General features: G+C 41.3%; 104 protein-coding genes and 7 pseudogenes. 53 read left to right on the top strand and 58 right to left on the bottom strand.

Translation table 11 applies throughout. From position 1 onward, the window contains the following. Nucleotides 1–246 precede the first annotated feature (246 nt). The 4 genes from CDG76_RS07070 to CDG76_RS07060 all read left to right on the top strand — a co-directional run bounded on the left by CDG76_RS07070 (nt 247) and on the right by CDG76_RS07060 (nt 3,280). On the top strand, nt 247–2,277 hold the full coding sequence (locus CDG76_RS07070) for an FAD-dependent oxidoreductase (RefSeq protein ID WP_094348338.1): 2,031 nt from the start codon (nt 247–249) through the stop codon (nt 2,275–2,277). Nucleotides 2,278–2,331: 54 nt separating this feature from the next. Beyond that, nucleotides 2,332–2,556, top strand: coding sequence for a hypothetical protein (locus CDG76_RS35910; protein WP_143854038.1), 225 nt, complete (start codon nt 2,332–2,334; stop codon nt 2,554–2,556). A 62-nt stretch (nt 2,557–2,618) separates the two neighbouring features. After that, the gene (gene clpS / locus CDG76_RS07065) at nt 2,619–2,945 is read left to right on the top strand and encodes an ATP-dependent Clp protease adapter ClpS (RefSeq protein WP_094348337.1); all 327 of its coding nucleotides are present in this window, start codon (nt 2,619–2,621) and stop codon (nt 2,943–2,945) included. 11 nt (nt 2,946–2,956) lie between these two features. Then, nucleotides 2,957–3,280, top strand: a complete 324-nt coding sequence (locus tag CDG76_RS07060) for a DUF2103 domain-containing protein (protein ID WP_094348336.1) — start codon at nt 2,957–2,959, stop codon at nt 3,278–3,280. 74 nt (nt 3,281–3,354) lie between these two features. Here CDG76_RS07060 and CDG76_RS07055 read toward each other — a convergent pair whose 3' ends face one another. From CDG76_RS07055 to CDG76_RS39000, 4 genes are all read right to left on the bottom strand, one after another. Next, a complete protein-coding gene (locus CDG76_RS07055; protein ID WP_094348335.1) occupies nt 3,355–3,675 on the bottom strand; it encodes a hypothetical protein in 321 nt (106 codons plus the stop codon). Nucleotides 3,676–4,426: 751 nt separating this feature from the next. Further along, nucleotides 4,427–4,855, bottom strand: a complete 429-nt coding sequence (locus tag CDG76_RS07045; protein WP_094348333.1) for a hypothetical protein — start codon at nt 4,853–4,855, stop codon at nt 4,427–4,429. After that, nucleotides 4,852–5,706 (bottom strand): FAD-binding domain-containing protein, encoded by an 855-nt coding sequence (locus CDG76_RS07040; RefSeq protein ID WP_094348332.1) that lies wholly within the window; start codon nt 5,704–5,706, stop codon nt 4,852–4,854. The genes CDG76_RS07045 and CDG76_RS07040 overlap by 4 nt, the downstream gene beginning before the upstream one ends. A 91-nt stretch (nt 5,707–5,797) precedes the next feature. Continuing rightward, a complete protein-coding gene (locus CDG76_RS39000) occupies nt 5,798–5,932 on the bottom strand; it encodes a hypothetical protein (RefSeq protein WP_262984311.1) in 135 nt (44 codons plus the stop codon). On the opposite strand from CDG76_RS39000, the gene CDG76_RS07035 reads away from it, so the two are divergent. The 5 genes from CDG76_RS07035 to CDG76_RS07015 all read left to right on the top strand — a co-directional run bounded on the left by CDG76_RS07035 (nt 5,931) and on the right by CDG76_RS07015 (nt 11,125). Beyond that, entirely contained in the window at nt 5,931–7,769 is a 1,839-nt protein-coding gene (locus tag CDG76_RS07035) for a serine/threonine-protein kinase (protein WP_094348331.1), read from the top strand. The two genes, CDG76_RS39000 and CDG76_RS07035, sit on opposite strands and share 2 nt — an antisense overlap. Before the next feature lie 133 nt (nt 7,770–7,902). Further along, nucleotides 7,903–8,382 (top strand): thioredoxin-dependent thiol peroxidase, encoded by a 480-nt coding sequence (gene bcp, locus CDG76_RS07030; protein ID WP_094348330.1) that lies wholly within the window; start codon nt 7,903–7,905, stop codon nt 8,380–8,382. 398 nt (nt 8,383–8,780) lie between these two features. Beyond that, nucleotides 8,781–9,146, top strand: coding sequence for a type I restriction endonuclease (locus CDG76_RS39505; RefSeq protein ID WP_333783389.1), 366 nt, complete (start codon nt 8,781–8,783; stop codon nt 9,144–9,146). A 189-nt stretch (nt 9,147–9,335) separates the two neighbouring features. Further along, the gene (locus CDG76_RS07020; RefSeq protein WP_094348329.1) at nt 9,336–9,962 is read left to right on the top strand and encodes a restriction endonuclease subunit R; all 627 of its coding nucleotides are present in this window, start codon (nt 9,336–9,338) and stop codon (nt 9,960–9,962) included. A gap of 5 nt (nt 9,963–9,967) precedes the next feature. Then, the gene (locus CDG76_RS07015; RefSeq protein ID WP_094348328.1) at nt 9,968–11,125 is read left to right on the top strand and encodes an IscS subfamily cysteine desulfurase; all 1,158 of its coding nucleotides are present in this window, start codon (nt 9,968–9,970) and stop codon (nt 11,123–11,125) included. A 795-nt stretch (nt 11,126–11,920) separates the two neighbouring features. On the opposite strand, the pseudogene CDG76_RS07010 reads toward CDG76_RS07015, so the two are convergent. Further along, nucleotides 11,921–13,435, bottom strand: a pseudogene (locus CDG76_RS07010) (pentapeptide repeat-containing protein); the annotation flags it as partial. Nucleotides 13,436–13,506: 71 nt separating this feature from the next. Between CDG76_RS07010 and CDG76_RS07005 the strand changes: the two are divergent. Beyond that, nucleotides 13,507–14,613: pseudogene (locus CDG76_RS07005) on the top strand (IS630 family transposase). 5 nt (nt 14,614–14,618) lie between these two features. On the opposite strand, the gene CDG76_RS07000 reads toward CDG76_RS07005, so the two are convergent. Further along, nucleotides 14,619–15,755, bottom strand: coding sequence for a hypothetical protein (locus CDG76_RS07000; protein ID WP_094348326.1), 1,137 nt, complete (start codon nt 15,753–15,755; stop codon nt 14,619–14,621). Nucleotides 15,756–15,953: 198 nt separating this feature from the next. After that, nucleotides 15,954–16,886: a 1-aminocyclopropane-1-carboxylate deaminase/D-cysteine desulfhydrase gene (locus tag CDG76_RS06995; RefSeq protein WP_094348325.1), complete on the bottom strand. Its 933-nt coding sequence runs from the start codon at nt 16,884–16,886 to the stop codon at nt 15,954–15,956. A gap of 219 nt (nt 16,887–17,105) precedes the next feature. Between CDG76_RS06995 and CDG76_RS06990 the strand changes: the two genes are divergently transcribed. The 3 genes from CDG76_RS06990 to CDG76_RS06980 all read left to right on the top strand — a co-directional run bounded on the left by CDG76_RS06990 (nt 17,106) and on the right by CDG76_RS06980 (nt 21,362). Beyond that, nucleotides 17,106–18,836, top strand: a complete 1,731-nt coding sequence (locus CDG76_RS06990) for a diflavin flavoprotein (protein WP_094348324.1) — start codon at nt 17,106–17,108, stop codon at nt 18,834–18,836. 102 nt (nt 18,837–18,938) lie between these two features. Beyond that, complete coding sequence (locus CDG76_RS06985; RefSeq protein ID WP_094348323.1) at nt 18,939–19,460, top strand: phosphate-starvation-inducible PsiE family protein; 522 nt, start codon at nt 18,939–18,941, stop codon at nt 19,458–19,460. Between the two features lie 165 nt (nt 19,461–19,625). After that, nucleotides 19,626–21,362 (top strand): diflavin flavoprotein, encoded by a 1,737-nt coding sequence (locus tag CDG76_RS06980; protein ID WP_094348322.1) that lies wholly within the window; start codon nt 19,626–19,628, stop codon nt 21,360–21,362. Between the two features lie 452 nt (nt 21,363–21,814). Here CDG76_RS06980 and CDG76_RS06975 read toward each other — a convergent pair whose 3' ends face one another. The 3 genes from CDG76_RS06975 to rplU all read right to left on the bottom strand — a co-directional run bounded on the left by CDG76_RS06975 (nt 21,815) and on the right by rplU (nt 23,238). After that, nucleotides 21,815–22,234 (bottom strand): hypothetical protein, encoded by a 420-nt coding sequence (locus CDG76_RS06975; RefSeq protein WP_094348321.1) that lies wholly within the window; start codon nt 22,232–22,234, stop codon nt 21,815–21,817. Nucleotides 22,235–22,519: 285 nt separating this feature from the next. Next, a complete protein-coding gene (gene rpmA, locus CDG76_RS06970) occupies nt 22,520–22,801 on the bottom strand; it encodes a 50S ribosomal protein L27 (RefSeq protein WP_094348320.1) in 282 nt (93 codons plus the stop codon). A gap of 29 nt (nt 22,802–22,830) precedes the next feature. Continuing rightward, nucleotides 22,831–23,238 (bottom strand): 50S ribosomal protein L21, encoded by a 408-nt coding sequence (rplU, locus tag CDG76_RS06965; RefSeq protein WP_094348319.1) that lies wholly within the window; start codon nt 23,236–23,238, stop codon nt 22,831–22,833. Nucleotides 23,239–23,898: 660 nt separating this feature from the next. On the opposite strand from rplU, the gene CDG76_RS06960 reads away from it, so the two are divergent. Together CDG76_RS06960 and CDG76_RS06955 are read left to right on the top strand one after the other, a co-directional pair. Next, nucleotides 23,899–24,132 carry a Nif11-like leader peptide family natural product precursor gene (locus CDG76_RS06960; RefSeq protein ID WP_094348318.1) on the top strand — a complete coding sequence of 78 codons (234 nt, stop codon included), beginning with the start codon at nt 23,899–23,901 and terminating at the stop codon, nt 24,130–24,132. Nucleotides 24,133–24,450: 318 nt separating this feature from the next. Then, nucleotides 24,451–25,545: a nucleotidyltransferase domain-containing protein gene (locus tag CDG76_RS06955; protein WP_094348317.1), complete on the top strand. Its 1,095-nt coding sequence runs from the start codon at nt 24,451–24,453 to the stop codon at nt 25,543–25,545. 175 nt (nt 25,546–25,720) lie between these two features. On the opposite strand, the gene CDG76_RS06950 is transcribed toward CDG76_RS06955, so the two are convergent. Then, nucleotides 25,721–26,017 carry a hypothetical protein gene (locus tag CDG76_RS06950; RefSeq protein WP_094348316.1) on the bottom strand — a complete coding sequence of 99 codons (297 nt, stop codon included), beginning with the start codon at nt 26,015–26,017 and terminating at the stop codon, nt 25,721–25,723. Nucleotides 26,018–26,187: 170 nt separating this feature from the next. Beyond that, nucleotides 26,188–27,312: a magnesium chelatase ATPase subunit I gene (bchI, locus tag CDG76_RS06945; protein ID WP_094348315.1), complete on the bottom strand. Its 1,125-nt coding sequence runs from the start codon at nt 27,310–27,312 to the stop codon at nt 26,188–26,190. Between the two features lie 374 nt (nt 27,313–27,686). On the opposite strand from bchI, the gene CDG76_RS06940 reads away from it, so the two are divergent. Further along, nucleotides 27,687–28,910, top strand: a complete 1,224-nt coding sequence (locus CDG76_RS06940) for a glycoside hydrolase family 10 protein (RefSeq protein WP_094348314.1) — start codon at nt 27,687–27,689, stop codon at nt 28,908–28,910. A 107-nt stretch (nt 28,911–29,017) separates the two neighbouring features. Here CDG76_RS06940 and CDG76_RS06935 read toward each other — a convergent pair whose 3' ends face one another. After that, nucleotides 29,018–29,701 carry an ATP-dependent Zn protease gene (locus CDG76_RS06935; RefSeq protein WP_094348313.1) on the bottom strand — a complete coding sequence of 228 codons (684 nt, stop codon included), beginning with the start codon at nt 29,699–29,701 and terminating at the stop codon, nt 29,018–29,020. 223 nt (nt 29,702–29,924) lie between these two features. Here CDG76_RS06935 and CDG76_RS06930 point away from each other — a divergent pair, with 223 nt between their 5' ends. After that, nucleotides 29,925–30,140, top strand: coding sequence for a DUF2945 domain-containing protein (locus tag CDG76_RS06930; protein ID WP_094348753.1), 216 nt, complete (start codon nt 29,925–29,927; stop codon nt 30,138–30,140). Between the two features lie 70 nt (nt 30,141–30,210). On the opposite strand, the gene CDG76_RS06925 is transcribed toward CDG76_RS06930, so the two are convergent. Further along, nucleotides 30,211–32,781, bottom strand: a complete 2,571-nt coding sequence (locus tag CDG76_RS06925) for a dynamin family protein (RefSeq protein WP_094348312.1) — start codon at nt 32,779–32,781, stop codon at nt 30,211–30,213. A gap of 141 nt (nt 32,782–32,922) precedes the next feature. On the opposite strand from CDG76_RS06925, the gene CDG76_RS06920 reads away from it, so the two are divergent. The 3 genes from CDG76_RS06920 to vapC all read left to right on the top strand — a co-directional run bounded on the left by CDG76_RS06920 (nt 32,923) and on the right by vapC (nt 35,152). Then, entirely contained in the window at nt 32,923–34,206 is a 1,284-nt protein-coding gene (locus CDG76_RS06920; RefSeq protein ID WP_094348311.1) for a hypothetical protein, read from the top strand. A 197-nt stretch (nt 34,207–34,403) separates the two neighbouring features. Then, entirely contained in the window at nt 34,404–34,748 is a 345-nt protein-coding gene (locus tag CDG76_RS38190; RefSeq protein WP_223265167.1) for a hypothetical protein, read from the top strand. Further along, on the top strand, nt 34,745–35,152 hold the full coding sequence (vapC, locus tag CDG76_RS06910) for a type II toxin-antitoxin system tRNA(fMet)-specific endonuclease VapC (protein ID WP_094348310.1): 408 nt from the start codon (nt 34,745–34,747) through the stop codon (nt 35,150–35,152). Before CDG76_RS38190 ends, vapC begins: the two co-directional genes overlap by 4 nt. 93 nt (nt 35,153–35,245) lie before the next feature. Here the strand turns inward: vapC and purU are convergent, their stop codons facing one another. The 3 genes from purU to CDG76_RS06895 form a co-directional block, all read right to left on the bottom strand. Then, nucleotides 35,246–36,100 (bottom strand): formyltetrahydrofolate deformylase, encoded by an 855-nt coding sequence (gene purU / locus CDG76_RS06905; protein ID WP_094348309.1) that lies wholly within the window; start codon nt 36,098–36,100, stop codon nt 35,246–35,248. A 96-nt stretch (nt 36,101–36,196) separates the two neighbouring features. Next, nucleotides 36,197–36,823, bottom strand: coding sequence for a DUF4340 domain-containing protein (locus CDG76_RS06900; RefSeq protein ID WP_094348308.1), 627 nt, complete (start codon nt 36,821–36,823; stop codon nt 36,197–36,199). Nucleotides 36,824–36,902: 79 nt separating this feature from the next. Continuing rightward, a complete protein-coding gene (locus CDG76_RS06895) occupies nt 36,903–38,654 on the bottom strand; it encodes a GldG family protein (protein WP_094348307.1) in 1,752 nt (583 codons plus the stop codon). Nucleotides 38,655–38,808: 154 nt separating this feature from the next. On the opposite strand from CDG76_RS06895, the gene CDG76_RS06890 reads away from it, so the two are divergent. Beyond that, the gene (locus CDG76_RS06890; RefSeq protein ID WP_094348306.1) at nt 38,809–39,204 is read left to right on the top strand and encodes a four helix bundle protein; all 396 of its coding nucleotides are present in this window, start codon (nt 38,809–38,811) and stop codon (nt 39,202–39,204) included. Here the strand turns inward: CDG76_RS06890 and CDG76_RS06885 are convergent, their stop codons facing one another. After that, on the bottom strand, nt 39,205–40,017 hold the full coding sequence (locus CDG76_RS06885; RefSeq protein WP_094348305.1) for an ABC transporter permease: 813 nt from the start codon (nt 40,015–40,017) through the stop codon (nt 39,205–39,207). Continuing rightward, entirely contained in the window at nt 40,018–41,025 is a 1,008-nt protein-coding gene (locus tag CDG76_RS06880; RefSeq protein ID WP_094348304.1) for an ABC transporter ATP-binding protein, read from the bottom strand. It abuts the gene before it with no gap. 159 nt (nt 41,026–41,184) lie between these two features. Between CDG76_RS06880 and CDG76_RS06875 the strand changes: the two genes are divergently transcribed. The 3 genes from CDG76_RS06875 (at nt 41,185) to CDG76_RS06865 (ending at nt 47,135) form a co-directional block, all read left to right on the top strand. Then, entirely contained in the window at nt 41,185–41,388 is a 204-nt protein-coding gene (locus CDG76_RS06875; protein WP_143854037.1) for a diguanylate cyclase domain-containing protein, read from the top strand. A gap of 424 nt (nt 41,389–41,812) precedes the next feature. Beyond that, the gene (locus CDG76_RS06870) at nt 41,813–46,051 is read left to right on the top strand and encodes a PAS domain S-box protein (RefSeq protein WP_094348303.1); all 4,239 of its coding nucleotides are present in this window, start codon (nt 41,813–41,815) and stop codon (nt 46,049–46,051) included. A gap of 601 nt (nt 46,052–46,652) precedes the next feature. Beyond that, nucleotides 46,653–47,135, top strand: coding sequence for a cupin domain-containing protein (locus CDG76_RS06865; protein ID WP_094348302.1), 483 nt, complete (start codon nt 46,653–46,655; stop codon nt 47,133–47,135). An 18-nt stretch (nt 47,136–47,153) separates the two neighbouring features. Here CDG76_RS06865 and CDG76_RS39575 read toward each other — a convergent pair. From CDG76_RS39575 to CDG76_RS06845, 4 genes and pseudogenes are all read right to left on the bottom strand, one after another. Continuing rightward, nucleotides 47,154–47,303 (bottom strand): annotated as a pseudogene (locus tag CDG76_RS39575) (GNAT family N-acetyltransferase); the annotation flags it as partial. Nucleotides 47,304–47,458: 155 nt separating this feature from the next. After that, entirely contained in the window at nt 47,459–47,704 is a 246-nt protein-coding gene (locus CDG76_RS06855; RefSeq protein WP_094348301.1) for a ChaB family protein, read from the bottom strand. 114 nt (nt 47,705–47,818) lie between these two features. Continuing rightward, complete coding sequence (locus CDG76_RS06850) at nt 47,819–48,487, bottom strand: DUF1345 domain-containing protein (protein WP_094348300.1); 669 nt, start codon at nt 48,485–48,487, stop codon at nt 47,819–47,821. Between the two features lie 267 nt (nt 48,488–48,754). Continuing rightward, complete coding sequence (locus CDG76_RS06845; protein ID WP_094348299.1) at nt 48,755–49,144, bottom strand: DUF1499 domain-containing protein; 390 nt, start codon at nt 49,142–49,144, stop codon at nt 48,755–48,757. A 655-nt stretch (nt 49,145–49,799) separates the two neighbouring features. Here CDG76_RS06845 and CDG76_RS06840 point away from each other — a divergent pair. Further along, the gene (locus tag CDG76_RS06840; RefSeq protein ID WP_094348298.1) at nt 49,800–50,948 is read left to right on the top strand and encodes an alanine--glyoxylate aminotransferase family protein; all 1,149 of its coding nucleotides are present in this window, start codon (nt 49,800–49,802) and stop codon (nt 50,946–50,948) included. A gap of 429 nt (nt 50,949–51,377) precedes the next feature. Here the strand turns inward: CDG76_RS06840 and CDG76_RS06835 are convergent, their stop codons facing one another. From CDG76_RS06835 to CDG76_RS06820, 4 genes are all read right to left on the bottom strand, one after another. Next, nucleotides 51,378–52,805, bottom strand: coding sequence for a hypothetical protein (locus CDG76_RS06835; protein ID WP_094348297.1), 1,428 nt, complete (start codon nt 52,803–52,805; stop codon nt 51,378–51,380). Between the two features lie 84 nt (nt 52,806–52,889). Next, a complete protein-coding gene (locus CDG76_RS06830) occupies nt 52,890–53,297 on the bottom strand; it encodes a hypothetical protein (protein WP_190240783.1) in 408 nt (135 codons plus the stop codon). Between the two features lie 527 nt (nt 53,298–53,824). Next, a complete protein-coding gene (locus CDG76_RS06825; protein ID WP_223265166.1) occupies nt 53,825–54,544 on the bottom strand; it encodes a hypothetical protein in 720 nt (239 codons plus the stop codon). 119 nt (nt 54,545–54,663) lie between these two features. Next, nucleotides 54,664–58,218 (bottom strand): NACHT and WD40 repeat domain-containing protein, encoded by a 3,555-nt coding sequence (locus tag CDG76_RS06820; protein WP_094348295.1) that lies wholly within the window; start codon nt 58,216–58,218, stop codon nt 54,664–54,666. Between the two features lie 409 nt (nt 58,219–58,627). Here CDG76_RS06820 and CDG76_RS06815 point away from each other — a divergent pair, with 409 nt between their 5' ends. The 3 genes from CDG76_RS06815 (at nt 58,628) to CDG76_RS06805 (ending at nt 59,975) form a co-directional block, all read left to right on the top strand. Then, on the top strand, nt 58,628–59,008 hold the full coding sequence (locus tag CDG76_RS06815; protein WP_094348294.1) for a hypothetical protein: 381 nt from the start codon (nt 58,628–58,630) through the stop codon (nt 59,006–59,008). Between the two features lie 224 nt (nt 59,009–59,232). Beyond that, nucleotides 59,233–59,463: a hypothetical protein gene (locus CDG76_RS06810; protein WP_094348293.1), complete on the top strand. Its 231-nt coding sequence runs from the start codon at nt 59,233–59,235 to the stop codon at nt 59,461–59,463. 245 nt (nt 59,464–59,708) lie between these two features. Continuing rightward, nucleotides 59,709–59,975, top strand: a complete 267-nt coding sequence (locus CDG76_RS06805; RefSeq protein ID WP_094348752.1) for a hypothetical protein — start codon at nt 59,709–59,711, stop codon at nt 59,973–59,975. 369 nt (nt 59,976–60,344) lie between these two features. Here CDG76_RS06805 and CDG76_RS06800 read toward each other — a convergent pair whose 3' ends face one another. Then, nucleotides 60,345–60,641, bottom strand: a complete 297-nt coding sequence (locus tag CDG76_RS06800) for a hypothetical protein (RefSeq protein WP_223265165.1) — start codon at nt 60,639–60,641, stop codon at nt 60,345–60,347. Between the two features lie 567 nt (nt 60,642–61,208). Here CDG76_RS06800 and CDG76_RS06795 point away from each other — a divergent pair. After that, nucleotides 61,209–61,982, top strand: a complete 774-nt coding sequence (locus tag CDG76_RS06795) for an MlaE family lipid ABC transporter permease subunit (RefSeq protein WP_094348292.1) — start codon at nt 61,209–61,211, stop codon at nt 61,980–61,982. 145 nt (nt 61,983–62,127) lie between these two features. On the opposite strand, the gene CDG76_RS38185 is transcribed toward CDG76_RS06795, so the two are convergent. Next, a complete protein-coding gene (locus CDG76_RS38185) occupies nt 62,128–62,574 on the bottom strand; it encodes a hypothetical protein (protein ID WP_094348291.1) in 447 nt (148 codons plus the stop codon). 384 nt (nt 62,575–62,958) lie between these two features. Here CDG76_RS38185 and cruF point away from each other — a divergent pair, with 384 nt between their 5' ends. Further along, nucleotides 62,959–63,867, top strand: a complete 909-nt coding sequence (cruF, locus tag CDG76_RS06785; RefSeq protein ID WP_094348290.1) for a gamma-carotene 1'-hydroxylase CruF — start codon at nt 62,959–62,961, stop codon at nt 63,865–63,867. A gap of 125 nt (nt 63,868–63,992) precedes the next feature. After that, nucleotides 63,993–65,216 carry a 2'-O-glycosyltransferase CruG gene (gene cruG, locus CDG76_RS06780; RefSeq protein WP_094348289.1) on the top strand — a complete coding sequence of 408 codons (1,224 nt, stop codon included), beginning with the start codon at nt 63,993–63,995 and terminating at the stop codon, nt 65,214–65,216. An 89-nt stretch (nt 65,217–65,305) separates the two neighbouring features. Here the strand turns inward: cruG and rnhA are convergent, their stop codons facing one another. From rnhA to CDG76_RS06745, 6 genes are all read right to left on the bottom strand, one after another. Then, entirely contained in the window at nt 65,306–66,214 is a 909-nt protein-coding gene (rnhA, locus tag CDG76_RS06775; RefSeq protein ID WP_094348288.1) for a ribonuclease HI, read from the bottom strand. 134 nt (nt 66,215–66,348) lie between these two features. Continuing rightward, nucleotides 66,349–67,092 carry a M50 family metallopeptidase gene (locus tag CDG76_RS06770; RefSeq protein WP_094348287.1) on the bottom strand — a complete coding sequence of 248 codons (744 nt, stop codon included), beginning with the start codon at nt 67,090–67,092 and terminating at the stop codon, nt 66,349–66,351. A 296-nt stretch (nt 67,093–67,388) separates the two neighbouring features. Continuing rightward, nucleotides 67,389–68,267 (bottom strand): FHA domain-containing protein, encoded by an 879-nt coding sequence (locus CDG76_RS06765; protein ID WP_094348286.1) that lies wholly within the window; start codon nt 68,265–68,267, stop codon nt 67,389–67,391. 240 nt (nt 68,268–68,507) lie between these two features. Then, entirely contained in the window at nt 68,508–69,230 is a 723-nt protein-coding gene (gene pgl, locus CDG76_RS06760; protein WP_094348285.1) for a 6-phosphogluconolactonase, read from the bottom strand. 265 nt (nt 69,231–69,495) lie between these two features. After that, on the bottom strand, nt 69,496–70,239 hold the full coding sequence (rph, locus tag CDG76_RS06750; RefSeq protein ID WP_094348283.1) for a ribonuclease PH: 744 nt from the start codon (nt 70,237–70,239) through the stop codon (nt 69,496–69,498). A gap of 167 nt (nt 70,240–70,406) precedes the next feature. Continuing rightward, entirely contained in the window at nt 70,407–71,030 is a 624-nt protein-coding gene (locus tag CDG76_RS06745) for an adenylate kinase family protein (RefSeq protein WP_094348282.1), read from the bottom strand. A 346-nt stretch (nt 71,031–71,376) separates the two neighbouring features. Here CDG76_RS06745 and CDG76_RS06740 point away from each other — a divergent pair, with 346 nt between their 5' ends. Next, nucleotides 71,377–71,913: a P-loop NTPase family protein gene (locus CDG76_RS06740; RefSeq protein ID WP_094348281.1), complete on the top strand. Its 537-nt coding sequence runs from the start codon at nt 71,377–71,379 to the stop codon at nt 71,911–71,913. Nucleotides 71,914–72,002: 89 nt separating this feature from the next. Here the strand turns inward: CDG76_RS06740 and CDG76_RS06735 are convergent, their stop codons facing one another. The 9 genes and pseudogenes from CDG76_RS06735 to thyX all read right to left on the bottom strand — a co-directional run bounded on the left by CDG76_RS06735 (nt 72,003) and on the right by thyX (nt 78,278). Continuing rightward, a complete protein-coding gene (locus CDG76_RS06735; RefSeq protein ID WP_094348280.1) occupies nt 72,003–72,449 on the bottom strand; it encodes an XRE family transcriptional regulator in 447 nt (148 codons plus the stop codon). A 45-nt stretch (nt 72,450–72,494) separates the two neighbouring features. Next, nucleotides 72,495–72,626, bottom strand: a complete 132-nt coding sequence (locus CDG76_RS38995) for a hypothetical protein (RefSeq protein ID WP_262984310.1) — start codon at nt 72,624–72,626, stop codon at nt 72,495–72,497. A gap of 232 nt (nt 72,627–72,858) precedes the next feature. Then, complete coding sequence (locus CDG76_RS06730; RefSeq protein WP_094348279.1) at nt 72,859–73,548, bottom strand: dCTP deaminase; 690 nt, start codon at nt 73,546–73,548, stop codon at nt 72,859–72,861. A gap of 36 nt (nt 73,549–73,584) precedes the next feature. Next, nucleotides 73,585–74,127, bottom strand: coding sequence for a deoxycytidylate deaminase (locus CDG76_RS06725; protein WP_094348278.1), 543 nt, complete (start codon nt 74,125–74,127; stop codon nt 73,585–73,587). Then, nucleotides 74,127–75,623: a thymidylate synthase gene (locus tag CDG76_RS06720; RefSeq protein WP_094348277.1), complete on the bottom strand. Its 1,497-nt coding sequence runs from the start codon at nt 75,621–75,623 to the stop codon at nt 74,127–74,129. Before CDG76_RS06720 ends, CDG76_RS06725 begins: the two co-directional genes overlap by 1 nt. Before the next feature lie 97 nt (nt 75,624–75,720). Further along, entirely contained in the window at nt 75,721–76,056 is a 336-nt protein-coding gene (locus tag CDG76_RS06715; protein ID WP_094348276.1) for a XisI protein, read from the bottom strand. Beyond that, nucleotides 76,044–76,460, bottom strand: a complete 417-nt coding sequence (locus CDG76_RS06710) for a XisH family protein (protein ID WP_094348275.1) — start codon at nt 76,458–76,460, stop codon at nt 76,044–76,046. Before CDG76_RS06710 ends, CDG76_RS06715 begins: the two co-directional genes overlap by 13 nt. Before the next feature lie 97 nt (nt 76,461–76,557). Beyond that, nucleotides 76,558–77,451 (bottom strand): transposase, encoded by an 894-nt coding sequence (locus tag CDG76_RS06705; protein ID WP_094348274.1) that lies wholly within the window; start codon nt 77,449–77,451, stop codon nt 76,558–76,560. A 101-nt stretch (nt 77,452–77,552) separates the two neighbouring features. Continuing rightward, a pseudogene (gene thyX, locus CDG76_RS06700) lies at nt 77,553–78,278 on the bottom strand (FAD-dependent thymidylate synthase). Nucleotides 78,279–78,573: 295 nt separating this feature from the next. Between thyX and CDG76_RS06695 the strand changes: the two are divergent. Together CDG76_RS06695 and CDG76_RS06690 are read left to right on the top strand one after the other, a co-directional pair. Then, complete coding sequence (locus tag CDG76_RS06695) at nt 78,574–78,789, top strand: chlorophyll a/b-binding protein (RefSeq protein WP_094348273.1); 216 nt, start codon at nt 78,574–78,576, stop codon at nt 78,787–78,789. A 145-nt stretch (nt 78,790–78,934) separates the two neighbouring features. Next, nucleotides 78,935–79,516, top strand: coding sequence for a thioredoxin family protein (locus tag CDG76_RS06690; RefSeq protein ID WP_094348272.1), 582 nt, complete (start codon nt 78,935–78,937; stop codon nt 79,514–79,516). A gap of 101 nt (nt 79,517–79,617) precedes the next feature. Here the strand turns inward: CDG76_RS06690 and CDG76_RS06685 are convergent, their stop codons facing one another. After that, on the bottom strand, nt 79,618–80,130 hold the full coding sequence (locus CDG76_RS06685; protein ID WP_094348271.1) for a hypothetical protein: 513 nt from the start codon (nt 80,128–80,130) through the stop codon (nt 79,618–79,620). Between the two features lie 896 nt (nt 80,131–81,026). On the opposite strand from CDG76_RS06685, the gene CDG76_RS06680 reads away from it, so the two are divergent. After that, nucleotides 81,027–82,241 carry a type I restriction endonuclease gene (locus CDG76_RS06680; protein ID WP_094348750.1) on the top strand — a complete coding sequence of 405 codons (1,215 nt, stop codon included), beginning with the start codon at nt 81,027–81,029 and terminating at the stop codon, nt 82,239–82,241. A gap of 185 nt (nt 82,242–82,426) precedes the next feature. Here the strand turns inward: CDG76_RS06680 and acsF are convergent, their stop codons facing one another. After that, nucleotides 82,427–83,503 (bottom strand): magnesium-protoporphyrin IX monomethyl ester (oxidative) cyclase, encoded by a 1,077-nt coding sequence (gene acsF, locus CDG76_RS06675; protein WP_094348270.1) that lies wholly within the window; start codon nt 83,501–83,503, stop codon nt 82,427–82,429. Nucleotides 83,504–83,549: 46 nt separating this feature from the next. Between acsF and CDG76_RS38180 the strand changes: the two genes are divergently transcribed. Together CDG76_RS38180 and CDG76_RS06670 are read left to right on the top strand one after the other, a co-directional pair. Then, entirely contained in the window at nt 83,550–83,702 is a 153-nt protein-coding gene (locus CDG76_RS38180; RefSeq protein ID WP_223265163.1) for a hypothetical protein, read from the top strand. Nucleotides 83,703–84,202: 500 nt separating this feature from the next. After that, nucleotides 84,203–84,700: a TM2 domain-containing protein gene (locus tag CDG76_RS06670; RefSeq protein WP_094348269.1), complete on the top strand. Its 498-nt coding sequence runs from the start codon at nt 84,203–84,205 to the stop codon at nt 84,698–84,700. Between the two features lie 163 nt (nt 84,701–84,863). Here the strand turns inward: CDG76_RS06670 and CDG76_RS06665 are convergent, their stop codons facing one another. After that, on the bottom strand, nt 84,864–85,559 hold the full coding sequence (locus CDG76_RS06665; protein WP_094348268.1) for a DUF2996 domain-containing protein: 696 nt from the start codon (nt 85,557–85,559) through the stop codon (nt 84,864–84,866). 95 nt (nt 85,560–85,654) lie between these two features. On the opposite strand from CDG76_RS06665, the gene CDG76_RS37135 reads away from it, so the two are divergent. Then, on the top strand, nt 85,655–85,792 hold the full coding sequence (locus CDG76_RS37135) for a hypothetical protein (protein ID WP_190240782.1): 138 nt from the start codon (nt 85,655–85,657) through the stop codon (nt 85,790–85,792). Here the strand turns inward: CDG76_RS37135 and CDG76_RS06660 are convergent. Further along, complete coding sequence (locus CDG76_RS06660) at nt 85,779–86,843, bottom strand: DMT family transporter (protein WP_094348267.1); 1,065 nt, start codon at nt 86,841–86,843, stop codon at nt 85,779–85,781. The two genes, CDG76_RS37135 and CDG76_RS06660, sit on opposite strands and share 14 nt — an antisense overlap. Nucleotides 86,844–87,099: 256 nt before the next feature. Between CDG76_RS06660 and CDG76_RS06655 the strand changes: the two genes are divergently transcribed. Continuing rightward, nucleotides 87,100–87,462: a hypothetical protein gene (locus tag CDG76_RS06655; RefSeq protein ID WP_094348266.1), complete on the top strand. Its 363-nt coding sequence runs from the start codon at nt 87,100–87,102 to the stop codon at nt 87,460–87,462. Nucleotides 87,463–88,440: 978 nt separating this feature from the next. After that, the gene (locus CDG76_RS06650) at nt 88,441–89,403 is read left to right on the top strand and encodes a water stress protein WSP1 (RefSeq protein WP_094348265.1); all 963 of its coding nucleotides are present in this window, start codon (nt 88,441–88,443) and stop codon (nt 89,401–89,403) included. Between the two features lie 208 nt (nt 89,404–89,611). Here CDG76_RS06650 and CDG76_RS06645 read toward each other — a convergent pair whose 3' ends face one another. Continuing rightward, on the bottom strand, nt 89,612–90,481 hold the full coding sequence (locus tag CDG76_RS06645; protein WP_094348264.1) for a D-alanyl-D-alanine carboxypeptidase family protein: 870 nt from the start codon (nt 90,479–90,481) through the stop codon (nt 89,612–89,614). 383 nt (nt 90,482–90,864) lie between these two features. Here CDG76_RS06645 and mnmG point away from each other — a divergent pair, with 383 nt between their 5' ends. The 5 genes from mnmG (at nt 90,865) to CDG76_RS06625 (ending at nt 96,754) form a co-directional block, all read left to right on the top strand. Next, the gene (gene mnmG, locus CDG76_RS06640; protein WP_094348749.1) at nt 90,865–92,787 is read left to right on the top strand and encodes a tRNA uridine-5-carboxymethylaminomethyl(34) synthesis enzyme MnmG; all 1,923 of its coding nucleotides are present in this window, start codon (nt 90,865–90,867) and stop codon (nt 92,785–92,787) included. A gap of 47 nt (nt 92,788–92,834) precedes the next feature. Next, the gene (locus CDG76_RS37130) at nt 92,835–93,002 is read left to right on the top strand and encodes a hypothetical protein (protein WP_190240781.1); all 168 of its coding nucleotides are present in this window, start codon (nt 92,835–92,837) and stop codon (nt 93,000–93,002) included. Between the two features lie 247 nt (nt 93,003–93,249). Beyond that, the gene (locus tag CDG76_RS06635) at nt 93,250–94,611 is read left to right on the top strand and encodes a hypothetical protein (RefSeq protein WP_094348263.1); all 1,362 of its coding nucleotides are present in this window, start codon (nt 93,250–93,252) and stop codon (nt 94,609–94,611) included. A gap of 945 nt (nt 94,612–95,556) precedes the next feature. After that, nucleotides 95,557–96,534 carry a bestrophin family protein gene (locus tag CDG76_RS06630; RefSeq protein WP_094348262.1) on the top strand — a complete coding sequence of 326 codons (978 nt, stop codon included), beginning with the start codon at nt 95,557–95,559 and terminating at the stop codon, nt 96,532–96,534. Continuing rightward, nucleotides 96,518–96,754, top strand: coding sequence for a hypothetical protein (locus CDG76_RS06625; protein ID WP_094348261.1), 237 nt, complete (start codon nt 96,518–96,520; stop codon nt 96,752–96,754). The genes CDG76_RS06630 and CDG76_RS06625 overlap by 17 nt, the downstream gene beginning before the upstream one ends. Here CDG76_RS06625 and CDG76_RS06620 read toward each other — a convergent pair. From CDG76_RS06620 to CDG76_RS06595, 6 genes are all read right to left on the bottom strand, one after another. Beyond that, nucleotides 96,751–97,371: a hypothetical protein gene (locus CDG76_RS06620; protein WP_223265162.1), complete on the bottom strand. Its 621-nt coding sequence runs from the start codon at nt 97,369–97,371 to the stop codon at nt 96,751–96,753. The two genes, CDG76_RS06625 and CDG76_RS06620, sit on opposite strands and share 4 nt — an antisense overlap. A 29-nt stretch (nt 97,372–97,400) precedes the next feature. Further along, on the bottom strand, nt 97,401–98,765 hold the full coding sequence (gene miaB, locus CDG76_RS06615) for a tRNA (N6-isopentenyl adenosine(37)-C2)-methylthiotransferase MiaB (protein WP_094348260.1): 1,365 nt from the start codon (nt 98,763–98,765) through the stop codon (nt 97,401–97,403). Nucleotides 98,766–98,908: 143 nt separating this feature from the next. Beyond that, nucleotides 98,909–99,472 carry a retropepsin-like aspartic protease family protein gene (locus CDG76_RS06610; RefSeq protein WP_094348259.1) on the bottom strand — a complete coding sequence of 188 codons (564 nt, stop codon included), beginning with the start codon at nt 99,470–99,472 and terminating at the stop codon, nt 98,909–98,911. A gap of 428 nt (nt 99,473–99,900) precedes the next feature. Further along, nucleotides 99,901–100,674 (bottom strand): nucleoside phosphorylase, encoded by a 774-nt coding sequence (locus tag CDG76_RS06605; RefSeq protein WP_094348258.1) that lies wholly within the window; start codon nt 100,672–100,674, stop codon nt 99,901–99,903. A gap of 126 nt (nt 100,675–100,800) precedes the next feature. Continuing rightward, nucleotides 100,801–101,928 carry an SAM-dependent methyltransferase gene (locus tag CDG76_RS06600; protein ID WP_094348257.1) on the bottom strand — a complete coding sequence of 376 codons (1,128 nt, stop codon included), beginning with the start codon at nt 101,926–101,928 and terminating at the stop codon, nt 100,801–100,803. Nucleotides 101,929–102,288: 360 nt separating this feature from the next. Further along, nucleotides 102,289–102,888 carry a macro domain-containing protein gene (locus tag CDG76_RS06595; protein ID WP_094348256.1) on the bottom strand — a complete coding sequence of 200 codons (600 nt, stop codon included), beginning with the start codon at nt 102,886–102,888 and terminating at the stop codon, nt 102,289–102,291. A 166-nt stretch (nt 102,889–103,054) separates the two neighbouring features. Between CDG76_RS06595 and fusA the strand changes: the two genes are divergently transcribed. The 3 genes from fusA (at nt 103,055) to CDG76_RS06580 (ending at nt 106,420) form a co-directional block, all read left to right on the top strand. Then, nucleotides 103,055–105,121 carry an elongation factor G gene (fusA, locus tag CDG76_RS06590; protein ID WP_094348255.1) on the top strand — a complete coding sequence of 689 codons (2,067 nt, stop codon included), beginning with the start codon at nt 103,055–103,057 and terminating at the stop codon, nt 105,119–105,121. A gap of 172 nt (nt 105,122–105,293) precedes the next feature. Then, nucleotides 105,294–106,175, top strand: coding sequence for a GNAT family N-acetyltransferase (locus CDG76_RS06585; protein ID WP_094348254.1), 882 nt, complete (start codon nt 105,294–105,296; stop codon nt 106,173–106,175). Between the two features lie 59 nt (nt 106,176–106,234). After that, a complete protein-coding gene (locus tag CDG76_RS06580) occupies nt 106,235–106,420 on the top strand; it encodes a hypothetical protein (RefSeq protein WP_143854036.1) in 186 nt (61 codons plus the stop codon). 84 nt (nt 106,421–106,504) lie between these two features. Here the strand turns inward: CDG76_RS06580 and CDG76_RS06575 are convergent, their stop codons facing one another. After that, nucleotides 106,505–107,221 (bottom strand): molybdopterin-dependent oxidoreductase, encoded by a 717-nt coding sequence (locus tag CDG76_RS06575; protein ID WP_094348253.1) that lies wholly within the window; start codon nt 107,219–107,221, stop codon nt 106,505–106,507. A 525-nt stretch (nt 107,222–107,746) separates the two neighbouring features. On the opposite strand from CDG76_RS06575, the pseudogene CDG76_RS06565 reads away from it, so the two are divergent. The 3 genes and pseudogenes from CDG76_RS06565 to CDG76_RS06555 form a co-directional block, all read left to right on the top strand. After that, nucleotides 107,747–108,388, top strand: a pseudogene (locus CDG76_RS06565) (sensor histidine kinase); the annotation flags it as partial. Beyond that, on the top strand, nt 108,385–108,864 hold the full coding sequence (locus tag CDG76_RS06560) for a response regulator (protein ID WP_094348251.1): 480 nt from the start codon (nt 108,385–108,387) through the stop codon (nt 108,862–108,864). The pseudogene CDG76_RS06565 and the gene CDG76_RS06560, both read left to right, overlap by 4 nt. A 108-nt stretch (nt 108,865–108,972) precedes the next feature. Continuing rightward, a complete protein-coding gene (locus CDG76_RS06555; RefSeq protein ID WP_094348250.1) occupies nt 108,973–113,097 on the top strand; it encodes a PAS domain-containing protein in 4,125 nt (1,374 codons plus the stop codon). A 15-nt stretch (nt 113,098–113,112) separates the two neighbouring features. Here CDG76_RS06555 and CDG76_RS38175 read toward each other — a convergent pair. After that, nucleotides 113,113–113,229: pseudogene (locus CDG76_RS38175) on the bottom strand (Uma2 family endonuclease); the annotation flags it as partial. Between the two features lie 199 nt (nt 113,230–113,428). Here CDG76_RS38175 and CDG76_RS06550 point away from each other — a divergent pair. Continuing rightward, nucleotides 113,429–114,187: a sucrose-phosphate phosphatase gene (locus tag CDG76_RS06550; protein ID WP_094348249.1), complete on the top strand. Its 759-nt coding sequence runs from the start codon at nt 113,429–113,431 to the stop codon at nt 114,185–114,187. Continuing rightward, nucleotides 114,187–114,870, top strand: coding sequence for a Holliday junction branch migration protein RuvA (ruvA, locus tag CDG76_RS06545; protein WP_223265161.1), 684 nt, complete (start codon nt 114,187–114,189; stop codon nt 114,868–114,870). Before CDG76_RS06550 ends, ruvA begins: the two co-directional genes overlap by 1 nt. On the opposite strand, the pseudogene CDG76_RS06540 reads toward ruvA, so the two are convergent. Further along, a pseudogene (locus tag CDG76_RS06540) lies at nt 114,786–115,343 on the bottom strand (aminotransferase class I/II-fold pyridoxal phosphate-dependent enzyme); the annotation flags it as partial. The gene ruvA and the pseudogene CDG76_RS06540 overlap by 85 nt on opposite strands.

Here is a 115,343-nt window from a genome sequence, read left to right as displayed (position 1 = left end):
CATTAAGGTTTTTTGATGAAAATTATAGATCGCAAAAATGTGAGAAATCATCACAAAGACACGATTCATCGCGTATTGTAGAGACGGCGATTCATCGCGTCTGTATTGTATTGTAGAGACGGCGATTCATCGCGTCTGTATTGTATTGTAAAGACGGCGATTCATCGCGTCTCTTGCTTGAGTTAGACATTTCCTAAATGCTAACGTCTACAAGGTGACACAGGATTTGGAACGGTTTTTTTAACTATGAAGCATAGACACAAAGTAGCTTTTAGCTTAACATCGCTGATCGGTCTTAATTTAATCTCTAGTTTAGTCGCATTTGATCGGGCGAACGCCACACCACCGAGAACCCCAGACAAAAGTGTAAATTGCGAAATTTTAGTTGTGGGTGGTGGACTTTCTGGTGTAGCCACAGCTTATGAAGGCTTGCTAGCAGGGCGAACAGTTTGTCTCACAGAAATTACTGACTGGCTGGGAGGACAAATTTCTGCTCAAGGGACATCTGCGTTAGATGAACGCCCAACTCAACGAGCTTTGAAATTCTATTCTCGCGGCTACCTAGAATTGCGAAACCGCATTGGGCGTAAATACGGTAAGCTTAACCCAGGTGAATGCTGGGTAAGTGAATCGTGTTTTCTTCCCCACGATGCTCACACAATTTTGACCCAGATGCTTAAAGATGCCGAAAAGCAGGGCAAAGGGAAGTTGCAATGGTTTCCCAACACAGTAATTAAGGATTTGGAAATCGCTGCTGATGGCAAAATAATTAATAGTGCGATCGCAATTCAATCTCAACCACCAAAAGGCGCACCACCTCTCAATACTTTTACGTTATCTCAAAGTATTGAAGATGCCTATCGCTACGAAAACTCATCTCGATTTACCAAAACTATTGTCCGTTTCATCCCCAAGGTAGCGAAAGAGGATGCTCCTAAATGGTATGTCGTAGACGCTAGCGAAACTGGAGAAATTATCGCCCTTGCTGATGTCCCTTACCGATTAGGCATTGATGCCCGTTCTTACCTAGAACCTTCTGCTTCCAGTGCCAATAATGACCCCTATTGCCCCCAAGGCTTTACCTACACCTTTGCAATGGAGGCCACTAAGGAACCGCAACCGCAGACAATGCCTGCATTTTATCCACAATATGCACCATATTTCAGCTATGAATTAACGCGACTAGCTAACTTTGATTTAGTTTTTAGCTATCGTCGCATTTGGAGTCCAAACAAAGGAAAACCAGCAAAATTTGGCGGTGTAAGTTTTACTGCGGCTGCACCAGGGGATATCTCCATGCAAAACTGGACTTGGGGTAACGACTACCGCCCCGGAACAGCCCAAGATAACCTAATTTACACTCGTCAACAGTTACAAGGTACTGGACAGCTAGAACCAGGGGGTTGGATGGGAGGACTGCGGACAGAAGCCCTCCGCAGCGCTGAGGAAAATGCCTTATCTTTCTATTACTGGTTGGTAGCTGGGACTACGGATTCTCAACTAGGGGATGGTGTCAAGAAGCCGCAAACTAATAACCGCTTTGTTTCCGGTTTAAATTCACCAATGGGGACAGCGCATGGTTTATCAAAATATCCCTATATGCGAGAAGGAAGGCGGATTATTGGCCGCCCCAGTTGGGGACAAACCGGAGGTTTTGGTATCTGGGAAATTGATATTTCCCGCCGAGATTATAATGACGAGTATTACTCCAAGACTCTGCCAGCAGATATGTATCGTCGTCTACGAGCAGCAGTTGCAGGTTTAGAAGCAATATCAGTAATTGACGGTAAAGTTCCACCAGACAAAGCAATGCGACGGACTCGTTCTACCGTTTTCCCCGATGCCGTGGGTATTGGTCACTACGCCATAGATTTCCATCCTTGCATGGTGAATAGTCCCCCGTCAGCCCCTGGTAACACAGAACGTCCAGGCGAAAGACGCGGTGCGGGTCAAGCTTATCCCTTCCAAATTGCTTTGAGAGCAATGATTCCCCAGAAAATTGATAATTTGCTGGTAGGTGGCAAAAGTATTGCGACTAGTCATATTGCCGCTGCTGCCTATCGGGTACACTCCTTTGAATGGTCGGCTGGCGCAGCTGCGGGCACTGTTGCTAATTTTGCACTCAAAAATGCGATCGCACCTTACCAACTAGTTGATGATTTACCTAAACAAGAGCCACAACTAGAAGCACTCAAACGGCTTTTGCAACAAAATGGCAACCCTACTGCCTTCCCAGATACATCTATTTTTAACGAAAACTGGGATAATTGGAAATAGATTGTCATTTGTCATTTGTCATTTGTCATTTGTCATTTGTACTGAGCGTAGCCGTTGGCGTGGTCACTGAGCGTAGTCGAAGTGCAGCCTCTCGTAGAGAAGTATTGGTCATATCAAGTCCGGTTAATCACTTCTGATTACCGAATCTGTGCAAAAATCCCAAAAGCCTCTTCCCCAAGCAAGAACTGCGGTCTAAATGATAAGTCTTTAACCGGACACGATATCATTGGTCATTGGTTAGGGACAAATGACAACGGACAAATGACAACAGACAACTAAACAATGAACTAAACTAATTACTTGTAGTGTAGTTTTGTAAAATTATCTTGACCAATTGTTTTATGGTTATGACACTTTCAGCAGATGTTTACGGGATGTCCACGGCACCAACTATAGCTCCTGAACGGTCTAATCAAGTTATCCGTAAGACTTATCCGAATTACAAAGTGATTGTATTAAACGATGATTTTAATACATTCCAACACGTGTCTGAATGTTTGATGAAATATATTCCGGGAATGAGTGGCGATCGCGCGTGGGATTTGACTAATCAGGTACACTATGAAGGTCAAGCGATCGTCTGGGTCGGGCCCCAAGAACCTGCGGAACTCTATCACCAGCAGCTGCGCCGAGCAGGTTTGACAATGGCACCTCTAGAAGCAGCTTAACCTTAATTATTATGGGCAAACCCTCCGTAGATCCTCTCCGCACGGCTTCACAAAAAGCTGCCAGACTGGTTTGGAATCACTCAACACACCTTTCTGGTCTTATCCCCATTTTAGAACGTCTTTGTCAGCAAGATGGCATCCAAACTGTGACGCCGGGAGTGATTGGGCGATCGAAGGGTCATTGTCCAAAAATGCAACTACGCGTCTCAGTACCCATTCGGGGCGGCTATAAAGTCATTGCACGGCAGGGGAAAACGGTACAAGAGGTCTTTATTTTAACGACTTTACCCCAAGATCAACTAGAAGCTGCATTAGCGATCGCCATGAGATGTTAATCGCATACTCCATGCCCACTTGCCCTGAGCGTTCGCGTAGCGTCTCGCAGAGAAGCCGAAGGGATGCCCAATTACTATTCCTCAACCCGATGTACTGCAAATTTGTGTAGCGGCAGACTAACAATGCAAGAAAAAGTTAAGAAATATGACAGAGCCGTAGTTATTTTCAAAGTCATGACTACAGATTCCCAGCCAGGTAAAACTATTTTTTCGATGCCAAAAGCTACACAGTAAACTAGCCAGTAACTAAAGCTCATTCTAAACAGAATTCGCTCTGTTTCTTCCATCTCATTTGTTTGCTGCTTACTATTCCACAGTAACAACAGTCCAATAATGCAAGCGACAAAGGAAACAGCAACTACAGATTCGTGACAAAATATATTTAACGAATGCATTTGTGTTTATTCCCACATTTTTTCAGTTGAAACTCAGTCTAAAGGAATATTCCTTGCAGAGATACAAATTATTTACAAACCTCAATAGATTTAAGATTGCTGAGTGAAAAATCTCACTTGCAACTCAGCACTCATAACTTCATTAACCTGCAAGACTAGTTGCCAAAATTGAAGCGTTTGCAACAATTGCTTCTCCATGTATAAGAAAGGTTTAAGTATTTCCAAGAAATCTATAAGCAAGTGCTGCAAAGACTTAATACTTTGCAACAATTGCTTCTCCATGTATAAGAAACGTTTAAGTATTTCCAAGAAATCTATAAGCAAGTGCTGGAAAGACTTAATACTTTGCAACAATTACTCCTCCATCTATAAGAAACGTTTAAATGATTGCAACATTTGTTGTAATTCACTTATGAGTTAATCTTACTTAAAAAATCAATCAAAATCTTTTAAGTAAAATTAACCGCCCTCATCCCGCAACCCTTCGCCCAAATCGGGAGAAGGGGAGCCAATTTCAAAGTCCCTCTTCCAAATTGGGCTACGGTATACACACAAGTCCCTTCTAACTCCTCCTTGCCAAGCTACGGTGTACACACAAGTCTGAAATAGCTGATTAACCAGGGTTTTACCCCACCCTAACCTCCCCGTATGTATTGGGGAGGGAACTGGATTTCTTGTTTCCCCCCTTTCTAAGGGGGGATTAAGGGGGGTAATTTGACTTGTGTACACACGCCCAATTTATAAGAGGAATTTAGGGTGAAGGCTTTTGATAAACATAATTTTGAGCCACTTTCCAATAACGCGAGAACCGTTTCAAGTCAACATAGCCGTCATAGTCAAAAAATGCTTCTACCTCTAACACTTCCACTGCTATAGAACGCTCCATTTGATTACAGATATCATCAAATCGGGGACTGGGACTATTGGCTGTGACAACTAAATTGGCATCATGTTCTTGAGCAAAAGCTAAAATTTCTTGTGCTACATTGCCACGGCGAATAACAACAGGTAACTCTAGCAAACATTCGTAGATAAAAGTCAGACGTTTAAGACTCAATTGCCATTCCTCTATCAAAGCCTCATCCCAAACCCAGATAGCTGGAGCATCAGGGTATTTTTGCAATGTGGGATTATGTGGACTGAGACAATCTCCATGTACCCAAACAATTGGTTTATTCATTTTTTACCTTTCTTTCCACGCTGCCAACTTTGGCTATTGGCTTGTTTGCTAAATTCGCCTTTGGGAAAAAGTCGCTGTTCTAATTCTTCATAACTGCCTTCAAAATCACAATGACCGTAAAGGGGACATTTCTGACAATAAATGCCTTTGGTGTAGCGTTCTAAGTTCTCACGGTTGAAAAAATACGGTTTATGACTAAAAGTGCTAGCAACCCACTGCCATGACATATTATTACTAGCAGGATCTCCATCTAAAAGATGCTCAAGAAACCACTTGGCTCCAGCTTGCCAACGAATACGCCGCCAATGGACAACATAAGCCGCTAACCACATTCGTGCGTGGTTATGTAGATAACCAGTTTCTCTCAAATCACAACTGAAACTGTCAATGCAAACTCTGCCTGTAGTTCCTTCTCTAATATCTTGCGGCAATTCGGGTGCATATTCGCCCACAGTATAACCAGTTTTGTACTCTTCCTGGTCTTTCCAGATTTCATCCCCCAACTTCATATACAACCGTTGCCAATAGTCGCGCCAGCCTAACTCGTTAATTAGTTTTGTAGCATCTTCTTGGTGTTGTACCCGTTCAAGGACATAATCTCGAATTTCTCGCAAACTCAAAACGCCATAGCGAATGTAAGGCGAAAGTCGCGTGACTGCACCTGTGAAGAAATTACGTGTTTGGGCGTAGCGAACTGGGTCGATTTTTTGCAGCGCTGTTTGTGCCGCTTTGCGTCCCCCCAGAGTTTCGCTGATGTGGTTATCGCGTTCTGCTGCACCTGGGAATTGTTCGCGCAGGTAGGCTACCAACTCATCGCGGTTGGTAAATTCGCGTTGCATATCTTTAGGCATGTGAACTTTGAAGAGTAAGAATAGATAAACAAAAATACCTGTAGGTTAAGTCATTATTATGGCGAATAAATATAAGCGATCGCTCTCAACCTTATGAGAGAACTTTTTTCATGGTAAGCAAAGATGAATCAGTGCGTAGGCATAGCCCACCGCAGGCATCGCAGTGATGCAGATTTTCAGTAAGTAAAGCTAAGATATCAGATAAATCTGTCACTGTTCGAGACATGAGCTTGTGCATCAATCCTAACTGCCAAAATACTGACAACCCTGATAATCTACTGCGCTGCCAAAGCTGTGGCTCTGAATTGCTACTAGAAGGGTGTTATCGAGTAACACGAGCTATAAGCCAAGGTGGCTTTGCTAAAACATTTGAGGTGAGTGACAGAGGAAAGCTAAAAATTTTGAAGGTTCTTACACTCAATCAAACTAAAGCAGTTTCACTTTTTCAGCAAGAAGCTGAAGTTTTGAAGCGACTAAATCATCCAGGGATTCCTAATGCTGAGGAATATTTCAAGTTTTTTCCTCAAAATAGCCAAGAGCCAGTTCACTGTTTGGTAATGGATAAAATTGAGGGAGAAAATTTACACGAATGGTTAGAAAAACGTGGTAATCGTCCCATCAGTGAAAAGCAAGCAGTCCTTTGGTTAACTCAGTTGGCTAATATTTTGCACGAAGTACATCAGCAGCAGTTTTTCCATCGGGATATTAAGCCTTCAAACATTATGCTAACTGTCGAGGGAGAATTGGTATTAATAGATTTTGGCATCGCGCGGGAAATTACTGGAACCTACGAGAAAAAACAAGCAGCAGGCCAAATCACAAAATTTGTTTCTGATGGCTATGCTCCTTTAGAGCAAATAAATGGTCATGCCGTTCCGCAATCCGATTTCTTTGCCTTGGGTCGTACTTTTGTACATTTGCTGACAGGAAAGTATCCTCTTGAACTAATGGATGACCCCTATGGAGATCCATATACTGCTGGTCTAAACTGGCGTGTTGAGACTAATCATATCTCTCCTTTGTTAGCAGATTTTATTGATCATCTGATGATGCGACCAGTAAAGGATCGCCCAGCCAATACCCAGGTAATTTTAGAAAGATTGTTAGAAATTAATGAGACTTTATATCCCGTGAAATTAACGAAATCAAAATTGCCTAAACCACTATATACAGTCAAAGCACAAATAATTTCTCTAGAATGCACTCTTGGTAGTTGGAACTATGGACACTCTGAAGCTGTCTTGACTTTAGCCATCAGTCCAGATGGGCAATTTCTGGTTAGTGGCAGCAATGATAATACAATCAAAGTATGGAATTTGAAGAGCGGTAAGGAAATTTTTACGCTTTCTGGACATTCAGGACAAGTAAATTCTGTAGCAGTTAGTCTTGATAGTCAAACTTTAGTTAGTTGTAGTTATGACAAGACAATTAAGATTTGGAATTTGAAAACTGGTGAGGAGATTAGCACCATAAAAGCGAGTTCAGGATATGTCTTGTCTGTAGCAATTTGCCCAGATAAGCAAACGCTAATCAGTGGTGGTTCTGACAAAAGAGTAAGGCAATGGAATATGAATACAGGAGAGTATATTAGAACTTTAGCCACCCATATAAACACAGTTACTTCAGTAGCAATTAGCTTAGATGGATCTACAATAGCTAGTGGTAGTTGGGATAGCACAATCAAGGTTTGGCCAAAATCAACTTTTACTGGACATTCGTCTGCTATTTACAGTGTTGCCATTAGTTTGAATAATCAAGTTTTAGTAAGTGCTAGTGCAGACAAAACAATTATTGTATGGAATCTGAATACTGGAGAACAAATTTATACTCTTAGTGGACATTTAGATGCTGTTAATTCTGTCGCAATTAGTCCAGATAGTCAGACAGTAGTAAGTGGCAGTGATGACGAAAAAATTAAAGTTTGGAATTTAAGCAATGGGCAGGAAGTTAACACTGTCAATGGCCATTTAGATGGTGTGAATGCACTTGTATTTAGCCCAGATGGTGAGATTTTAGTTAGTGGAGGTCTGGATAGTACGATTAAGATTTGGCGAATGCATTAGCCTAGAAGCAAGAAAACAGTCTGGTGTTTAAGTAAATCAGGATTATGTTGATAAATTTGTGACACTTCTGAATGAGAATGATCGCCTAAGCTATGTACAATTCTAAAACGATCGCAATCTCTCACGCATCATCATGAGCAACATTCCCCAAGCTGGACAACCAGCACCAGATTTCTCCACACCTGACCAAAATGGTAATGCAGTCACTCTCGACGACTTCAGCAGTCAGTGGGTTGTCCTCTACTTCTACCCCAAAGATGATACACCGGGCTGTACCACCGAAGCGAAAGATTTCAGCGAGTTGTATCAAGACTTCAGCGCACTGGGAGCAAAAATCTTAGGCGTAAGTCCAGATTTGGGTAAGTCCCATTGTAAATTTATCAGCAAACATAACTTGTCAATCACCCTTTTAAGTGACCCAGAACATATTTTGACAGAAGTCTACGGTGCTTGGCGCTTAAAAAAATTTATGGGCAAAGAATATATGGGTGTTGTTCGCTCAACCTTTCTAATTTCACCTGATAAAATTATTGTCTATACTTGGCCTAATGTGAAAACCAAAGGTCACGCTCAAGCAGTTTTAACTAAATTACGAGAATTAGCAGCCACCTAACGCAACTGAATGCAGGTATAGTTACAGCAATGCTACGTAATATTGCTCTAGAAACTGCCAGCGTGATGATTAAAGTAAATAATTAGACTTTTTGCAATTTGAAATAAACATGGTTCAAGTCATCCAAGCCCAAAATTTCACTCTTGCGTACTTAAAAAAAATTTGCTCTATACAAATCTGAAGATGAGCAATTTTTTACAGAGTGGTTTGACTACATCCCTGAAATTTCCGAATTAGAAAAGCAATATTTAGACAGAGTTAAAAATAACTATCTTAACGTCCTTGAAAATGCTCCTCTTTTATAAGAAGCAGTAAAATTGGTAGTATTATCTCCGTTGCTAGATTTAGCTGGTTTTTATCGTCCTCCTTTTTATATTGCGACGGAAGAAAGTGTATAAATTAGCGAACAAGCTATTATTGATAATGAATCAAACACCGAAGAGACTAAAGAAGTTATTAAAGGTAAAATTGATGTCTTAGTTCTCCAAGATCAGCTATGGTTACTGATAATTGAATCTAAAAGGTATAGTTTTTCCTTGGCAAAGGCGATTCCTCAAGCACTAACTTATATGCTGGCAAATCCTCAGCCTGAGCATCCTGCATATTCCTTGGTAATGAATGGAGAAGATTTCCAATTTATTAAGTTGATAAAACAAGATAAACTAATGTATGCTTTGTTTGATAGATTCACTTTATATAGACATGAGAATGAATTATATAAAGTTTTAAATATATTAAAAAAAATAGGTCAAGTTTTAAATTAATTATCTTTGCTATTTATATCTACTCGTATGTCAAATTTAAATTGATAGGTAAGCAAGTTTTTAGTAAAAACTAAAGTCGTTATTTCTAAGCACTAAAGTGCTTACTACAAACTCTCAAAACTATCTTTAAGCATTAGGTTAATACTGTAATAGTGTCATAATAGTTATATTGCATCTTTGAAATGAATTATGGTTCAATTTATCCAAGCACAAAATGTCGGGCTTGCCTATTTGGAAGAAAGATTTAGCCTACAGCTAGCCGAAGATGAGGTATTCTTCACAGAATGGTTTGAAAATTTACCGGAAATTACAGATTTAGAAAAGCCAGATTTAGATAGAATAAAATTTCATTTTCTCCGTTTAGTCAAGCGTCCTCCTTTGTCAGAAGAAACGGTTAAATTAGTAGTTTTATCTCCTTTACTCAATTTAGCTGGATTTTATGATGAGCCTTTTTATATGAGAGGCGAGGAATCAATAGAAATTTCTGCGGAAGATGAAGGAGAAATCATTAGAGGTAGAATTGATATTTTAGTTATTCAAGAACAATTCTGGTTGTTAGTAATTGAATCTAAAAGGTCTAGCTTTTCTCTTTTAGAAGCCGTACCTCAAGCACTTGTTTATATGCTTGCTAATCCTAGTCAAGACAAACCTATTTTTGGATTAGTAACAAATGGTAGTGATTTTATTTTCCTGAAACTTACCAAAGAGAATCACCCAAGGTATGCTATATCTGACCAATTTACACTTTTGAAACGAAAAAGTGAACTGTATCAAGTTCTAAGCGTATTAAAAAATTTGAGTCAAAGTTTGAGTTAATAATTATGTCGATTTGTCCTATATACCTTGATTGCCACGCTACTACACCCGTAGATGAACGGGTACTGGCAGCAATGATCCCCTACTTCACAGAAAAATTTGGCAACCCAGCAAGTATTAGTCATGTTTATGGTTGGGAAGCAGAAGCCGCTATTAAGCAAACGCGAGAAATTTTAGCCACAGCAATCAACGCCACACCAGAAGAAATTGTGTTTACGAGTGGTGCAACAGAAGCAAATAATTTAGCTATTAAAGGTGTTGCCGAAGCTTATTTTAAAAAAGGTCAGCATATTATTACTGTTGCCACTGAACATAATGCAGTGATTGATCCTTGTAATTATTTAAAAAGCCTCGGTTTTGAAATTACTATTCTCCCTGTCCAAAAAGATGGATTGATTGATTTAACTGAGTTAAAAAAAGCTTTCCGTCCTGAGACAATCTTAGTATCGGTGATGGCTGCAAATAACGAAATTGGCGTGTTACAGCCTTTGGCAGAAATTGGAGAAATGTGCCATGAACACCAAATCATTTTCCATACAGATGCCGCCCAAGCTATTGGTAAAATTCCTTTAGATGTGCAAGCGATGAAAATTGACTTGATGTCGCTAACAGCACATAAGGTATATGGGCCCAAAGGCATTGGAGCGCTATACGTCCGCAGACGCGATCCTAGAGTGCAACTGGCTCCCCAGCAGCACGGCGGCGGACATGAGCGGGGAATGCGTTCTGGTACATTGTATACACCGCAAATTGTCGGCTTTGGGAAAGCTGTAGAAATCGCTTTGGCTGAACAAGCAACAGAAACCCAACGCCTCACCCAATTAAGACAAAGATTATGGGAACAGCTATTGCAAGTTGAAGGAATTCATCTCAACGGACATCCTCAACAGCGATTGGCGGGAAACTTGAGTATTAGTGTTGAGGGAGTGGATGGAGCCGCACTTTTGCTAGGATTGCAGCCAGTAATGGCAGTTTCTTCTGGTTCTGCTTGCTCGTCGGCACATACTGCACCTTCCTATGTTCTCACAGCATTGGGACACCCCCAACAGCTGGCTTATGCCTCAATCAGGTTTGGCATTGGCAGGTTTAATACAGAAGAGGAGATTGATATTGTGGCAAAACACGCGATCGCTACCATTCAAAGTTTACAAAATAAACGGTAAGCACCCTGAAATCTTTTTGGATTAGCTAACTGATATTTAGTTCAGTAGCAATCAGCTCAAAAATTAGGAAGTGGATGAGCGTAGCAACAAAGTGAAAGAACCTTTTTTGCTAGTATAAAAAGATGGCGTTACTGAATTTGAATAAGAAATTAATATGTAAGTCTGTACAGGCGGACTTCATTTGTATAAAGCAGACTTTTAAACTCACAACAATTCATCAAAGTCGTATTCACCCTTATTGTGTCTTAAGCCGAAGTTTAGCTTACTATCATTGCGGGGATTGTAAGAAGTATTAGGTAGACTAATAGCGCCTAATATTTTTAATATGTAAATTTCACGTTCACCAAGCCCTATCACTCCTGTAAAATCTGCACAACGCCAAGACCTTAAAAAGCTTGTAGCTTCATCAACAGGTAAATTTAGACCAGTTTTTAGTTCAAGATAAACATCTTCACCTTCAACAGTAAGAATTTTAAGAACTTCTTGATGAACTTCCTCATTTAAAATGTACACTGATTTAATTCTATAGTTCCATTTTAATAATCTATTTTCTCCATAAGCAACAACTATTTCATTCTGTTTAACTTTAAAAGGTAAATTTGGTCTATCTGAATGATTAACCCCATGAGGGTAATAAAAAAAGATAGCTGGTGTATCAGGATTCCGAGTAGTTAATAATGAGGGTGTTTTATTTAAAGGTATTTTTGAAATCCAACCGATTAAAAGGTCTCCTAGTCTCAAATTGTTTAAGTTACTATTTCGTAGGGTAGCGTCTAACATTATAGATTGACTATCAAATCTAGCATTACTTAAATCAGTATTATCTAAATTGCATTCTGTGAGATCAGCTTCAGAAAAGTTTGCATACCTTAAATTCGCACCAGCTAGATTTTTTCCTCTCAGACTAATAGGATCATATTGCACTAAAAGGCTGGCAACATTACCACCAACTATACCTACTTCTTGTGAAGTTTTACCACAGGTTTCTGTAATTATAGTCAATAATCTAGCCTTGACCTTTTCGTTGTCTGAAGAAATCATATTTCCTATCAATTCAAAGATAGCATTATTCCGTCTTATATTTACTAGCTTGTCGTGATTATTACTAAAAAAGTCTGTATTTAGTGTTTCTTTACCCACAGTTTCTGCTAGCAATTCTATTTCTTCAGGAATAAACTCTTGCAGACATAAAATAGGTTTAATATTGCCATTTTCATCACATTCCCGATTAAAATAAGATGACCAAGTATAGTCAGATGAAACACTCTCATTTAAGTGAGATTGTGCTTTAGCTAAGTCGGCAAAGTCAGGAGCTATAACTCCTAATTCAGCAGCAAATTTGTAGGCGACAAAAAACTCTAACAGGGAGCGATGCGCTGGTGAATAGTCACCATCTGCATTACGGATGAGCATAGTCTGACCCATCATGTCAAAATGCCAGTGGTCTAGATATTTTTCCTCCTGCACGGCATGGCCAAAAAGACGGCGTATCCGATCAGGGAAAAGTCGGTAGTTAAGACTCATCTGATCAGTTGACAGCATCTCCCACGACAACTCACATAGAAAATAGAGTTTATCAGCTAATGAGGTAAAAGTACGCTCTGCCTTTATATCTCGCTCCATCTTGTTGCGTACAGCATAGAGATAAATACGTGACATATCTACTGGATTTCCTGCTTCAATATCAGGTAGAGCTTCCAGAATTAGTTCAGTCATCACTGGGCGACGGGCTAAGTCTAAAAGTTGGGGGTTTTCCATTATCTGTTCAACAGTGGAAACTCCCGCTCGAAATGATAGCACCTGACGAATTTGGTCATCGTTGAATTTCTCTAGTTCTAGCACCTCAAATTGTGGAGGTTCACCAGTGAGAGCAGAAGTAGAAGCTTCTAATTCTGCATTTAATAAAGCTCGACCATCTTTAGCTTCTGGAAAGTGTTCTGTTCGGCAGGTAAGAATTGCTTTAGAACCAGGTACAACAACCCTAGCTAACTCCCAGAAGTTATTAATCATCTTTTGGTTATCTACCCGATCTGCCATCTCATCAAATCCATCAAATATGAGTAGTAATTTCCCCATCCGGTTGAGTTGCTCAAATACAGAGTAACCAAGAATAGGAATTTCATACTTGCGAAAAAAGAACTCTGAAAACAAAGACTCAACACTGACTGCTTTAGCATAGTCGCGTAAAGGAATAACCAATGGAATCCGAGGTCGTTCACTTTTGCGTTCTTTGGCATCACGATAGCGTTGTAGAGCAGTCCAAGCATAGTGCAAAGTCAGCCAAGTTTTACCAGTGCCAAACTCACCTATAGGAATCCTATTTGATTTTTGAAAAAGACTACGAGATAATACGGATGAGTTGACAAGTGTAAGAGCAGACAATGATAAACCAGCATCTACAATCGGCAATACTACCTGGAGGAGTGGCAACTGCGATGCCTGCGGCGGGCGTAGCCATCGCTGAGTTACAAGATTTCATAGCAGCTTGTCGTGATGCCCGTGAAGCAAGAAAAGCTTTGGCAGTTAAATTGATTTACCAAGATTACTTGTACGAAGAAATCCAAGCTATTCTAGATGTGTCTTTAGGCTCGATAACAGGCTGGAAACAAGCCTATGAGCAGGATGGAATTAATGGACTGTGCTTGAACTACACTCGTGAGAAAAAGCTACCTGAGTGCTGAACAGCGAGAAGAAGTGTTGAGTTGGCTGCAAACCAAGAACTGCTGGGAACTGGGTGAACTGGAGTACAAATTAGCTTTTGAGTACGACGTAGTTTATGATTCAAAACAAAGTTACTACGACTTATTTGATGCCGCTGACATCAGTTGGAAGAAAACCACAAAGCTGAATCCCAAAGCCGACGAGAATGCTGTTGCAGCAAAAAAAAAGAGATTGAGACATTGCTGGCACATCACAAGCGTGGAAATCGAAACAGGAAAGTTGAGAGTACTGCTAATTGATGAATGCCATTTAATGTGGGGAGAAATAAGATGGTTACGTATGGGGAAAAAGTGACCAAGAAATATCAGTCCCAGTTGTTAATGAACGAGATAAGCAGACATACTATGGGGCAATTGACTATCTGCAAGGAAAATTAGTTCTCAAAGCTTATGATGCGGGAAATTCAAAAAATACTATTGATTACCTACAATATCTGCTAGCTGACTCTCCCGATCAGCAATTACTAATTTTTTGGGATGGCGCTAGTTACCACCGTTCTAAAGAAGTTCGAGGTTTTTTGGACGAGGTAAATCTTGGGTTGTCATCTGAACAATGGAAAATACATTGCGAACGCTAAAGCTCCCAATTGCCCAGTACAAAATCCTATTGAGGATATTTGGTTGCAGGCTAAAACATGGGTTCGACGTTTTTGTGCTTTGGTTCCTTCATTCTCTCATTTAAAGTGGATGTTTGAGTGGTTTATCCGACACACTACCTTTGATTTCGCTACTCTCCAGATGTACGGAGTTTTTTCAAAAATCAAATAGGAGTCCTATAGTATTGAGATATGCTCTTTAGCCCGATCATTTAGCCAATGATCAATGTAGCCTTCAATCCAACCATCATCTACGTTGTATCGACTAACCCCTAGTTTTTCTTGAGTAACAGGATCATATTCTTCTTTAATACAAGCAAGAGGAACATACATTCTGTCAATCCCCTTACGCTTAACCTCAGCTTCTAGCCAGTCTAGGTATTTGCTAAAGTCAGCCTGTTCATCTAGTAGTTCGTCAAAGGTATAGCAGAAGATATCTTGATTTTCTTCCTTTTTCACTTCATTGCGAGCTGCTGGACTAATCTTCCGAGCAGAGACAAGCCAAGCTTCTTTCGTCTTATGCTCATCTACAGCTTTTCGTAAAGATTGAACATCACTTAGTCCTCCTTCACGCTCAACACCACGTACAAAGATGCGGTCATATCCTCGCCGTGCTGGAATATTAATGATCCACTCAAAAAATTTCTCTTCTTCTACTTTATAGCTATCAAACTTGTATCCTATAGTTTCAAACCACCCCCTCATTTGCTCTGCTAATATAAATATCCCAATTTTTTCATTCTTTGACTCATCTGCGGGCTGAAGTTTTTGATAAGTTTGTGACTGTATAGCTAACTCAAGTAGAATTTCCTTTGGTTCTTTTAGCTTAGATAACTGCTCTTGAAGAACTGATAAATTTTGATTTATAGCGTCAAGCTTTCGATCTCTTAAAACTTCTGATGGTTTGCGTGTGCTGTTGGCAACCTCAATAAAAGCCATAGCAAAAGCAGCATATTCTGGAAACGGGTCAATACCAAGTTTTTTGATTTCATCACCCAAGGCATACCCATCTATAAAATCTTGACCTTTTTTGATGAATATTAAAGGGTCATTCTGTTCAAATGCTTCACGGAAAGCTTGCTTAATTTCTTCTTGCCGAAATAATTCTAGAATTTCATGTGGTTTTCCAACCCCGTACTGTACAAGAGTATAGACATATACACCAGAGAAATCAGCAGGTGGATACTCATACTTAAGGTTCAGTTTCTTTAATAATTTAATTACAGCCTCTTTACGCTCGAACTTGTTTTTTATAGGAGTAGCCGCCATACTAGCAATTGCTGTGATTGCTTTCGATAATAGGTCTACAGTCATAAATCTTATCTAGATACAGATGATTAAGGTGAACCAATATTGGTAGCTAATATGCTACAGAATTATAGACTTTCAGGGTCTTTCCGATATAGGAATTGGACAATATATAGAAGCTATATTGCAGTAAAAATATATACTAACAAAGTGTTGTGAACTTTGTTCATAGGTTTGAGTAGGCTAATCGCCTGACTTTTTGCTCTACAATCTCTGCAACCTTTCCTCCATCCCGGCGTTGCCCTGTAAGCCGCCTGTGTGTACTAGCAACAAGCGATCGCCTTTACAAAAAAATCCCTGCTGTAGTAAATCCATCACTCCGTAAAACATTTTGGCGGTATATACGTAATCGAGGGGTACGCCATGTTCCTGTGTGAACTGCTGACTGAACAGTAGTAACTCATCGTTCACCTTTGCATAGCCGCCGAAGTGGTAATCACATACCAATTCCCAAGAAGCCGGAGAACTATATAATGTGGGTAAACCAGAGGCGAGGTAATTTGTCAACAAACTTTCGATTTCTTGTGCGAGGAATGCGCCATTTTTCAATACGGGAAAAGCGATCGCTCTTTGTCCTTTATGCAATGAAAGCGCAATACCTGCTAGTGTGGTAGCTGTACCGCAGGCTACGCAGATATGATCGAATGCGATCATTGCATCACTAACTATTTCTATACAGCCGCGCACACCATTTAAATTACTCCCACCTTCGGGAATGATAAACACCTCGCCAAAACGTTGTCGCAGATATTCCTCTAACGCTGGTGTGTTGCGCTGTCGATACATTTCACGGTTCAGATACACAAGCTGCATACCCCGTTGTACAGCAAAACTTAGTGTCGGGTTTAATGGTAGCCTCTCCTCTCCACGAATTACGCCGATGGTGCGAAAACCAAAAAGATTACCAGCCGCCGCAGTTGCATAGATGTGATTGGAATAAGCACCGCCAAAGGTTAGCAGCGTTGTGAAATTTTTCTCCTTGGCCTCCAAAAGATTGTATTTCAGCTTAAACCACTTATTGCCGTTAACCCACGGGTGCATGAGATCCAGGCGCAGGACATATAGTTCAACACCAGCGTGACGGGCGATTTCGCTGTTGATTTGTTGTACAGGAGGAGTAATAAAGGTTAACGACATCTGTCAAGATTCTAACTTAGAATTTGCATTTTCTCACGTTCATTATCGAATATAAAAGTAATGATAAACATTGAGTAATTCAATGGTAAGTCAATCAAGATGATGAATAAATCTTTCTAATGATTAGCTTTAGAAATTGACATTTTACTAATTGAGAATTTCAGGTAAATATAAGAGACATAACACTCGCTCCAGATAATATTCTTTTGGAGAAAAGAAATGGTTGCACTCACACAGCTTACTCAAGTTATTTCCAATCCTGGACGTTTGACGATTGAAACTGTTGAAATTGCTCATCAAACGACTGCTATACGTTGTCTCGATTGGGATAGAGAACGTTTTGATATCGAGTTTGGTTTACGGAATGGTACAACCTATAATTCTTTTTTAATTCAAGGAGAAAAAATTGCCTTAGTTGACACATCTCACCGCAAGTTTGAGCAATTATATCTTGAGGTAGTGACGGGATTAATCGATCCAACCAAGATAGATTACTTGATTATTAGCCATACAGAACCTGACCACAGTGGCTTAGTGAAAGATATTTTGCAATTAGCTCCTTCCATTACTGTTGTTGGTGCAAAGGTAGCTATTCAATTTTTAGAAAATATGGTTCACCAGCCTTTTAAATCAATGCAGGTGAAAAGTGGAGAGCGATTAGATTTAGGCAACGGACACGAATTAGAATTTATCTCTGCACCTAACTTACACTGGCCTGACACAATCTTGACCTATGACCATAAAACTTCCACTCTCTACACTTGCGATGTGTTTGGGATGCACTACTGTGATGACCACACTTATGATGAAAATATCACCTTACTTGAGGAGGATTTTAAATATTACTATGATTGTCTCATGGGGCCTAATGCCCGGTCTGTCTTAGCGGCTTTAAAGCGGATTGAAAAGTTAGAAATAGCAACTGTTGCTACAGGACATGGCCCTTTATTACAAAACTATATTTCCGAATGGCTGGGACGGTATCAAAACTGGAGTTTAGAACAAGCAAAAACAGAGACTTTAGTGGCTCTATTTTATGTTGAAGATTATGGACATAGCGAACATTTAGTCCGTAACATTGCACATGGATGCGCAAAAACAGGCGTGGCAATAGAATTAGTAGACTTCAATAGTACCGAGCCTCAAGAAGTTCGAGAATTAGTTGCACAAGCCTCTGGTTTAGTAATTGCCATGCCAGCGCAATCTTCGGTAATGGCTCAAGCGGCTTTAAGCACTATTTTAGCTGCTGTTCATAAGAAACAAGCAATTGGTTTATTAGAGTCGGGAGGGGGAGAAGATGAACCAATTTACCCGTTACGCAATAAGTTTCAAGAACTGGGATTAACTGAAGCTTTTCCACCTATTTTAGTTAAGGAAATTCCTACCCAAGCAACGGAACAACTTTGTGATGAAGCGGGGACAGATATGGGTCAATGGTTAACGCGCGATCGCACTATAAAACAAATCAAATCTATCAATACCGAGCTAGAAAAAGCTTTGGGGCGGATTACCACAGGATTGTACATCATCACCGCCAAAAAAGGAGAAATTCAGAGCGCAATGCTGGCTTCGTGGGTGACACAAGCGAGTCTTGAGCCTTTGGGAGTTGCGATCGCAGTATCCAAAGATCGGGCAATTGAATCGTTGATGCACGTTGGCGATCGCTTTGTTTTAAATGTTCTAGAAGAAGGCAAATATCAAGGATTAATGAAACATTTTCTCAAGCGTTTTCCTCCTGGTGCAGATAGATTTGCGGGAGTGAAAACATATCCAGCTAAAAATGAATCGCCCGTTTTAGCTGACGCTCTAGCTTACATGGAATGTGAAATTACTAGCCGCATGGATTGTGGAGATCATTGGGTAATTTATAGTACAGTCCAAACTGGAAGAGTCGCTAAACTAAATGCACTTACTGCCGCCCATCACCGCAAAATTGGCAATCATTATTAAATTGTCATTTGTCATTTGTCATTGGTCATTTGTTATTTCTCGTTAGGCTCCTCTGCTCTCCACAGACGCGATGAATCGCGTCTCTACAACTTCTAAAAAACTATGTATAAATCTGTTGAAAATACCCCGATTACCATGTACGAAATCAATCGTGGGCGCGTTGTCAGAAGCTTGGAATTTATCCAAGATGTAATTGTAATTTCTTTGTGTATCGGTTTATTTAGCTTCATGGTGCTTCAGGTGAGAGATATGTTTCTCTCCTTACTTCCACCTCTAGATTTTCATGCTGTTACTGCCGATATTCTCTTTTTACTTATCTTAGTTGAGTTATTTCGACTACTGATTATTTACCTACAGGAACATCGAGTATCTATTGGGGTAGCTGTTGAAGTTTCTATCGTTTCCGCATTGCGAGAAGTCATTGTTAAAGGTGTTCTAGAAACAAGTTGGAGTCAAGTTTTAGCAACTTGTGCTTTTTTATTAGTCCTGGGAGTACTACTGTTTCTCCGAGTTTGGCTACCTCCTACCTTTGAAGGTATCGATCCCGAACAAGAAGTATCTAAACGCTATAGAAGCAAAGCCAAGTCTGAATTAATACAAAACAATGGTCAACATAATTCGTAATTTATAATGACGCTCGATGACTCGCTAACGTAATTCGTAATTGAAGAATACAAACCCACAATATTCCTCAATGAAGACATAAAAGGGCGTAGCATTATTATTTCAAATTACGAATTACGAATTACGAATTATTTAGTCAATGTCCTATCCTTAAGAGAGGTTATTATGTCTGCCGCCACATTAACGCCCAACCATAGCAGAGATGTACAAGTTGCTGAAATTGGTAAAAATACTCTGATTTTGCGATCGCGGACTTGGGACAGATTAAAATTTGAGGTGGAATATTCCCGCCAACGGGGAACTACAGCGAATTCTTTTCTGATTCAAGCTGATAAAAAGGCTTTAATTGACCCTCCCGGCGAATCTTTTACCGAAATTTACCTTGAGCAACTTGCACAACATCTAGATTTCATCTCCCTCGATTACATTGTTCTCAGTCATGTCAATCCCAACCGCAGAGCAACCTTGCGAGTATTACTCTCTCTGGTTCCTCAAGCCACTCTCATTTGTTCTCGCCCTGCCGCCAATGCTCTCAAAACCGCTTTTCCCGAATTTGAATCACCTATTCAAGCGATGCGATCGCAGGATACTCTAAATTTAGGACAAGGACATCTTCTATCATTTATCTCTGTACCGACTCCTCGGTGGGCGGATGGACTTTGTACCTACGATGCCGCTACAAAAATACTCTACACAGACAAACTTTTTGGCGCTCATATTTGCGAAGATATTTTGTTTGATGAAGATTGGAAGGGTTTAGATGCGGAACGTCGTTACTATTTTGAATGTCTCCATGCGCCCCAAGCCAAACAAGTCGAAGTAGCCTTAGATAAAATATCGCTTTTGGGAGCCAGATGTTATGCCCCAGCACACGGGCCAGTTGTTCGTTACAGCCTGAGTCGTTTTACTTATGATTACCGTCAATGGTGTCAAGGGCAAAAATCTCAAGAGTTGAGTGTCGCTTTGCTTTATGCTTCTGCTTATGGAAATACAGCAATTCTAGCGAATGCGATCGCTCAAGGTTTGATCCAAACTGGAGTTAATGTAGAATCAATCAACTGTGAACTAGCCGATTCTGCGGAGATTAACCGCATTGTAGAATCCTGCGATGGCTTGATTATCGGCTCACCCACTTTAGGCGGCCATGCACCGACTCAAATTCAAACTGCTTTAGGAATCGTCCTCTCGGTGGCGGCTAAAACTAAGTTAGCAGGGGTGTTTGGTTCTTATGGCTGGAGTGGCGAGGCGATAGATTTAATCGAAAGCAAGCTCAAAGATGCTAATTATCAACTAGGGTTTGAAACAATTCGGGTGCGTTTCAGTCCGACTCCTGAGATTCTCCAGCAGTGTCAAGAAGCTGGTGCTTTTTTTGCTCAAAACTTGAAGAAAACCAAAAAACTGCGGACTTCCCGCCACATTGTCACAGAAACCCATGTAGATCGTACCGAACAAGCGGTGGGGCGGATTGTTGGTTCTCTTTGTGTTGTGACAACTCGTGATGAAGAAACTCACAAAGGGGTTTTAACTTCTTGGGTATCGCAGGCAACTTTTAACCCGCCAGGAATTATGATTGCGATCGCTAACGAGCAAAATGCAGATTTAATGCATCATCCTGGGGATAAATTTGTGCTGAATATCCTTAAAGAAGGAAGAAATGTCCGCCGCTATTTTTCTCGTCACAGCACTTTAGGAGATAATCCCTTTGCAAATCTTGCCACAAAAACTGCTCTGAATGGTTGTTTAATTCTGAATGAGGCATTAGCCTATTTAGAATGTACAGTGCAAAATCAGCTGGAATGTGGCGATCGATGGTTAATTTATGCCGTCATCGATCGCGGTGAAGTGTTGGAAAATGATGGTGTCACGGCTTTGGAGTATCGTAAATCTGGCAGCTATTATTAATCTGACTGTTCACTAGACTTCTTGCAGAAGTGGGGAAAAGGGGAAGGGTTAAAGGGTAAAGGTATGGAATTTTCCCAAATCCAGTAACCTTTAACATGCACCCCAACATCTTGGCATTTGTTATTTATCAACGTTTGTTTTATAACTATCGGGTAAGGTGGGGAAAGGTAGTACATAAGAACTAGCAAAGTGATGTGGAGCGATCGCTCTGGTAGGGGTCAGCAATCGGACATTAATGGTAAAGTCATTGTAAAAGGAGAATCAAGCCAAAAAAAGCGTGAAGCTAAAGACTAAAATCACCATTGCTACTTTCACTCATAAGTTGGCATTTACAGCGCTAAATTCTAATGTCTTCGTAGTCCTCGAAGTACCTCGGCTTGGGTTATATCGCAAAGGACTATGGTATGGCTGCCTAACGAACCGACGTTCAGCGGCCGGTTAGCCGCAGCAAGTCACGCCACCCGATAGAACTCCTGCGCCTGTCGGAGGGTGCGCTCGACCGAGAAGTCGGCGAAGTCGCAGTCACATCGAGCGATGTACTCCAAGGCATCCTGTGCCGGGTCACTGCCGTGGGCGCGGAGGAACTCCTTGGTCTGCTTCAAACCCGCTCCACATAGGAACTGGACATCAATCCCGCAGTGTGTATCGAAGTTGCACGACTTCGCCTTCCAAACTAACAGGCAGTCTTCGACCACACCCAGCGAGAAAAGCTGGGCGCACAGGAGGCGCATCAGGAACTGGTCGCCGACCTCATTGGCTTCAAGTCGGATCTGCTCACGCAGTGCGGCGACAATCGCCGGGCGGTCGGCGTGCTTCGCCGGTAGCCCAAAGCGCCTCAGCGCCTCGTCGACACCTTCCCAACCGTCATCCATCACGCTGCCTAACTATTACTATTTATTATGCGGAAACTGTCTATATAACATTCATATTCGGGTATTATAGGGAATTTTTCCGTATAACTAGCTTAAGAGGGTGTTTGAAAAATTATGTAGGGTGTAAAAAAGCTCTCTAGGTATAAGCTGTGAATGGATAATAATTGTTCGATGAGCTTGGTTAAAGCCGTCCGTCAACGTCACCGACGAACGGCTGCTCGTTCTCTTGACATCTGGGCTGATGCCTTAACTTAGACACCAACGGCAGATGTCCACCGTAATACTCTAACTTGCTACTGCTTCAGCAGCAGTTATGGGTAAATAAACACTAACTTTTTTACGAGTTTTGCCCTTTCTCTCAAACATTACAACACCGTCGATTAAGGCAAACAAAGTGTCATCGCTACCAATACCGACGTTGTTACCAGGGTGGAATTTGGTGCCGCGTTGACGCACGAGAATGTTTCCTGCACGTACAACTTGACCGCCATAACGTTTGACACCCAGACGTTGGGCATTAGAATCACGACCGTTGCGTGTACTACCTGTTCCTTTCTTATGAGCCATAATTTCCTCTTGTGTATCTTCTTCTTTTATTATTCGGCAGCGGTTTCAACTTCTTCGGCAGAACTGTTATCTATAATGGGGGTTTCCTTCTCCGGTTCTCCTTGGGCAGCAAACACTGCACCGTTAAGGATGATGGAATCAATCATAAGTCTGGTAATTTCCTGACGATGCCCCCGTTTTTTGCGGGTTTTCTTTTTCGGCTTCATTTTGTATACCAGGACTTTACGACCTCTGTAATGTCGCATTACAGTCCCTTCTACAGTCGCACCTGTTACTAATGGCTGTCCAATGGTGACTTCGCCATCGTGCTGCACGAGTAATACGGCATCTATTGTAACTTTTTCATCTGGTTCGATCGCAAGCAGTTCAACGTCGTAAAACCGCCCTGGCTCTACTCGTATTTGTTTGCCGCCAGTTTCAATAATCGCGTAGGTCATGGAATTGTCCTTGAGGTTGCCGTACAGGTAGCTGGTTTTTATCTCCTGTAGAGATGCTTTTGCCAGCCTTTGTAATATGTCTACCTGATCCGAGCAGGAATTAGACAGACAATCTAACATAGTATTTTATTCATAGGCGTCAAGTCAAGCTATAACAGGATTTTTTGGGTTTGGCATTGCTGTCTGGTCAACCGGAAGATGAAAAATCAGTTAATTATACCAATTTGAAAAAAGAATGCGACAGATACATACTCCCAAACCTTTGTTCTGTCTGGCTTTCTTAATTTTGAATTTTGAATTTTGAATTTTGAATTGGTATTACTCTGTGCGATCGCTCATTTTTCAAGAGTGGGGAGGAATTAACCAATAGTCGTTATGAGCATCGCTCACCCGCACGAATGTAAATTGTATTTACAAGAAATCAGACTTAATTATTGTTAGATAAAAATTGCTACTATCTTAGGGCTGATTTTACAAAAAACTAACGTTAATATTAGTTTAAAAGTTATATTTTTTTATCATAATCAACACATTTTTCTTCTTTGTTTTAAGATGAAATATAAGGAATCTCATTTATAAATTCTTTACAAAAGTTAGTGAATCCTCAAGAGTTAAACTATCACATTCAAACCTGATATTTCAAACAGGAGATTGATTGTCATGACACAGCAAAATGCTGCCCGACTTTTTCAAGCTGTAAAACAAGATCAAGCGTTACAGCAAAGGCTCAAAGCAACAGCCGATCCAGAAGCCTTCATCAAAATTGCTCAAGAGCGTGGCTATGATTTCACCGCCAGAGAACTGGATAGTGAGATTAGCAAATTATCTGAAGAAGATTTAGCCGCCATTGTCAATCCAGGATGGGGAACTAGACGCCACATTTATCCTAGATAATTTCTGTTCTAGGAAACCGAAAGTATAAGAATAACTGAATTGACAAGTTTTGCTACTCAAGGGGATACCGTTGCATCATCTCCTTTAGGGGTATTCTTGTTAAATACAAAACTCAGATCCCTGACTTCTTAGAGAAGTTGGGGATTTTATTGTTCGCGAATGATTAAGTAGGGTTGTTATGTACCGATCGTCAGCTGTCTTTATGCTGTGACATTATCTACGGAATATCTGAAGAGAGTTAATAAATCCTTTCTCTACTCTCCATCTCGCCACCTGCTTAACTGATGAGTTAGGATGACTATATTTTAATCAGGTGATATGAAAAGAATAGAAGTTGAGCAAAGAACTATTTTAATTGGTTTGGCTGGTAGCCACGGCTATGGTTTAAATCGCCCTGATTCCGACTTTGATTATCGGGGAGTATTTATTGCACCCAAAAGGTACTACTTGGGATTTGATCGGATAGAACAAAAAGATACTGGTTGGGATGAACCAGGAATATTTCCATTCGTTGATGGTAACAAAGACACAGTTATATATGAATTAAGAAAAATCCTCCAGTTATTAGCGGGCGCGAACCCCAATGTTTTAGAATTGCTCTGGTTAAATAACTATCCTTTTTTAAGCGCAGTCGGACAGCATTTAATTAATCATAAACAGTTATTCTTGAGCAAGAAGGTAAAACATACTTACACTGGTTATGCCTTTGCCCAAATCAAAAAGATGGAAACTCATCGTAAGTGGTTGTTAAAGCCACCGCAAAAAAAACCGATACCATCTGACTTTGCTATAGAAGACGAAGCACCCCTTAGCAAAGATGAGTTAAATGCTTTTCTGGAATATCTTTATAACTTAATCAGAGGACGGATTGAGTTTTTGGAAGAAGCAGAACAATTATATCAATTGCTGACAGCAGATATTGATTTTAAAGGAGTGTTAAAACAATATACTTTACCTGATGAAACTTTGGAATATACCCAAAAGTTAACCAATAGCCGTAAAGATTTTATTCGTCTGCTTCAGAAAAGCCAAAGCTATCAAATTGCTTTAAGAGAATGGAAGGCTTACTTATCTTGGCAGGAGAATAGAAATCCGGCTAGGGCAGAAATGGAAAGAAAGTCGGGTTTTGACCTCAAACATGGAATGCACTGCATTAGATTGTTACGCAGTGGAGTAGAAATATTGCGACGAGGTGAAGTGATTGTAGATAGGAGAATAGCTGGTGATGTTGAAGATTTAAAAGCTATTTTAAAAGGTGAGTATTCTTATGAACAGGTGATGAAAATAGCAGAAGATTTGGTCGCCGAAATAGACGTTGTTTGCGAACAATCTGCCCTACCTCATAAACCTGATTTGGAGCAAATTAATGAGTTGTGTATGGAATTGGTGGAAATGCAAAAATGGAGTCATTAGTCATTAGTCATTAGTCATTGGTTATTGGTCATTGGTCTATTGGTGCTTATAACTCAACACAGTTCAGAATGAGCAACAAAACCCTCATCTAGAGACGCGATTTATCGCGTCTTCAAAGACCAATTACCTACTTATAACTAACAAAGGACAAAGGACAAATAACAAATGACTCATTTTAAAGAGTGTACATTAAATCAGCAAAGCCATATAGGCTGATGATGAGTAATAGGGATGCTGTTAGTTGGGTAATTCGCGTCTGGGGTGAGGGGGCGATCGCTTCCCGCACTAAGATGGAAATAGATGCCCCAACTACTAAGCTCAAGCCTAAGATTAAATAGGGTATATCGGGTAAAATACTGGCTATTGCCAGCATAGCGATCGCTAATAAGAGCATCAATAATTCTACAAACCTGGGCGGGTTGTATTGGCTAGATAGAACAAAGCTGTTGAACCAAAAAGACCAAAATCTCATATTTCAGTACTGAGTTAAGAGTTAGGAGTTAAGAGTTAGGAGTTGTGAGTTATATAGTCAGTGCTAAGTGAAGAATTAAAGTTGTGAGATATGAAGCAGCTTTCCATTCAAAACTCTTAACTCTTAATTCTTCACCGGAAGCGGAGCGTTTCCGGCTCCGCTCCTAACTTTTAACCTCTAGCCCCTAACTTTTGACCTGTGCCGTTCTTTTGTGCAGTATCACTTTCTGGTAGTTCAACGCCAAAGACGCGGCTAAAAACTTTGGCAACTTTGTAGCCAGAATCAATCGATTCTAAAGGGTCTTTCCGCAGTCTGTGACGCAAACATAGCGTAATTACGCGATGGATATCATCAACTGTAACTTCAGTGCGTCCTTCATAAGCTGTTAAGGCTTTGGCAGCACGGTTACTAACAATGTCACCCCGCAAACCATCCACATCCAGTTCTGAGCAGACTTCAGAAATTTTCACCCGCAGATCGTAGTCAAGTTTCACTTCTGGCAAAAGCTGTTGAGCATTGACAATTTGCTGTTGCAATGCTTCTTGCTGGGGTTTGTAGTTTTCGAGAAATACTGGCGGGTTTTGGTCAAAATCCGCCCGTTGTTCCACGATTTGCACCCGCAAAGCTGGTTCTTTGACTGTGTGAATTTCTGCGTGCATCCCAAAGCGATCGAGTAATTGGGGGCGTAGTTCGCCTTCCTCTGGGTTTCCAGAACCCACAAGCACGAAACGCGCTGGGTGACGGATAGAAATACCTTCTCGTTCTACAGTGTTCCATCCACTGGCAGCGGAGTCGAGTAACACGTCTACAAGGTGGTCATCTAGTAAGTTGACTTCATCCACATAGAGAATGCCCCGATTAGCCTTTGCCAGCAGTCCCGGTTCAAAAGCTTTGACACCTTCAGATAAAGCTTTCTCGATGTCGATTGTGCCACAAACTCGGTCTTCTGTAGCTCCTAGCGGCAGGTCTACCATTTGGACTTTTTTGTGAGCTACAGGAATTTCCGCTCCTTGTTCTAACAGTTTGCGGACTTCATCGCTCATTAAGTCGGGGTCGCTAGGATCGCTACTGAATGGGTCATTAGCAACCACAGAAATTTCTGGTAGCAGATCCGCCAGCGCCCGGATAGTTGTGGATTTCCCGGTGCCGCGATCGCCCATAATCATTACACCCCCAATTTTGGGGTCAATCACGTTCAATAGCAGCGCCAGTTTCATTTCTTCCTGGCCCACAATTGCCGTAAAAGGAAATACTACGCGACGCGCACTTGCCGTGGATTGAGCAGTTGGACTCACTAAATTACCTTAACAATATTTTTCTTATTACAGTTCCTTATTGTGACACAGGTGGGGCATGGGGGAATGTGAAGATCGGGAGCAGGGGAGCAGGGGAGCAGGGGAGCAGGGNTCTCTTCCCTCATACCCAATGCCCAATGCCCTATTCGTCATACCAATATCTATTGGGCACAAATGCTTATTAGCTGCGTCAACTATCTTAATTTGTCTGCTTTAGTTTTTCTGGTGCAAAAGTTCCATAAGCAGGGAACGAACAACTACCAACTAATCAATCCTGTAGTAAGCATAAATACTTGTAAACTAGATGGTTAGTAGATTCAATTAATAAAAACAAGCAATGGCGTGTGTAGGTAGCTAATGCATCATTCAAATTTATGAAATTATCTTTTATTGTCCAAAATTGGCGGCGACTACTTAAGTCTCTTTTTCCCATTCTTATTTTAATATCGTTTGTTACTGTATTGCTGGTGGACAGTTTCACCCCTGCGCCCACCTTCGGTGATCGCTTCAGCGCCATCGCACAGCTACCCCGTCAGGAAATTCGCGGGGTTTGGATGACCACTAATGATTTTGACACCCTCAAGAATCGGGACAAGGTGCAGGATGCAGTGAGTCAACTGCGACGGATGAACTTCAACACAATCTATCCTGTAGTGTGGAATTCTGGGTATGTGATGTATCCCAGTGCCCTAGCACAACGTGCAGGTATTCAACCTTTTGTCTACAAAGGTTCAGATGGACATGATATTCTGGCAGACCTCATTACTCAAGCTCATCGCCAAGGATTGCTGGTGATTCCCTGGTTTGAGTTTGGTTTCATGGCTCCCCCAACCTCAGAACTAGCAATGAATTACCCGGATTGGTTCACACAAAAGCGGGATGGTAGCCAAACTTCAAACAGCGCGGCTGGTGAGGTGATGTGGCTCAATCCCTTCCATCCAAAAGTGCAACAGTTCATCACCAATCTAGTGCTAGAAACTGTTACCCAATATGATGCCGATGGCATTCAGTTTGACGATCACATGAGTTTGCCTCACGAATTTGGTTACGACCAATATACAGTTGCTTTGTACACCAAAGAAACCAAAAATGCTCCCCCAAAGAATCCCCAAGATGCGGCATGGGTAAAGTGGCGGGCAGATAAAATTACAGCGTTCATGGTACAACTTAACCAAGCTGTGAAGCAGAGAAGACCCCAGGCGATTTTCTCTGTTTCTCCTAATTACTATGATTTTGCTTACAAGTTTCACTTGCAAGATTGGCTAGGTTGGATGCGACAAAATATTGTGGACGAGTTAATTGTGCAAATTTATCGTCCGGATCTAAAAAGTTTTGTGGCAAATATTTCCCGCGCAGAAATTCAAGAAGCGCAACAAACAATTCCAACTGGAGTTGGCATTATGACAGGGTTACGAAATAACCCAGTTCCCATGCAACAAATTAAGTCTCAGGTGCGGGCTGCCCAAGAACGCGGTCTAGGCGTAACCTTCTTTTATTATGAAAGTCTTTGGAACGATGCTCTAGAATCTTTAACTGAGCGACAAGCTGGATTTGAAAATCTTTTTCCATCTCCTGCACTCCGCGCCAGAGTTGAATAAATCATCACAAAGACGCGATAAATCGCCGTCTCTACAATAGTCAGTCTTTCCTCTTGATGGAGATTTCTCGCGTCTCTTGCCTTAACCGAACAATATTGAATAACTCCCTACTCCCTACTCCCTACTCCTAACTCAGCATGACAATCTTCTACCGAAGTACGTTGTCGCATGGCACTAACTAAAGTCTCGTAGCTAGACCAATTTTCTTGCAGTAGAGTTTTTGCCTGGAGAGCATGAAACCGCAGTTTTTGCTGATAAACTGACTCAGAAAAGCCTAACATTGTCAAGACTCCTATCAGCTTGCTTTTATCATCAGTTCCACCCTCAGCATTATCAAAAACCAGGGTTTCAGCAGCAATACCCGCCATCCAAACAGTGCAGTAGCGGTCTAGCATTTGGGCGCTGATTTTACCTACTTCTAATTGAGATGCTAATTCGCCATCATCAAAGCTAACGCCGCCTTGGCCAGGTTGCCCCTGTTTCCAGGCTTCCCAAGCGCTGAGTGTGTAGCCAGTAACGGGAATACCCAACAGGTAAGCAACCAAGAAATGCCCTGCTTCGTGATGGACGATGCGATCGCGATGTTCTTTTGAAAAACCAGCAATCCAATCTACAAAGATAGTACCACCCTTACCTTGCAGGCTGAAGCTATCTAATGTCGCTATGCCTAAGATGGTGAAGGTAGCAAGTGCTGGTACTGCCGGTGATAAGTTGAAGAATGGCCCCACCAGTACCGATAGGGTCATAAGAAAGATAGATATTGCAACTAAATTTAGGCTAGTTTGGCTCATTGAGAGTTTTCTGAGAATCTGCTTAATCTTTCTTTATTATGAGGCGAGCGCACAGTTTTTGTATCAAGCGAGTTGTAGCGATCGCCTAATTTTTCATCTCACACCTAATTAAATTACTGGCTTCATAACGGATATTTTCTCTATCACTAGAATGATGGCTGCTTTTCTAGTCGCAGACATAATGTGACCTTAGTAGGTATAAAACATCAAATAGGAGATGAATGTGGCTGAACAATTCAAAAAAGGCGATCGGGTTGAATGGAACACTTCACAAGGTAAGACAACTGGCAAAGTTGTAAAGAAGCTCACTTCACCTACAGATATAAAAGAACACCATATTGCTGCAAGTGAAGATAATCCTGAATACTTAGTTGAAAGTGATAAGACAGGAAAACAAGCTGCTCACAAGCCTGATGCTCTGAAGAAAGTAGAGGAGTAATGCTTAGTCATGAGTAAAGATGTTAAATAGGTGATTGATGAATGCAGTCTGCATTTTCAGATAGAAGTGATTAAATAATAGTGCATTTACTGAGAATGACTTCCAACCCATTCTGTACCTGCTCAAGTTCTTCACGCTTTTGGTAAATCCACGTCTTTTCAGCCTCACGTTGTTCTAGAGTTTCACTGTGAGCCTTTTCCTGCTGTTCTAGGAGGTTTTCGTAAAGTGCGATCGCTTGTGCGATGACTCGACTAGCTGATTCAACTCGGCTATTAAAGACTGAGCCAATAATCTCATCTAACTTCGCGGGTAATTTATTTTTATTCATTGACTCATTAAATTTTTGAAATCCTATTTCAATTACTTTCCCCTTTATTTTGTCTTTTAGTCCATCAAAATCTAGCATTCCAAAACCAAACGAACCTGCAATTGCAGCAGCTACACTTGCAAAAATTACGGCAATAAATCCAAGCCCTGTAAATACCATTAATCCAGCAGCTAAAGCACCAATTCCAAGACCACCACCAATTCCTCCGAAACCTGTAAAGTCATCATTTATACCATTTATTGAAAGTTTAAGTTGTTGACTTAAATTTGTTTGTATATGCATATCTATGCTTTGAAATTCGCTTTGAATTGCATTTAACTCAGAAGCTATTTTTGCATCTAAATCTTCAATACTTTTGAGCAAAATGACATCTCTAAGTTTTTTATTTCCCCATATATCTATCTCTTGTGACATAGTTCCAGTAAATTTATTTATGTAGTCTTTAATAAGTTTGTCTTGACTAAAAACAGGACTATGTAACGAATCCCAGTGTTTACTTTGTTGAGTAATATTTTCTTTCAGTTCTTCACGCCACTTAGTCCATGAATCAGTAGCTTGCTTAATTACTTCTTTTTGTTGAATTTCTGCTAAGTTTTTAATTTTGATATCTCGTCCACTAGCTTCTCCTATGTTTTCCAATATTTTCTGCTTTTCTACTTCAGAAATTTTAATTTTCCCCTTTAAAATATCCTCAAATTGATAGAATCCATCTAAACTTTTTTGTACCACCCTATTTAGTTGAGTAATAAATTGCTTAATTTTTAGTTTTCCACTGTCAAAAGTCAGAAATTTATCAATAGACTGAGTAAAATTTTGGAAGGCTTTTAAATACTCATTTTCAGTTCCCTGTAATATTGCCTCCAGCGTAGCTTGAGCAGAAATTAAATGAACTCTGTTTTCACCTGCCACTATAGGATTTTCACCTTTTACAAATCTTTCGATTCTCTGTCTCACCTGCTCACGTCCCTTGTCACTACGCACTAAATCTATAAAATTTCCTACTACAAAAAGATTGTTGGCAGGTTCATTTGCTTTACCATAATTTAGTTGAGTTTTCACATCTTGGAGTAACTCGCGTTCTACTTGAGTTAGAGAACATGAGGCATTAGTTAGGAAAATAACTGCATCAGTATCTTTAAGAAGTTTTTGAGTTATCTTAGTGCGGTCAGGATGTTCATTTAATCCGGGAGAATCTACAATTTCTACCCCACTACTACATAACTCTAAATCAGGATGTTCAAAAATAATTTCATCAATTTGAGAATCAGCCAATTCATCACTTAGGCAATCTATAGCTGCATTCTCTGAAATCGTTGCCTTTAGTTGATATTCTTCAAAAGTAATCTCTTCCTCTGTTCCATTTTGATATCTACAAATTATTCGCTTTTGTATTCCATGTTTCAAAACTGTCACAGCGCCGCTACAAGGAATTTCTCTCACAGGTTGGATTTCTTCACCTAGCAAGGCATTCAGTAAGGTTGATTTTCCTTTACTAAATTCGCCTACAACTGCTAAACGAAACCGTTGTAATTTTATTTTTTTAGATACTTTTTCTATCTCTTCTATTAAAGTGTAAGGTAAGAAGCTACGCTCATTACAATCTTTAACTATTTGAGAGATTTGACCACAATAAGTTTCTAATTGCTTACGATTTTCCTGGAATTTTGCCAACTCCTTATAGGATATATTGCTATGGTGTTTAGTTATTTTGTGTTCTGGTTTAGCAGGTAGAGCGGCTAGCATATCACTTGCAGCCTTGACAAATATAGTATCCAGTTCCTGAAAGCGAGCAGGGCTGAGTAAAAAATGCACTTCATTTAAATCAACAGGCTCCACATTTTCTTGATGAGTAAAACCAGCTTCTAAAATTGCTAAATATTGCGGTTTAATACCTAAGTGCTTGGCAAGTATCTCCAAATATTTTTTCTCGTGGGGGTCAATTTCACCATCTGCTGCTGACATTTCATAGCCAAATCCAATTAACAAAAGCTTTTCTGACTCGGAAAGCGGAGCCGCCAATGCTAGTAAATTATTAATTTGCTTATAAACTTGATTATCTTTAACTCCCTTAATCATCAAATGTGTCAACTTACGCACATCACTTTCTGGATTACTAAATCGATAAAGGGTTGTCAGTAAACGTTGCTTTTCTGACTCTGCTACTGTGCCATCTACAAATATCACTCCCAAAAGCACCGTGACTAAATTTGCCAGAAATATTACGGGTGGTGTGAGATTCTTTTGAGTCAGTTTTTGTCCAGTAATCTGCGACAATAGCTCAACAGTCTGAGAGTTAAGTAGTGAAGTATCCATAAACTATGTAAGGCGAGAAGTTTTCAAGCTTAGTATTCCCAGGTTTAGACAAAATTAATTAATATACCGAATAAATACGGTTATCTTTACTTTTTTATACCAGTTAGGCTCAAGAAAATTAGCTTTTAGCAACCTAAAAATATGCTGTTTCAATTTGCGCCTGCAATTCAAGCTGGTATTGATGCTGGTAAATATCTACAAGTCTTTAGCAACGGAGTACCCTTAAGCATGGTTAGAGGAGCAAACGGGCAGTTTATTGCCCATGCTATTGGTGCTACTGTTAACAACAGCCCTTTATCTCCACTGATAGCAGCTTCAAATCTAGTAACGAGTGGGGCGCAGATGTATCAAACTCACCAAGGCTTTACAGCAGTACTGAATGGCTTGCAAACTATACAGACTAGCTTGGGTGTGCTGCAAGCAACTACAGCCTTGATTGGTGTGGGAACAATCGCAGGTGTAGCGTTGACAGCAGTAAACCTACACCAAACAATGAAATTAAGAAAAGAAGTAGAGCAAATGAGGCTGGAAGTCAAAAACGGTTTTATTGACTTGAAACAAGCCTTAAAAGGCCAAGGAGTAGAAATTAGACAAATAATCGAACAAGTAGCCCAAGATATAAAATTTGAGCAACATCGCACAGCTTTAGTGAGAGCGTATGGAGTGTTTATCCAGGCGATGAACCGCTTCCGTTCAGCGATGCAATTGCAAGATTTTAGCCGAAGAAACGCTGAGATTGATGGCGTGAGGGGAATGTTATTTACGGCTTTAGCGGATTACAGCAATCCGCATCTACTGGAAGAAACCTGTGCAGCTGGTCAACTACGCAGACTTGAATGCGCTTGGGCAATTGAACAGGCGATTGTTGCAACTTATCAAGTGCAGAATGAGGTTTCAGCAGTGAGCGATCGCCTGATCCTACTCCAAGATAAAATCTGTAAAGATGCTCTCACTGTGATTAATCGCTGCGAATCACATGATGAGCTTGATTTTCTGTTTCCCGAAATTATCCGCATTAAAAATCATGATTTAGCAGTATTGGATTCGTGGCAAAATCATGTTGACTGGATGCAATCGCTTCCTTCATCAGAATTAAAGCTTTTAAGTAGCGCTGATTTTAATAGTTCAGATACTCACTACTCCACAACCAATTTAGCAGAACCGCCAGAACAATTAGTATATGAGAGTTTAGCCGAAAAATCTCATTTCTATTCGCTTCGTGACCAGTTGTTATTTATATTTGAGCCTGAACTACGTCGAGAGTACGAATTTTATATTAGTGAACAAGCTGTAATTACTGGCTATAAAACATTAGTTACATCTAATTTGCAACAGGCATCAGACCTAACTATTGGTAATCTTTATTACTACTTTGAAATCAGAGATGAATCGAAAGATGAGACAGGGTTAGTTTCAGCTAACTAAAACAGCTACGGCAATTATTGAAACAAGTATTTTTGTAAAGTCCGCGTAGGCGGACTTTGTTTGTATATAGCAATCTTATATGAGTTGTGATAAATCTAGATAATGCAATAACTATTAATAGGTAAAAAACGAGTCACACTAAATTAACCCCTGAAGAGTGAAAGTAAAATAAAATTATCCTGTACTTTAACCCCATCATGGCTATCCCAGAACTCGAACAACAACTCCTTCAGCTTTCCCCCAACGATAAACTGTATATTATCCAATTCCTTGCTCAAAGCCTAACCACACACAACACCCACCCAGACCAACCCACCGAACTCTCAGAATTCTTCCGTCAATCACCCCTAACTGAACTCACCGAAGAACTCGACCTTAGCCGAGGCTTGACATTGCTAAAAACCCTCATTGAGTCCCTACAACCAGAAACTCAAACCGAAACCCCAGAATATCCCTTGACTAAATTCTATGGATGTATTCAAGATGAAACATTCTTTCGCCATCCCCAAGAACAACAACAAGAACGCGAACCCATCCTGTGAAATTTTTGCTAGATACTAACACTTGCATTATTTATATGCGTGGTAAAAATTCCACCTTAAAGCAGAAACTACAAACCACTGCTACTAAAGATATTGCCGTTTGCTCAATCGTCAAAGCTGAACTATTTTATGGCACAATGAAAAGTGCCAACCCAGAACGTAATCTTACCTTACAGCAAGAATTTTTAGCTCAATTTATATTACTACCGTTTGACGATCTCGCAGCAATGACATTTGGAATGATTCGATCTCAGCTAGAAATATTAGGCACTCCGATTGGAGCTTATGATTTACAAATTGCTGCCATCGCACTGATAAATAATTTAACCCTTGTTACTCATAACACCAGAGAATTTAAGCGGATTAATAACTTGCTGATTGAAGATTGGGAGATAGATAATTGAAAAACGACTGACTATAAAACATCATCTCACAACTTCCCGCGTAGGCGTAGCCCGCCGTAGGCATCGCTCTCTTGCATTACCTCAGGTATAAAATTACTCAAAGACTACTGTTCTATTACCATATACTAATACACGATTTTGTAAGTGCGATCGCACCGCTCTTGCTAATACAACTCTCTCCAAATCTTTGCCTTTTCTGACCAAATCATCCACTTCATCACGGTGACTAACTCGCACCACATCCTGTTCAATAATTGGGCCTGCATCTAAATCGGCTGTGGCATAATGAGCAGTTGCACCAATAATTTTTACTCCACGTTCAAAAGCTCGGTGATAAGGGTTTGCTCCGATAAAAGCTGGTAAAAATGAATGATGTATATTAATAATTTGCGGAAATTGATTAATAAAGTCTGCACTAACAATCTGCATATATTTTGCCAAGACAACTAAATTTATGTTGTACTTGCGTAATAATTCTAATTGTTGGGTTTCTTGTTCTGATTTATTATCTTTATTGATGGGAATGTGCTGGAAGTCGATGTTAAACTGCTCTGCAACTTCCTTTAAATTAGAATGGTTACTAATAATTAAAGGAATTTCAGCAATAAACTCTTTAGCGCGTTGTCGCCAAATTAAGTCAAATAAACAATGATCTTGCCGACTTACCCAAATAGCAATGCGTGGTACTGTATCAGAAAAACGTAATTCCCACTTAGCACCTAAAGGTTGTGCGATCGCATTAAATGCAGGGGCAATAAATTCTCGCGGTAAATTGAACCCATCTAGCTGCCATTCAATGCGCGTGAGGAATAATCCAGCAGCAAAATCTGTGTGCTGATCTGCATGGATAATATTACCACCGTTAGAATAGATGAAATTGGCAAATTTCGCCACCAGTCCCCTTCGATCGGGGCAGGAAATCAGCAATGTTGCTGTCGGATTTGTCATGGTAACTTAGAAAAACTAGTGAGATTTGAAGTAGAGTAGCACAGATGTGCTAACCCACTGTGCGTTACCGAAACATACCACAGAAACCGTAATTGCTTATTTACTATTTGTTGGAGTTGGTAAAGGGGTGCTGAGTCCAGGTAGTTTCTGACTATTATCTACAGGTTGTTTCCACTCTGATAGTTCCCGATTTACGGCATTTGCAAAATCTGTAGATACTAACAGCACATTTATATTACCATCGGGTTTAGCATTAGGGTCAGCTTGAGCATACAAGAAACGACCGTTAAAGTTAGATTTACCCAAAATCAACTGATGGCTTTGTCGGTTTTTCAGGGTGATATTAATAGTTGCTTGGGGTGGATCTAAGGCAAATTCTCCAAGCTCTTTTGCTGGAGTTGATAAAGTACGCTCGCTATTACCCTTGACTAACAAATCCATTAAATAAGAAACAATAGCGTCATTTGCTGGAGCCGATATCGGAGATTTGATTAACCACTTGGGGTTACTAGAAGATTCAGGGTTACGTTCCAGATTAAGAGTGATTTTGTTTGTCTTGACTGTTAAAGACTGCACATCATCTTCACCAAAAGAGAAAATTTTCTGCTTTTGCTCCTTAATTTCTTCTCGCTGAGTTGCACCCCGAATTTCATAGAAGTAAACAAAACCACCTAAACCCAGCGCTAGCAGTATTAAAATTAAAGTCGTTCGTGGCAATTTCATTTTTTAGTCATTTGTCATTTGGCATGGAAAAAACTCTTCTCCAGTCTCTACTTGTCACTCCTAACTCCTAACTCACTTCTTACCGTCGTTTCCACCAAATAATAACTGCGATCGCAAATCCAATTAAGGGTAAAACCAACAGAGATGACAATATTAAAAGATTAGCTTGTGTGTTTGTCAGGGTTATCCGGCGATTTTTCGGTTCTTTGGGACGAATGGAAAGGGGTTGCTGATCTTGTTGACTCAGCCAAGTAACTGAGTTGAGGAATACATCTCCATTTAATTGCTGTTGAAACAAACCATCGGTGGCGAAATCGGAATTTCCTAAAACTACTAACCGAGACTCAGTGGCTGTTTGAGATGAGGGGGTAGAGGGAGCAGGGGAGGCAGGGGAAGCAGGGGGAGCAGAGGGAGTAGGGGAAACCTTGCTTTGAGTGGTTGGTGATGGTAGGGGTAAGGCTTGCGGAGTTTTGGGGGAAGGGGAAGGAGTAGGGCTAGTCTTGCTTTGGGTGGTTGGTGATGGTAGGGGTGAAGGGATGGGGGAAGCTTGAGGAGTGGAAACAGGTTTAGCTGCTTGTTTTCTTGTTAAAGCAACACCCAAGGTTAGAGGCCCTTTGAGGTCTTTATCTGCATTAAACTCCAATTTTTCGCTTTGGAGGTCGCTTTCTGCCCAACTATTGGGGTAGGGTTTGGTTCGTAGCAGTGGAATAGCCTGAACACCAGGCACAGAGGTAATTTCCAGTGGTCTGGCAATCGGATAAAAGGAATTACCGTTACCGAAATCTTTGGTAATTGGATGTTGTCCATATTCTGTGACTAAGGGCGCAGCAGGGCCAAGTCCCACGACGCTTTCGCCAGAGACATCGACTGCTAAACGATTATCTAGACGAACACCCCACTCTTGTAGCAAGCTGTTAAGTTTGGGATCGGTATTCGGATCGATCATCAGCAGTAAGTTACCGCCGCGATTAAGATATTCTTGCAAAGCTTTGACTTCACCCTCAAACAGTCCTCGTTTGGGGCCAGCTACTATCACTACAGCCGCATCTTGAGGAACTTTGGAAGTTTCTCCTAAATTCAGAGGTGATGTTGTAAAGTTTTTATTGCCTAATCCCTGAACTGCTTGTGATATTGCACCTTTACCAGCCGAAAGTTGGCGTTCGCCATGACCTTGTAATAAGTAAACTTTGGCTGTGGTTGAATTTGTTAGTTGTTGCAGACGACCAGTTAATCTAATTTCTGATAATCGCTCATTTTCATTTATCGTCTGTACTAATTGTCGTTTATCGCCAGATTCTAAATAAACTTCTCCATAATCTTTTACACCAAACTTTTCTGCAAGTCCTGGTCTAGCTTGGGGGTCGATATACTCATATTTAAATTTTGAGCTTTGGCGCTGATAATTTTCTAGCAGTTCTCGGTCTTGGGGATTTTGATTAATATCAAATACCCACACTTTAACTGGCTGTGGTAAAACTCTTACTAATTCACGTGACTGGGGTGCAAGAGTAAATAATTGAGCCTCTGTTAAGTCTGCCCGCAAGTGATAGCGAGTCCCCAAAAAGTTAATCAATCCTAGAATTGCTAGTACTGCCAAAGTTGCCACTAGCGCATTAGTTCCAGCTTGGGTAGAACGACGGTTCCACCAGTTACTCTGGTAGCTTTGCCATATTATCCCCAACCCACTAATAACAATTCCCGTAATCAGAAATATTAATGGAATTGATCCCCACTGTTCAGAGACTAATCCAACTGTTAAGCCGACAGTAATTAGGAATGGGCCTAACCAAAACAGATATTTCCACAGTTTCTTTTTTGCAACTATTTTCATAATTTGTCATTTGTCATTTGTCATTGGTCATTTGTCATTGGTTATTGGTCATTGAGCGTAGGTCATTGAGCGTTGGTCTAAAAATAGTGACAAGTAAAAATATATGGGCGAAAATTGAGTAATTAAAAAGAAGATAAGCAATGCAACTGAATAAATGGCGACAAAGCGTTTCCAAGAATTACAAGTTTATCAATTATCAGAACAATTAGCAGATAACATTTGGAAAATTGTTGAAGGATGGAACTTTTTTGCAAAAGATACTATTGGTAAACAGATTGTTCGTTCGGCAGATAGTATTGGAGCCAATATAGCAGAAGGTTTAGGAAGAGGTAGTTTTCAAGAAAATAGACGTTTTATCAAAATAGCAAGAGGTTCTTTGAATGAAACTCAACATTGGTTAAGACGGGCTTACACTCGTAACCTTTTAACTACTGAACAGATAAATGCAATCAAAACAATCATTAACGAACTAGCACCCAAATTAAACTCCTATCTAAACTCAATTGGCAATGTACCAGATGACCAAGGACAAATGACAAATGATAAATGACTATTGCCTTTGAAAACGCAGTGCATCAATTGATTGAGCTGTGAGAAAGATGCCCAAAAAAATGTAACTGGCAAATAAAATTAAAGCGCTAGTATCAAAAATACCTTGGATTAAAGTGTTGTAATGTTTCAGCAACGATAGATAACCTAAAGCTTCGCCTACAGGGCCAGGGACAATTTTAGCGATTAAATCAATCAATAACAATAATAAGATTACTGCAAAGGTAAAAACGGCAGACAAAATTGTGCTGTCTGTTAATGAGGAAATAAACATTCCTACAGATAAAATTGCTGCTGCTAGTAAGATTAATCCAATATGACCCAGCAAGGGAATTGAGGGTGTCATTCGTGGATTTGAACCGCTGATGGCGATCGCTTCCAACACTAGCATAGGTAAAACCATTGTGATAAAAAATGTGATCGTGCCTAATAATTTACCTACAGCTACCGCCCAATTGGTGATTGGTGAGGTGGCTAATAATTCTAAAGTGCCCCGCTTCCGTTCTTCGGCATAGAGTCCCATTGAGAGTATTGGCAGGATAAACAACAATAGCCATCCCATACGATCTAAAAATGCTCGGACAAATTCGTAGGGGACATCTATCGGCGGTACTGGTACTCCCAGCTGTTGCCCTTGTGCATCTATTGCCGCAACTCCTACCAAAATGCCATCTGGCCCTAGCAAAATCATCACGAAGAATAACCCGGCAATTAACCAAAATATGCCTGCGATCGCATAAGCTAAAGGCGATACAAAATAACTCTGTAACTCTCGGCGATAAATGGCAATAATATTACTCAGCACTACACCCATTTACGCTGCTCCTTCTTTGTCTGCTGCTAAGTCTACATCAGGATCGAAATTCTTTTCTTCTGTGGTTAGTTGCAAGAATACATCTTCTAAGGTGGCGTTAACCCGCCGCAGTTCATGTAAACCAAATCCTGCACGCACTAATGTTGTGGCAATATCCTTTCCTGGTTCTTTTCCTGGTTGCGATATCACCCGCAGGTAAGCGCGGTTTTCCTGGGGTTGATGTCCGTGGATTCCGGCTGTCGGAATTGATTCTATCAGGCTCACACCCGCGACTTTTTGCAATACCTGTTTCGCTAGGGCAGCTTCTCCTTCTATTTCCAATTCATACCCTGAACCACCTGTCAACTGAGTCATCAGGTTTTCTGGTGTATTAGTTGCCACCACTTTACCGCGATTGATAATGGCGACGCGGCTACAAGTCATGCTCACTTCTGGCAGAATGTGCGTGGAAAGAATAACTGTGTGAGTACCAGCAAGGCTTTTAATTAAATTCCGCACCTCAATTATTTGTCGAGGATCGAGTCCAACGGTGGGTTCATCGAGAATGATTGCTGGTGGATCGTGGACGATCGCTTGAGCAATTCCTACTCTTTGGCGGTATCCTTTAGAGAGTTTGCGAATAATCACCCGCCGCTTCTCTTCTAAGTTGCAGCGTTCGATGGCGGCTGTCACCTTATTGGGGCGATCGCCTGCTGGAACTCCCTTAATTCGGGCGACAAAATGCAAAAATCCCTCCACCGTCATGTCTGGATATAACGGTGGTGTTTCGGGTAAATAACCAATGCGTTGGCGCACAGCCAGAGAATTTTCATGGACATCATAACCAGCAATCCGAGCATTTCCATTAGTTGCCGGTAAATAACCAGCCAGAATCCGCATGGTTGTGGTTTTTCCAGCGCCATTGGGGCCCAATAATCCTAAAATCTCCCCAGGTTCGACGCTAAAGGTGACATCAGTAATCGCTGGGGTAGAGCCGTATATTTTACTCAGATGTTCAACTTCAATCATCCGTATAGTGGCGATCGCAAATTATAGAATACCCAATAATCTTAGATCGCAATATTGAGTATGGGGGACTGGCACTAAGATTAGCCGACAAAGGGTAAAGTTCCTGAAAAACCTCTTTAGGGACTTCCAAATAAAAAAAATCCCAAATTTTCTTGTGGTATGGGTGTCCTCACCCGTCCCATAATCGATGGTGATGAATTCGTAATTCTCCTGGAAGGTATTTCTGGTATTGAAAAAGCTATTCAAATTACTGAGCAGATTCTAAAAGATTTTCAAACACCATTGATACTTAATGATTCGGAAGTGGTTATCAGTACAAGCATCGATATTGTCTTAGGAACAAATAAGTCAAATTATAAGTAGGCGATCGCGTTGTGATTATCTCTAATACTTAAGTAAATATCCTGACAATATCAATTGTTTAGTTATGCATTCAAATTTCAATATTGATGTCTACCAAATAAATAGTAGTCTGGCAATTAATGACCAATAGCCAATATTTTATATTTGTTTATATCCTGAACCAGATATTATTATATAATTTTTGTTATAAATTAGTTTCGTGTTTGTATTTAGTATTTTAGATTAGCAAAACAGTGCCATTTATCTTGATAGATCGAGCTAAACTTTTCTTTTACATACCAGATAGCTAACAAATAGACCTCTAGCAAAAGAGGTTTTTATAACTCAGCAAAAATCTATCTGGAGATAAGTTACTGAAATTTACAAACTAGCTTAGGGTATATAGAGCTTCTGTAATGAGTATTGGTTGTTCCAAAAACTTTTCATGCCCCATATTCATTATTCTCAGTTACTGCGTTATGGCATCGTTGTATTAATTGTCGCACTTGCACTAGTGCTAATGTTGATGCTAGACCCTTGGTTAAACATGAGTGGAACTCCTTTCCTGCTGTTTTTTAGCGCTGTAATGTTGAGTGCTTGGTATGGTGGTTTGAAGTCAGGGTTGTTAGCAACTTCTTTGTCTGCGTTACTGAGCAACTACTTCTTTCTCCCCCCAGTTTATGAGCTGAGTTTTGACTTATCTAATTCTGTACGAATTGGGTTGTTTGCATTACAAGGATTGCTCTTTAGTATCTTATGTGAGGCATTAAAGACTGCTAAAAGAGGATCTGATAGAAATCTGCAACAGCTGAGAGTTAGTGAAGAAAGATTTCGATTAGCGTTAAGTAGTTCAGATATCGTGGTTTTTCAGCAGGATCGTGATTTGCGATATCAGTGGATTCATAATCCTCAAGGACTAGACACTGCTGAGGAAATGTTAGGTAAGTCTGATGATGAATTATTTCCAGCCTCAGTAGCAGAGCAATTGCAGGTAATTAAACTAAAGGTAATAGAGACTGGTGTTGCAACCCGTGAAGAAGTTTGTCTGACAACTTCTGGAAAAGACTGTTTTTATGATTTGCTAGTTGAACCACTAAGGGATGCAGACAATAGCATTTTAGGTATTACCTGTGCAGGTGTGAATATTACAGAGCGCAAGCAGGCTGAGGAAAGACTCCGCTATATTGCCCAAATTAGTAGTTTACTCTCTACTTCGCTAGATTATGAACAAACCTTAGAACAGATCGCTAAAATCTCAGTTCCCCAATTAGCTGATTGGTGTAGCGTCGATATTTTAAATGAAGATGGTTCCATTCGTCGCCTACCCATTGCCCATGCAGACCCATCGAAAGCGGAGTTGGCGCGTAAACTTCAAGAGTATGTGACAGATTACAAGGGTGCAAGTGCAATTACTAGAGTACTGCAAACCGGGCAAAGCGAATTGATCTCAGAGGTATCTGATTCGCTATTAGTGGCGGCTACTCAGAATCAGGAACACTTAGAACTTGTTCGGCAATTGGGGATGAAGTCTGTAATGATTGTGCCGTTAATCGCAAAAGGGCGAGTACTCGGCACTATCAGCTTTGTCACCGCAGAATCAAACCGTCGCTACGATCGCACCGACCTAACTTTAGCAACAGATATTACCCATCGTGCTGCCTTAGCAGTAGAAAATGCCCAACTTTATCGAGACATCCAGCAAGCTTTAGTCCATTATGCCGAATCTCTATCTCTTTTAGATGCGTTGCTAGAAGCGGCTCCTGTTGCCGTATGCTTTTTGGATCGGGAACTGCAATATATCCGCATTAATCAAGTTTTCGCTGACATTAACGGTTTAACTATAGAAGAACATCTAGGACGCAAATTTAGGGAAGTTTTGCCAGCGATGGCGGCTGAGTTAGAGCCACAGTTACAGCGCGTGTTAGATACTGGAGAACCCCTGCTGAATATGGAAATCAGTGGTGAGACAAGAGGACAACTAGGACGTTACGGTTACTGGCTCGGCAACTATTACCCAGTTCATAACGCAATGGGTGAAACGGTAGGAATTGGCATTATTTTGGCAGATGTGACAGCAGCAAAGCAAACAGAAGTTGCTTTGCGAGAAAGTGAAGAAAGGTTTCGGGCAATGTTCAATCAAGCCGCTGTTGGTATTACTTTAGTAGGGTTGGATGGACGATTTCTGCAAATTAATCCTGCCCTATGCGAAATTACTGGGTATAGCCATGAAGAGTTAATTCAAATGAACTTTCAGGAAATTACCCACCCTGACGACTTAGAAGTTGATTTGGAAAATGCTCGGCGAGTTGTAGCAAAAGAAATTAGTGGTTATTCCTTAGAGAAGCGCTACATCCGCAAAGATGGTTCCATTGTGTGGGTAAATCTAACTTCATCAGCAGTTTGGGATGCTAATGGACAACCAATGTATGCATTAGGGATTATTGAAGATATTAGCCATCGCAGACGAGTTGAAGCCACACAAAACTTTTTAGTCGAAGCCAGCACCTTACTAGCTGCCTCATTAGATTATGAAATCACCTTGGAAAGTGTGGCAAATCTAGCAGTCCCAACTTTAGCCGATTTGTGCATTGTAGATGTCTTTGAGGAAGATTGGTCAAGTAAACAAATTGCGATCGCAATTGCCGATCCCACAAAACTGAATATTTTAGACGAAATCCGACGGCGTTATCGACCCAAAACCCAAGCCAAACAGCTTGTACGGCAGCTAAAGCTAGGAATATCTGTTTTTTATCCCGAATTATCTGACTCTAATCTTGTAGAGATGTCTGAAGACAACGAACATCTGCAATTGCTGCAAAGTCTGGGTATTCGTTCTCTAATGGTGATTCCAGTTCGTTCTCGCGGGCAATTATTTGGAGCAATCTCCTTTTTTACCGCCGAATCTGGTCGGTACTATCAACAAACAGACTTGGCTTTAGCAGAAGATATTGCGCGACGGGCAGCGACAGCCATCGACAACGCCAGACTTTACCAGGAAACTCAACGGTCTGTCAACCGCACAGTACTTTTACAAAAAATAACTGCTGCCTTCTCGGAAGCCTTAACTCCCCAACAGGTGGCTGATGTAGTGGTGAACCAAGGCATTGCCGCCTTGGAAGCTACTGGTGGTTCCGTTGTCTTACTTACTGAAGGAAATACTACCCTAAAAGTTGTGCAAGCAATTGGCTATCCGCAAACACTCATAAATACTTGGACAAGTTTTCCGCTAACAGCACCTAACCAAATAGCAGAAACAGTCAGAACTGGGCAGCCGATTTTTTTAGAAAATTTAGCAGCCATGATTGCTAGATATCCCGACTTAGCAGATGTTGTGACTGTGATAGCGAATAATGCCTGGGCTTCCATTCCCTTGATAGTAGAAGGTAAAGTAATTGGGGCTTTGGGATTAAGCTTTACTCCTCTTCAAATATTTAATCAAGAAGACCGGGGATTTATGTTGACACTGGGACAGCAGTGTGCGCAAGCCATCGCCCGCGCTCAACTTTACGAAGCTGAAAAGACTGCTAGGGCAGAAGCCGAGACAGCCAACCGCATTAAAGATGAATTTCTCGCTGTCCTTTCCCATGAACTCCGAACTCCCTTGAATCCGATTTTAGGGTGGGCAAAGTTACTCAGAACCCGCAAGTTCGACGAAGCTACTAGAATCCGAGCATTGGAAACCATCGAGCGGAATGCCAAGTTACAAACCCAATTGATTGGAGATTTACTTGATGTTTCGCGGATTTTGCAAGGTAAAGTCAGCTTAAATCTCCATGCAGTGGATTTGAAAATAGCGATCGCAGCTGCACTAGAAACGGTGCGTTTAGCAGCAGAAGCCAAATCAATTCAAATTCAAATCATCTTAAGTAATGATATCGGCAAAGTTCTCGGCGATGGCGATCGCTTGCAACAAGTGATGTGGAATCTCCTCTCCAATGCCGTTAAATTCACACCCGCAGAGGGACAAGTAGAAGTGCGTCTACAGCAAGTTGGTTTAGACGCTCAAATCCAGGTAATTGATACAGGTAAAGGAATCAACCCGGAATTTTTACCCTACGTCTTTGATTACTTCCGGCAAGCAGATGCTAAGACAACCAGAGTTTTTGGTGGATTGGGATTGGGACTGGCAATTGTACGTCATTTAGTAGAACTTCATGGTGGCACAGTCCAGGCAGAGAGTCTGGGAGAAGGACAAGGAGCTACCTTCACAGTCAAACTACCTTTGCTCAAAAATTCTGAGTTGCGAGTTAGCAGTAGTGAGGCTTCTCAAGCAGAACTCAGTACTGAGGAGACATTACTGGCTGGAGTACAAATCCTGCTTGTGGACGATCAAGCCGATGTGCGAGAATTTTTTAGCTTTGCACTGGAACAATATGGCGCGACAGTAACGGCAGTTGAATCAGCAGATGAAGCGCTGCAAACATTAGTGCAATCCCAGCCAGATATCCTCTTAAGCGATATTGGAATGCCCTTCATGGATGGCTATATGTTGCTACGCGAAGTGAGAAAATTACCGCCAGAGCAAGGCGGACAAATTCCTGCGATCGCTTTAACTGCTTATGCTGGAGAAATTAATTACAACCAAGCAATGGCAGCAGGATTTCAAAAACATCTACCTAAACCCGTCGATCCTGTGGATTTAGCCGCAGCGATCGTTAGTCTCATTGGCAACACTGCATCTTGAGAGTAAATAAACTCTTAAATTTCTCTTTTTTCCTTTACAAATTAAATATGTATTTTTTATTTTTCTTCAGAAATTTGCCGTTTGCAAATTGATGTTATACATTGGTGCTCAGGTTTTAATCAGAGATTTATTTACCAATGAAAACCCAACAGTTCAGTTCAACAACCCTACAAAATAGACCTACCAAGACCAAAAAACAGTCTTTTCCTGGTAGGAGTATTGGTACTCCTAAAGTACCATTTCATAAATGCCATAAAATAGTACAACAACATGAGTTACTTAGTGACTGGGAACACGCGAGTTAATTTAGTAACGTACTATAGCTAGCTACGATCTAGGCTGATGTACTACTCTCGGTATGCAATCAGTCATTAACTGATACAAATTCTCTATGAAGTTGCACTTAATAACGAGGTGATGATATAATTCCATCCACAAATAGAAGCGTAGTTTACCGCCGTAGGTCTTACCCTGAGCCTGTCGAAGGGCATCGCTTCTACTGAGATGGAACCCTTGAACCTGTTTTAACTTCCGTCTTAATTCATCTTTAGGCCCCTCGCTTTTTCACCATCAAATTTTCTTAGCACCTTGGTATCAAGAAATGGAAAAGTATTTAGTCACCAAAGAAGAGATTGAGTCTTATAAAGGACTAGAAAAAACACATTTTCTCAACTCCAATGCTCGCAGACTGAATAAGTCTTTAGGGGATTTGACAGGTTTAAAAAATATCGGTTTCCACATCATTGAAGTAGAGCCTGGACGTGAATCAACGGAGCTTCATCTGCACTATCACGAAGAAGAGTGCGTATACGTTCTTGAGGGAGAAGCTGAGGCAACAATTGGAGAAAGCGTTTATCCAGTTAAAGCAGGAGATTTTATTGGATATCGCGCTGGTGGTAAGCCGCACAACCTGAAAAACACGGGCAATTCTATATTCAAATGTATAGTAGTTGGTCAAAGGCTAGACTATGATATCGGTGATTATCCAAATTTGCAGAAGCGTATATATAGAAGCAAAGGTTTAAAGTGGAATCTGGTCGATATGGAAAATATAGCTGAACCAGTAGCAGGTAAGAAGGCATAACAGGTAGAATGCATTTCCTCATGATTTATTTGGCTCTATTGCCATGAGCCAACAATCTGAGTATTCTCCTTCATGCAGTTCATTTGCCGGCAATAGCTTTACTTTCACAAAACCACATTTTTCATAGCAGCGAATAGCACGATAATTATCAACGTGCGGATCTATGACATTGATAGCAACTAATATAAGTTATAAGAAATATCTATCTTCTGACATAAGTTGTGAAAAAAGGGAAATTTCATTTCTGCTTTCTAAGAATGAAATTCCCCTTATACCCTTATAAGACCCTTGAAATCAGATAGTTATCCACAGGTGAAATTTACTTAGTTTCCGCCAGATACAACAGATTTATTATGTATCGCAGTATCTTCGGGCTTTCTCTGCCATTTGCCATCATTGCCTGGTTCGTATTCATTTTTTACACTATTCCAAGCAATATCAAGCGCACCCTCTTCACTCAAAGCATCACTTTGAGCAGCATTAAATGCCGCAACGAAAATTTGTTGTGCGTGTTCAGGCAGTTGTCCTTTGATTTCTTCAGATAATTCATCTATTTTGTTATAAGGCATGAACTCACTTCGATTATCTCAACTTAAGTTCATCCTAAACAAGTGGTAATCTAATTTCCTCTTTCTCTAAGTAGAGAACCAAATAATCATACTTTTGGCTGAGTCAAACAATTTTTAAATCAGCGATGCAATAATATTAATACTCATAGCTAAAATTGTGGTATTGAAAAAGAAGGATAATATGCCATGTAACAGAGTCAAGCGTCTCATATCGGATGATGTTGTCTGCACATCTGAAACTTGACTGGTCATGCCGACTACAAATGAATAATATAAAAATTCCCAGTAGTCTGGATAGTCGTTATGAGGAAAATCTAAACCTCCGATGATTTCTTGACTATGATTACGATTAATATATTTGTAATAGCTGTGTGCATATTGCACTGCAAACATCGTATGCACTAGTAACCAGGAACCGACAATGGTCATAATTGAAAGTATGACATGTAGGGTAAGCAGAATTGTTGACAACCCTTTTTTATCAGTTAATAAAAACCCAATAGCTAAAACACTGGCACAAGCCGCAGCAATCACCAGCAGAAATATAGCCAAATGTCCTTCATATTCACTCTCAGCATAACGGCGAATTTTTTCTGGGTTAGCCTTGGTCATTTTCCACCAAGTTATAGCTAAGAAAAAGTCAATACCGGAGTTCCAAGCGCAGAGAATGCGAGTAGGTAAGTGCAGAGAATCCGGCAGGATTACTAAAACTAATACAGCGAGTCCGATAGCAACTATCAGTCGGGGTCGGGAGTCAAAATCTTTAAATAAATTAAGTTTCACAAATATTGCGATCGCAGAGTTTAACTAATTCGTAATTCATAATTTTCGGTGAAATATCACACCACATTTCACAATCGTCATTCCAGATTTTACTGTGGTCTGAATCCACATAAGTAGATGGACAAAAATATTTACAACCATTGTAAACTCAGTGAATCAATCCAATAATCTGCGAATGTCTCACTCGTAATCACATTGTGTAATTAATTTTGCCCAACTACTTACTTATCCCAGTCTTTAATCTCCAATCCTTAGTTCAATTACAAATTAATTGAACTTGGCTCTAATCGTCTCTATTCGTTGACGATTAACACCCAAATCGCTCTGACCTAAACGTGAAGCTGAACGCACATGGATAACATTAGCATTCCGGTCTAGATAAAATTCTACATCATCCACAAATCCCAGTAAAGCACTTTTAAATTCTGCATATAAATAATCTTGGCTTTCGGTAATGATTTTGGTTCTTGGTAAAGACTCAATAATCTGTTTAAGATTAGTAATTGCTTCTTCTGGAGTAGATGTAAAAGTCAGTGGTGCAATTTGGTGAGATGCATCTGGACTCTGACTAGAAACGCAGTTAGGGGAATTAGGGCAGGATGCTAATTTCCCGTTGCTAATACCTAAATTATTTGGTCGTTTGCCAGCAAAAACCATAATTATGTGTCCGGGTAAGTGAATAAATATACTCTCACATATTTGTTTGAATCACTGTAATACTTTGCTGCGTAGACGCAAAGCGGCTTGTCGTCAGACATCGCATCTTCTGGCAAATGAGAGATTAACTAAAACATCGGTAAGGGAGCAATGCGATTTTGTGAGCAGGGGAGGTAGGGGGAGCAGCTCCCCCTGCTCCCCCTACCTCCCCTGCTCTTTTCACGAGGATCTCACTTTTTCGCGTTGCTCCCCATCGGTAATGCGATCGCTCTTTATGACTCATCTTTGACTTTTTCATCAAAAAGCCTGTACTCATTGCTCAATAAAGCTTACAGGCTATATTACATCTATACGAGTCACTTCAGACTAGGCGATACTCAAATTAACGAAGATTTAGAAATTTTGGGCATAGAAAGTAGCTGAAACTTTTGATAAAAAAACTCAGTACACATCTATATCCCGGCGTTACGCATTTGCGGGATGATTTAGCAACGTCCAAAATTTTCCCCAGTTTCCCCTGCTTGCCTCAATTCATACCACTGTGCTGCAATGCTCTATTTCCAGATTTCCTGTTCCCTCCCTATACAAGTAAGTTCAGGAATCAAATCGGATTCCTATATGATCCGGTAAGTATCGTCTAAATGAAGAGAGATTTATGACGCAAACAATTTCAATTAACGACTCCGGGCGCTTGCAACTCACGCCGCTAGAAATCCCATCCCGTCTGCTGTTGGGGCCAGGGCCATCTAATGCCCACCCCACAGTACTCCAAGCGATGAATACTTCACCCGTTGGGCATCTTGACCCAGCTTTTCTCGCACTCATGGATGAAATTCAGTCGTTGCTACGCTACGTATGGCAAACAGAAAACTCACTTACCATTGCAGTCAGTGGTACAGGAACAGCTGCAATGGAAGCAACCATCGCCAATGCTGTAGAACCCGGTGATGTAGTTTTAATTGGTGTAGCTGGTTACTTTGGTAATCGCCTTGTGGATATGGCTGGACGTTATGGCGCTGATGTGCGAACCATTACCAAACCTTGGGGACAAGTTTTCAACTTGGATGAACTCCAAACTGCCTTAAAAACTCATCGTCCAGCTATCTTAGCTCTAGTTCATGCCGAAACTTCCACGGGCGCACGTCAACCGTTGGAAGGAGTCGCTGATTTATGTCGTGAATTTGGCACTTTGTTATTAGTGGATACGGTGACAAGTTTGGGCGGCGTCCCCTTATTTTTGGATGCTTGGGGAGTTGACCTAGCTTATAGTTGTAGCCAAAAAGGGTTAGGTTGCTCGCCTGGTGCTTCTCCCTTTACAATGAGTACGCGTGCCGTTGAGAAATTGCAACAGCGGCAAACGAAAGTTGCAAACTGGTATTTAGATATGTTGTTGCTAGGCAAGTATTGGGGCGCTGAACGCACCTATCACCACACAGCACCCATTAACTTATACTATGCATTGCGGGAAGCACTACGTTTGCTTGCAGAAGAGGGATTAGCAAATTCCTGGCAGCGGCATCAAAAGAACGTAGAATATCTCTGGGAAGGTTTAGAGAATTTAGGACTGAGTATGCACGTTGAGCAAGAGTATAGACTGCCAACACTTACCACTGTCCGCATTCCAGAAGGGGTAGATGGAAAAGCGATCGCTCGGCAGTTACTCAATGAACATAATATTGAAATTGGCGGTGGTCTTGGCGAACTCGCGGGTCTTGTTTGGCGCGTGGGATTGATGGGCTTTAATAGTCGAAAAGAAAGCGTTGACCAACTTTTAGCAGCACTACGGCAGGTTTTACCTAAGTAGTTTTGATATATGGTGCGTTAACAGTAGCTTAACGCACCTGATAAAAAGAGCATCGCGCTAACTTTACTGCGAGAAAAAACCAACAACCAGCAGAGGCAAGAGTATTAAGACAGATACAATCAAAACCAGGGTTGCCGGCTCAACTTTAATGTGGTTATTTTGTGGATCGCGCATTTGGAACTCTCTCGAACAATAAATATTAACCAAGCATAAAGGATGTTTACCTTTTTTTTCCAAGCCTAATGAGGTTTAGAAGTATAAACTTTTTAGCCCATCAGCTTATTTCTTCCAAGGCAATTTAGTCCCCATTTCAGTTAAAGCTGAGAAGATAAGATAAAGAATGAGTAACCCAGCAGCCGCAAAGAAAGCGAGTAAATCGTTATCCATAAATGCCCCACGCTAAAACTTCGCTAATCATAGCGGAATCATCTAATCTTTAGCATTTTTTTGAGTCTGCAATTTTTGATCTTCTGGGTGCAAACTGTACCAGCCATACCAGTGACGAACTGCTAGCCAAACGGCTGAAAGCAAACCCGCTAAACTAAGGGTTAGTCCGCTAAACGGTACTAATAATCCAAAAATTGGTAGCACTGCTCCAGCAATAGTGGCGACGATCGCAGCCAGGGAAGCACTGCGGCTAGCTCCCAATCCCCACGTTAAAATTAGTAAGATGACGGAAATTAAAGTCCAAGCCAACTGAGCATTGATAACGCGAGCTAGATAGGTCAAAGTCAACAGACAAGCAAAGAAAATACAACCAGCGATCGCAATATTTCTAAAACTCATTGGCAGTGACAAATATAACAACAATATCCACCACAAAAATATTGCCGGTGCTAGTAATAAAAGCCGGGGAATGATGCCAGTATGACGAATGGGGTCAGTGTTAGTAAACACTCCAAATGGATTTTTGACTGAAACATTATCGTCAAATTTCCAAGTAAATTGCGTACTGCGTCCATTAACTTTAATCTCATTCGGTACAACACCACTAGCAAAATCAGCCGGAGCAAAGTTGGCAATTGCTGTGAGGCGAAAATTAGAAAGCAACTGTCCTGCGGCGCTGTAAACCCAGCGAGGCCCGCCTTGAGCCTGATAGGTGACTCTAAAGGTGGTTTCTTCTCCTGGTTGCAGCTGGAAGGGAAAGCCATAATCTCCCGGATTGGTTTGTTGTAGCCTAGTACCGTTACGCTCTACTTTGTAGCCAGCAAGAAGTGTGTAGCCGTTAGGTGGCGATGCTTCAAAAAAGAAATTATTAATATCCTTGAGTTGGTTAACTACTTTATAATCAGCAGTGTATTCCACGCGATAAATTGAACTGCGACCTGGAACATCTACGCTTTGGTCTAGCTTAACTTGAATTTGCGAACCCCCCAGCGTTAAGAAGCGGTTGATTTCTCGCGTATCATTGACTTTGACTATTTTGCCATTGGCTTGCGTGGTATAGGAATATGGCTCCTGGGTAGTGTAACGAACTTGCGGGGCAGATTGTTCGAGCTTTTCACCTGCGACACTTTCAGCTACTTGAGCCACCTTTGTTTGTTCCCAGTAGTGATAACGATTGCTCAAAGTTGAACAGAGAAAAAATCCAGGTATTAACAAAACTAATACCAGAGTTAAATGCTGTAATCCCTGTAAAAGTTGGGAATAACGAACAGCCCATTCGCCAATGAATATAAATTGTTCCGGCTGGCTGCGACGGAGAGAAAAACTGATGAGTGCGATCGCAACTCCTAAAGCTACGATCAAAAATACCAATAACAGTGAAGCTTTGAGCGCCTGGGTTCCAAATTGAACAAGCTCAATTGGATGCGTCAAATCAGGTAATCCGGGAATACCTTGAGCAGAAGATGACATTGGTTAATTTTTGCAGAAGTTGGAGAACCAGACTGATAAAATCTCTTAAAAGTTTCTGGAAAGAGGTATAAATTATTCTCCAATTCAACTTTGTATTTTCAGAATTTCCTGTAATTTATTCTCATAAAAAAATTCCTTTTCTCCCATAGCTGGAACTAAATCAGTTAACCAGGTTGCTTTCTCGTCATAACGTGCAAAAAAAGGACGTTTACACCAATCGGGATCGCGTCCTTGCAAAAAAGAAAGTACAAATACTTTCTCGCCATAAATCTCAGTTATGCCATCCACTGCAACTTTACCCGGTAATGCTGACATAACTGGGCCGCGAGCAGTACGAGCTAATCCAGATACTTTTTGTATTGCTGTTTGATAAATTTCCCAAGCTCGAATAATTGGCAATTCAAAATAATGTTTTGCTCCAGTATCTCGTTCCATAAACATATAGTTTTGAAAAAGTCCTGATTCACGAGTAGCAAATTTCATTCCGTCCATTTTCACAACCTGGGGCCAACGGAAGCAAAATGTGCAATATGCGTGACAAGTTTGATCTGCTGTCGGAAAAATTAAGACTGTTTCGGGATATTTATTAGGACTTACGCACTGTACAAAATAACTATCTTGTGTATTAACGTAAATACGTTGTTCTAGGCTTTTGGAGGTTGCTTTTGATTGCTGGCGATCGCCAAAATATGATTGAAAAACCTAGATAGAAGCCTTGAAAACTCTACCTGTCATTTTTGCTTTTATGTCAATGCGTAAGTCCTATTTATGTTGAATTCCTGGTAATTGTTTTCCATCTAAAGTGGGAATATTATGTGCCTGTCCGGCTGGATGGGGATTGAGTTGCGATCTTAAGTTAAGCATTTCTTTATTCTCTCAATGCCCTCTGTGCTTCTGTAGTAGCCTACGGCAAGCCGCTCCGCGTCTACGTTAAAAAAATTAACTTTGGCAAAGGGTTTTAGGCTTAACTGAACCGTATTCTTTTGAGAAGCACTAACCCTGGTTTATTACTAGAGGTTTTAAGGTGTGGAACCACCAGAACCACCACCTCTAAAATAATTAAAGATAGAAACTATACATTGTTTCAAACGATTGAAATTACTTGCAGTGATAATGATAGCTAGAAATAGAGGAATAACCATTTCAAAAAACCATTTACTGTTTTGACTTACAAAAACTTGAAGATTAGTTATCACATTTACAGATTTTTTAATCGTTTTTAATCGGTGATTTTCTTGGCTCCCATCTGGCAATTTGATCCGTGCATATATTATTATATATAACTCTTTTTTACCGATTCCCTTAGGGATAATATTCCATTCCCATTGTGCTATACCTGAGTTATCTATAATCTGATTTTGCTCAGCTACAGGTTGAATTTCAAAATTATTCCCGACCAAATCGATTTTCATTAAAGTATGAACTTTTAAACTTTGAACTTCTACTTCAGAACTAAAGTCTCTTGCAATATCAGCAGATATACCTTTAGCTATATTTACTTTTACAGAATAAGATTCTTGTAAAATCATAGTAGAAGGGATGTTATGAGCAACTTGACCTTCTGGCAAATTATCAACAAAATTGCGTAAGTCAAAAGCTACTTTATTAGCAGCTTTTACAGGTTGAATAATTGAAATATCAGCAGGTGAAATATTAGGATATGCAGGGTTGAATGATGAAAGAAATACAGCAACAACAACACCTAAAATCGAAAGCGAAATAAATTGAAGTTTATTCATAAAAGACTCTTTGATTTTCATAACAACAATATCTCCAGAAATTATTGGACTTTGGACAATAAGAAACTACTACAATTTTTAAAAATTGCAATTCAAGAGCATGATTTTTAATTAACTAATTAATTTTCAATAGCACCCAATTCTTTAAGTGTATTTTTTTGTTCTTCCCCTAAACCAAAAACACCTTTGATATTCATTCCCTCATAAGGTCTTTTTGGCATGAGGGTTTTGATACACTCTCCAGTTGTGACATTCCATTGCTTAATAGTTCCATCCTGGGAACCGCTAAACAAAGTTCCATCTGGACTGAAGGTAACAGAAAGAACCCAGTTATTATGTCCTTGTAAAATCTTCAGACGTTGACCTGTGTCAACATCCCAAATTTCTACAGTATGATTAACACAAGCACAGCCAAGAATCTTACCATCAGGACTAAAAGCAACAGAACGTATCCAATCGTTATTGACTAAAGTTTTGCAACATTCGCCAGTCTGAACATCCCACAAATGTACTGTTTTGTCATTACCGCCACTAGCTAATAACCTTCCAAATTGCCCTTGTGAAGGGAGAATCGGGCTAAAAGCAACAGACCAGATTCGCATAGTATGCGCTTCTAAAATCCGAATACATTCCCCTGTATGAACATTCCATAGCCGCAGTGTTTGATCGTCACTTCCACTGGCGAGAATTTCACCATCAGGGCTAAAACTGACAGATTGCACCCAATTTGTATGCCCCTCTAATGTTTCAAAGCATTGGCCAGTCCGAATGTTCCAGAGTTTGATGTTGCAGTCAATACTGCTACTAGCCAGAATTTGACCATCATGACTAAAAGCAATAGAGCGGATGCGATCGCTATTTTCCAAAACTTTCACGCACTGTCCACTCAGAGTATCCCAAAAGCGGATGGTTTGGTCATCACCACCACTAGCTAATAGTCCCCCAGCTAACGGACTAAAAGCAACAGACCAAAGGCGGCCAGCGTGTCCTTCTAAAGTACTAATACATTCCTCAGTCTGAACATCCCACAGCCTAACGGTTTTATCATCATTGCTACTAGCAATTATCTTCCCATCTGGACTCAAGGCTAAATCGTGTACCCAATTGGTGTATCCCTGCAATATTTGGATACATTGATGAGTCTCAATGTCCCAGAACCGAACGGTTTTGTCATAGCCACCACTCGCAAGTGTTTTCCCATCAGGACTAAATGCAACAGACAGAATAGAATTAGTGTGTCCTTCTAAAGTTTTTAATAATTTCCCCGTTTTAATATCCCAGAGTTTCACAGTTTTGTCATCGCTACTACTGGCAATTATTTCTCCTCCTTGTGAAGAGGGGATGGGACTCAAGGCTATAGAATGGATCAGATTGGTGTGTCCTTCTAAAGTTTTTAATAACTTTCCTGTTTGAACATCCCAGAGTTTTAAGGTTTTGTCGTCGCTACAACTGACAAGTATTTCTCCATCAGAACTAAAAACTACAGACTGGACTAATTTAGTATGTCCTTCAAGAGTTTTCAAACATTTACCTGTTTTTATATCCCACAATTTTACAGTTTGGTCAGCACTACCACTGGCGAGTATTTTTCCATCAGGACTAAAGGCAACAGAACGAACAAAGTTACTGTGTCCCTTGAAAATTTTCCAACATTTTTGGGTATCCAGATCCCAGAGTATAATAGTTTTATCGCTACTAGCACTGGCGACAATTTTGCCATCAGGACTGAAGACAACAGACCTGACCCAGTTAGTATGTTCTTCAAAAGTCATGAGGAGTTTTTGGCTAGCAACATCCCAAAGTTTTACAGTATGGTCATCACTACAACTAACTAAAGTTTTACCATCGGGGCTAAAGGCAACAGTTCTTACCCAATTATCATGTGCTTTCCAATGAAATAGTTTCTCACCATAAGTAGCTTGCCAAAAACTAATTCGACCATCAGCATCACCTGTAGCAACAATTTCTCCATTTACAGGGTTAAATGCCACTGATAAAATACTATCAAATATTCCTGTAAATACAGACTTAGATAAGTCAGAATTAGCGAAATCGACATTATGTAATTTCACACTTATTAGGTATGCTTGCCATATTTTTAAATTGGAAAAGTCACATCCATTTAAATCAATTTCCAGATGGCAAAGGAGGTTAATAATATTTCCGCCAGCATACCCTGATGTCAAAGGAGTGTTTACTTGCAGCAATTCTATAATTTTTAATAGATGTTCTTTAATCCGATCTTTATTACCAAATTTATTAATTAGCTTTTCAACAACTGGTTCCAAAATTAAACGAATTTGGGCATTTCTAACCTTTCCTTCGGTTCGCGCTTTGAGTAAGGCATGGCTCTTTAATAAGAAAATATTTTCTAGATTAATCTCGGAAATAATTTCTTCACAAACCTGGTCAACAAATCGGCTAATTATATATTCCATCACTACAGCTTGGAGCATGAATTTCGCCAAACCCTTCTCGTTAAAAATTAGCGATCGCCGTCGCAATGATTCTAAAGCTTCAATCAATTGTGGTTGTGATGTCGTTGAAATAATATCTGCTTGTAATTCTACAAATGAAGTAGGTTTGCAATTAATTCCTAACCAGTATAGGATTTCTTTTTCTAAACTTGATAACCTATTAAACTGCTGTTCTAATAGATTACGGATATCTCCAAACAGCACGGAAATATCACAACTAATGAACTCTGATATATTGCTACCAAAAACTTCTTGAATCGTATTACAAACGATTTTTAAAGCTAAAGGATTACCTGCATATTGATTAATTAACTTATTCCAGTCTTTCTCGGAAGCCAAAAAATCACCTTTGCCGACAAATATGTTTTTTGCAGCGATGTTTTCTAACCCACTTAGCTGCAAGGATTTAACTTTAAGATTGTTTCCTTCTAAGGTGATAATTTCTTTGGGACTTTCACGACTGGTTAAGACTAAACAGCTTTGATGAGGTACTTCCCCAACTTGCCGGAAAAATTCTCCATATTCTTCATATCCTTCTCGATATTGACCAACATAATCACCTCCAAGTAGGACTGACTCGACATTATCTAGTACCAATAAACAGCGATGTTTCCGCAAATAGGCAATCAATTGCGAAATTCCTACTTCTTTAGGCTCATTCTTTTTAGAGAAAAACTCAATCAGGTCTGCAAAAATCTCCTTAACGGAGGGTGCATGACGTAGCGATCGCCAGATAACATATTCAAACTGTTCCTGAATTTTCTGTGCCAGTTTGATAGATAGCGCTGTTTTGCCAATTCCCCCCATCCCAAATATTCCCACCAGTCGGGAACGATCTTTATTTACCCATTGCTCTAAAACCTCTAACTCCGACTCACGCCCAAAGAAAACGGGGACATCAGGCGCTTCACCAAAATCATAACAGGATGAGGTATTAACTACTGTTGATAACTGATATCTTTCCTGGAAGATACTCCTGATTACTTCTAATTTCCCAGGAGTACTCCCAGCAATGTCAAATTTTTGGTAAATCGAACCAAGCCGCTTTCGCACTGCTGCGGCACTAATTTTGAGAGTGGTGGCAATAGATTCTGCCGTTTGGCCAGCTAAAGCTAGAAGTAAGGCACTTACCTCAGCCTCAGATACATTGTGTTCGGCTGTAACCGCTCTCAAGAAACTTTCAGGAATTTCCGTCATGAAATAAATTTCTCCAGCCAAAACTATTTATCGATATGTGAGGTAGATGTGAGATATATTTTTACTGCTTTATACCCAAATCTTCTCTTTTTATTCTTACTCCCCAACACTAGTAGGGAAAGGGTTGGGGGTTAGGTCTGTATTGGACTCAACCACAAACCCGATAAATTTATCGAGTTTCCCAGTCTCCAGTCTCGCGCGTTGGCGTAGCCCGTCGTGGACATCGCCTAGCATCTTGCAGAAAAGTGCATTGACAAGACACTACTAAAATATACTCTAAATTATCAAGTTGTCAATTTCTACCTATCAACTTGTTGACAAGATTAATAAAGTAAATGTAGAATCGATAACAAATTAGGTGTGAATCGCGAGGATAGCTGAAGTAACTAGCACTGAGGTACCCCACACTATGCCAACACCTGACGTTTCAAATTCTGCTCAGGAATTATTTGACTTACTTGAGAAAGACATTCTTGCTTGTCACACTTGCAAGGATGGAATGATTGAAGTGAGTATCCGCAAGATCGGAACCGATGAGTTTGAAGTGCGTGTCATCTCTTTTCGAGGTTCTTTTCGTTGCGTTCATGCGGATCTAAATAGGTATTTAGAGGAGTTACCGACAGATAGGCAAAGTCAAGTATCTATCTATCGCGATCGCTTTCGAGTGGGATTGAGGGGATTGTTAAAGAATGGGTTTGGACTACTCAGCCTAGACTTTTCTAAATGCAAGAGGGGAAATACCGCGCCGATATTCGGCTGGATGGTATCTGAATTGTTGGATATTGACTAAGTTTGGTTGTTTTTTTGTTGATTATTCTAAGTAATTACCAAAAGCCACTGATTTCACCTCAAGCTTCAGAGAAACAGTAGAAAATTGTTTTCGTTATTGAGGTTAACAAGTGAATAGTTTTCCAGCCCAAGAGAGTCTAGAAAAAGACTACAGCAGGGTTGATATGGTGCTAAACAGTGCCACATCAACCCTGTTGTTTTTTATTAATCTATCAGGAGGAAAATATGGATACGAATCGTCACAGCTTTTTATTTCGTTTGACTTCCCGGTTTATTAAATATTTTGCGTTGGGATTATTTGGTCTAGCGATCGCTTACCTTCTGTCAGCTATTTTTGGAAGTTCACATATTGCGATGAGTCTACTACCCTTTGTTTTATATTGGGTTATTTTCCGGTGTGGGCTGATTCTTCTTTGCTTAATATTGACGACAGTAATCTTTGAATCTGTTCGTTAACATCTCACAACTAATATTCGACTTTCACATCTCACATCATTCTCAACTAATATCCTCGCTCACTCTAAATGAACAATATTGCTATCAGTGTGAAAGTCTGAATTCCTTTGCAAAGCTTTTTAGAGCCGTAAAAATTTCGTCTCTAATTATACCTAGCAGTATTGAGAATCTGCTAGAAGATTTTACCAAGCTAATACATGAATTTTGTGCAACCAATAAATTATAAATGGGAGACGAAAGTAAGGATGACAAAAAAATACAACAATTTTTCTGGACAAGAACAATTTCATCCTATATTAGTGATTTTAGTAGCAGGTTCACTTTCCTTGGCAATTGTTGATCAGAGTAATCGCCCTGCATACTTTGATATTGTAAAAATTGCAGTTGTTTATTTTTTTGGCACAACTAAGTCCCAAGAAAATATTAATAAGTCTAAAAATTTAGATGATTCAGAAATCCCAGACAGCTTAGATAGTGCAAAATGTAATGATAGTCAAGACAAGCCTAAATGAATATCGGAACTAGTTAACAAAACTTAAAATAGAAGCAAAATCAAAACCCGGTCTTCATGACCGGGTTTTTGAGGGAAAACAATGGGGATATATTCCCCGAAGGTTAGTTATAGAGGTTCAGTATAATATCGATGCTCTGATATTTACTACCACGCCATTGTTACCCATTCCGGAAAATTAGCTAAGAATTTTTGACTAGTCTTCTTTGATCTCCCAAAATACAGCAACCTACTGGTAGCATCAGCGTGTAGGATTGATAAATATTAATTTTCCGGCTTTTGCTGATGAACAATGGATTTGGTAGCTGGCAAGAATGGCTAACAGTATTCACCTATCTAGGTTTTACCGTCTTCATTATCTGGCGCGTGTTTACCGCCGAGAAGAATTAAAAAAGCTGCATATCATCTCACCAGGGCCTTTTTGCTCAAAGGGCAAAACAGTCCCAGCTTGTTGAACTTTGACTCGTTCGCGACAATTGTAAACTTCTGTAGGTCTTTTTATGCCATCTACGCTAACAATTGCCCTGTATTCCCAATAATTTTTGGCACTTCGGCTGATACTGAGAATGCAAATCTGGTGGCGTAGACCGTTGTAGACAACGTAATTGCGGCATACAGATGCAAAAGCCGGATGTACCACGCAGAAAGGTAGTATTAATAGCAACATAAATATTATGTATTTAATCCTGCTCATAAAAAATTGTTTAACATTATTTGGAAATATTATTAAATTTTTCAACCCTTTGAGTTGATTCAATTACTTTTCCTAGTTTGACGGACGAGAGATTGCTACTCCACATGCACACAAAGCATGAGAGCAGCAGCAAAAAAGCTCACAATGCTTTATGTGCTATTTTCCGCTAAAGTTTACTAAGCTCAATTGAACCATGCCCAAACACCTCCTCTACTTTGAGGGTAAACATCTAGTACAACACGGCTTACATAAACCACCTATTCCAAATCAATGAAACGCTTACACTGTATTCATTTTAAATTTTGAATTTTAAATTTTAAATTTTAAATTCCGCCTTGCGGTACTAGTGCGTCTGTTCATGTACCATACCCTAATACCAATTCGTAATATCCTGCGGCAAGCTGCACTTAGTGCGTCTATTTAATTGAGAAAGTCAGATTACATCTAGCTGGGTTCCCACTATTTGTATCTGTAGTCTTATTTTAGAAAATTGATATAACAACAAATGTGCAAAAAAAGTCAGTCGTAAGGACGATAAAATTGCAACCAAAAACAAAATTTGAGCAATCTGGGATTACACGCTGTTTTGCAGCAATACTGCTCTTTGGTCAAGTGTGGCTACATTTACTCCAAGGGAAAACCTACTATCGCAAGATTTTACAACATCTTGTTACCGCTGGGCCAGGTTCTATCTCTCCAGTTCTCCTTGTCAGCGGTTTTGCAGGAATGATTTTTACTATTCAAACGGCGAGGGAATTAGCGCGATTTGGTGCTGTTGATGCAGTGGGAGGTGCTTTTGCCTTAGCTTTTTGTAGAGAATTAGCTCCAATTTTGACCGCTAGTATTATGGCGGGACAAGTAGGTTCTGCTTTTGCAGCAGAAATAGGTGCAATGCGAGTTACCGAGCAAATTGATGCACTTTATATGCTCAAAACCGATCCAATTGATTATTTAGTACTTCCTAGAGTAATTGCTTGTTGTTTGATGGTGCCTTTGATGACGATTTTGGCTTTAGTTACAGGCATCATTGGCGGAGTTTTTGCCGCATCAAAGTTCTACCAAATTATTCCCGAAACATTTTTAGAATCAGTCAGAAATTTTTTAGAACCGTCAGATTTGTTTATTATTTTGCTAAAAGGGTTTATTTTTGGAGTGCTGGTTGCTGTCATTGGCTGTAGTTGGGGTTTAACTACTAGAGGGGGAGCAAAGGAAGTAGGAGAATCGGCAACAAAAGCAGTTGTTACTAGTTGGGTATCAATTTTTATTATGGATTTTTTCCTATCTCTACTGCTGTTTGAACAGCCTGCATTTTGAACCCAAGTAAGTATTGAACAAAATTCCCGACTTTTTAATAAGTTGGGAATTTGAGCTACAAAGAAAGTTGTGGGTAAATAATACTGCTTCTAAAGCATTGGCACAAACCAACCCAGTCATGGCTTGCTTTTTCGGATATACTTCATCACGTTAACGGAATTTGGGAATATATGAACTTGTAGATTAGCGCACCCAAAGCTAAACCTCCCAATGAAAAGATAGAGGTAGTCGAAAAAGCTAACCCTTCCCTAAGACCTGCTCTTTGAAAGTCTATCCTGACTAATATAGTCGCTGAAATGATGAGTAAAGTATCAAGAAATACCCGAAACCAGGCAATCATAATAAAGAATAAGAAAGCTGCTAAGACGGCAACGCCGAAAGCCCTAGTATTTGATTGAAGAAAAAGACTGTAGTAATATGTCATCTTCGGCCAAGGAGCGGTCAACGTTATGATTAAAAGCAAGATAGCAATTACAGTTGCCACCCACACAAATATAGGAGCACGTGTTTCTGATATTACCCAGCCCAAAGTACTGTAACTCAGCAGTACTAGTGCCAAGGATACCCAAGGAACTCTTTTCAAAATTGACATGGGTTTATATTTCTAGTACAGCATTAAGGTTTTATCACATAAATAAGTGTAGTAACTCAAGACTTTATTTTGCTTGAGGACTTGCTCAGTTTATGATGATTGTCCTTCCTTAAGGATATCCCAGTATCAAAGGAGTTTTTTCCGATACGGGTATCAGTGAGACAAGAAACCAGAAGTTCTTACAGATAAAATTATGTAGATTTTGAATATATGGCTTAAACTAATAAGTTTAGCATCATATTTTATAGCTTCAATCAATAGACTTTTATGCTGTTCACAAGAAAGCCAAACAAGTTTGTCGAGAATTGCGGTACAAAGTAGTTAAAGATTTGTAAACTGTTAGCAGCCGAGTAGCCGCGTGTCACATCTTGTTAAGGAATTATCATGAAACAACTTATTATTGCTGAACGCGTATGCCTCATTGGTCATATCGCGTCAAAAGCCTTTGGACTGGTAGGGATGCTACTGGTAGTACCTAATGCTGAAATAATTTTCAACTTATCGCAGGTAGGAGAAACTGCCGTACAGTTAAGTATGGCTGGCGGCGGTGTAGTTGATATCATCTTAGGGACAGTAGCTGTCTCTATTTATGCCTACCGGACGTTGGGATTAGGAACTTGGCTAGCATTTATGCTACCAGCGATGTTTATCTCTTTGGGGAGTGAACTACTGGGAACTAGTACAGGGTTTCCATTTGGTGATTATAGCTACTTGAGTGGCTTGGGTTATAAGATTGGCGGGCTAGTTCCTTTCACAATTCCTTTATCTTGGTTTTATGTTGGGCTGTCGTCTTACTTAATTGCGAGAACTGGTTTGAAAGTGGCTCAAAAACCCAGTTGGGGTCGCCATATTGCTGCAATAGCCGTTGGTGCTTTGCTCTTCACCTGCTGGGACTTTGCTCTTGAACCGGCTATGAGTCAAACTTCTCTGCCCTTCTGGTATTGGGAACAACCAGGAGCTTTCTTTGGAACACCTTACCAGAACTATATAGGTTGGTTTGGTACTAGCGCCCTGTTTATGAGTGTGGCAGGATTATTGTGGAGAAATACCTCGATTAAATTAGAGCGATCGCAACTCAATCTGCCCTTAGTCGTTTATTTAACTAACTTTGTATTCGCTGCTGGACTCAGCTTGGCCGCTGGGTTTTTTATTCCTGTGTTACTTGGCTTATTGCTAGGTGTGATTCCGGCTGCGGTGCTGTGGTCAAGGAGTTCAACCACACTGGCTCAAGTTACTGTTGAACCAGTAACCAAAGAAGTATCAGTAGCAAAGGTTGAAGTTGCCTTGAAATAAGTCCTAAAAGTTAGGGACTGGGGATTGGGGACTGGGGACTGGGGACTGGGGAAACAAGGAGAATAACCCATACCCCATACCCAATACCCAATGCCCAATGCCCCATACCCAATGCCCAATTCCCAATGACAAATGACAACGCTTTGATAGTAGAAAGCGCTATCTCCCTTTTCTTGCTACTTATCCAAGTACCAGCAACGGCGATTCTGTTTTCGCGCCTGTTAAAGGGGCCAAGACGCCATCCTCCAATAGAACCCCAACAGCCGACACCTGAGCTTTTGGGTAGGGTTAGCATCGTTGTTCCCACACTGAACGAAGCGCTTCGCATTAGCCCTCTGTTGGCTGGTTTAAGTCAGCAAAGCTATGAAGTTCGGGAAATTATGGTTGTAGACAGTAAGTCCAGTGATGGTACTCCCGACTTGGTAAAAGCCTTACAGCAGAAAGACCCGCGTTTTCGCCTGATGACAGATGATCCCTTACCCTCTGGTTGGGTGGGGCGTCCTTGGGCGTTGCATAACGGTTTTCTATATAGCTCCGAGGCTAGTCAGTGGTTTCTGGGGCTGGATGCTGATATCCAACCCCATCCTGGTTTAGTTGCTGGTTTGGTGAAGACGGCCGAAGCACAAGGCTATGATCTGGTTTCCCTTTCACCCCAGTTCGTCCTCAAATATCCTGGGGAGTGCTGGCTACAACCTGCTTTGTTGATGACTTTGCTTTACCGATTTGACCCAGCGGGGATCAATACAGAGCAACCAGAACGGGTAATGGCAAATGGGCAGTGTTTTTTGTGTCGTCGCTCCGTTTTAGCTGCTGTAGGTGGTTATAGCAGTGCGAGTGGTTCTTTTTGTGATGATGTCACCTTGGCACGCAATATTGCTATCCAAGGGTATAAGGTGGGCTTTTTAGATGGCGCAAAAGTCTTGAAGGTACGCATGTATGAAGGGGCGATGGAGACGTGGAAAGAATGGGGGCGGAGTCTCGATCTCAAAGATGCAACTTCTCGTTCTCAGTTGTGGGGAGATTTATGGCTACTCACATCTGTTCAGGGTCTACCGCTTTTAATTGTCCTCACTTACTTGTTGATTTCTCCCCCACTCTCCTACTTGCTACAGACGCGATTAATCGCGTCTCTACCCACTCCCCTACTCCTGCTGCTGGGACTGAATTTATTCCTGTTGGTAATTCGCTTTGCTATGCTAATAGCGATCGCACCTTCTTACGATCGCACAAGCGCTAAAGGCGGCTGGTTGTTCTGGCTTTCCCCTTTGGCTGATCCCTTAGCTGTGCTACGAATCTTCTTATCTGCGTTCCGCACCCCGCGCGAGTGGCGAGGACGCAAGTATATATAGTAGAGGATTGGGCATTGGGCATTGGGCATTGGGCATTGGGCATTGGTTATTAATTCTTCTCCCCCTGCCTCCCCTGCCTCCCCTGCTCCCTAATCCTCTTCACCTCCTATTTGATCCCCGCGTTCCAATTCCCAAAGAATTTGATTTCCTTCACGGCGTACCCGTGACACTATCCAGTTTCGCCAGCGCCATTGATCTCCACGACTGGTGACAGCGCTGGCGTGGACATCCATCAAGTCTGCTAACTCAGAACTGGTGATTAAGTAGCCTTTTTCGGAAATTTCGTCAGCTATACGCAGAGTTTCGACCAAGCTGCGGAGTTGCGAAACCCTCATTTCTGATGGTTTTTCATCGGTTGCGGCCGCAGTTGGCCCGGTTGATGGTTCCATAACGGTTATTTCTGGTGCAGAAGTACTGATTTCTTGCGGACTTTGGTTAGTTATTCTAGAGTTTTTTTCATAATCAGCTACTTTTGCTACATTTAGTTCATTTTTGGAAGGTAAAGATTTATAAAAATCTGTGGAAGATAATTGTTGTAGGGAAGGGGTTTTGCCACTAGCATAAGTGCGAGCGATCGCATCACAGCGTTCGTTACCTATGTTACCAGAATGTCCCCGGACGTGTTGCCATTTTACTTGTTGGGTATTGAGTTCATCTAGGATTTCTAAAAGGTCTTGGTTTTGGACGGGTTTACCATCTGACTTTTTCCAGCCTTTATTTTTCCAACCTTTCACCCATTTGGTAACGCAGTTAATCAGGTATTCACTATCGGTATGAAGGGTGATGGGTTGGGCTTGTTGAGATGTTTGCAGAAATTGCAGGGCGGCGATCGCAGCTTGCATCTCCATTTTATTATTAGTGGTATGAGGAGATGCATCGCCCATTTCGTGGATTGAGCCGTCACTGAAGTAGACGACAACACCCCAACCGCCAGGGCCAGGATTACCAGTGCAAGCACCATCGGTGTATATGCTTTGAATTGTGGGTTGGGTGGACATGCTTAGAGTATCGAACCGCGAAGGCAAGAGTTATTAGCGGCAAATTTTTTAACAATATCCAGGTTATTATACTGATAAATTTTTATTTTAGTTCTGAAATCGCTTTGATGCTGCCTCTTACTCACTCTTACTGATTACTCCGAACGATAAGCAACGCGGAGACTTTGGATTAAAATCACCAGAGATGCGATCGCCATTAACCCACCCCAAAACCAGTAAGGTAAAAGCAAATATCGCTGCATTTGCGCTGTATCAGATGCACCAAGGGGGCCAGCAGAACTACTAAATAGATAATCAAGTTGATGGTACGTACTTACACAAGCTTGTACACCCAAAAATTGAATGACAAACCCTTGCGCCCAGCGAGGTGCTTTCAGGGAAATACCTAAGATTATTAAACCCAGTAAGGGAATTGCCACCAATCCAAACCAGGAACGCACCCAAATTAATGTGGACAACAGCAAAAAACCTCCTAAAATTTTCAAACAGAGGGTTGCTGCTGTAAAACTGCGGGAAGCCAGAATTAAAGCTGCACCGGCAAGAGGTGGCCCCATTGGCCCAGCTGCGGCGATTATTGCCGGGCCAATTGGCCCCAATGACGACCGGATGCCATAAGTTGCGACACCGGAACCATTGCTAAAAATCTGCAACTTCTGAAACTGTCCCCCTAATACCAGTGCCATTAAGCCATGACCCATTTCATGAAACCAAGTTGCCAGAATTGTAAATGGGTATAAGATATAATCCCCTCCTGGTACTTGCCACAATAAAGCAGTTGCGATCGCTGCTGCAACTAGCCAGGTAAGCCCCATACGTTCAACAACTGGCGGGGCTTCTTTGGTGAGCAAGGTTTCAAAATTTTTACTTGATTCCCTCATAGGTCACTCAATTTTGGATTTTGGATTTTAGATTTTAGATTTTAGATTTTCTGAAAAATTCAAAATCTAAAATTGGCAGTGTATTTCCATCCATCCTAGTGTAATTATTCAGGTAATGGAGTTGCTAGACAATGCAACAATTCGCACATCAAAGCGACGGATAACTATGGCGCTATCAAGAACGACATAGTTATCCGTCGCTTGTCTGATGCAGTTCATTTGTTTCTCCTCCAAAATGGATGCCGGAGGATGGGCAGAAAAAACTTAGACTGATGTCACAATTTAGCAAGAATCAGTTAAGCAAGTTGAAAGAGGAATGTCATCAAGTCTCCTTTACCCAAGCTAATGCGATCGCCTGGTCGCAAGCGATGACGGTTCCCTGGTAAAAGTGGCAAATTATTAACGTAAGTGCCATTAGAACTTCCCACATCCTCTACATAATGGGCATCTCCCTCGACGCGAATATCTGCATGAATCCGCGAGACAATTTCGGAATTGGGAAATCCTGAAACATCTATATCAGGAGGAATCCGGTCATTGGGCTTGCCGATATGAATCACAGAGAAATTTTGCGGCAATTCAATTAAGCGATCGCTTTGAATGTGGAGTAACCGGGCTGTAACCTGCTGCAATTGCGTTCTGGCAACAGTTGCAGTTGGTGCTGGTGCTGGCTCTTCTACTTCGGCTTCAGAGGCTGGTGCTGGTTCCACAGGAGGTGGAGTCGGAATACTACTTTGTCCAGACACTACGGGTTGAGCTACAACGGTTGACACAGATTCTGGAGGGCTGCTTTCTGCAACAGGCATCTGTGGCGTAGGTTCTGGGGGAACTGCCATCTCTGTTGGTGGTAAAGATGATTCGGGAGGATGGGAGTTAGTAGAACCGCTCATTCCCAAAGCATCTGGTTGTAAAAGTTCTAACAATGGATCGGGTGGAACTAACGCTGGCACTTCCACGGGAATATCGGGAGTGACTGTTGTAGCTACTGCGGGATGAACGTGTGGAACTCCTGCGGAGTGAAGGTTGTAGCCACACTGACCGCAGAATGCAGCATCTGCCTGCACAGTTGCCCCACAACTGGGACAATTAGTAGTCGCAGGTAATGGTGTATAGCAAGCTTCACACTGGACAGCGCCATCAGGATTGGGATGATTGCAATTAGGGCAGACGATCATCGATATTTAGCCTTTGTTCAAGATCATCATAAATATAGTTAGGACTGGCAAGCAGAGGGCGGCCCTAGCTTTAGATTCTAGCAATTACTGCTAATGGAACAATGAAGACACTCTTATGCGGGGAAAAGGATGAGGGAGCAGGGGAGGCAGGGGGAGCAGGGGAAGCAGGGGAAGCAGGGGAAGCAGGGGAAGAAAAACTATTGATTATTGCTCACTCCCCAATCCCCAATTCCCCATTATTTAATGTTGAAGTTCCAAACCTGCTGCCGCATCCAGCAGCCACCAAAGTTCTCCTTGGGGCTGAATTAAGCGGGATGGGTAAGTAAAGTCATCGGCTACAGGTGCAAAGACTTGCGCTAAAGCTGGTCGTTTATTCGCACCAGCAACCAGAAAAATCACGCTACGAGCAGAGTTGATGAAGGGGTATGTGAAACTTATCCTGGGGTTTCCGTCTTTATTACCCACAGTTACAAGGCGATCGCGTACTTTAAGAGCCTCTGTGTGGGGAAACAAAGATGCAGTATGTGCATCATCACCCATTCCTAGTAATACTACATCCAAGGGGGGAAACTCGACCCCAGAAGAATTGAAAAATTCTTTGAGATGTTGTTCATACTTGGCAGCAGCCAGTTCTGGATTGGCTTCTAAAGTTGGTACGGGGTGAATGTTAGTCGCTGGAATATCAACGCGATCTAGCCACGCACGACGCGTCATCAGTTCATTGCTATCGGGGTGATCTGGTGGTACGTAACGCTCATCTCCCCAGAATATATGAATTTTATCCCAAGGCAGTTTTTGAGTAGCGATCGCTTCGTATAACGGTTTAGGTGTACTGCCGCCAGATAAAGCGATAGTAAACTGCCCCCGCTGCTCAATGGCAGTTTCTAACTTAGACAAAATTAATTCTAGCGCTCGTGCAACCAGCGCCGGCTGATCCGGTAGAACTTCAACGGTTTTGTTCATGGTTTCATCATCATATTGCTGGCTTCCAGCAATACAATACCGAACTTATTACAATCTCCCTTTTTAACTTTTGAAACATTTAACATCGTGGATTAAGTAAGCTGGAAAAACTTAGACCTCCTTATCACCTTCAACAGTAAGTTTTCAGTAGTCAGTCGTACTAACTACTGTCATGATTATTTTTATTTACATCCAGTTACTTGATACTTGGTTGATTAACGCCATAAAGGATACATTTATTAATTCTTATTAAAAATTAATAAAACTAATTAATTACAAACAACGCTTCCCAGTTAGGGATCGCTTCACGTTGGGCAATTAACAATTCCTGAATTCCTTTTTGGGCAACATCTAACAGTTGATCTAACTGAGTGCGGCTAAAGCTGCCTTCTTCGGCTGTTCCTTGGACTTCAATGATTCCCAGATGTTGATTCATCACTACATTAAAATCTACTGTTGCAGCCACATCTTCGATATAATTTAGATCCAAAAATGGCTCTCCCTCCAGTAATCCTACGGAAACTGCTGCTACCTGTCCACACAAAGGCGATCGCTCCAACACGCCCTCTTGCAATAATTTAGAAACCGCATGAGCCAACGCCACAAAGGAGCCTGTAATGGCTGTCGTCCGAGTTCCGGCATCTGCTTGCAACACATCAGCATCCACAGTCAGCGTGCGTTCTCCCAGTGCCTCAAAATCCACTGCTGCGCGTAAGCTACGTCCGATTAGACGTTGAATTTCTTGCGTCCGTCCAGATAATTTCAATAATTCCCTTTCTTGGCGTTTTTGGGTAGCAGATGGTAACATTCGGTACTCAGCAGTTAGCCAGCCTTTACCAGTTCCTTCGAGAAACTTCGGAACTCCCTTATTAACGCTAACGGTACAAAGTACTTGCGTATCACCGCATCTTGCAAGAACAGAACCGGGGGCAAAGCGGGTGAAACTGGGGTGAAAGCTAATCGGACGTAGTTCGTAGGGAATCCGACCATCAGGACGCTGCCAAGCCATTGGAATTGCCTCAAGTTTTACAATACTGCCTTAAGATTACCTTAGTGTTGTAAATCATCTTTTTGGGCATTGGGCATTGGGCGTTGGCAATAATTTTTCCTAACTCCTAACTCTCCCACTCAGCACGGGCTAAACCTTAGCTATCCGCTAACAGCACTCAGCACTCTTCAAGGAACTGAAAGCAGAGTCAAAATATTTTGCTGCACCATCTCTGGTGATTGGTCGCCGTTGATGGTCAACAAGCAGCGACGACGGTCGTAATATTCTAGGATGGGAATGGTGCGATCGTAGAATAATTCTACACGGCGCTGCACGATTTCCGGTTGGTCATCTGGTAGCGATCGCCCTAAGGAGCGGTTAACCATGACAGCTTCCGGGACTTGGAGATAAATTGCCCAATCTAGCTTTTGCCCTAAATCATCCAATAAAAAATCTAATTCTTCAGCTTGGAAAGCAGTACGGGGATAGCCTTCTAACACCCAATCGGAGTTAATATCTGGTTGTCTGAGCCGTATTCGGATCAATTCAACGATCATTTCGTCTGGAACTAACTCCCCTTTTTGGATGTAGGGTTGTGCGTGGTAGCCTAGTTCACTCAAGCTAGCGTAAACCGAAAGAGAAGTCCGAGGATCGGCTTCCAACCATCGGAATTCCGGCAGGGGCTGATTGCCAGATATTGCTGACCGTAAAATGTCACCTGTGGAAATCAGAGGAATATCAAGGTATCTGCAAAGCCTTTGTGCTTGAGTGCTTTTCCCCGATCCTGAACCTCCCAGAATCACCAATCTCACAACGATTTACTCCTCATCCTGTCAAATTCACTACTAGCTAAGTCTGTTTTGCCCAAACAACCGACAAATCTAACATTTAGCGATTTTCAGATGTTCTGCCTAGCTTTTTTGAATAATTGGGACTGTAACTCTTATGTTTTCATTTTTACAACTCATTTCCGATAAAAGACGAAAAAAATTTAAATCAAAATAACCCTTGACTTCAATACAAACGTAGTGTTTGACTAAGAATGCAATTTGCCAAATCCACCACACCTGTGAAAACCAGATTGATTATACAGGCAAATTTATCAGAATTACCGCCAGCAATAACCCTTAACTTGTTGTATTTTTTTAACTTAACCTTATGGTTGCCCAGCTAGAAAGTCAAAGTATCAATTCAACCCTAACCCTACCATATCCAGTTGAAGGACTAGTGCAAGTTTTCACTAGCTCTCATCGCAACTTTTTTACGAGCGTGATGGCTCAATCACTGAGAATAGCTGGACAAGGAACGGCTGTATTAATAGTACAGTTCCTCAAAGGAGGTATTCGCCAAGGACAGGATCGACCCATCCAATTAGGACAAAATTTAGATTGGATTCGCTGTGATTTGCCTCGTTGTATCGATACACCGCATTTAGACGATACGGAAAACCAAGCTTTACAAAAGCTGTGGCAGTATACACAACAAGTAGTGTGTGCGAGTAAGTATTCTCTCGTAGTCTTAGATGAGTTAAGTTTAGCGATTAACTTTGGTTTAATTCCTGAAACGGAAGTTTTAGCGTTTTTGGCAAAACGCCCTCCCCACGTCGATATCATTCTCACAGGGCCAGAGATGCCAAAATCTCTTCTTGATGTGGCAGATCAAATTACAGAAATCCGCCGGAGTTATCGACCTTAAACAATCCATCTCCAATTGATAAGTTGCTGCAAAAGGTGAGTTGCCACTGGTAGTATTTAAGTGGAGGAGAATGGCGCTGATAAGGATTTTTATTTGTGCTGTTGTCTCCACTGTTTCAAAACACTTTCAAGTTGAGTCAAAGCATCTTTATAGTCTTTGAACTCGATTTCAGAAAATACAGTAGGTATACCACGAGGGAATCTCGATATTACTTTACCTCTTTCGTAGAGTAAAATAATTGGAATAGCATTCGTATCTGCATATGCTAGTTCCATCCCTACACCTAGCGAGGCATAACCAATGTAGGCAATAACTAGGTTAGATTTGCTAACTTGCTGCTTGTCAGTATCAAAAACTTGACGAGGGCTGATATTAGGATGACCTATGGGGTCAGTGTTTAGATGGGGAACATAACTCTGAAATCCTATTTCGTCGCAAAGTGAGCCGATCGCTGTATAAAAAGCCTTGATTTTATCTAAGTTATCAATACCTGTCAACGCACCAGAAATATATATACGTGTTTTTGTGGTATTCATTTTCTACTATTCAATTAGCTATATTCTCCAAATTTTAGTTTTATTTTAGATTAAATACTTAAGAGGTTGTTTGAAAAGTGTCAGCTTGAGCCTTAAATTCAACTCAGAGAAGCGATCGCAAGTCCCATAACCCTCATTATCTCGTTCAACTTCTTGATAGCCAGAGTAGTCAAACATACGTTGGATGACTTTTCAAACATCCTCTAAGCTCGACTTTATCCAAAATTAAGAACTCGCTTTCTTTATCCGGCAAAAACCCTAGCTTTTTGGCAAATACTTTTTCCACGTCACAGATTATAGATGAAGTTAAAAAAGTAAAACTACTGCCCTACAAAGGTTTCAGCTTAAGCGATCGCGTTACGACAAAAATGGATAAAGTCGAGCTAAGTTTTAATAGTTAATCAAAAATTTATTTTGATTTGAGTCTATCGTACACAACAGGGCTTATCAAAGCTATAAAAGCTGCTAGTGCAGATCCCAAATCGGGATTTTTTAAGGATACGAAAGCTCCACAAAAGAAGACAATCATAATAAGAGAAATTATTAATATATTGCGGCGAACATTTTCTTTTTCTTTCTTTTTCTTCTCTTGCCTAGATATCTCTAGTAGGCTTCCCCATATATCATCCCTATCAGCAGGTCTTCCAAGAGGTACTTTTGATTCAGATTCCATTTTGTGAAAGCAAACTGTACAGAAAGAATCTCTAAAACGAAGTACTACAGAGCTATCTCGGTAGTTACTTACTGAAATTAACAGTTTGCCTGTCCATCCTGGATCTATTGTGGTAGAAATATGAGACAAACCATAAAGAACAGCTTTTGAAACCATTGCATGTATGGTAGCGCCGACTTCTTTAGACAAACTGACTGATTCTAGGGTTTCAATAACTACCGTATCGTTGGGTTCAATCTCAATCTCTTTATCTTTCTCTATATCAATTTCACGCTTATTTTTCCAAGAGAATCCTTTTAGCCCTACTCTAAAATCATAACCAACAGGGGTTAAGTACTTTTCTTCAAAGGGATCTATATATATTCCCTCTGTTGGATTATTTTTTCTGTCTTCTATTTGTTGTTTAATATCTGTATCACTCAACATACTTAATAATTATGTTTTGATATGAGTTTATGGATTTTATACAATGTCAAAATTGACAACAGATGTAGAAGATAGCAGGAACGAGGCTGCTCTTTTTGCTGTAGCTTCAGAAAGCTTAACTTGTTTGAGGGTAACTAGACCTTCATTCACAAAGGAATCTCTCACCAAAACTTTATCGCCGCTATTGAAAGAAGTTTCATAAAACACTTCCTTAATACCTGCGGAGATAATTAACTTTAAACAAGACAGACAAGGTTCTAGGGTGACGTAAATACTTGCACTATATGTAGAAGTACCATGCTTTGCAGCTTGCGCGATCGCATTTGCTTCCGCATGTACAGCCCTTGATGGTAAAGTTTTACTAGCATCACAGCTACTCAATCCTGGATAACAGTAGCCCTGAGCCGTACAATGTGCCGAACCCGATGGTGAGCCATTGTAACCTGTTGCTACGACCTGCTTGTTTTTCACAATCACAGCACCCACGGGAAAAGCTAAACACGTTGAGCGAGTTGCTGCAAGTTTAGCCAACATCAAAAAGTATTCATCCCATGTTGGTCTTTGCTCATCGTAAATCATTATTTACTATCCTGAATGTATTTAGCCCCTGTTTTCAAACACTCAGATGCTCTCTGTAATTCCATTCCCAAATATCCAGCATGATCTCCACGTATTGAAGGCGAAGCAGTGCAAATTTCTCTAATTAATTTCAAAGCATCTTTACCAGAATAACAACCTACAACCTCACCACTACCGGGAGTTGTTTGTGTGACAACTATCTCGTTTTCTGCAATCTCGACTAAAAAATTTCCCGCAGGATCATGGTAATCTATTTTTCTACAAATAGTTGCGTATTGTTGTTTGATCAGTTGTTCTGCATTGCTCCAAGTATCATCATAAATATGAGCAGACTGACTGATAGTAATCAGTGGACCCATTTTCAAATTATACTCAGAACTCTTAGAAATTTTATCCCTAATATATCGTTGTAAAGCTCTCAATCCCATAGCATTTGCAGGCCATGCAGCAAACATATCATTACTTCTAAGAGTTGCAGTTAGTGATAATTCATTATCAACCACTCTCAGCCAAATATGATTTAGGCAAGGGCTACCGCCTTTTTCATGGTCTTTTACATCCCATAAGTTCATCACTGCACTAGCAGCATCAATTTCTCCAATTAACTTCTGAATCACCTGGTCAATTTGATCGCGTCCAAACCAGGAACGTAAACGTTGACCATATGTATATTTCAACCCTTCCCTAGAAGGTGCATCATCTAAAATCTGCGAAATATATTCTTCAAGAAAAGGACGGTCAATTGGTAAATAATTCGGCTCAGGAAAATAAAATTCAGTAGGTTCTTCAGTAACAATTGCCATTAAATCAATTAATTCTTGCCATTGCCCATCATAGCCAGTTGGTCTAATTGTTCCTGTTGTCTTAATCCGATGAATGATTTTTACCCAAGTTTCAGCTATAGTTTTACCCTCAATTCTGTGACCGTATCTCGGCCCAGGTAAGATAGTTGGTTCAACAGTAGGCATGGGAAAATTTAAGGGCAAACCCCATGCAGCAAGAGCTTTCTGTTGGACATATGACTTAACTAGACTAACGGTTTCCGAGATGGATTTGGTTTCCTGATACTTGATTGACTCCCGCAGGTGTTCTAAAGCGCTAGCTTTCACCTCAAGATCAATATATCCAGGGATAGGGGAGCGAATTACCCAGCAACGCAATCCAGTATCACAAACACCTTCTTCAAAGCCATTACGGAAAAAGTCCAGCAAGCACTGACACGCACCTGCGTTATTATCTTCCCTTGTGGCATTGAGAACAACCAAAAAGCGGACGTGGGGATTAAACAGCAAATTGCGAATCAGTAAGTTTATCCCCCTTGTGGGCGAGTATAGTTGCCCAATTACAGCATACTCTGGCGGTTGCAAGTGTTTAGCGATCGCCTGCTTTACTGTCCATCCTGTAATCACTGCCGTCTGACCTAGACCATAAATAAGCTGGTTGGGCTTGTACAGTGCTTTGTACTCGAATTGGGTTGCCTTACCCGTTGCTGTCATGATTGGCTAAAATTAAAAAATTAACGATCTTCTATCGTATCACTAAATCTAAATCGCTCTGAATCCAGTTCCATAAATCAGATTGCGATCGCTTGCTTTATCCCACTGCAAATTCTGTCAGCTTTCGCATATAAGGAGGCTGATAAGCCAGTACTATATCTTGCTTAGGAATACCATATTCTATTAATTCATTAGCCACGCCAATCTCAGTCCCATCATACTGAATCCAAATCTTACAATCTCGAATATCTAGATGAATTAAACAGCCATAAACCCGACGACGATTTTCCCAACCCGTATTCACAACTTGATAATGATCTTGTTGTACATCAAAAATAGTTTGCCGTTCGATTTCACCATAGGCAGGTTTAACCTGAGCATGATTTTCCAAAACTTGCTGGATGATTTCTCTATACTCCGCTAGTTTATCCATTGTACAATTACCTCATTTTCCGGGTCAAATACTAGCAGTTTCAATTGATATTCATGAATACTCAGTTGTGGCAATTGCCGTGAGAAAAAATCTTCATAACTTGCTAGCGGAACAGCTAAATAGAGAACTCGCTCTGGTTCTTTTAGTTTTAGTGCTACTCGATAATTTAAACATTGTCCTAAAGCTGTATGAAACTCGGAAATCGCAGAAGGAGCAACAAAACTCTTGATTTCTACAGCAATTCTTTCATCTTGCTTTTGAGCAGCAATTAACCGTTCTGCACCCAGATCAATTTGCAATTGTCCATCTGCTAAATCAATAGACAGTGGATCGTGTGTAATTGTCCAGCCATCTTTTTGCAAAGCCAATCTAACTAAATTATGGAAAATATCTCTTGCAGACATTCATTAAAATTTTAAGTGTAATAACTCGAAAATTTTATAGTCTAAACTTTCATCATAATTCTAGCTCTCAGGCAGGAGTTGGAGCGATCGCTTTATCCTACAAAACATTCTGTAACTCTTGAATTGTATTTGCTACAACAATCCTGCGTAAAATCTCTTTCAATTGCTCTAAGTCAGAAATTTGTGAAATTTGCGACATCAACTCCAAACCATCGCTGCCAAATTTAGCCTCTAAACTTGTTTCGATGCTAGAGATTATTCCACGTACTTCTCCTCGTGCTTCTCCTCGTGCTTCTCCTCGTGCTTCTCCTCGTGCTTCTCCTTCTGCTTGTCCCTCACGTAAAATTTCTTGATACCAAGGTGACTCTCTTAAGACTGTCATATCCCACCTCATGATTTCCTGAACTAAAGTACTTTCTAATACAAAGGTTGCAAAAAATGCCAGAACTGTCTCAAGTTGATTTAATTGCTCGTCAGCACGCAGCATTCGCAATGCTTCCCTAATTGTAGACTCGTTTTCTCCGCCTTTGAGAATTGGTACAAAGGGAAGCAGCGACGGTAACGGCGTCTCAAAAGCAATATTTACGTCAACTTCCCAAAGGTTGATTACGCGGTAATCTTGAATTGCCCTTAACCCGATAAAATTTGATGCAAAGCTTGTAGGTATTTCGCTGTTACTGATTTTGAGAATGTTAATCAGTACAGGGTAAGTTTGTAGTTTATATTTCTCTTCCGCAAGAGCAGCATAAGCACGCATCCGACGCGGCATTTCTGATGTGTGGCGTAATTGTAACTCATTGAGGATGAGAAACTTACCGTATTGGGGACTTTCAGCCTGAATTACAACATCGCTTTGTCGGCTAATCCATTGGAATTCTGTATTTAAGATTTCGCCTGTAACAATGTCAGGAATTCCTGTCACCCATTTTGCCCAATTATTTGGTGCAAGGCTGATTAATTTTTTAGTGCTAATATCGGCAGCTTTGTTCATCAAAAAAAATAGATGCGATCGCCCTAAATCAAACCCAATAAATCCGAGGATAATCGCTTCGCCTTATCCTACCGCAAATTCTGTCAACTTTCAGCCATTATCTAAGGTGCTAACCTTGCTTTACCAAGACGCTGCTTTTCATACCATTGTGCGATCGCAGGTGCCCAATCTTCAAAATGAGGCCACATCATTTCACATAACTTTTGAATTTCCAGTTGAGCATCTTTCTTATTTCTCAGGTCACAAAAATGCAAGAAAGACCTTAAATTAAAACTAACTACAAAATGCTGGCGATAATCAAAAGGGACTTTGCCTCTAGCGTGTTCTTCAGACATTCCACTCTCAAAATCAGCTTTATATCATCGTTTAGCTGCTTCTAAACACCACTCCAAATCTGCTGTTCGTTGCTCTGGTGAATAGTGATACTTTTTGCCTTGTCTATCAGTGTAATAACCAACGGGACGTAGGTAAAAAATATCTTCTATGTCTTTCTTGCCTTCTACTACATCAATAAATTGGTTGCCTGTGTACCTAAAAGATTGCACATCAAATGATACAGAAACGCGATGAGTCCGCGCCTGCTGCATCACACTGTGGGGAAAGTAGCCACAGTTGAAAACAATCTGGGGATGCTCTAAAGGCCCATAGTGTCCCCTCTCACCCGCTAAAAGCCGCTTAACAATAACTTCGCCGCTTTGTGACTCCGAGGGCCAGGAGTCGCGCTCATCAAACACAAACCCATCAGTATAGTCCTGGTGCATAGCGGCATAAATCACCTGCTGCGGGTTTGGTGTTTTGGCAATAACCTCTACTCGAAATCGATGCATTAGCTGTTGGGGAATGGATTTGTGAGGTAGTTCGGTCTTCTCCCAAAGGGAGAGGCTCACACCTTCGCGGAGCGTCTCGTAGAGAAGGGGGTTTCCCCCATGAGAAACTACCGTGATTGAAAGTGCTTACGCACAAAGAGGGGAGCCTGTTGCTTAGACATGGCTTTGAACTCGATTCATCATCATATCTTTTCTCTGGCTTGCTTGGACTACTACTTGATTAGATTAAGATACTTTACAAATATTAATAACTTTGTTACAGTTATTTACATAAAGAGAAGACAGGGGAAAATCCATGCGTACAAGTACTGCTATCATTGATGACCAAGGCAAACTGAACAACTTTGCGATCGAGCCAAAAGTTTATATAGATGAGCAAGGCGATCGCACTGGTTTCACTCCCTATGCAGAAATGCTCAACGGTCGGTTAGCAATGATTGGTTTTGTCTCTCTCATAGCATTAGAAGTATTCACAGGACACGGTATTGTTGGTGTTTTGGCAAGTCTGTAAAAACTAATTTATTTAAAATAAATCTCAAAAAATGTCAGAGACGGTAAATTTACCGTCTCTTATTTTATGGAAAACTTAGTGCTAGAGTGAAAATATACTGATAACAAAAGCCGTTAGTTATCAGCGTAAAAATATTGGGTGAACTATGGCTTTAGCTACTTCAACTATGTTGCCACTAGGCACTAAAGCGCCAGATTTTAATCTACCGGAAGTAGTATCTGGAAAGGCAACTTCACTTTCCACATTTGCAGATAAAAAAGCACTATTGGTAATGTTTATTTGTCGGCATTGCCCGTTTGTAAAACACGTCCAAAACGAATTAGTGCAGTTAGGAAGAGATTATTTTACAGGTGATTTAGCGATCGTTGCTATTAGTGCTAACGATGCAAAAAATTACCCAGATGATGCGCCAGAGTCGTTACAAGCCTTTTCCACAGAACAAGGGTTAAATTTTACCTTATGTTATGACGAGAGCCAGGAAACGGCGAAGGCTTACACAGCAGCTTGCACACCAGATTTTTTTGTATTTGACGATCAACGCCAACTTGTTTATCGGGGACAATTAGATGATAGCCGCCCCAGTAACGGTAAACCTGTAACAGGTGCAGATTTACGCGCAGCCATTGAAGCAGTGCTAGCGGGTAAACCTGTTACAAGTGAGCAAAAGCCGAGTGTTGGTTGCAATATTAAATGGAAACCAGGAAACCAACCCAGTTATTTTGGTTAAGAGGGATTGGGAATTGAGATTAGGGGAGAGGTGACAGGTGACAGGTGACAGGAAATAATCTATACCCTGTACCCTGTTATCTTCTTCACTCTCCACACCTATCAATGTTTAATTTCCAAATTCAGTATGTAGCATCCTAATTGGACTTTTTCTGCCCACAATTCATATTCCAGCCGCAAATTCTCTGGCAAAGGATGTCCGTTGAGAGTTAGGCTACGAGTAAAATTTCGTAAACGAATCGGATCGTTAGGTTGCAATGACTCAGTTGGCAACCAATAGCGACTAATGCCATAAACACCCTGTTCCCAAAAGTGACGGTAACTCACTTGAGCGTTACCTTGCATAGTCATGATGACTCGGTAAGGTGAAATCTCCAGCCACAATATTCTGGGACTGTTAGGGGCGTAAGCTTTGCTCTTGCTTTGAGGAAGTGTGTCTTCTGGACTTATGACACTCTCTACTTCGCAGCTAATTAAAGGCGGTGCAGTCATCAGTAAATGAAATCGATCGGTATCTTTTTGATACAATGTCGCGGCAGTTTCGACAACAGACCAGATCGGTAGGTCTGTGGAAATAAGTGATAAGCACACGGGCTTGCGGTGATGGGTCAGCATGGGAGCGATAAGGGCTAAAAGCTATTGAACAAAGTGAAATGAAGACTCTAGCTGTCTAATAGGTCGGGCTAAGAAACTAAATAGTAAAGCAGGCTTAATATTAATGAATCCGTTGATTTGTTAATAAGCTACACAAATCTGGATGAAACAGGTAGAATGTCAGCTTACACAGCAAAAACGGTACTTTTATCTAGAGAGTGCTAATTCGTAAGTAAAGCTTGTAAATATTCTAAGGCTATAGCCTCAAAACAGTGGCAGTCGTTTTAGATGCTAAAAACCTTCTTCAGGGAGACTTACCGTAGATTGGTGTAAGTTTCATACAGCCAAAAGCAATAGGATACTAGGAAGGAAGTCACCAGAAGCGACAAACTAAGTCGCTGATGAACTTCCGGTGTATTCAAATGCCAGTGTATCCTAATGTCGGCTTCTGTTATATCCGTAGAAACTCACGAAAACCTTTCTCACCAAAATATTGCTGAGTAAAAAGTAAAATTCATTCACTCAGCAATATTTTGGTCTGCCCATTGCGCGTCTCGCAGAAAAGAAAGAGCAAAGATTTCCATTTCAAAGCAGCAACGGCAAGTTAGCTTGTATTAAAAAGCCCACGGATGAATTCGTGGGCTTTATAGCTTGAGCATTTTTTTGAGAATCGCTATAGGCTGAAGCTTAATAAAAAATCATTCTGATTTATTTTTATTCATTACCGATGCCATTGCACCTGTGAACAAATTATGAGTGTTACAGGCTGGTACTTATTTGGGAATACTTTTATAGGAGTGATAAAAAAGGCGATCGCACTAACACTTTCAATTCAAATCTACTACGTCACCTTACAATCACTCCTATTTTACAAAAAAGACCTATCAATACTCACTAATCTACCAGGAGCAATCAAGATGGCATTCACTGAAGATATTACCAAGCTATCTGAACAAGTGCGTAAGCGGGCTGACCAAGTTGTTGGTGAAGAATCTACTAAGATGGCACTGATTGTTCCTTTTTTGAGTGTTCTTGGCTACGATGTCTACGAGCCTAGTGAAGTAATACCGGAATACGTAGCAGATTTTGCTATCAAAAAAGCAGGGCAGTTTGAAAAGGTAGATTACGCCTTAGCTATTAACGGTACTAAAATTATGCTCGTAGAAGCAAAAGCCCGTGGTCAAAAAGCTGAGGCACATGATGGACAATTGAGCAGATATTTTAATGCACTTTCGACAACAAAAGTAGCTATCGTCACTAACGGTATTGAATACCGTTTTTTTACAGACTTGCGTGAAACAAATGTCATGGACAAGGAGCCATTTTTTACTTTTAACATCCTGGAATATGATACCAAAGATATTGATAACCTCAAATTCTTTCACCGTGATAATTTTGAGGTTACAGCTATTACTAACCATGCTGAGGAAATGGTTTATGTAAAAGGCATGACTCAACTTCTAGGAAATCTTTTACGTTCTCCTTCTGAAGAATTTGTTCGCTTTTTAGTGACTGAACTTGGTACAGTTGCTCCTAGTTATGAAATTAAAGGTCGAATTACTGGTAAAATTATTGATAAATTCAAACCAATTGTTAAAAAGTCGATTCAGGGAAGTTTAGTAGAGTTAATGACTCGCTCACTTACTCCAGTAATAGATCAGCCTGTTGAACCTCCAATAGACATAGATATTGAAGCAGGGGATATACAACCAGATCCTCAAGAATCAAAAGTAGTAACAACTGCTGAAGAAATCGAAGCTTTTGAAAAAATTAAAACAATTACGCAAACCTCAACGAGTTACAATTATCAACTCCAATACAAAGATACTGTTTCATACTTTGGTATCAATCTTGTTGGCAAAAGTACTTGGTGGTTTCTGCGGCTGTATCTATCTTCGCAGAAAAAAAGTTTTGTTACTCGACTAAGTGTAGATGAAGTAAAGTCGCTAGCTTCAAACTTTGAAGTGCAGGAAGTAACAGCTTCTCTGGGGGATGCCGCATCAAAAGTAATTATTTCTTCTGTCAGTGATTTAGATAAGCTGACATCACTGATTCTCAGATGTTACGAGGCAGAAGCAGCCAAGCATCAAATATTGACTCCAGATGTAATCAGAATGGAAAAATCAGCTTAACTCAAGGGATTTACTACAAAACTACACCTAAGCAACTATCTCCGATTTTTGCCTGCTAACAAATTAGCGATCGCACTACTAATTGTTTGACATATCAGTAATCATTGGCTTGGAAAAAGGACAAAAAAAGCGGCTCTGCAACCAGCAGAACCACCAAAGCTTTCGCAAACAAACTTGTTATCTAATTAACGAACTGCCCCTTGAGCAGAAACAGTATCAATCGGTTTCATCAGGTACAGCCGCAATAACTGCCAGCCATTGGAGATGTAAAGCGGCAGTTTTTGGAAGATTTGCAGGAATTTGGGAGTGTTGGAGTTAGCGATCGCACCCAACTTCTCGTTATTGCTTATACAAACATCCAACCGCTGATAAAACTCTGGATTTTCTACATCCAGCATCAGTGGGAATACCCGACCTGCGTTTTCGTTGGTCTTCTGAATTACATGGATATCGTATTCTCGCGCATCCAATCCAAGGGTGGCATAAAAGTCCTTGCGTTGGATGTCATTGAGATACATGGTCGCAAACACTGATAATAAAAAGAACCGACTCCATAGCCGTGCTTTCCAATCATTCAACATTTGCGGCTGAGATTTCATGATCGCATCAAAGAAATCGCCGTGACGGTTTTCATCCTGACACCAGTTCTCAAAGAACCGGAAGATTGGATAAACCCGATCTTCGGGATGTGCTTCTAAATGGCGATAAATGGTGATGTAGCGCCAATAACCGATCTTCTCAGAAAGATAAGTAGCGTAGAAGATGAATTTCGGTTTAAAGAAGGTATAACTGCGACTCTTAGTCAAAAACCCTAAATCTAGGGACATATTAAAGTCCGACAAAGCTTTGTTCAAAAAGCCAGCGTGACGCGCTTCATCACGTGACATCAGGTTAAAACACTCTGCCAAAACAGGGCTTTTTCCTTTCAAGCGACGGCCAAGTTCTTTATACAGCAAAAAGCCGGAAAACTCTGCTGTACAGGAACGTTCTAGAAATTCAACGAACAACTTGCGAGTTTCCCCGTCAATATGATCCCAGGATTGTTCAAACTCGGCATCCCGAACAAAGTGGTGGCGGTTGTAGTCAGTGCGGAACTCTTCGAGAATGGCTTGTAACTCGTCTTCGTTGACGGAGATATCCATCCGTGCCATTTCATCAAAATCGGTAGTATAAAACCGAGGTGTTAACAGGGTTTCTTTTGCCGGGACTTTAATCCCTGGCCGGATTTCTTCAAAGCCTGGTTTTTTGAGGGAATCTACCATGTCTTGATTTCTCTTTCGTCTTTATTATCTTAAGTAGACCTTTCGGGTGACGCTCTTACGTCCCTACCGCCACGGTAACGGCAGTTCCTCACGGAGGAAACCCTGTTGGTGTGAGCCTCTCCCTTTGGGAGAAGACTGGGCTGCCTCACCAGAAATGCTCTGGCAAACCGTAACAGCCCACAATAATCCAATTGTATAAAGTTCAGTCTACCAAGGTGCGGGTGAGAAATTTGTAAGCAAAACATTAAGAGTTGCAACAATCATTCAATATTTACGGAATCAAAAATCGCGGATTGGTAGTCAAATAAATATAGTTCAGCAAGCAGCATTATCTCGTTCAAGTGGAGTAGCACTCACCTCTTGATTCTCAAAGCACTACTATCTCAGTAATTTTCTCTGGTTGTTACTACAATAAATTCATGGGGTTCTATTAATACGTTGGGCATCTTAAAATTAACAATCCATGAGTAGCATAATTACTGAAAAAATCTGAGTACTTTAGTTGTTTTTTGCACCTTTCTCACTAACTGGAGATTAGACAGTGCCCACAACTTCAAATAAGAACAGCATTGTTATTACGAAAATTGTTAGAAAGCAACTGGTGCAAGATGTAAGTCTAGCTATTAGAACTTGGTATAAAAAATAGTCCGAAAAAACCATTTTAAACAACAAGAGTAAATCCAAAAGGTTGAAAACAAGATGAATCTTGAAAACAATCAGCAGCAGAAAGACCGACTTCTTGTCTCTTATATCTTGTGTGCAGTCGGATTTATGGGGGTGGGAGGATTGCAGCGTTTCTACAATGGCAAGATCGGAACTGGTTTGTTATGGCTGTTAACTGGTGGCGTGTTTGGTATAGGGCAGTTTGTGGATTTGTTCTTTATCCCCAATATGGTTGACGATTACGAACATAACCTGAGATTAAAAGCGGGTGTATCTCCCTTTGGTGTGCCATTCAATCAAGCAGTGGTTGCTTCTCAAGTCCATCGTCCAACAGGCAACCAACTCATGATGAAACTGATTGAAGCAGCGGAAAACAAGGGTGGTATTTTAACTGTCACTCAAGGGGTGAAGTTTACAGGAGCCAGCTTTGCTGAAGTGGAAGCTACTCTCAATGAGATGTACAAATCAGGTTATGTGAAAATCGATAACGACCCCAATACTGGAGCCGTTACCTACCATTTCCACGAACTTTAATTGTTATTAGTCATTTGTCATTAGTCATTTGTTAAAAACCAATAACCAATGACCAATGACTAACAGACCTCTTGCAAAAGTCCCTAACACCCCACCCCCAACCCCTCCCCGCAAGCGGGGAGGGGTTCTTTCTTATTTTTGATTTATGCAAGTGGTCTAATGACTAATTTCTACCTAACCACTTTTGACCGTCTAAGCGCTGAACTAAGCCATATACCAACAAATCGAGGGTAATTTTGCGCTCATCGATTAAGAATGACTCAAGAGTGCTAGGTTTTTTGCCTTCATTACAAGAAAATCCCTTTTTTCCTTGAATATCTTCATCGGGGAAATACAGGTTAAACTGACGCTTACCAATTTCTGACCAACTGCCGATAATTTGCCAGCATTCTTCAGCAGATTCAAAGCCAGTGATTGACATCTTCTGCTTGGCAAAAGACACCTGTAAATCTTGCACACCTTTTTGAGCGATCGCTTTTTGTAAAGCTGGCAAGTAGTCTTGCTCAATGAACTCTACAAATGGCTTGTCTTCAACAGATGGGGCTTTTTCCTTTTTGGCGGCTTTAGCTGCGGCGGGTTTTTCTTCTGTTGCTTCGTCAGCAGCGGGTTTTTCTCCTGTTGCGGCTTTAGCTGCGGCTACGGGTTTTTCTCGCTTGGGTGATGCAGCAGCTGGTTTAGCAGCATTGGGATTATCTTCGGGGTTTGCGGCTTTAGGATCTGGCGCGTTGGCAGTAGGAAGGTCTGTGGCTTCGGGTGAGTCTGTACTAGGAGCGTGTTCTTCAGCCACACTGGGAGCTTGCTGGTCAACAGTGCTGGGAGCTACTTCTCCCGCTTGATTGTGATTGGTTGGGTCTGCCATTGCTCAGGTCAATCCTTTAATCTAGCTTTGGGAGCGATCGCTCACCTTGATGTATCGGGTATTTTTATTTTGACATATTACTACCGCTGTACAGAATGGTTAAGGTAAGAGACGCGATAAATCGCCGTCTCTACAATAATCAGTCTTTCGTCTTGACAGCGATTCATCGCGTCTTTGTGATGATTTATCACATCTTTGGCGATCTAGAATTTTCATCCTTCAAATCCCTTTGAATCCCATACCAGTTTCTATCTGTTGCTGTGCTGGAGTAGAATTTACCTTGCCGCTAGAAGTCTGACGCCTGGTGCCAACTTGGCTCAAGAATATACCTCCTAAAATCAAGCTACCGCCAATATATTGAGGTCGGGTAGGGGCTTCACCCAAAATTAAATAGGCTGCTATAATTCCTACAATTGGGCCAAATGAGCTAATTAGGGAAGCTGTAGATACAGTGGAAGTTTTCAAGCCTTTAACCCAAAAAGACTGGCCTAGCACCACAATCAACCCGCCATAGAGAAACATCCACTGCCACAAGAATGGTGAGAGAACATCAGCGAAATGATCCCTGCCATAGAGGACTAAAGCAATGAAGAAAAAGATTACAGTCCCAAGTGCAGTCCGAAAGATGCTATAGATTCCCAAAGGAATCTGCGAAAGGTGTTTCTTGCTAATAATCGTAGAAGCGGCTATGGCCACAGATGCGGCTGCGGCCAAAAATTCCCCTATGCCTAAACCGAAACCTCCCATATTCATCATGGTTCCTGTTGCAGGCTGAAGGATAATAGTTAGGATAACCCCAACAAAAGCTGCGATCGCACCAAGAAATTCCCAAATATTTACCCGTTCTCTCAATAACCAGACTGATAAAGCCAAAGTTAGAGGCGGTTCCAAGCGTCCCACCAAAATGACATTGTTCACCCCTGTGAGTGCCAGTGCCTGGAAAATTAAGCCAGGGGCTAACGCTCCTGATAAAATAGCTACTACTGTTAGACTGACCCAATCCTTCCTTAAGAGTTGCTTCAAATTAGCTTTGTTCCACTGCCGCCCATAGATTAGGATCAGAAGTATCAAGGCACAAAGGTTTCCCACAAATAAAACATTACACAAAGAAATCGGATTGCGTAGCTTGCCGCCGTAGGCATTACCGATAAAGTGTTGAGCACCAATTTCTGTTAGTTTCCTGGTAACGGCGCTAGATGCTCCAAAAATTAGCATTGCTAGCCAAAGATATGTTTGTCCTGAAATTCTAGGGATTTGGCGATGTGGTTTTTTGGGTCTAGTCACAATAACATCACTGCAATGAAAGCATTGCTCATCATATTAAGTTACCTTCACGCACTTAAAAATGAGGTTTTGTTGAGAAAATACTGAAATTTTCCTGTGACTTTGAGCAACCATGATTAGCTGAGAAAATCCTGAGAATTAACTAAATTTTCTCAAGGAATAAATTCATGAAAATAGTGGCTTAGTTTCAATCCGTTCTCAGTGCTACCTGAGATGCTTGGGATGTTCAGGATAAAACAAAAAAGAGAAGTAACAAATGAAACTCGCACCCTTACTTACAAGTGTAGCCTTGGTTGGTTTTTTCACAGTTTGGGACGTACCATTAAAGGCGATCAATCCGTTATTAGTACAGGCATCAGCAGCCGAAGAAATGTCTGTAGCACAAAAAATAGACTTGCTTACTAAGAGTAAAGGTCAAATTGGTAGTGGCGATCAACTGCGTCGTTTCTTCTTTGGTGACTTGGAACCAATCGGTATCCAAGTAGGTGGTGCAGGTCATGTAGTTAACCTTTATAACAAAGCTAATGATGTCACATTCGCTTACTGTTCGCATTACGATGTGATTGTTGCCATTAAGAAAGGTAAGGTAACTAAATTTGAACCCAGTGAAGTCAAGTAATAAATAAATCCACTTTCTAATTAATATTTTGCTGAAACTAGAGGAGCTATTTGATTGCATCTAGGTTGCAATATATGAAGAAAAGCCCGGAGTAGCGGAAACGTCTCCGGCTTTATGCTGTGCGTTTGCGCTTGAGAAAAAGTCTGATTTAGTCCTTCTCAAAAATTTATTAAGTTTCTGGAAAAATCAGGTCAAATAGAAAAGTTAAAACATGAAACTTTTTTTATTTTGCCCTTAAACTCTTATTTAATTATTTTCGTTACACGTATTTTACAATGAGGCTTTTAAAAGCGATCGCCTGCGAACAAAAATTGTTTAATAGCTATTAAAGCAATTATTCTATGCTACCTCATAGGTAATCAGTAGCAGTTCCAGATTAATGTAGTCAATGATTTTTCTTTTTTGAAAAAATATAAAAAGCATATAATCCAGTCAAAAAACTTAGCAAAAACTAAACCTTAACCAAGATGCTATTCAACCTTAATGATTAGGAAAAATATTCTTAACATTATTCAAATACACTCTTGCTAAGATAACTTCAAATACAGATTACAACCTTAATTTTTGACTTTTGATGGGCAAATAAAAGATGCTTAACTCTCGGCTAATTGTAATAAAATTTGGAAATAATGGGTTCCAAAAAAAAGTGTGAAACTTTAGCTAGATGTAGTTTTGAGATTTCTACATCCGACATCAAGTTCTCACCTATCCTAATTTCAAAACTTGAGCAAATAGTAATTACAACAATCTTGAGTTAAGTTTTCCTAGCCTATTTACAGTCAAAAGTTTAGTAATTAGTATTTCAGTTTTGCAAATTTCGCGGCTATATAAGCAAAGTAAGATAACGCAGACTAATCTTAAATCTCAGCCTAGCAAAGTTAGCTTTGTTTGTGTCGTACAAGCTTTTAGTCAGATAGCAATTTGCATATTTGGAGTGTTCTCAAAAGTTTAACAGGTTTCAATAAGGAGAAAATTCTCATGGCTCTTTACGGCTATACCATTGGAGAGGATCGTGACGGCAACGCTAGTAATGGCAAGCAACTTGACGTTTACCGCTTTTTGATCCCTTCTGGACCTGGAGGTACTATTACTCCTACAAGAGTAGGTACAGTCAATCTTGCAGCTACTGCTACTACCGCCGATCTAGAAGGTTTGGGAACTAACCCCATTACCGGAAGGGTAGGTGCGGTTAACGAAGCACGGGTCACTGGTTCTACAACACCAATTGATCCAAGCGTTATTCGCATTAATAATGTAGATCAGCCTTTTGCTCCAGCCACGACCTCACCAACCCGTACACCATCCGACCTCCGTCGTTTTGGATTTGAGTCAGGTGCTGACTTTAATCGTAGTGCTCTATACAACATTTCAGGGAATCCGAATCCCGCAAATGGGCCAGTAGGAAGCTCTCTTTATAGAATTACTACAGCTACCCCTGGAACTATTAGCCTTGTAGACAACTTTGGCCCAGCTACTACTGCTGCACAAAGACAAGGAACTCAACCTACCAACTCTCAATTTGCCGATGGATTAGCCATCGACAATCTCAATCCTGGTAATACTCGCGCTCTTGCTAGCGATTTTAGGACTAATGATAGAGATGGGAACCAGCTTTACAAAGTTGATCTGCTCACTGGTCAGCTATCTGCGCCAATCGCTTTGAGAACTCCTTCAGGGCAAGCTTTGAATCTCAACGCAGATTCTGGGTTGTCATTTACTAACAGCGGATCTCAAAGATTGTTGGGTTGGCTGGAAACTGGCGCTGTCTATGAGATCACAGGCTACCAAGATGAACTTTCTGCATCAGGTTTAGGTTTAGGTAGTGCTGGTGGTGCTAATGGTGCTGGCTTTGCAACCGCCACCTTGCTTGGTAACGTTAATTTACCAAATGCTGTGAGTGGAGTCGTTGATTATGAAGGCTTTACGATTGTTAATGAATAACAGTCGTTAGGATACTCTTTGTTCAACTCTTGTAAAAGTAGTATTTACAAGAGTTGAAGAACGGAGCTAAAGATAAAAAAGTTTTATTTACCAAACTACCTGTACTTTTTCTAAAGACTAACTGGATTTTTATTTTTATTAAACAGATATTTTAATCGTTTAAGTTAGTTTTCGGTTAGTATTAACAAGTTTTCATGCTATCTAAGAATTAAAGTGGCGTAATCCAATAGGTAATCCCTCGAATAGGTTGTTTCTTAAAACCAAACAGAGGTAAGTTTTCTTCAGATAAACCCACATAAGTCCAATGTGGAACATCATTTTCTACAGTTTGAAACCAACCATTTTGATTAAGAGCTTTTCTTTGCTCTTTATTGCCTACGCGTAAATCAATTGCTAATCCCCATATATGTTGTGAAGTTCCAGGGGGTGCAACTAAACCGAGAATTTTTGTTTCTTTACCCTGTTGAACTTTTGCTAAGACTTGATTGTTAGCATATTTATTCCAAAATTTTAAATTAGTATTGAAAGTGCGAGTACAATCACCAGAGCCATAACCAGATTTTAGCGGAATCTGTTGCTGGATTCGCGCTTTATTTAAAGCATCAGCCGCCGATTTTTGTAAGTAACAGTCGTTGGTGCCATCAACATGACCCATTGTTAAAGTAGCTTGAAACTCTTGGGTTTCTTGTTCATTAACAAAGATATTTTTTTGTGGCAATTTAATCCCAATATCTGGATTTACGAATACTGCACCATAGCTTTGCAGCAAAGTATACTCATAAGTACTAGGCTGGGGAATTGTGGTTAATTTTCTAGCGATCGCAGATAAAAAACGCTGTTTAGCATCTAATTTTGGATCGGGAATAAATGGTTCTGATGTTGTTTTAGAGGTATCTATACAAGGTAATGAATTATTAATCAAGCATTCTTGTAATGGTTGAGCAGTTCTAGCAACTTTGTGGTGGGTAATCTCATTGCTAGCTACTAATACAAAAATCATCAATATAACGATACTGATGAAACTTGTCTTTCTAATAAACCTAGGAATATTTTTTTGATTTTTGAGGGTGAGTTTCATTTTAAATAGTTATTTGGTGATTTAAGAATAAAATTAAAAAGCTTTTAGAAAATATCTATTATTACTAAATTAAAATCACAGATGATTTATCGGTATTGAACTATAGTTTCATCCAAGTTCGAGAAAATATCTAATACATACGAGTTATAAATTAATTTATCTTGGCTAACGATATGAACAATAGCTAAGATCGCCAAACCGGAATGTTGTCACAAATTTTAAAAAATCATATTTTTCACTTCCTACTAAAGTTAAAAAAATGAAACCTTGCTTTTAATTGAGTACTAGTAAATTTGATAACTTTTTTATTAGAAAGTTACATCCATGAAACCACTGGAACAGTTAAAATTGAAAAGAACTCTAAGCTTGCCGATCCTGTAAGTATGACCATGCACAATTCCGTTGAATTCCAAGACGCTTTTGATGTCATAGTCGTCGGTGCAGGTCACTCCGGTTGCGAAGCAGCTCTTGCCTCTGCACGCCTCGGTTGTCGTACCCTGTTATTGACGCTCAACTTGGATAAAATCGCTTGGCAACCTTGTAACCCAGCGGTGGGTGGCCCGGCGAAATCGCAGTTGACTCATGAGGTAGATGCACTCGGCGGCGAAATTGGTAAAGTAGCAGACCGCACCTACTTACAAAAACGTATCCTCAACTCTTCACGGGGGCCTGCTGTTTGGGCATTACGCGCCCAGACTGATAAGCGCGAATATGCAGCGGTGATGAAAAATATTGTTGAGAACCAAGATAACTTGACAATCCGTGAAAGTATGGCAACAGACTTAGTGCTGGGTGCTAACGGTGAAGTCATCGGTGTTGAAACTTATTTTGGTGTAGGGTTCCAATGTAAAGCAGTCATCTTGACAACTGGCACGTTCCTGGGCGGCAAAATTTGGGTTGGTAACAAATCAATGCCAGCTGGACGTGCTGGAGAATTTGCAGCTGAAGGATTGACACAAACCCTAAATCGCCTGGGATTTGAAACCGGCAGACTTAAAACTGGAACTCCAGCACGGGTAGACAAGCGATCAGTGGATTATAGTAAAATGCTCATCCAGCCAGGGGATGAAGATGTGCGCTGGTTTAGCTTTGACCCAGATGTTTGGGTAGAACGGGAACAGATGCCTTGCTACATCACCCGCACAACCGCCGAAACCCATCGCCTGATTCAAGAAAATTTACATCTGTCGCCAGTTTATGGCGGTTGGGTGGAAGCCAAAGGGCCGCGCTATTGTCCCAGCATTGAAGATAAGATTGTCCGCTTTGCCGATAAGGAAAGCCATCAAATCTTTATTGAACCGGAAGGAAGGGATATACCCGAACTTTATATTCAAGGGTTTTCTACAGGGTTGCCAGAAAATCTGCAACTGCAAATGTTGCGGACTCTCCCCGGTTTAGAAAAATGTGTGATGCTGCGTCCCGCCTATGCTGTGGAATATGACTATTTACCAGCAACTCAGTGTTACCCCACACTGATGACTAAGAAGATTGCGGGACTGTTTTGTGCTGGGCAGATTAACGGCACTACAGGTTATGAAGAAGCTGCTGCTCAAGGGCTGGTGGCGGGAATTAACGCAGCTCGATTTGTTCGCTCTCAAGAAATGATTGTGTTTGCCCGCGAGCAAAGTTACATTGGGACACTACTTGATGACCTGTGTACAAAAGACCTGCGAGAACCTTACCGGATGCTCACCAGTAGGTCAGAGTACCGATTGCTATTGCGTTCTGACAATGCCGACCAACGCCTGACACCCTTGGGGCGGGAAATTGGTTTAATTGACGATCGCCGCTGGGATATGTTTACCAAAAAACAGGGTAACATTACCACAGAAAAACAAAGATTGCAAGCCACACGAGTTAAAGAACATGATGAAATTGGAATAGCGATCGCATCTGATACCCAACAAGCAATTAAAGGTTCGATTACCCTCAATGACTTGTTACGGCGTCCAGGATTACATTACGTTGATCTCGACAGGTTCGGACTGGGAAACCCCAACCTGAACCGGGCCGAGAAAGAAGGCGCAGAAATTGACATCAAGTATTCTGGCTATCTCGCTAGGCAACAAAATCAAATTGACCAAATTGCCCGCCAAGCTCACCGCCAGTTACCTGGGGATTTAGACTATACAACAATTGATACTCTTTCTAAAGAGGCACGGGAAAAGCTGACTCACATAAAACCACTCACCCTTGGTCAAGCTGCACGTATAGGTGGTGTAAACCCAGCGGATATTAACGCCTTATTATTATATCTAGAATTGCGTAGAAGCAAGAGCCAGTCAGAGTTTCCAGCGTTAGCTTAACACAAGCTTGATAAAGACTGAGTATAGTAGTAGGGAGAGAGATTGGTATGATAGATGACATAAAGATTAGTAGTGGCATCATCAACAATCCCCAGATGAAAGTTGAGTTTAATACCAACACTCAATCAACTTATCTCAATCAGATGGGGGATTGGATGTTTCATTATATTCAGGAGGCAGTGTTTCGACTACGCTCAACAACCACGCAGGAGTAACCCACGCACAACTGCATAGGATTGGGGCAAGACCGGAGGCGGAGCGGCTCCTCTGTTTGTATCTTGCCCGATACATTCTCAATACAATTCTTCTTTTTAAACAGGGTAATCACCCAGGACTAAAGTTTTTATTCATACTTCTTTCCTTCAGTAAGAACTGCCCTCTACCTGCTGCCTCCTCTGATAATCCTAATTTTCAGGCAGTAGGGGTGGCGTTTCCTCGTCCAAGCAACAACCCAGAACGTCTATGTTACAAGAAGCCAGCACCCGTCTCATAGTACCAGAACCATCAGAAGACTTAATCACCAACGAGCCTTGGTCGATAGAAAACTATGCTGATGGCCTAATGGATGAACTCTTTGCCGATATCGACTACATTCTGGATGCTAGTGGTAATCTACCTTCTCAAACTGTTAGGCACAGTAGTCAGAACAGATCGAGCCACTCTGTTGCTGGAGTTTCCGCCCAAGCTCAACGCCAATCGCCTCCAGAATACGTGCCTCTGCAAACAGTTACGATACCACAGATTATCTTACCGAACACACAGAATCAAGGAGTACAGTCAGTTGCTCAAGATAACCACAAGCAATTGAGTACCTTTGTATTTGACACCTCTACTGTTAAATCAGTTAGTAGAAAGCGTCAAAAAACTAGTTTGATTTTGGGCAAACTGCTGATTGTAGGAACAACTTTAGGCGTGGCGATCGCTAGTACGATCTACTTGGTGCAGTCTGGAGTTGTATATCTTTTAAATAACAAATTGCCTGAGTCAGCGCTTTTGCTGCCGCAACCGCAAGCACAGTTGCCGGTAAAAACAGAAATAGAGGCAGAGTTAGTTGACTATATGCTCCAATCCCTGGCTGTTATAGATAAGCAAGGAGCAAAAAGCAATCAAAAATCTTTCAATCCAGGATTCTCCAGTCAGGCAAATACTAACCAAATAGCCCTTGGTCGCCAACAAGCAACTGGTAATCTACCAGCACTTCCACTTCTAGCTAATAATATACCACCAGCCCCCAATCGTTCTGGAAGCGTTGTTGAGCGCATCTATGTCCCCGTTTATCAAGCGCCGTCACCAATGCGCTACGCCCTTCCAGCCATTCCGGGGACGCCCACACTTTTACCACAAGTTGCCAGTGCGTTACGGGTATCTCAACCTAATGTTGTGAAAACTGCCCTGAATACAGTTCGACAAGCTGCCAAGCCTGTAAGCGTCAATATGTTAGCTGCGGCTGTACGAGCCGAACTCAAACCGGTGGCTGCGAAAACTGCACCCATTACCGTGCGCCAAACACCCAAGCCTCTGCCTGCATTACCAGTAGTTCCATTGCGTGCTGCACTCGCACCAGAGTCAGAACCAACTATTACTCAGGAACAAGTATATCCGGCAACTGCGATCGCAGTTGCTCCGAGTAATACCTTAGAAGGATTGCTAGAGTTGGGTAACAAATCTGCCGCTTTGTTTAAAATTGATGGTGTGACTCGCCGCATCAATATGGGTGAAAGTATCGGCTCAAGCGGTTGGACACTAGTAGATGTCAGTAATGGCGAAGCAGTCATCCGACGTAATGGCGAAGTGCGATCGATTTATGCAGGACAGAAACTATAAATTTTTTAACCCACTGCCTGGTTGAGGAGAGTTTAAAGATTAAACTCATCTATCACCATTAACAGTACTGCGACCAACAATAATTGATTGAAATAATTTGATCGCGTCAAATAGTTTTCTGTCTCTGTCTGCATTGTTAGGATTGCCTGCTGATATGTAGCCTAGCTAATGCGATCGCGCCTTAATAGTTTTAATATTATAGGAATCATATTTGATTTCTGAAAAATCCCGGTAGTCTTGTAATGGACTGTCATGGCTTTAATGTTGCAAAAAAATTGTAGGTTGGGTGGAGGCTTTGCGTAACCCAACATCCTGATAATCAGTTGGGTTGCGCTCCGCTCCACCCAACCTACGTCTACGTCTGATATGTAGCCTAGCTAATGCGATCGCGTCTTAATAGTTTTAATATTATCAGCTTTATTGATAGCAAGATCGCTTTTACCTCCAACAGACTCTAGTAACTATTAAGTGAGTATTACTTTTTTGAGAATTTGCCGATTGATTTCGGTAACGTTGATACTTTCAATGCCAACTTGTGTAAATACTGTTGCTAAATCTTTATTAAAATAAGTTCCAACTATATCATCTAGTAATGATATAGTTTTGTCATTTTAAAAAGTATTTGCATAACCTTTCACCCAATAATGCTTTTCCTCAAAACGGACATCTAAAATTGGGTAACTCCCTGGCTTAATATCAAAGTTTAATCAATATAAGCAGAAAATCAGGTTTGTGGTGAAGAATTGGAAGACAGTATTGAATTTCCCTACCTAAAGATGGTTCACAGAAATAAATTTCAATGTTACAACTATAATTTGTGTTTATTATAGTTACACTATAGTGACTATTTGGAAACCTATGTTTTGCACATATCTTACTTAAGCAAGATATATTTAGCTAAAAAAGTTAGTTTGCTAATTGATGTAATCTTCAAATCTTACCAATATGAAACAACCTAACTATTTTCAAAATAATTCTAAAAACTCTTTAAGAGACAAGTATCATCTTTACAAAGGCGAAAAGCTGAATTGGCTTCAAGTAACTCTTAGGCTTGAAAGGTCAATTATCTCTATTATTCTTCCTTGGGTAATTTTTTGTACTATATATGGTACTTTCATATCATTTTTAGCTCATTTAGGATTACCAATCGCATTTTCAGATTCCAGTAATATTCTTACTAATGCTGTTTTAAGCTTTAATATTGGCTTTACATTACTATTAGTTTTTCGGACAAATACAGCCCATGATAGATTTTGGGAAGGTCGTCAACTATGGGGAGCTTTAGTTAATACATCGCGTAATTTAACTCGTGGAATTGCGATAATAGTTAAAGAGAAGACACCACAAGATAAATTAGAAAAGGAAGCAATGCTTCGGTTAGTAACTGCTTTTGCAGTTGCAATGAAGTTACATCTAAGATCGGTGCCTTTAGACACTCAGTTGGCATCATTAATGTCTGAAAAACAATATTTACACCTCCAAGATAGCGATCATCCGCCACTACAAATTGCTTATTGGATAGGAGATTACTTGCAGTATCAGCATGACCGAAATTGTCTAAATGTGTATCAATTAACTACTCTGCATAATTGTGTAGATGATTTAGTCGATATTTTAGGTGGTTGCGAACGCATTTTAAAAACGCCGCTGCCTTTGATATATACTATTAAACTCAGACAACTGTTATTAATTTTTTGTCTTATATTACCTTTGGAAATTGTGAGCTTTTTAAATTGGTGGACTGGTATAGTAATGGCTTTTGTAAGTTTTACATTATTAAGCATTGAACAAATTGGCTCAGAAATCGAAGAACCTTTTGGGTTTGATCCTAATGACTTACCTTTAAATACTATTTGCAATACAATCTCCAACAATGTTGAAGAATTAATCAGGCTTACTTCTAACAATGTTCGTTCTTATTAAATCTATAAATAATACCAATTCAATTAATGATTGCAACACATCCTTGGGTAAAGACGCGATGAATCGCGTCTGTACAAATGGTCTATTTGTCGCATTATTTTTTCCAATTGGTATTTTTTCTAATTGGTATAAGTTTTACCAGTTAATTTTTGATGATAACGGAGAGGTTTTTTCTTTATTAAACATAGAAAATACTTGGCTGAAAAATGCGATCGCTTAATAAATAATTCGCCAAGCTTTCACCGTCCCTTTACCAATTTCGCTATCAACAGTTTGACCTCCTTCTAAGACTAGTCTGATATCTAAATTCTCATCTGGAGCATTTTTCAAAGCAGTGGCTAATTCTTTACTGATAGCAAACGTGCCGGTTGAACCGTCTAATTGAAAAACTTTTTCTCTGACCTTGAGCAAAAGCTTATCTACTTTTTTAGTCGTGACAAATCTAAGATAGTCAGGTCTGGGATAAACACGACCTGCGGTGTAGAAAGAAGACCTTGCTTGACCCGAATTTACTGTTACGAGTACTCGAATACTCGAAGGTGTCCACAAACTAATAACTTGCGTTGAACCCTCACGGAACAAATAGCCACCTAAGGAATTGCGGTCGAAAACTCCAACAAACTCCCCTTCAAAGGGGTCAACAATTTTTACGGCTTTCGACCAAGGTACATCCATATCAGGGGACAGTCCAGCCGATTTGACCATTGGCAAATCGCTTGATGCTTGAGCAAGAATAGCTATTTCTTGAACAGTGAAAGCAGCACAAACTTGAGGGGAAATTATAGCCAAGCTAGCCCCAAAAAGAAGAACTGGAATCGTTTGCGGTAACTTAATCATAAGTCAGGGGTATAATCTTCAAATGCTTCTTAGTGCAAAACAGTTTGCCTCACTTCAACTGGTTCGCCCGTTAAGCTAAAAGGACGAACTTCGGTAATTTTTACCTTTACTAACTGCCCTTTGAGTTCTTTGATGTCACCGCTAAAAAAGGTCAAACGATTACCACCAGTGCGTCCCATTACCTGGGTTGGATCTTTAGGATTTTGGTCTTCTACTAAAACTTCTTCAATGCGTCCAAAGTAACGTTGCGATCGCTCTGCTACTTTCAAGTTTCCCAGATGATTGAGCCGTTGTAGGCGATCACTTTTAATTTCTTCACTCAGCTGATTGTCCCACAAAGCGGCTGGTGTCCCTGGACGCGGCGAATATGCTGCTGTATTCAACATATCAAAGCCAATATCTTCTACCAGTTTCAGGGTATTTTCAAACTGTGCTTCTGTTTCCCCAGGAAAACCGACAATTACATCGGCACTAATGGAGGCATCTGGCATATACCGCCGAATGGTATCGATAATCCGGCGATATTTCTCATGGGTATAACCCCGCGCCATCGCCTTTAAAAGTTCGTTATCCCCAGATTGAAAGGGAATGTGGAAGTGTTCGCACACTTTGGGTAACTCAGCACAAGCCTGAATTAATCTCTCGGTAAAATAACGAGGATGGCTAGTAGCAAATCTTAATCTTTCAATCCCCGGCACATCATGCACGTAATAAAGCAAATCTGTAAAGTTGTGCAGATGCCTACCTTCTGCTGTCACTCCAGGTAAATCTCTACCGTAAGCATCAATATTTTGACCGAGTAGAGTAATTTCTTTGTAACCTTGCCGTCCTAATTCTTCCATTTCAGCCTGGATAGCTGACGGCGTGCGAGATTGTTCGACACCGCGCACATTGGGAACTACGCAATAGGTGCAGCGTTCGTTACAGCCGTAAATCACATTTACCCAAGCTGTTACTGTACTATCCCGTCGCGGCTGGGTGATATCTTCAATAATGTGAACTGCTTCGGTTGCGACAACTTGGTTGCCCTCAAATACTGACTCCAGCAAATCTTTCAGACGGTTGGCGTGTTGTGGCCCCATTACCAAGTCTAATTCTGGCACTCGCCGCAACAACGCTTCGCCTTCTTGTTGGGCAACACAACCAGCAACAATGAGGGTTAAATCAGGCTGCTCATGTTTACGCTTTGCTTGTCTGCCGAGATAGGAATATACCTTTTGTTCAGCATTATCCCGAATGGTGCAGGTATTGTAGAGAATCACATCTGCATGATTCGGGTCTTGGCACCACTCAAAGCCCATGTCTTCCAAAACGCCAGCCATGCGCTCTGAGTCAGCTTTATTCATCTGACAACCGAAAGTAGTAATGTGATATTGGCGTTTAGAAGTGGTCATGGGCAATTCTGCTGAATCAGCGTAATGTATGTAAGGTTTCTTTCTATTCTATAACGCTCTTAAGCTGCTTCAGGAGTGCTGAGTACCTTGGTTCACATTCCTTTTGATATTTCAATAGTAAAAATCGAAAGAAGTTGCAAACATTAGCGGTGATGAAATTCTACCTCTTTCTCCAGAATTTTAATATCATAGTTGCCAAAGAAATCGTGACCTAGTAGCCCGATGCTTGCTTTTGGTGCGATCGCTACTTGAAGATTATTGGCTGTAACTCCACCTACTGCAATAGATTTTACCTTACTGGTTGAGAATTTTACTTCACTACCATCAGCAATTTGGGCTTGCATTGTACCTGTAGCCTGTAGTTTCAGTGTATTAGCCATATCTTGAGTGATAATGGTTCCACTAGCACCTGTATCTACAATCATTTCAAAGGTTTTTTTGTCGTTGAAGGTGACATCAATCACAGGAGTTCCACCAAAACGGCGTTTGATTGAGACTCGAAAAACTCTATTGTCTGAAGGTGCGGCTATGATATTGCCACAAATCCTTCCCAATCCAACGGTTTTACCAGAGGAAGTTATCATGTAACACGCTCCTGGATCGTCTGCTGTTGCCCGATGAGAGAATGCTAAAAATATCAGCGTCGGCATTAGTGCAATTGCAGCTAGATTAACGGTTGTAATCCAACGCCTCCAAGCATTCTTCATGTTATACTGCGCTCCAATTTTTTTGACTACTCTTAATATCTAAACTCATCATGGTGGCTGTAAAACATGGTGTTAAAAGAATAGGGTTTTAATATAAAAATTCAAATTTTATCTATTTAAAATGGATATTTATAACGACTTTTTTAGTTTTAAATTAGCTAATGTTTTATATATAGCAGTTCTCGGTTAAGTGAGNTACAAGAACCCCACCCCCAACCCCCTCCCCGCAAGCGAGGAGGGGACTATGATGTACCTCATGTGATTAGAAAACGCTATATGTATCTCAAAATTATGAAATTGCACTTACTCAATACATCTTACCTAGAATTACTGATTGAAGTTTAAAGATTAAGTAAAGACATGATGAAACTACTTAGAGCAGATTCAATCTGACATATTAAGAAGTTGGATAAGAGAAATTTGTTAGCTTACTCAAAGCTTGCTACTGCATTTACAGCAGTTGCGATCGCATTTTTCACAGCGATATCTTTTTGTTCTAGAATGATATTTTCACTATCAGTACGCGAAGCAACTACACCGCAAATAGCAGCAGCAGCAAAATTATACACTCCTGCCATTTTGAAGAGTGTGCCGCATTCCATCTCGTAATTCAAGATATTTAAGCGCCGATATTCTTCTGTAATGCCATGCAGCGATCGCATTAAATTTGGATTTGCTGAATCAGTGCGTTCTTGTCCTTCGTAAAAAGTATCAACTGATGCCGTAATTCCGATGTAATGTTCAACCTCTAATTCTCGTGCAGCTTTAACTAAAGCAACTGTCAGAAAAGGATCGGCTGCGGCCGGATATTCCACTGGTGCAATGTCATTCGCTGCACCTTGGCGACACAATGCTGCACTGCTAATAACAACGCTACCAACTGGTATATAAGGTTGAATTGATCCGCAAGTACCAATGCGAATAATTTGCCTGATTCCTACTTGTACCAACTCATTGACAACAATACTTAATGAAGGCGCACCCATACCACTTGTAGCTGATAAGATGCTGCGACCATTCGGTAAGTATCCCACATAGCTATTGAGTCCGCGATTTTCTGACAACACGCGTACATCTTGTAAATAAGTTTGGGCAATTAGGTGCGATCGCTCTGGGTCGCCAGATAATAGAGCAATGCTGGGAGGCGATGAACCTAAATCATCTTGCCCAAAGCCAATGTGATAAAAGCGTTTATTTGCCATTCAATGCTACTCGCACGCGTATTGCAGATCGTTTCTTATTGCTGGCTTCTACAACTAAGGAACCAATAATTGCTCTCAATATGGTTGGGCGATCGCTCAATTATTAGGACTTATGCAATTAACTTGTCACGCATGAACCAACAAGTATTGACCATTACCAAGAATTTCACCATCACAACCGTCAAAATATACAATGCACAAGAGCAAATAAAGTCTCCACATCCGGCAGAACTTGCCATAGTTCGTGCCATAATTTAAATCTTTGACTTTAGCTTGATTTTGGTCAAAATTCATCAACCAATTTATCAGAGTCTTTGAGTAGTTAGCACCATTTAAATACCATTGATTAATAGTTTTCAGGTCTGTATTAATCTTTGGGATGACATCATAATTCCACACCCGCATGTTTGGAAAAACATATTTGTCGATAAAAGGATGGGTTATATTATAAGGTAATCTGCTTGTGATTATGTGAATTAACACCTTGCCATCATCTTTGAGGAGAGAAGCCAGTTTTTGAAATGATTTCGTTAAATTCCCTACATGTTCAAACAGGCCAATCGCCATAATTTTATCAAACTTATTCTCAAAATCAATATCATTAAAGTCCTTTTCATATAGAGTGAATCTATCTGAACTGAGGTAACTGGTAGAGTCTCGCATTTTTTTCCGCATATATTCGCATTGCCCGTGGCTCAAATTAAGAGCCGTTACTTTCACATGCGGAAACCGGGAAAGAATGTAATTTGATGCAGAACCCCAACCGCATCCCAAATCTAAGATTTCGTCTCCGTCTTCGATGCCTGCTTTTGCGATTAAATCATCGAGCATGTGCATTTGAGCTTGCTCAAGGTTAGATGCTCCTTTTTCCCATAAAGCCATTGTGTATTTGGGATATAAAAGTTCTGTCTCTTTTAACATCAGACTGAACATTTCTTCAGGTAAGTTGTATTGAACCTTCATTAGTTCGTGTGACCCTTCTGCAAGGCGATCGCTTTCTTGCAACAGCCATTCATAGGGAACTAAAAGAGAAGGAAAATATTTGTAGCTGATTTGCATGGAGAGATTTAAAAGGGATTTAAGCAAAGTATCGGGGATTTTTAGCCCATTGATGTAAGCCTCTGCTCCTGCCATTAGGATTGCATTGAATGCAGCGATCGCTGTGCGGTTGGCTTGGTAAGCAATTCGGTTTTTGTTATTCACATCTACTAAAAGAGTATGTCTTTGGATCTTGTCTGTAATGCTGGAAGTCATGTATACATTACCTGAGATTTTTAGTTATATTAAATTTATGATAAAACTAAATACTCGTCTTTTACAATTTCGGCCTGCGCTAAATTCAAAACTCCCATAAAACCAAGGATTTATCACTCCCTGATGCTACTTAAAGTGGTAAACAGACGAGAAATAAAATTGAGAGTTAGAAAATGAATTGATGTATTAAAAATTAATATTTTTTTATAAATTTTAATAAGGACATAATGCTCCCTTAATTAATAGTGTTTCTCTTCGGGTTGCAAAAATATTTGATAAATTGCATTTAAATTTTTAACACCATAGGGAACACCATATTTTCGCTGGTAATGAACTCAGACTATTATCCAAAGTCCTGCTTTACCTAAAATCTCCTCCTTCCCATATCTGAAGTTGTCTTTCAGCCGCAACTATGCAATTGAGATATTTTGGTGGGTACAGAAAATGATCGTAAGCTAAAGCCATCTGTCTAGCAGCTTCAGTATATGGCACTCGTCCTATTCCCGTACCCAATCCAGGACAGGCAATGGTGTTAATTTTTTGCCTAGCGTGTTGATTATGGTGTCGAACTGCCAGCAGCATAGCCCACATCGCAATATAAGGAATATCTGTCCCAGCAATAATCATGGGAACTCGCATAGTGGGTGTATGAGCCAAAAAAGGATGTTTGTAATGGTCTGTTTCCACAATCATTGATGTTCCCACAGGCTGTTCACCCAAATAATCCTCAAGAATACGCTGCTGGACTCTTGCCATTAAGGAATGACCGAAAAAACGGATAATTGCCGCATCTATGCCACCATCCATCATTCCGAAAGAGTTAGCAGGGCTGACCATACAATCAAAATCTGGCAACCACTCGAAATAGTTATTCACTATTTCTACATTGGGTAAATAATTAAAATGCTGTTCAAAGGCTGCACACAACAAAGAGTCAGGAGCTACCAATATCAATTTCAAGCTTTCATTTCCTCCGCTTGAATACCTATTTTAAACGTCAGCTAGGGCAAATATCAACGGTTTTTCTTTATTATCAGCCTTGTCTTTTCTTTGTAACACGTATATAATACAAAATATATCACCACTCAGCTGGTGACTGTTTGTCGCTTGAACAAAAGGAAATTTTATGATTCCCCGAACACGCATCCGAAATATTGGTATCTCTGCCCACATCGACTCTGGTAAAACTACGCTGTCAGAGCGAATTCTCTTCTACACGGGCAGAATCCACGCTATTGAGGAAGTGCGGGGAGGCGGTAAGGGTGCAACGATGGATTTTATGCCAGAAGAAAAGCTGCATGGTATAACCATCACTTCCGCTGCTACCACCTGCCAGTGGCACGATACTCAAATTAACCTGATTGATACACCTGGACACGTAGATTTCACAATTGAAGTGGAACGCGCCCTGCGGGTATTGGATGGGGCAGTGATGGTGCTGTGTGCTGTGGCAGGTGTGCAGTCCCAGTCCATTACGGTGGATCGGCAAATGAAGCGCTACCGTGTGCCGCGTTTGGCGTTCATCAACAAGATGGATCGGACGGGAGCAGACCCATTTCGTGTAGTACAGGGAATACGCGATCGCTTGCAACTAAATGCGGTATTGCTCCAGTATCCTATTGGCAGTGAAGACCAATTCCAGGGAGTGATTGACCTGGTAGAAATGACTGCTGACTACTTTGAGGGTGAAAACGGGGAAAACCGCGTGAAAAAGCCAATTCCCGAACCTCTTAGGGATGAGGCGCAACAGGCACGGGAGAAGTTGCTAGATACTTTGTCGCTGTTCTCAGAAACGATGACCGAGATGTTGTTGGCTGGTGAGGAAATTCCTAAAGAATTAATTTGGGAAACCATCCGACAAGCAACTTTGAGCCTAGAATTCACACCAGTACTGCTGGGTTCGGCATTCAAAAATAAAGGAGTGCAAAACTTATTGGATGCAGTTACGCTCTATCTACCATCTCCCGTAGATAGGGAAGTCAAGGGACTAGGGACTGGGGATTGGGGACTGGGAACTAGTACAAGCAATTCCCAATCCCCAGTACCCAGTACCCAATCCCTAATCACTCTTTCCCCTGACCCTGATGCTTCCTTGGTGGCATTGGCATTTAAACTCACCGTTGAATCCTTTGGACAGTTGACCTATACCCGGATTTACTCTGGGACGCTCAAACCCGGTGATACCGTCTACAACTCGCGGACTGAACAGCGAGTGCAAATCGGTCGCTTGGTGAGAATGCACGCCAATAAGCGAGAAGAGGTACAAGTCGCCGTAGCAGGGGATATTGTGGCTTTATTGGGTGTGGATTGTGCTTCTGGTGATACATTCTGTTCTGGGGAACCACTGGTATCTCTAGAGAAGATGTTTGTGCCGGAACCAGTGATTACGCTGGCAATTACGGCCAAGAAACAGGAAGATAGCGATCGCCTTTCCAAGGCACTCAATCGCTTTCAAAGGGAAGATCCCACCTTCCGGTTGAGTATCGACCCCGAATCAGGAGCAACTTTGATTTCTGGAATGGGCGAACTCCACTTGGAAATCTACCTGGAACGCATCCAACGGGAATACAATGCCGAGGTCTACGTCGGTACTCCTGCGGTGGCGTACCGGGAAACCATTAGGCAACAAGCTACCTTTGACTACCGATTTAAGAAACAGTCAGGCGGCCCTGGTCAGTACGCCCATATTACTGGGTGGATTGAACCTACAGATGAGCCGTTTGTCTTTGAGAATCGGGTGGTTGGAGGTGCGATTCCCAAAGAATATATCCCGGCGTGCGAGAAGGGTTGCCGTGAGGCGATGCAATCAGGAAAGCTGGAAGGCTATCCGGTAACTGGGGTGAAGGTCGTTTTGGATGGCGGTTCTTATCATCCAATTGACTCTTCAGAATTGGCTTTCCGGTCAGCTTCCCATCAAGCAATTGAGGGTGCGATCGCCAAAGCCAAACCCTACATCCTGGAACCCATTATGCTTGTAGAGGTGGAAACACCCCATGAGTTTATGGGAAGGATTCAGGGTGACTTATCCTCTCGTCGGGCTTTGTTATTGGGTTCTGAGACAATGCAGGGATACACGGTGATTCGAGCAGAAGTACCGCTGGCGCGAATGTTTGGGTATTCTACAGAATTGCGATCGCTTACTTCTGGTATGGCTACTTTTTCAATGGAGTTTGCCTGCTATCGCCAGTCCTAGCATCTTGAAGTAGCTTTTAGGGACACAGCCTAACTGTGTCCCTTTCAATTATCAGGAGGTTTTTGTGCCTATTTTGAGAACTCTGCAACCTGGAGATGAAGTATCGACCTGTTTCTGGATTTGCTGGAATTGATTTTGTAGTCTCTACTGAATTGATTGTAATACTTGAATTATGAGCCAGTATCGTTTCAAACAGTCATTCTCTGATGATCCCAGCTTAAGCGATAAGCTTTTTGACTTGATGGAAGTCACATTTCCCGGACTCAGCAGTTTAGCAGAATGTGCAAGAAAACTAGGTGCATCCTGGGAAACAGCTTCAACTCCCTTTATCCGTTTTCATGATGATATAGCTATTACCCATGTGGGAGTGTTAGAAATTCCCATGCAAATTATGGGACAAAGGCTGACTGTCGGAGGAGTTCATGGAGTAGCTACCCGTGCAGAGTATCGCCGGAGAGGGTATTACCGTGAAGTGATGGAGGAAGTGCTAGGGTATTGCGATCGCGATCGCCTTTACGAAACCCTGGTACTGACGACACCACAACCAGAGTTTTACTTACCTTTTGGCTTTCGTGTTATCGAAGAACACATCTTTAAAGTTAAGTGTTACCCCACAAGTAGCACTTATAGCTTCCGAGTACTGGATTTTACCAATACCAAAGACTACACATTGCTACACAGACTTTTAGAAACACGCATTCATGTTTCTAATATAGTTGGCGTAGTCAACGAAAAACCTGTATTCTGCGTCAATGAAGGAAGTCGTCCTTTATACTATGCAGAAGATTTAGATTTAATTGCCTGTATGGAGATAGAAGATAACCGACTTCATCTTTTCGATTTAGTGACAACGCAGATATGCCCTTTAAAGAATATTCTTAGTAAGATACCTCAACCCATTAAAGAAGTGGTGATTTACTTTAGTCCAGAACTTCTTGATGTCAAAGATGTGCAAGCATTCCCCCATACTTTTGATGAAACTGTGCTGATGGTTCGCGGTAACTTTGCAGCAGAGGGCGAGAAATTTATGCTGCCGCGTTCTGCAAGGTGTTGAGTTACTCAAAAACAATTGAATCATAATAGAACTGAGAGTTTCATCATCAGGACTGCTTTATGATGTATCAAACCGACCCGCCGCGATCGCCAAAAGATGTATTGCCGACCATGTATGATCTTCCCAGTGAAGACCCAGAGGAGCCTGGTTTGCCCGATCAGTTTCATTTATTGCAACCTCGTCTGTTAGACGAAACCTTTCGTCCACCAAAGCTGAAAAAGAAAGACAACGAGCTGAACGGTTGATTGCACAATTGCGTAGACACGAAGTGGCTTGTCGTTAGACATCGCTAGGTGTTGAACCCGATATAGATTAGCTTTTTGCCTGCCTTATAGCCCTGCAAACCACTCATAGCCTTGATCTTCCCAATAGCCTTTAGTAGGTAACAAATTGCTGACAAATGTAATTTGAGTTACCCACTTGCTTTGCTTGTAGCCCAGTTTAATTGGAGATGCTAGGCGCATCGGCGCACCATTATCAACTGATAAGGGTTGTCCATTCTTTTGATAAGCCATGAGAGTTTGGGGATGTATAGCAGAAGCAAGATCCCAGCTTTCATAATAGCCATCAGCAGATTTGAAGTAGACATAGCGGACATTTGACTTCGGCTGTACCAGCGCTACTAAATCTCGTAATCGCACACCTCCCCATTGAACGATCGCAGCCCAGCCTTCAACACAGACATGGCGAATCACCATTGAAGTCAAGGGCAGTTTTTGAATATCTGCCATGCTCAATTGCATCGCATTATTGACCTCACCATCAATTATTAAGCGAAACTGTGCCGGATCAATTTGCGGAGTGAAGTCAAAGGTATTAACCAGCAATTTATCTGCTTCTATGGCACTGACAGGAAATTCAAGTATAGGTTTTTGAGTTAAGAGGAGTGCTTCAAGACTTTGGTTTAGTGGCTCAGATATTTGCCGCAGATTATCTGAGAACAAATTTGTCCCACAGCCACCAAGAAGAAAGCCTACCCCTGAAAGTCCAGACACTTGCAGTAACCGACGACGGGATAGGGTACGTTTGGGAAGAATCAGACTCATAAAACCTCTACAGAAACATAGATTTCACTAAATGCACGCTTCCTACCTTCAGGGCAAGTAAGGAATGAGCAATTGTAAACAGTATGACAGTAGGAACAGTGATAAAGTGAACAGTGCGTAGAGTTTGCCAACTACCAAACAGCCCGGAAAGCCAATACAGTTGAGCCGGTTTATTACATCGTCAGACCACTCAAAATTGCCAGCAGTAATATCAAGTTCGGATGAGTACTTATAATAAAACTGGAACAGTTGCAGTGCATCTATCTAAGTCTTATGCCGAAACGGATGATTTAATCTCTGGTTTAACTTGCTACTACTGGTGGCCAAAAACAAGGACAGCTTAATTATAAGTGTTCATCCGAACTTGATACAAGAGGAACCATTACCCGCATTCAAAAAGCACCTACACTACTGGAAATGTGCCAGATTGTGGTGACAGAAGTCCGGCGAATCACTGGTTTCGATCGCGTCATGGTCTATCGATTCGATCGCGAAGGGGCAGGCAGTGTCATCGCTGAAGATACTAATATAGCGAAACTGCAAACCTTGGTGCGGCTGACGCAGCGAATGGAAGACTTGATCAATTCCCTCCTCCATTTCTCGCGGTTGGGACGCGCCGAACTGATCCGGCAACCAGTGCATCTAAACGAGTTAGTACCCCAGGTAATCGCCACCTTGACCATTGCCCGACCACAAAGCGAAGTCGAGTTTCGCATTCCTCACCCCTTTAAGACAATTCAATGCGATCGCGCTCAGATTAATGAACTCTTCAGCAACCTAATCAGCAACGCCATCAAGTACAATGATAAACCCCAGAAGTGGGTCGAAATTGGTTTCATCGAATCGGGGCAAACCAACCAAATCTCAAAAGAATTTCTTCCCCAATCTCCATTACCCCTTATCCCCAGAGGGGTCCCCACCTTCCCCAGTCCCCAGTGCTTCTACGTTCGTGATAACGGCATTGGCATCTCCCCAGAGCATCTCGACAAAATCTTTGAAATCTTCCGCCGATTACATGGACGGGACGAATTTGGCGGTGGGACTGGGGTAGGGTTAACCATTGCCCGCAAAATTGTGGAACGTCACGGTGGTAGAATCTGGGTGGAATCTACCCCCACTGAAGGTAGTACATTTTACTTCACCCTGTCAGCGGAGGCAAATACATGACTCAGATTTCAGTCTCCCCGATGCAGCAAACGCCACTACTTTTAATTGTCGAGGATAGCAACGAAGACTTTGAGGCACTGCAACGATTTCTAGGGCGATCTACCATTGCGATCGCTATTCAGAGGTGTGTGAATGGGGAACAAGCCTTGGCGTTTCTTTATCGAACTGGCAGCTATGTAGAGCGCCAGAGTGCGCCCCGTCGCGGCTTGATTGTGCTTGACTTGAACCTGCCCGGAACCGATGGACGAGAAGTGTTACGCCGGATTAAACAGGATGACAACTTGAAGATGATTCCGGTGGTGGTGTTTACTACCTCTAACAATCCTAAAGATATTGAAGTATGTTATCAATATGGTGTCAACAGCTATATTGTTAAACCAATCAATTTTGCTCAACTGAAAAGAGATATTCAAATGCTCGTGGAATATTGGTTTGAAGTAACGACATTACCTGATTACCCGCAGGATTCGTTATGATAAAATCTTTACATAGGTGAGGATTTTAGCGCTATTTTTAAAACACTAATTTCTCTATGATAACCTGCGGAATGTGGGCTTTAACTCTATCCGCTAAATTAATTTTACATGTCTCAGCAACAGCGCACCCTCCTAATTGTCGATGATTCCCCAGAAGATCGAGAACTATATCGGCGGTATTTGCGGCGCGATCGCGAATCTTCTTACACTATCCTAGAAGCAACGCTGGGACAACAAGGGCTAGAACTTTGGCAGCAACATCAGCCTGATGCTGTGTTGCTTGATTATCGACTGCCCGACATGGACGGACTGGAATTTCTGGCACAATTGCAACCCTCGACCCAACAGCCTTGCCTACCTGTGATTGTCGTCACTGGGCAGGGGAATGAGGCGATCGCAGTTAAGGCGATCAAAGCGGGCGCACAAGATTATATTATCAAAGAGCAAATCACCGCAGAAGGGCTGCAAATAGCAGTCAATGGGGCAATTGAAACCGTGCGGTTACGCACCCAACTACAACAGCGTATTGAACGAGAGCGCGTAGTCTCACATATTACCCAGAAAATTCACCAATCGCTGAATCTGGATGAAATTCTTCAAACAACTGTAGCCGAAGTGCGAGAATTTCTGCACACTGATCGCGTCTTAGTTTTTCAGTTAAAACCTGACGGGAATGGCACAGTAATAGCAGAATCAGTTGGGACACAGTGGCGATCGCTGCTTTCGTCTACTATGTACGATCCCTGCCTTGCTGAGAGCTACATTGTCTCGAATCGACCGCAACCTGTCAAGCACGATCCCGCCTCGATTAAAAATTATATCGAACGTTATTATCAGGGGCAAGTAACGGCAGTATCAGATATTCACGATCGCAGTCTTGACCCCTGCCACAGTGAATTGTTGGCACAGTTTCAAGTCAAAGCTCATCTGGTTGTACCAATTCTGCAAGACAACCAGTTTTGGGGATTGCTAATTGCTCATCATTGTACCTCCCCTCGATTTTGGCAGCCCTTAGAAATTGACTTGCTTAAAGAGTTGGCAACTCAGATGAGTATCGCCTTACGACAGGCAGAACTGTATCAGCAGGCACAGCATGAACTAAAGGAACGCCAACAGGTAGAAGCAGAACTACGCCAGAGCGAAGAACGGCTGCGATTGGCACTATCAGCTTCGCGGATGGGAACGTGGAACTGGAACATCCAAACGGGAAAAATTTCCTGGTCGGAGAACCTGGAAGCCTTATTTGGACTGGAGCTAGGAGAGTTTGACGGCTCATTCGAGATGTTTGCCGCGCGAGTCCACCCTGACGATCGCGATCGCGTTTTGGCAGCCGTCGAGCGTGCCATCGCCACCGGAGAAGACTATGACATTGAATTTCGAGTAGTATATCCTGATGGCACGATTCGGTGGGCACTGAGTCAGGGTAAGGTATTCTACGACCAACAGGGGCAACCGATTCAAATGGCGGGTATCGATCTCGATATCACCGAACGCAAACAGGCAGAGCAAGCCCTGCGAGACAGTGAAGAACGCCTGCAAATGGCACTGGAAGGCTCTGGTGGCGGTCTATGGGATTGGAATATTGTTACCAATGAAGATTATTTTAGTTCCCGATGGCTGGAAATGCTGGGATATGAGCAAGGAGATTTACCTGGGAACTTTAGCGCTTGGGAGCGACTGATTCATCCTGACGATAAAGTTTGGGTGATGGAACGGTTGAATGCCCATCTTCACGACGATTCGGTATCTTACAAATTTGAATATCGAATGTTAACCAAGTCTGGGGAGTGGAAATGGATTGCCAACCACGGAAAGGTAGTTTCGCGCGATCGACAGGGCAATCCACTCCGCCTTTCAGGCATCCATCATGATATCAGCCACCGCAAACAGGTAGAACTTGCTCTGCGAAAGAGCGAAGAACGCTTCCGCACCTCAATTGAAAATATGCTGGACTGCTTTGGGGTATACCGTGCTGTACGGAATGAGCGGGGACAGATTGTCGATTTTGTGACTGAATATGTCAATAGTGCGGCTTGTTTCAACAATCAAATGACTTATGAGCAGCAGATTGGACGAGGGTTGTGTGAATTACTACCAGGTCATCGTGACAGTGGATTGTTTGATGAATACTGCCAGGTAGTAGAAACAGGACAGCCGCTCATTAAAGACAGCCTAGTTTATGAGGATGATTACGGACAAAAACGCTTAGTTAGAGCCTTTGATATCCGCGTGGCTAAATTTGGAGATGGATTTGTTGCCACCTGGCGAGATATCACCACTCGCCAACAAACCGAAGAAGCCTTGCGCCAGAGTGAAGAATTTAAAAATCGTATTTTAGACAGCAGTTCTGATTGCATCAAGGTATTAAACCTTGATGGGCGGCTGCTGTACATGAATACAGGTGGACTGTGTTTGATGGAAATTGATGATTTAAATTCCTATCTCAATAATGAATGGCTCTGTTTCTGGGAAGGCAGTTCTCGGCAACAGGCAGAGGAGGCACTTGCTGCCACTAAAACAGGCAAAGTCAGCATTTTTAGCGGATACTGCCCAACTGTAAAAGGTACTCCGAAATGGTGGGAAGTGGTCATTAGCCCGATTTTGGATGCTTCTGGGCAGATGGAACGAATCTTGTTGATTTCACGAGACATTACCGATCGCAAAAAGATAGAACTCCTCTTGCAGGAGAGCGAAGCCCGGTTGAAATTGGCGTACAAAGCTACGCAATCAGGATTATGGGACTGGGACATTATCCACAATAGCGCTCATGTATCTGAAGAGTACATCAATTTGTTTGGGCTTGACCCAACCACAAAGGAAATCACATATCAACTGTGGTTAAGTCTCCTGCACCCAGACGATCGCACCTCAGCCAATGAAAGAGTGAGTCGCACCATCCAGCAACAGGAAGAGTATTATGAAGATGATTACCGCGTCCTACATCCTGATGGCATTCGCTGGTTAGCGGCTAGAGGTCAGGTTTTCTATGATGCTGCGGGCAATGCGGTACGGATGGTAGGTAATGTACAGGATATCACCGATCGCAAACAAACTGAAATTGAACGCGATCGCCTATTGCAGCTAGAACAAACAGCCAGAGCCGAAGCCGAACGCGCCAATTGCATCAAAGATGAATTTTTGGCGGTTCTCTCCCACGAATTGCGATCGCCTCTTAACCCAATTCTCGGCTGGACAAAACTGCTACAAACCCGCAAATTTAGTGAAGCCAAAACAGCCGAAGCTTTAGCCACCATTGAACGCAACGCCAAATTGCAAACTCAACTGATTGATGACTTACTCGATGTCGCCAAGATTCTACGCGGCAAACTCAGCATCGAGGCTACTCCTGTGAATCTGGCATCTGTCATTGAATCTGCGATCGATACAGTAAATACAGCAGCCCTTTCCAAATCAATTGTGTTGCATTCGGTACTGCCAAATATTGGGCAAGTCTGTGGAGATTCCAACCGCCTTCAACAAATCGTTTGGAACTTACTTTCTAACGCGATCAAGTTTACCCCCAAGGGAGGACGCGTAGAAACCCGACTAGAGCGAGTCAACGAGCAAGCACAGATTACCGTCAGTGACACTGGTAAAGGCATTAACTCAGACTTTCTCCCGTATATTTTTGAGTCATTCCGTCAGGAAGATGTCTCAATTACCCGCAAGTACGGGGGGTTAGGATTGGGGTTAGCGATCGTCCGGCAGTTAGTTGAGGCGCACGGCGGCACGATCGCGGCTGATAGTCCTGGTGAAGGCTTGGGAGCCACCTTTACAGTCCAGTTGCCACTGCTGAATATTGAACCGGAAATCAAGCAGCCAGATGAGTTGCCACAACCAGCACTCGAACTTACGGGGATTCGAGTCCTCACAGTTGATGATGATCCCGATGCTCGTGAACTACTAACAGTATTGCTTACTGAATACGGAGCTACAGTCCTAACTGTTGCATCTGCGGCAGAAGTTTTAGCAAACCTGGAGTCTTTTCAACCCGATGTTTTAGTCAGTGATATTGGGATGCCCGAAGTCGATGGTTATTCCCTGATTCAACAGATCCGCACCTTAACGCCCGAAAAAAGGGGAGAGATTCCCGCGATCGCTTTGACTGCTTATGCCAGAGTTGATGATTACGAGCGAGCCATCATCAGTGGCTATCAGCGGCACGTTACCAAGCCCCTCGATCCAGAAGAGTTAGTTCAAGCTGTGGTGGCACTTGTACACAGTAAACTATAATTCAGTTTAATCGAAAGGTGATGCTACATAAACAACTCCTTCAATCAATTCGGTTTTCTTGAGATTGAGTATGGCATTATAGCGATACTCAAACTCTGCACTAATGAGGCGATCGTCATTCTCAAGAGGCAGTAGACAATACGGTTCGGTTAAGGTTTTTTGATGACAATTCTAAATCCCAAAAATGCGATCAATCATCACAAAGACGCGATAAATCGCCGTCTCTACAAAAGAATAATTTCTGATATAACGTTTTGTTTTTAGCAAACAAATCTCTTGCAAAAGTCTCTTCACGCGGTAGAATAACGAAATTTTGTAAGAGGTCTTAATTATGAAACCATTTCTGTTTGTAACCGATTTAGATGACACCCTCGTATATCGCACCGTCGGCGATGATAGCGCTTTACCAGAACTGAATCAACTCCTGAGTCAACATCGCCAAGAATACGGGACTAAAATAGTTTATTCTACGGGGCGATCGCCTGTACTTTACAAAGAACTCCAAGCTCAAAAAAATCTTTTGCAACCCGATGCCCTTGTCCTTTCTGTGGGTACAGAAATTTACCTTGATGGTACTGATACTCCAGACTCAGGTTGGTCAGAAATCCTCTCTCCGGGATGGGAACGAGAAACTGTATTGTCTATTACAAAAAAATATCCTGAGTTAGTTCGGCAACCAGATTCAGAACAGCGTCCCTTCAAAGTGAGTTGTTTCCTAGAACAAGAAGTATCTGCGAATGTTCTACCACAACTTGAAGCAGAGTTGCAGAAATCTAAATTAAATGTAAAGTTAATCTACAGTAGTGGGATTGACCTTGACATTGTACCCCATAGCAGCGATAAAGGTCAGGCAATGCAGTTTTTACGCCAGAAGTGGAAATTTGCAGCAGAACAAACAGTTGTCTGTGGTGATTCGGGTAATGATATTGCTTTATTTGCTGTAGGCAACGAACGGGGAATCATTGTGGGGAATGCCCGCAAAGAGTTACTTCAATGGCACAATGAGCATCCCGCTGACTACCGCTACCTGGCAAAAGCTTTTTGTGCAGGTGGAATTATCGAAGGCTTAAATTATTTTGGTCTCTTGTAATGATTAGTTATTTAAAAGGTATAGTCGCTGGTATCCAAACAATTGGCGCTAATCGCGTGATTCTGACTCTGGAAGTGAATGGCTTGGGGTATGATTTGCAAGTTCCCCAACGGCTAGCAAACCATTTACCAGAGTCGGGAGGAGTGGCGCAAATTTTTACCCATTTGCAAATTCGTGAAGAAGTGCCCTTTCTATATGGCTTTGCTTCTCCATCTGAACGCGATTTATTTCGCCACTTGCTGACTGTCACAGGGATTGGTGCAGCCTTAGCGATCGCCCTTTTGGATACTCTGGAACTACCAGATTTAGTCCAAGCAATTATCGCTGGCAATACACAAATCCTCATTCAGGCTCCAGGTGTGGGCAAAAAAATCGCTGAACGCATCTGTTTGGAACTGAAAAGCAAATTGGTCGAGTGGCGCAAATCAGCCGGGTTCTTCGTTGCCACAGGCGGGCCTGCACCAGGAATACTCGAAGAAGTGCAAATGACCCTCTTCGCCTTGGGATATACTGCCCATGAGGTCAGTCACGCCCTGCACGTAGTCAGCGAAGACATTGGACTACCCAAAGATGCTTATGTCGAAGACTGGATTAAACAAGCGATCGCCAATAGTGCAGTCATTGGACATAAATCGCCATCCATACTAAAGACGCTATCAGTAAGAATCAAACAGCGTCGGTAATTTTGCCGCTGCTGGTTCAACTGAGTTTTTAATACTGCCATATCACAGTGTGGGTATTCCACAACTGCTGCACCGCTGAGAATCGCTCCATTTTTCAGACTGGAATGATTGTACTGGTCAGAAAATATTAGATCGCGCTTGCCTACAAGGGCGGTAATTGCACCCAGATTGGCTAGATACCCAGAACTAAATACCAAGGCATCTTCTGTTTGTTTGGTAGATGCGATCGCCGACTCTAACTCCCTGTGTAATTCTCGATGCCCACTGAGTAATCTAGAACCAGTACTACCAGTCCCAAATTTTGCGATCGCAGCCGTTGCCGCTGCCATCAACCGCTCATCCCCAGCCAATCCCAAATAGTCATTGCTGGCAAAATTAATTACCTCTTGCCCAGCTAAAACCACCGTTGCACCCGGACGACCATCGATAGGTTGTACCGAACGATACCAGTCCGCCCGATGAATTGTTGCTAC

This window comes from Nostoc sp. 'Peltigera membranacea cyanobiont' 210A (assembly GCF_002246015.1).
Classification (GTDB): domain Bacteria; phylum Cyanobacteriota; class Cyanobacteriia; order Cyanobacteriales; family Nostocaceae; genus Nostoc.
This window is presented reverse-complemented; position numbering and strand designations above follow the sequence as displayed.

Excerpts from the sequence above, each read along its gene's own strand:
- CDG76_RS07070 (WP_094348338.1), top strand. The coding sequence starts at position 247 with ATGAAGCATAGACACAAAGTAGCTTTTAGCTTAACATCGCTGATCGGT.
- clpS (WP_094348337.1), top strand. The coding sequence starts at position 2,619 with ATGGTTATGACACTTTCAGCAGATGTTTACGGGATGTCCACGGCACCA.
- CDG76_RS07060 (WP_094348336.1), top strand. The coding sequence starts at position 2,957 with ATGGGCAAACCCTCCGTAGATCCTCTCCGCACGGCTTCACAAAAAGCT.
- CDG76_RS07055 (WP_094348335.1), bottom strand. The coding sequence starts at position 3,675 with ATGCATTCGTTAAATATATTTTGTCACGAATCTGTAGTTGCTGTTTCC.
- CDG76_RS07045 (WP_094348333.1), bottom strand. The coding sequence starts at position 4,855 with ATGAATAAACCAATTGTTTGGGTACATGGAGATTGTCTCAGTCCACAT.
- CDG76_RS07040 (WP_094348332.1), bottom strand. The coding sequence starts at position 5,706 with ATGCCTAAAGATATGCAACGCGAATTTACCAACCGCGATGAGTTGGTA.
- CDG76_RS07035 (WP_094348331.1), top strand. The coding sequence starts at position 5,931 with ATGAGCTTGTGCATCAATCCTAACTGCCAAAATACTGACAACCCTGAT.
- CDG76_RS39000 (WP_262984311.1), bottom strand. The coding sequence starts at position 5,932 with ATGTCTCGAACAGTGACAGATTTATCTGATATCTTAGCTTTACTTACT.
- bcp (WP_094348330.1), top strand. The coding sequence starts at position 7,903 with ATGAGCAACATTCCCCAAGCTGGACAACCAGCACCAGATTTCTCCACA.
- CDG76_RS07020 (WP_094348329.1), top strand. The coding sequence starts at position 9,336 with ATGGTTCAATTTATCCAAGCACAAAATGTCGGGCTTGCCTATTTGGAA.
- CDG76_RS07015 (WP_094348328.1), top strand. The coding sequence starts at position 9,968 with ATGTCGATTTGTCCTATATACCTTGATTGCCACGCTACTACACCCGTA.
- CDG76_RS07000 (WP_094348326.1), bottom strand. The coding sequence starts at position 15,755 with ATGACTGTAGACCTATTATCGAAAGCAATCACAGCAATTGCTAGTATG.
- CDG76_RS06995 (WP_094348325.1), bottom strand. The coding sequence starts at position 16,886 with ATGTCGTTAACCTTTATTACTCCTCCTGTACAACAAATCAACAGCGAA.
- CDG76_RS06990 (WP_094348324.1), top strand. The coding sequence starts at position 17,106 with ATGGTTGCACTCACACAGCTTACTCAAGTTATTTCCAATCCTGGACGT.
- CDG76_RS06985 (WP_094348323.1), top strand. The coding sequence starts at position 18,939 with ATGTATAAATCTGTTGAAAATACCCCGATTACCATGTACGAAATCAAT.
- CDG76_RS06980 (WP_094348322.1), top strand. The coding sequence starts at position 19,626 with ATGTCTGCCGCCACATTAACGCCCAACCATAGCAGAGATGTACAAGTT.
- CDG76_RS06975 (WP_094348321.1), bottom strand. The coding sequence starts at position 22,234 with ATGGATGACGGTTGGGAAGGTGTCGACGAGGCGCTGAGGCGCTTTGGG.
- rpmA (WP_094348320.1), bottom strand. The coding sequence starts at position 22,801 with ATGGCTCATAAGAAAGGAACAGGTAGTACACGCAACGGTCGTGATTCT.
- rplU (WP_094348319.1), bottom strand. The coding sequence starts at position 23,238 with ATGACCTACGCGATTATTGAAACTGGCGGCAAACAAATACGAGTAGAG.
- CDG76_RS06960 (WP_094348318.1), top strand. The coding sequence starts at position 23,899 with ATGACACAGCAAAATGCTGCCCGACTTTTTCAAGCTGTAAAACAAGAT.
- CDG76_RS06955 (WP_094348317.1), top strand. The coding sequence starts at position 24,451 with ATGAAAAGAATAGAAGTTGAGCAAAGAACTATTTTAATTGGTTTGGCT.
- CDG76_RS06950 (WP_094348316.1), bottom strand. The coding sequence starts at position 26,017 with ATGAGATTTTGGTCTTTTTGGTTCAACAGCTTTGTTCTATCTAGCCAA.
- CDG76_RS06940 (WP_094348314.1), top strand. The coding sequence starts at position 27,687 with ATGAAATTATCTTTTATTGTCCAAAATTGGCGGCGACTACTTAAGTCT.
- CDG76_RS06935 (WP_094348313.1), bottom strand. The coding sequence starts at position 29,701 with ATGAGCCAAACTAGCCTAAATTTAGTTGCAATATCTATCTTTCTTATG.
- CDG76_RS06925 (WP_094348312.1), bottom strand. The coding sequence starts at position 32,781 with ATGGATACTTCACTACTTAACTCTCAGACTGTTGAGCTATTGTCGCAG.
- CDG76_RS06920 (WP_094348311.1), top strand. The coding sequence starts at position 32,923 with ATGCTGTTTCAATTTGCGCCTGCAATTCAAGCTGGTATTGATGCTGGT.
- CDG76_RS38190 (WP_223265167.1), top strand. The coding sequence starts at position 34,404 with ATGGCTATCCCAGAACTCGAACAACAACTCCTTCAGCTTTCCCCCAAC.
- purU (WP_094348309.1), bottom strand. The coding sequence starts at position 36,100 with ATGACAAATCCGACAGCAACATTGCTGATTTCCTGCCCCGATCGAAGG.
- CDG76_RS06900 (WP_094348308.1), bottom strand. The coding sequence starts at position 36,823 with ATGAAATTGCCACGAACGACTTTAATTTTAATACTGCTAGCGCTGGGT.
- CDG76_RS06895 (WP_094348307.1), bottom strand. The coding sequence starts at position 38,654 with ATGAAAATAGTTGCAAAAAAGAAACTGTGGAAATATCTGTTTTGGTTA.
- CDG76_RS06890 (WP_094348306.1), top strand. The coding sequence starts at position 38,809 with ATGGCGACAAAGCGTTTCCAAGAATTACAAGTTTATCAATTATCAGAA.
- CDG76_RS06885 (WP_094348305.1), bottom strand. The coding sequence starts at position 40,017 with ATGGGTGTAGTGCTGAGTAATATTATTGCCATTTATCGCCGAGAGTTA.
- CDG76_RS06880 (WP_094348304.1), bottom strand. The coding sequence starts at position 41,025 with ATGATTGAAGTTGAACATCTGAGTAAAATATACGGCTCTACCCCAGCG.
- CDG76_RS06875 (WP_143854037.1), top strand. The coding sequence starts at position 41,185 with ATGGGTGTCCTCACCCGTCCCATAATCGATGGTGATGAATTCGTAATT.
- CDG76_RS06870 (WP_094348303.1), top strand. The coding sequence starts at position 41,813 with ATGCCCCATATTCATTATTCTCAGTTACTGCGTTATGGCATCGTTGTA.
- CDG76_RS06865 (WP_094348302.1), top strand. The coding sequence starts at position 46,653 with ATGGAAAAGTATTTAGTCACCAAAGAAGAGATTGAGTCTTATAAAGGA.
- CDG76_RS06855 (WP_094348301.1), bottom strand. The coding sequence starts at position 47,704 with ATGCCTTATAACAAAATAGATGAATTATCTGAAGAAATCAAAGGACAA.
- CDG76_RS06845 (WP_094348299.1), bottom strand. The coding sequence starts at position 49,144 with ATGGTTTTTGCTGGCAAACGACCAAATAATTTAGGTATTAGCAACGGG.
- CDG76_RS06840 (WP_094348298.1), top strand. The coding sequence starts at position 49,800 with ATGACGCAAACAATTTCAATTAACGACTCCGGGCGCTTGCAACTCACG.
- CDG76_RS06835 (WP_094348297.1), bottom strand. The coding sequence starts at position 52,805 with ATGTCATCTTCTGCTCAAGGTATTCCCGGATTACCTGATTTGACGCAT.
- CDG76_RS06830 (WP_190240783.1), bottom strand. The coding sequence starts at position 53,297 with ATGGACGGAATGAAATTTGCTACTCGTGAATCAGGACTTTTTCAAAAC.
- CDG76_RS06825 (WP_223265166.1), bottom strand. The coding sequence starts at position 54,544 with ATGAATAAACTTCAATTTATTTCGCTTTCGATTTTAGGTGTTGTTGTT.
- CDG76_RS06820 (WP_094348295.1), bottom strand. The coding sequence starts at position 58,218 with ATGACGGAAATTCCTGAAAGTTTCTTGAGAGCGGTTACAGCCGAACAC.
- CDG76_RS06815 (WP_094348294.1), top strand. The coding sequence starts at position 58,628 with ATGCCAACACCTGACGTTTCAAATTCTGCTCAGGAATTATTTGACTTA.
- CDG76_RS06810 (WP_094348293.1), top strand. The coding sequence starts at position 59,233 with ATGGATACGAATCGTCACAGCTTTTTATTTCGTTTGACTTCCCGGTTT.
- CDG76_RS06805 (WP_094348752.1), top strand. The coding sequence starts at position 59,709 with ATGACAAAAAAATACAACAATTTTTCTGGACAAGAACAATTTCATCCT.
- CDG76_RS06800 (WP_223265165.1), bottom strand. The coding sequence starts at position 60,641 with ATGTTGCTATTAATACTACCTTTCTGCGTGGTACATCCGGCTTTTGCA.
- CDG76_RS38185 (WP_094348291.1), bottom strand. The coding sequence starts at position 62,574 with ATGTCAATTTTGAAAAGAGTTCCTTGGGTATCCTTGGCACTAGTACTG.
- cruF (WP_094348290.1), top strand. The coding sequence starts at position 62,959 with ATGAAACAACTTATTATTGCTGAACGCGTATGCCTCATTGGTCATATC.
- cruG (WP_094348289.1), top strand. The coding sequence starts at position 63,993 with ATGACAAATGACAACGCTTTGATAGTAGAAAGCGCTATCTCCCTTTTC.
- rnhA (WP_094348288.1), bottom strand. The coding sequence starts at position 66,214 with ATGTCCACCCAACCCACAATTCAAAGCATATACACCGATGGTGCTTGC.
- CDG76_RS06770 (WP_094348287.1), bottom strand. The coding sequence starts at position 67,092 with ATGAGGGAATCAAGTAAAAATTTTGAAACCTTGCTCACCAAAGAAGCC.
- CDG76_RS06765 (WP_094348286.1), bottom strand. The coding sequence starts at position 68,267 with ATGATCGTCTGCCCTAATTGCAATCATCCCAATCCTGATGGCGCTGTC.
- pgl (WP_094348285.1), bottom strand. The coding sequence starts at position 69,230 with ATGAACAAAACCGTTGAAGTTCTACCGGATCAGCCGGCGCTGGTTGCA.
- rph (WP_094348283.1), bottom strand. The coding sequence starts at position 70,239 with ATGGCTTGGCAGCGTCCTGATGGTCGGATTCCCTACGAACTACGTCCG.
- CDG76_RS06740 (WP_094348281.1), top strand. The coding sequence starts at position 71,377 with ATGGTTGCCCAGCTAGAAAGTCAAAGTATCAATTCAACCCTAACCCTA.
- CDG76_RS06735 (WP_094348280.1), bottom strand. The coding sequence starts at position 72,449 with ATGAATACCACAAAAACACGTATATATATTTCTGGTGCGTTGACAGGT.
- CDG76_RS38995 (WP_262984310.1), bottom strand. The coding sequence starts at position 72,626 with ATGTTTGACTACTCTGGCTATCAAGAAGTTGAACGAGATAATGAGGGT.
- CDG76_RS06730 (WP_094348279.1), bottom strand. The coding sequence starts at position 73,548 with ATGTTGAGTGATACAGATATTAAACAACAAATAGAAGACAGAAAAAAT.
- CDG76_RS06725 (WP_094348278.1), bottom strand. The coding sequence starts at position 74,127 with ATGATTTACGATGAGCAAAGACCAACATGGGATGAATACTTTTTGATG.
- CDG76_RS06720 (WP_094348277.1), bottom strand. The coding sequence starts at position 75,623 with ATGACAGCAACGGGTAAGGCAACCCAATTCGAGTACAAAGCACTGTAC.
- CDG76_RS06715 (WP_094348276.1), bottom strand. The coding sequence starts at position 76,056 with ATGGATAAACTAGCGGAGTATAGAGAAATCATCCAGCAAGTTTTGGAA.
- CDG76_RS06710 (WP_094348275.1), bottom strand. The coding sequence starts at position 76,460 with ATGTCTGCAAGAGATATTTTCCATAATTTAGTTAGATTGGCTTTGCAA.
- CDG76_RS06705 (WP_094348274.1), bottom strand. The coding sequence starts at position 77,451 with ATGAACAAAGCTGCCGATATTAGCACTAAAAAATTAATCAGCCTTGCA.
- CDG76_RS06695 (WP_094348273.1), top strand. The coding sequence starts at position 78,574 with ATGCGTACAAGTACTGCTATCATTGATGACCAAGGCAAACTGAACAAC.
- CDG76_RS06690 (WP_094348272.1), top strand. The coding sequence starts at position 78,935 with ATGGCTTTAGCTACTTCAACTATGTTGCCACTAGGCACTAAAGCGCCA.
- CDG76_RS06685 (WP_094348271.1), bottom strand. The coding sequence starts at position 80,130 with ATGCTGACCCATCACCGCAAGCCCGTGTGCTTATCACTTATTTCCACA.
- CDG76_RS06680 (WP_094348750.1), top strand. The coding sequence starts at position 81,027 with ATGGCATTCACTGAAGATATTACCAAGCTATCTGAACAAGTGCGTAAG.
- acsF (WP_094348270.1), bottom strand. The coding sequence starts at position 83,503 with ATGGTAGATTCCCTCAAAAAACCAGGCTTTGAAGAAATCCGGCCAGGG.
- CDG76_RS06670 (WP_094348269.1), top strand. The coding sequence starts at position 84,203 with ATGAATCTTGAAAACAATCAGCAGCAGAAAGACCGACTTCTTGTCTCT.
- CDG76_RS06665 (WP_094348268.1), bottom strand. The coding sequence starts at position 85,559 with ATGGCAGACCCAACCAATCACAATCAAGCGGGAGAAGTAGCTCCCAGC.
- CDG76_RS37135 (WP_190240782.1), top strand. The coding sequence starts at position 85,655 with ATGGTTAAGGTAAGAGACGCGATAAATCGCCGTCTCTACAATAATCAG.
- CDG76_RS06655 (WP_094348266.1), top strand. The coding sequence starts at position 87,100 with ATGAAACTCGCACCCTTACTTACAAGTGTAGCCTTGGTTGGTTTTTTC.
- CDG76_RS06650 (WP_094348265.1), top strand. The coding sequence starts at position 88,441 with ATGGCTCTTTACGGCTATACCATTGGAGAGGATCGTGACGGCAACGCT.
- CDG76_RS06645 (WP_094348264.1), bottom strand. The coding sequence starts at position 90,481 with ATGAAACTCACCCTCAAAAATCAAAAAAATATTCCTAGGTTTATTAGA.
- mnmG (WP_094348749.1), top strand. The coding sequence starts at position 90,865 with ATGACCATGCACAATTCCGTTGAATTCCAAGACGCTTTTGATGTCATA.
- CDG76_RS37130 (WP_190240781.1), top strand. The coding sequence starts at position 92,835 with ATGATAGATGACATAAAGATTAGTAGTGGCATCATCAACAATCCCCAG.
- CDG76_RS06635 (WP_094348263.1), top strand. The coding sequence starts at position 93,250 with ATGTTACAAGAAGCCAGCACCCGTCTCATAGTACCAGAACCATCAGAA.
- CDG76_RS06630 (WP_094348262.1), top strand. The coding sequence starts at position 95,557 with ATGAAACAACCTAACTATTTTCAAAATAATTCTAAAAACTCTTTAAGA.
- CDG76_RS06625 (WP_094348261.1), top strand. The coding sequence starts at position 96,518 with ATGTTCGTTCTTATTAAATCTATAAATAATACCAATTCAATTAATGAT.
- CDG76_RS06620 (WP_223265162.1), bottom strand. The coding sequence starts at position 97,371 with ATGATTAAGTTACCGCAAACGATTCCAGTTCTTCTTTTTGGGGCTAGC.
- miaB (WP_094348260.1), bottom strand. The coding sequence starts at position 98,765 with ATGACCACTTCTAAACGCCAATATCACATTACTACTTTCGGTTGTCAG.
- CDG76_RS06610 (WP_094348259.1), bottom strand. The coding sequence starts at position 99,472 with ATGAAGAATGCTTGGAGGCGTTGGATTACAACCGTTAATCTAGCTGCA.
- CDG76_RS06605 (WP_094348258.1), bottom strand. The coding sequence starts at position 100,674 with ATGGCAAATAAACGCTTTTATCACATTGGCTTTGGGCAAGATGATTTA.
- CDG76_RS06600 (WP_094348257.1), bottom strand. The coding sequence starts at position 101,928 with ATGACTTCCAGCATTACAGACAAGATCCAAAGACATACTCTTTTAGTA.
- fusA (WP_094348255.1), top strand. The coding sequence starts at position 103,055 with ATGATTCCCCGAACACGCATCCGAAATATTGGTATCTCTGCCCACATC.
- CDG76_RS06585 (WP_094348254.1), top strand. The coding sequence starts at position 105,294 with ATGAGCCAGTATCGTTTCAAACAGTCATTCTCTGATGATCCCAGCTTA.
- CDG76_RS06580 (WP_143854036.1), top strand. The coding sequence starts at position 106,235 with ATGATGTATCAAACCGACCCGCCGCGATCGCCAAAAGATGTATTGCCG.
- CDG76_RS06575 (WP_094348253.1), bottom strand. The coding sequence starts at position 107,221 with ATGAGTCTGATTCTTCCCAAACGTACCCTATCCCGTCGTCGGTTACTG.
- CDG76_RS06560 (WP_094348251.1), top strand. The coding sequence starts at position 108,385 with ATGACTCAGATTTCAGTCTCCCCGATGCAGCAAACGCCACTACTTTTA.
- CDG76_RS06555 (WP_094348250.1), top strand. The coding sequence starts at position 108,973 with ATGTCTCAGCAACAGCGCACCCTCCTAATTGTCGATGATTCCCCAGAA.
- CDG76_RS06550 (WP_094348249.1), top strand. The coding sequence starts at position 113,429 with ATGAAACCATTTCTGTTTGTAACCGATTTAGATGACACCCTCGTATAT.
- ruvA (WP_223265161.1), top strand. The coding sequence starts at position 114,187 with ATGATTAGTTATTTAAAAGGTATAGTCGCTGGTATCCAAACAATTGGC.